90 protein-coding genes (1 of these 90 running past the window's edge) are annotated in these 98,059 nt (G+C 64.0%); 54 read left to right on the top strand and 36 right to left on the bottom strand.

Annotation, left to right across the window (positions count from 1 at the left end; genetic code table 11):
• Nucleotides 1–482: 482 nt before the first annotated feature.
• The 8 genes from H3H51_RS16865 to H3H51_RS16830 form a co-directional block, all read right to left on the bottom strand.
• A complete protein-coding gene (locus H3H51_RS16865; protein WP_183090223.1) occupies nt 483–1,439 on the bottom strand; it encodes a site-specific integrase in 957 nt (318 codons plus the stop codon).
• 1,114 nt (nt 1,440–2,553) lie between these two features.
• Entirely contained in the window at nt 2,554–3,045 is a 492-nt protein-coding gene (locus H3H51_RS16860; RefSeq protein WP_183090222.1) for a hypothetical protein, read from the bottom strand.
• A gap of 2 nt (nt 3,046–3,047) precedes the next feature.
• Nucleotides 3,048–6,191: a metallophosphoesterase gene (locus H3H51_RS16855; protein ID WP_183090221.1), complete on the bottom strand. Its 3,144-nt coding sequence runs from the start codon at nt 6,189–6,191 to the stop codon at nt 3,048–3,050.
• Nucleotides 6,192–6,447: 256 nt separating this feature from the next.
• A complete protein-coding gene (locus H3H51_RS16850; RefSeq protein WP_183090220.1) occupies nt 6,448–6,756 on the bottom strand; it encodes a hypothetical protein in 309 nt (102 codons plus the stop codon).
• A gap of 610 nt (nt 6,757–7,366) precedes the next feature.
• Nucleotides 7,367–7,723, bottom strand: a complete 357-nt coding sequence (locus H3H51_RS16845; protein ID WP_183090219.1) for a hypothetical protein — start codon at nt 7,721–7,723, stop codon at nt 7,367–7,369.
• A 69-nt stretch (nt 7,724–7,792) separates the two neighbouring features.
• On the bottom strand, nt 7,793–8,140 hold the full coding sequence (locus tag H3H51_RS16840; RefSeq protein WP_183090218.1) for a DUF6957 family protein: 348 nt from the start codon (nt 8,138–8,140) through the stop codon (nt 7,793–7,795).
• A gap of 47 nt (nt 8,141–8,187) precedes the next feature.
• Nucleotides 8,188–8,592, bottom strand: coding sequence for a hypothetical protein (locus H3H51_RS16835; RefSeq protein WP_183090217.1), 405 nt, complete (start codon nt 8,590–8,592; stop codon nt 8,188–8,190).
• The gene (locus H3H51_RS16830) at nt 8,589–9,071 is read right to left on the bottom strand and encodes a hypothetical protein (RefSeq protein ID WP_183090216.1); all 483 of its coding nucleotides are present in this window, start codon (nt 9,069–9,071) and stop codon (nt 8,589–8,591) included. The genes H3H51_RS16835 and H3H51_RS16830 overlap by 4 nt, the downstream gene beginning before the upstream one ends.
• A 142-nt stretch (nt 9,072–9,213) precedes the next feature.
• Between H3H51_RS16830 and H3H51_RS16825 the strand changes: the two genes are divergently transcribed.
• The 6 genes from H3H51_RS16825 to H3H51_RS21380 all read left to right on the top strand — a co-directional run bounded on the left by H3H51_RS16825 (nt 9,214) and on the right by H3H51_RS21380 (nt 13,475).
• Entirely contained in the window at nt 9,214–9,681 is a 468-nt protein-coding gene (locus tag H3H51_RS16825) for a helix-turn-helix domain-containing protein (protein WP_183090215.1), read from the top strand.
• A 545-nt stretch (nt 9,682–10,226) separates the two neighbouring features.
• Nucleotides 10,227–10,478 (top strand): helix-turn-helix transcriptional regulator, encoded by a 252-nt coding sequence (locus H3H51_RS16820; protein WP_183090214.1) that lies wholly within the window; start codon nt 10,227–10,229, stop codon nt 10,476–10,478.
• Nucleotides 10,478–11,674: a type II toxin-antitoxin system HipA family toxin gene (locus H3H51_RS16815; RefSeq protein ID WP_183090213.1), complete on the top strand. Its 1,197-nt coding sequence runs from the start codon at nt 10,478–10,480 to the stop codon at nt 11,672–11,674. The genes H3H51_RS16820 and H3H51_RS16815 overlap by 1 nt, the downstream gene beginning before the upstream one ends.
• A gap of 461 nt (nt 11,675–12,135) precedes the next feature.
• Entirely contained in the window at nt 12,136–12,609 is a 474-nt protein-coding gene (locus tag H3H51_RS16810) for a hypothetical protein (RefSeq protein ID WP_183090212.1), read from the top strand.
• Between the two features lie 112 nt (nt 12,610–12,721).
• Nucleotides 12,722–13,231 (top strand): ProQ/FinO family protein, encoded by a 510-nt coding sequence (locus H3H51_RS16805; RefSeq protein WP_183090211.1) that lies wholly within the window; start codon nt 12,722–12,724, stop codon nt 13,229–13,231.
• Nucleotides 13,232–13,394: 163 nt separating this feature from the next.
• Nucleotides 13,395–13,475 (top strand): hypothetical protein, encoded by an 81-nt coding sequence (locus H3H51_RS21380; protein ID WP_183090239.1) that lies wholly within the window; start codon nt 13,395–13,397, stop codon nt 13,473–13,475.
• Here H3H51_RS21380 and H3H51_RS16795 read toward each other — a convergent pair.
• The gene (locus H3H51_RS16795) at nt 13,465–14,055 is read right to left on the bottom strand and encodes a TetR/AcrR family transcriptional regulator (RefSeq protein ID WP_183090210.1); all 591 of its coding nucleotides are present in this window, start codon (nt 14,053–14,055) and stop codon (nt 13,465–13,467) included. The genes H3H51_RS21380 and H3H51_RS16795 overlap by 11 nt on opposite strands.
• Nucleotides 14,056–14,155: 100 nt before the next feature.
• On the opposite strand from H3H51_RS16795, the gene H3H51_RS16790 reads away from it, so the two are divergent.
• Together H3H51_RS16790 and H3H51_RS16785 are read left to right on the top strand one after the other, a co-directional pair.
• On the top strand, nt 14,156–15,892 hold the full coding sequence (locus H3H51_RS16790) for an N-acyl-D-amino-acid deacylase family protein (RefSeq protein ID WP_183090209.1): 1,737 nt from the start codon (nt 14,156–14,158) through the stop codon (nt 15,890–15,892).
• On the top strand, nt 15,889–16,788 hold the full coding sequence (locus H3H51_RS16785; protein ID WP_183090208.1) for an alpha/beta fold hydrolase: 900 nt from the start codon (nt 15,889–15,891) through the stop codon (nt 16,786–16,788). The genes H3H51_RS16790 and H3H51_RS16785 overlap by 4 nt, the downstream gene beginning before the upstream one ends.
• Nucleotides 16,789–17,030: 242 nt before the next feature.
• Here the strand turns inward: H3H51_RS16785 and H3H51_RS16780 are convergent, their stop codons facing one another.
• The 8 genes from H3H51_RS16780 to H3H51_RS16745 all read right to left on the bottom strand — a co-directional run bounded on the left by H3H51_RS16780 (nt 17,031) and on the right by H3H51_RS16745 (nt 27,136).
• On the bottom strand, nt 17,031–18,776 hold the full coding sequence (locus H3H51_RS16780; protein ID WP_183090207.1) for an amidohydrolase: 1,746 nt from the start codon (nt 18,774–18,776) through the stop codon (nt 17,031–17,033).
• A gap of 68 nt (nt 18,777–18,844) precedes the next feature.
• Nucleotides 18,845–20,479: a methyl-accepting chemotaxis protein gene (locus H3H51_RS16775; protein ID WP_183090206.1), complete on the bottom strand. Its 1,635-nt coding sequence runs from the start codon at nt 20,477–20,479 to the stop codon at nt 18,845–18,847.
• Nucleotides 20,480–20,619: 140 nt separating this feature from the next.
• On the bottom strand, nt 20,620–21,204 hold the full coding sequence (locus tag H3H51_RS16770; RefSeq protein ID WP_183090205.1) for a DUF3237 domain-containing protein: 585 nt from the start codon (nt 21,202–21,204) through the stop codon (nt 20,620–20,622).
• Nucleotides 21,205–21,273: 69 nt separating this feature from the next.
• The gene (locus tag H3H51_RS16765; protein WP_183090204.1) at nt 21,274–23,145 is read right to left on the bottom strand and encodes a CocE/NonD family hydrolase; all 1,872 of its coding nucleotides are present in this window, start codon (nt 23,143–23,145) and stop codon (nt 21,274–21,276) included.
• Between the two features lie 78 nt (nt 23,146–23,223).
• Nucleotides 23,224–24,066: a TorF family putative porin gene (locus H3H51_RS16760; RefSeq protein WP_183090203.1), complete on the bottom strand. Its 843-nt coding sequence runs from the start codon at nt 24,064–24,066 to the stop codon at nt 23,224–23,226.
• A 254-nt stretch (nt 24,067–24,320) separates the two neighbouring features.
• Nucleotides 24,321–24,782, bottom strand: coding sequence for a DUF3237 domain-containing protein (locus H3H51_RS16755; protein WP_183090202.1), 462 nt, complete (start codon nt 24,780–24,782; stop codon nt 24,321–24,323).
• Nucleotides 24,775–25,878, bottom strand: coding sequence for an extracellular solute-binding protein (locus tag H3H51_RS16750; protein ID WP_183090201.1), 1,104 nt, complete (start codon nt 25,876–25,878; stop codon nt 24,775–24,777). The genes H3H51_RS16755 and H3H51_RS16750 overlap by 8 nt, the downstream gene beginning before the upstream one ends.
• Nucleotides 25,879–25,903: 25 nt before the next feature.
• Nucleotides 25,904–27,136, bottom strand: coding sequence for a serine hydrolase domain-containing protein (locus H3H51_RS16745; protein ID WP_183090200.1), 1,233 nt, complete (start codon nt 27,134–27,136; stop codon nt 25,904–25,906).
• A gap of 129 nt (nt 27,137–27,265) precedes the next feature.
• Between H3H51_RS16745 and H3H51_RS16740 the strand changes: the two genes are divergently transcribed.
• Nucleotides 27,266–27,868 carry a TetR/AcrR family transcriptional regulator gene (locus H3H51_RS16740; RefSeq protein ID WP_183090199.1) on the top strand — a complete coding sequence of 201 codons (603 nt, stop codon included), beginning with the start codon at nt 27,266–27,268 and terminating at the stop codon, nt 27,866–27,868.
• A 237-nt stretch (nt 27,869–28,105) separates the two neighbouring features.
• On the opposite strand, the gene H3H51_RS16735 is transcribed toward H3H51_RS16740, so the two are convergent.
• Entirely contained in the window at nt 28,106–28,573 is a 468-nt protein-coding gene (locus H3H51_RS16735; protein WP_183090198.1) for a MarR family winged helix-turn-helix transcriptional regulator, read from the bottom strand.
• Nucleotides 28,574–28,795: 222 nt separating this feature from the next.
• Here H3H51_RS16735 and H3H51_RS16730 point away from each other — a divergent pair, with 222 nt between their 5' ends.
• From H3H51_RS16730 to mhpT, 5 genes are all read left to right on the top strand, one after another.
• Nucleotides 28,796–29,626, top strand: coding sequence for a p-hydroxycinnamoyl CoA hydratase/lyase (locus H3H51_RS16730; protein ID WP_183090197.1), 831 nt, complete (start codon nt 28,796–28,798; stop codon nt 29,624–29,626).
• 55 nt (nt 29,627–29,681) lie between these two features.
• Entirely contained in the window at nt 29,682–31,130 is a 1,449-nt protein-coding gene (locus tag H3H51_RS16725; RefSeq protein ID WP_183090196.1) for an aldehyde dehydrogenase, read from the top strand.
• Between the two features lie 137 nt (nt 31,131–31,267).
• A complete protein-coding gene (locus H3H51_RS16720; RefSeq protein ID WP_328803676.1) occupies nt 31,268–33,148 on the top strand; it encodes a feruloyl-CoA synthase in 1,881 nt (626 codons plus the stop codon).
• A complete protein-coding gene (locus tag H3H51_RS16715) occupies nt 33,145–34,377 on the top strand; it encodes a thiolase family protein (RefSeq protein WP_183090195.1) in 1,233 nt (410 codons plus the stop codon). The genes H3H51_RS16720 and H3H51_RS16715 overlap by 4 nt, the downstream gene beginning before the upstream one ends.
• Before the next feature lie 85 nt (nt 34,378–34,462).
• Nucleotides 34,463–35,671, top strand: a complete 1,209-nt coding sequence (gene mhpT, locus H3H51_RS16710; RefSeq protein WP_183090194.1) for a 3-(3-hydroxy-phenyl)propionate transporter MhpT — start codon at nt 34,463–34,465, stop codon at nt 35,669–35,671.
• A gap of 92 nt (nt 35,672–35,763) precedes the next feature.
• Here mhpT and H3H51_RS16705 read toward each other — a convergent pair whose 3' ends face one another.
• Nucleotides 35,764–35,979: a DUF1127 domain-containing protein gene (locus H3H51_RS16705; protein ID WP_183090193.1), complete on the bottom strand. Its 216-nt coding sequence runs from the start codon at nt 35,977–35,979 to the stop codon at nt 35,764–35,766.
• Nucleotides 35,980–36,918: 939 nt separating this feature from the next.
• On the opposite strand from H3H51_RS16705, the gene H3H51_RS16700 reads away from it, so the two are divergent.
• The 20 genes from H3H51_RS16700 to H3H51_RS16605 all read left to right on the top strand — a co-directional run bounded on the left by H3H51_RS16700 (nt 36,919) and on the right by H3H51_RS16605 (nt 63,122).
• Complete coding sequence (locus H3H51_RS16700) at nt 36,919–39,207, top strand: phage tail sheath family protein (protein ID WP_183090192.1); 2,289 nt, start codon at nt 36,919–36,921, stop codon at nt 39,205–39,207.
• Between the two features lie 93 nt (nt 39,208–39,300).
• The gene (locus tag H3H51_RS16695) at nt 39,301–39,825 is read left to right on the top strand and encodes a phage tail protein (RefSeq protein WP_183090191.1); all 525 of its coding nucleotides are present in this window, start codon (nt 39,301–39,303) and stop codon (nt 39,823–39,825) included.
• 66 nt (nt 39,826–39,891) lie between these two features.
• A complete protein-coding gene (locus H3H51_RS16690; protein ID WP_183090190.1) occupies nt 39,892–40,620 on the top strand; it encodes a T4 family baseplate hub assembly chaperone in 729 nt (242 codons plus the stop codon).
• Nucleotides 40,617–41,447, top strand: a complete 831-nt coding sequence (locus H3H51_RS16685; RefSeq protein ID WP_183090189.1) for a hypothetical protein — start codon at nt 40,617–40,619, stop codon at nt 41,445–41,447. The genes H3H51_RS16690 and H3H51_RS16685 overlap by 4 nt, the downstream gene beginning before the upstream one ends.
• Nucleotides 41,444–42,754: a DUF4255 domain-containing protein gene (locus H3H51_RS16680; protein WP_183090188.1), complete on the top strand. Its 1,311-nt coding sequence runs from the start codon at nt 41,444–41,446 to the stop codon at nt 42,752–42,754. The genes H3H51_RS16685 and H3H51_RS16680 overlap by 4 nt, the downstream gene beginning before the upstream one ends.
• Complete coding sequence (locus tag H3H51_RS16675; RefSeq protein ID WP_183090187.1) at nt 42,751–44,664, top strand: ATP-binding protein; 1,914 nt, start codon at nt 42,751–42,753, stop codon at nt 44,662–44,664. The genes H3H51_RS16680 and H3H51_RS16675 overlap by 4 nt, the downstream gene beginning before the upstream one ends.
• Nucleotides 44,661–44,951, top strand: coding sequence for a hypothetical protein (locus H3H51_RS16670; RefSeq protein ID WP_183090186.1), 291 nt, complete (start codon nt 44,661–44,663; stop codon nt 44,949–44,951). The genes H3H51_RS16675 and H3H51_RS16670 overlap by 4 nt, the downstream gene beginning before the upstream one ends.
• Before the next feature lie 4 nt (nt 44,952–44,955).
• A complete protein-coding gene (locus tag H3H51_RS16665) occupies nt 44,956–48,357 on the top strand; it encodes an eCIS core domain-containing protein (RefSeq protein WP_183090185.1) in 3,402 nt (1,133 codons plus the stop codon).
• A 10-nt stretch (nt 48,358–48,367) separates the two neighbouring features.
• On the top strand, nt 48,368–49,024 hold the full coding sequence (locus tag H3H51_RS16660) for a hypothetical protein (protein WP_183090184.1): 657 nt from the start codon (nt 48,368–48,370) through the stop codon (nt 49,022–49,024).
• Between the two features lie 16 nt (nt 49,025–49,040).
• Nucleotides 49,041–49,358, top strand: a complete 318-nt coding sequence (locus H3H51_RS16655; RefSeq protein WP_183090183.1) for a LysM domain-containing protein — start codon at nt 49,041–49,043, stop codon at nt 49,356–49,358.
• Nucleotides 49,351–50,475 (top strand): hypothetical protein, encoded by a 1,125-nt coding sequence (locus tag H3H51_RS16650; protein ID WP_183090182.1) that lies wholly within the window; start codon nt 49,351–49,353, stop codon nt 50,473–50,475. Before H3H51_RS16655 ends, H3H51_RS16650 begins: the two co-directional genes overlap by 8 nt.
• The gene (locus tag H3H51_RS16645) at nt 50,472–50,987 is read left to right on the top strand and encodes a phage baseplate assembly protein V (protein WP_183090181.1); all 516 of its coding nucleotides are present in this window, start codon (nt 50,472–50,474) and stop codon (nt 50,985–50,987) included. The genes H3H51_RS16650 and H3H51_RS16645 overlap by 4 nt, the downstream gene beginning before the upstream one ends.
• Nucleotides 50,988–50,999: 12 nt before the next feature.
• Nucleotides 51,000–51,323: a hypothetical protein gene (locus tag H3H51_RS16640; RefSeq protein WP_183090180.1), complete on the top strand. Its 324-nt coding sequence runs from the start codon at nt 51,000–51,002 to the stop codon at nt 51,321–51,323.
• A 1-nt stretch (nt 51,324) separates the two neighbouring features.
• Nucleotides 51,325–51,684, top strand: a complete 360-nt coding sequence (locus H3H51_RS16635; protein ID WP_183090179.1) for a GPW/gp25 family protein — start codon at nt 51,325–51,327, stop codon at nt 51,682–51,684.
• Nucleotides 51,681–54,113, top strand: a complete 2,433-nt coding sequence (locus tag H3H51_RS16630; RefSeq protein WP_220791042.1) for a baseplate J/gp47 family protein — start codon at nt 51,681–51,683, stop codon at nt 54,111–54,113. Before H3H51_RS16635 ends, H3H51_RS16630 begins: the two co-directional genes overlap by 4 nt.
• Nucleotides 54,114–54,129: 16 nt before the next feature.
• Nucleotides 54,130–56,817: a putative baseplate assembly protein gene (locus H3H51_RS16625; RefSeq protein WP_183090178.1), complete on the top strand. Its 2,688-nt coding sequence runs from the start codon at nt 54,130–54,132 to the stop codon at nt 56,815–56,817.
• Nucleotides 56,814–58,949 carry a hypothetical protein gene (locus tag H3H51_RS16620; protein WP_183090177.1) on the top strand — a complete coding sequence of 712 codons (2,136 nt, stop codon included), beginning with the start codon at nt 56,814–56,816 and terminating at the stop codon, nt 58,947–58,949. Before H3H51_RS16625 ends, H3H51_RS16620 begins: the two co-directional genes overlap by 4 nt.
• Nucleotides 58,950–58,991: 42 nt before the next feature.
• Nucleotides 58,992–61,856 carry a DUF6519 domain-containing protein gene (locus tag H3H51_RS16615; protein WP_183090176.1) on the top strand — a complete coding sequence of 955 codons (2,865 nt, stop codon included), beginning with the start codon at nt 58,992–58,994 and terminating at the stop codon, nt 61,854–61,856.
• Between the two features lie 75 nt (nt 61,857–61,931).
• Complete coding sequence (locus H3H51_RS16610; protein ID WP_183090175.1) at nt 61,932–62,303, top strand: antitoxin Xre/MbcA/ParS toxin-binding domain-containing protein; 372 nt, start codon at nt 61,932–61,934, stop codon at nt 62,301–62,303.
• A 66-nt stretch (nt 62,304–62,369) separates the two neighbouring features.
• On the top strand, nt 62,370–63,122 hold the full coding sequence (locus tag H3H51_RS16605) for an RES family NAD+ phosphorylase (RefSeq protein WP_183090174.1): 753 nt from the start codon (nt 62,370–62,372) through the stop codon (nt 63,120–63,122).
• A gap of 125 nt (nt 63,123–63,247) precedes the next feature.
• On the opposite strand, the gene H3H51_RS16600 is transcribed toward H3H51_RS16605, so the two are convergent.
• Entirely contained in the window at nt 63,248–64,474 is a 1,227-nt protein-coding gene (locus tag H3H51_RS16600) for an MFS transporter (RefSeq protein WP_183090173.1), read from the bottom strand.
• A gap of 282 nt (nt 64,475–64,756) precedes the next feature.
• On the opposite strand from H3H51_RS16600, the gene H3H51_RS16595 reads away from it, so the two are divergent.
• The 3 genes from H3H51_RS16595 (at nt 64,757) to rmuC (ending at nt 67,622) form a co-directional block, all read left to right on the top strand.
• Nucleotides 64,757–65,158, top strand: a complete 402-nt coding sequence (locus H3H51_RS16595) for a hypothetical protein (RefSeq protein WP_328803675.1) — start codon at nt 64,757–64,759, stop codon at nt 65,156–65,158.
• Nucleotides 65,159–65,650: 492 nt separating this feature from the next.
• The gene (locus tag H3H51_RS16590) at nt 65,651–66,073 is read left to right on the top strand and encodes a tetratricopeptide repeat protein (protein WP_183090172.1); all 423 of its coding nucleotides are present in this window, start codon (nt 65,651–65,653) and stop codon (nt 66,071–66,073) included.
• Nucleotides 66,074–66,140: 67 nt separating this feature from the next.
• Entirely contained in the window at nt 66,141–67,622 is a 1,482-nt protein-coding gene (gene rmuC / locus H3H51_RS16585; protein ID WP_407926514.1) for a DNA recombination protein RmuC, read from the top strand.
• Between the two features lie 136 nt (nt 67,623–67,758).
• Here rmuC and H3H51_RS16580 read toward each other — a convergent pair whose 3' ends face one another.
• The 5 genes from H3H51_RS16580 to H3H51_RS16560 all read right to left on the bottom strand — a co-directional run bounded on the left by H3H51_RS16580 (nt 67,759) and on the right by H3H51_RS16560 (nt 72,135).
• Nucleotides 67,759–68,808, bottom strand: coding sequence for an alkene reductase (locus H3H51_RS16580; RefSeq protein ID WP_183090171.1), 1,050 nt, complete (start codon nt 68,806–68,808; stop codon nt 67,759–67,761).
• 32 nt (nt 68,809–68,840) lie between these two features.
• Nucleotides 68,841–70,010, bottom strand: a complete 1,170-nt coding sequence (locus H3H51_RS16575; RefSeq protein ID WP_183090170.1) for an MFS transporter — start codon at nt 70,008–70,010, stop codon at nt 68,841–68,843.
• Between the two features lie 57 nt (nt 70,011–70,067).
• Nucleotides 70,068–70,373, bottom strand: a complete 306-nt coding sequence (locus H3H51_RS16570; RefSeq protein ID WP_183090169.1) for an ArsR/SmtB family transcription factor — start codon at nt 70,371–70,373, stop codon at nt 70,068–70,070.
• A gap of 425 nt (nt 70,374–70,798) precedes the next feature.
• Nucleotides 70,799–70,969 carry a rubredoxin gene (locus H3H51_RS16565; protein WP_183090168.1) on the bottom strand — a complete coding sequence of 57 codons (171 nt, stop codon included), beginning with the start codon at nt 70,967–70,969 and terminating at the stop codon, nt 70,799–70,801.
• Nucleotides 70,966–72,135: an alkane 1-monooxygenase gene (locus H3H51_RS16560; RefSeq protein WP_183090167.1), complete on the bottom strand. Its 1,170-nt coding sequence runs from the start codon at nt 72,133–72,135 to the stop codon at nt 70,966–70,968. The genes H3H51_RS16565 and H3H51_RS16560 overlap by 4 nt, the downstream gene beginning before the upstream one ends.
• A 124-nt stretch (nt 72,136–72,259) precedes the next feature.
• On the opposite strand from H3H51_RS16560, the gene H3H51_RS16555 reads away from it, so the two are divergent.
• Entirely contained in the window at nt 72,260–73,300 is a 1,041-nt protein-coding gene (locus H3H51_RS16555) for an AraC family transcriptional regulator (RefSeq protein WP_183090166.1), read from the top strand.
• Nucleotides 73,297–73,878, top strand: a complete 582-nt coding sequence (locus H3H51_RS16550; RefSeq protein WP_183090165.1) for an acyl carrier protein phosphodiesterase — start codon at nt 73,297–73,299, stop codon at nt 73,876–73,878. Before H3H51_RS16555 ends, H3H51_RS16550 begins: the two co-directional genes overlap by 4 nt.
• Before the next feature lie 252 nt (nt 73,879–74,130).
• Here H3H51_RS16550 and H3H51_RS16545 read toward each other — a convergent pair whose 3' ends face one another.
• Both H3H51_RS16545 and olsB read right to left on the bottom strand, forming a co-directional pair.
• Entirely contained in the window at nt 74,131–74,904 is a 774-nt protein-coding gene (locus tag H3H51_RS16545) for a lysophospholipid acyltransferase family protein (RefSeq protein WP_183090164.1), read from the bottom strand.
• Nucleotides 74,905–75,167: 263 nt separating this feature from the next.
• Nucleotides 75,168–75,923: an L-ornithine N(alpha)-acyltransferase gene (gene olsB, locus H3H51_RS16540; protein WP_183090163.1), complete on the bottom strand. Its 756-nt coding sequence runs from the start codon at nt 75,921–75,923 to the stop codon at nt 75,168–75,170.
• A gap of 184 nt (nt 75,924–76,107) precedes the next feature.
• Between olsB and H3H51_RS16535 the strand changes: the two genes are divergently transcribed.
• On the top strand, nt 76,108–76,989 hold the full coding sequence (locus H3H51_RS16535) for an acyl-CoA dehydrogenase family protein (protein WP_183090162.1): 882 nt from the start codon (nt 76,108–76,110) through the stop codon (nt 76,987–76,989).
• A gap of 127 nt (nt 76,990–77,116) precedes the next feature.
• Here the strand turns inward: H3H51_RS16535 and H3H51_RS16530 are convergent, their stop codons facing one another.
• Together H3H51_RS16530 and H3H51_RS16525 are read right to left on the bottom strand one after the other, a co-directional pair.
• Nucleotides 77,117–77,869, bottom strand: coding sequence for an anti-sigma factor family protein (locus H3H51_RS16530; RefSeq protein WP_183090161.1), 753 nt, complete (start codon nt 77,867–77,869; stop codon nt 77,117–77,119).
• On the bottom strand, nt 77,866–78,372 hold the full coding sequence (locus tag H3H51_RS16525; RefSeq protein ID WP_183090160.1) for a sigma-70 family RNA polymerase sigma factor: 507 nt from the start codon (nt 78,370–78,372) through the stop codon (nt 77,866–77,868). The genes H3H51_RS16530 and H3H51_RS16525 overlap by 4 nt, the downstream gene beginning before the upstream one ends.
• Before the next feature lie 157 nt (nt 78,373–78,529).
• On the opposite strand from H3H51_RS16525, the gene H3H51_RS16520 reads away from it, so the two are divergent.
• The 10 genes from H3H51_RS16520 to H3H51_RS16475 all read left to right on the top strand — a co-directional run bounded on the left by H3H51_RS16520 (nt 78,530) and on the right by H3H51_RS16475 (nt 86,540).
• Nucleotides 78,530–79,588 (top strand): catalase family peroxidase, encoded by a 1,059-nt coding sequence (locus tag H3H51_RS16520; protein ID WP_183090159.1) that lies wholly within the window; start codon nt 78,530–78,532, stop codon nt 79,586–79,588.
• Nucleotides 79,585–80,118: a cytochrome b gene (locus tag H3H51_RS16515; protein ID WP_183090158.1), complete on the top strand. Its 534-nt coding sequence runs from the start codon at nt 79,585–79,587 to the stop codon at nt 80,116–80,118. The genes H3H51_RS16520 and H3H51_RS16515 overlap by 4 nt, the downstream gene beginning before the upstream one ends.
• A gap of 98 nt (nt 80,119–80,216) precedes the next feature.
• Nucleotides 80,217–81,002, top strand: coding sequence for an oxygen-binding di-iron domain-containing protein (locus H3H51_RS16510; protein WP_183090157.1), 786 nt, complete (start codon nt 80,217–80,219; stop codon nt 81,000–81,002).
• A 94-nt stretch (nt 81,003–81,096) separates the two neighbouring features.
• A complete protein-coding gene (locus tag H3H51_RS16505) occupies nt 81,097–82,212 on the top strand; it encodes a serine hydrolase domain-containing protein (protein ID WP_183090156.1) in 1,116 nt (371 codons plus the stop codon).
• Nucleotides 82,209–82,541, top strand: coding sequence for an amidase (locus H3H51_RS16500; RefSeq protein ID WP_183090155.1), 333 nt, complete (start codon nt 82,209–82,211; stop codon nt 82,539–82,541). Before H3H51_RS16505 ends, H3H51_RS16500 begins: the two co-directional genes overlap by 4 nt.
• 174 nt (nt 82,542–82,715) lie before the next feature.
• Complete coding sequence (locus H3H51_RS16495) at nt 82,716–83,135, top strand: DUF3302 domain-containing protein (RefSeq protein ID WP_183090154.1); 420 nt, start codon at nt 82,716–82,718, stop codon at nt 83,133–83,135.
• A 3-nt stretch (nt 83,136–83,138) separates the two neighbouring features.
• Nucleotides 83,139–84,098, top strand: coding sequence for an HlyD family secretion protein (locus H3H51_RS16490; protein ID WP_183090153.1), 960 nt, complete (start codon nt 83,139–83,141; stop codon nt 84,096–84,098).
• Nucleotides 84,099–84,275: 177 nt separating this feature from the next.
• Complete coding sequence (locus H3H51_RS16485) at nt 84,276–84,851, top strand: YceI family protein (RefSeq protein ID WP_183090152.1); 576 nt, start codon at nt 84,276–84,278, stop codon at nt 84,849–84,851.
• Nucleotides 84,848–86,011, top strand: coding sequence for a phospholipase D-like domain-containing protein (locus tag H3H51_RS16480; RefSeq protein WP_183090151.1), 1,164 nt, complete (start codon nt 84,848–84,850; stop codon nt 86,009–86,011). The genes H3H51_RS16485 and H3H51_RS16480 overlap by 4 nt, the downstream gene beginning before the upstream one ends.
• Nucleotides 86,012–86,276: 265 nt before the next feature.
• Nucleotides 86,277–86,540, top strand: coding sequence for a DUF2790 domain-containing protein (locus H3H51_RS16475; RefSeq protein ID WP_183090150.1), 264 nt, complete (start codon nt 86,277–86,279; stop codon nt 86,538–86,540).
• A 93-nt stretch (nt 86,541–86,633) separates the two neighbouring features.
• On the opposite strand, the gene metR is transcribed toward H3H51_RS16475, so the two are convergent.
• Nucleotides 86,634–87,551, bottom strand: a complete 918-nt coding sequence (metR, locus tag H3H51_RS16470; RefSeq protein ID WP_183090234.1) for a transcriptional regulator MetR — start codon at nt 87,549–87,551, stop codon at nt 86,634–86,636.
• A 227-nt stretch (nt 87,552–87,778) separates the two neighbouring features.
• Between metR and metE the strand changes: the two genes are divergently transcribed.
• Nucleotides 87,779–90,097, top strand: coding sequence for a 5-methyltetrahydropteroyltriglutamate--homocysteine S-methyltransferase (metE, locus tag H3H51_RS16465; protein WP_183090149.1), 2,319 nt, complete (start codon nt 87,779–87,781; stop codon nt 90,095–90,097).
• A gap of 250 nt (nt 90,098–90,347) precedes the next feature.
• Entirely contained in the window at nt 90,348–90,632 is a 285-nt protein-coding gene (locus H3H51_RS16460) for a hypothetical protein (protein ID WP_183090148.1), read from the top strand.
• Nucleotides 90,633–90,638: 6 nt separating this feature from the next.
• Here the strand turns inward: H3H51_RS16460 and H3H51_RS16455 are convergent, their stop codons facing one another.
• Both H3H51_RS16455 and H3H51_RS16450 read right to left on the bottom strand, forming a co-directional pair.
• The gene (locus tag H3H51_RS16455) at nt 90,639–91,349 is read right to left on the bottom strand and encodes a 4'-phosphopantetheinyl transferase family protein (RefSeq protein ID WP_235981394.1); all 711 of its coding nucleotides are present in this window, start codon (nt 91,347–91,349) and stop codon (nt 90,639–90,641) included.
• 440 nt (nt 91,350–91,789) lie between these two features.
• On the bottom strand, nt 91,790–92,575 hold the full coding sequence (locus tag H3H51_RS16450) for a dienelactone hydrolase family protein (protein ID WP_183090146.1): 786 nt from the start codon (nt 92,573–92,575) through the stop codon (nt 91,790–91,792).
• Between the two features lie 159 nt (nt 92,576–92,734).
• On the opposite strand from H3H51_RS16450, the gene H3H51_RS16445 reads away from it, so the two are divergent.
• Both H3H51_RS16445 and H3H51_RS16440 read left to right on the top strand, forming a co-directional pair.
• On the top strand, nt 92,735–93,919 hold the full coding sequence (locus H3H51_RS16445) for an MFS transporter (protein ID WP_183090145.1): 1,185 nt from the start codon (nt 92,735–92,737) through the stop codon (nt 93,917–93,919).
• Between the two features lie 27 nt (nt 93,920–93,946).
• On the top strand, nt 93,947–94,153 hold the full coding sequence (locus H3H51_RS16440; protein ID WP_183090144.1) for a DUF6434 domain-containing protein: 207 nt from the start codon (nt 93,947–93,949) through the stop codon (nt 94,151–94,153).
• Here H3H51_RS16440 and H3H51_RS16435 read toward each other — a convergent pair.
• The 4 genes from H3H51_RS16435 to H3H51_RS16420 all read right to left on the bottom strand — a co-directional run.
• Nucleotides 94,150–95,046 carry a serine hydrolase domain-containing protein gene (locus H3H51_RS16435; protein WP_183090143.1) on the bottom strand — a complete coding sequence of 299 codons (897 nt, stop codon included), beginning with the start codon at nt 95,044–95,046 and terminating at the stop codon, nt 94,150–94,152. The two genes, H3H51_RS16440 and H3H51_RS16435, sit on opposite strands and share 4 nt — an antisense overlap.
• Before the next feature lie 30 nt (nt 95,047–95,076).
• Entirely contained in the window at nt 95,077–95,736 is a 660-nt protein-coding gene (locus H3H51_RS16430; RefSeq protein WP_183090142.1) for a DUF502 domain-containing protein, read from the bottom strand.
• Nucleotides 95,737–95,828: 92 nt separating this feature from the next.
• The gene (locus H3H51_RS16425) at nt 95,829–96,830 is read right to left on the bottom strand and encodes an AraC family transcriptional regulator (protein WP_183090141.1); all 1,002 of its coding nucleotides are present in this window, start codon (nt 96,828–96,830) and stop codon (nt 95,829–95,831) included.
• 133 nt (nt 96,831–96,963) lie between these two features.
• Nucleotides 96,964–98,059, bottom strand: the 3' portion of a protein-coding gene (locus tag H3H51_RS16420; protein ID WP_183090140.1) for an OprD family porin. It continues 224 nt past the right edge of the window; only the last 1,096 of its 1,320 coding nucleotides appear in the window; its start codon lies beyond the right edge, outside the window; its stop codon occupies nt 96,964–96,966.

Genomic DNA, 98,059 nt, shown 5'->3' with positions numbered 1-98,059 from the left:
TCGTGGCGGCTAAAAACGCAGAAATGAGCGGGTGACCTGATCGTCTTTGATCGATTCGCCGCTTTCAAAATCGGCGGGGGCTGAAGTCAGCCAGAAATACATGGCTACTTCAGACCATCCCTAGACTCTTTTCTTCGCTAGAGTTTCGCCCGGCAAAAGCAGGGCATTCGGTTTCTTGCTTCGTAGATATGGGGCTCGAAGGCGCTATACTTCCTAACTATGCCCACCGGCCGGAGCGCATCGGGCAAGGATGCCGGTCGGACTGGGCAGCTTCTTCAATTGCCCCGAATCAGACATTTAATGGTGTTCGTTTCGGTCGGCAGGCCTCTCCAGAATAGAAAAGACTGCACTTTCTTAGCGCTTGGATGATGCCGGCAGCAGCTGACGGTTTTTCTCGACCTGTTTTATCAGGTGTGAAAGCGTGTTTGGGGCTGGTTCGGACAAGGTTTATCCTTCGCCGATGACCTATCTCCACGATAACGTCACGGCGTACGTTGGGTCTTTTCGTCACGTCGACGTTTCATCTCGTTATACCAATGCCCCCTGGTTGCGGCAGGAAACTCGATGATCCCTAGGCTGCGTCCTTGACCGAATCTTGGGGGCTTCTGTGGCTGGCGAATGTTCGTCAGGTCAGCACTATCAGCAGGACGAATGTGAGCCTTCCTGCCTGTCCCCAGCCGGCTATCTCCGTAAACGCTCAGGGAGCTGGTGCACTGATGCCCCATGACGTACGCCTGGGATTCTGGGCTTTCTCCGGAAGCCTTGAGGATGGAGCCCATCTGATGCCGGAAACTCTTTAGTGTCGGAACCTGTTTGCGCCTCGACCATAGAGCTCGTGACTCTCGGCGAAATCGATCTCGAATAGCCGTGTTGGTGCGTTGGCACTTCGACATCCTATGTGCGGCCCATTCAATCAATTTCAGAATGTTGGGTTTGTCGATCACCAGGGTTCGGTCAGCGCCGCGGTGGAGCTCTGCGGATTTTTTGCCACCGATGATTTGCACAAGGTTCCCTGAGACAGAGATCGTGCGCATCTCACAAGGACGTACGCCTATGCAGTTCGCCAAGACAAGCGAGGCGGCTTCATCGAGATTGCCCCCGGCATGAAGGTGCTTGTACAGCGCTTTGAAGTCCTCGAAGGGGACTTTACGAATCTGTTTCAGCTTGGGTTTTCTGGTCATCTTGCTATCAGGCGCTGTGACCGGATTGATCACCTTTCTGATTGCAGCCGCTGTGTTGCTGTTGCCACGCGCGAGCTGATCGTTCATCAGCGAATTTTTGAGCGTGCTGAACGAGTTGGTGCGGTACTCGCTAGCGCAGGCAAGCAAAGCCGCGCAAATCTGCGCCGAAGATGGATCGTCCTCGCCGCAGCGAGTCCGATAAAAATGTTGTGCTCTGGTCTGATACCGCTTCAATGTTGTCGGTTGCATCGCTGTCATCTCTCTTCTTGTTGTTTTGATGACAAAGCTAAGCCGCTTCGCGAATGGCGTTGTGTCAGTTCGGCCTACACTGAAATTCACTACGCATTCGCTTCGTTTTTTCTCGTTCCGTCCGAACTGCCCCAACGCCCTCTTACTCGCGCCGCGAGTAAGAGGTGCGCGCTCTCACTCACGCGACACGCTTCATCTTCATTCAGCGTGCGCGTGGAGCGAAAGCGCGCGCAAGCCTTTTGTCATCAAAATCAAAACGTAGCCAGCGCCATGGCGCTGAAAGAACGAGCCCAGCAGCACCAAGCTGCGCATCGCCGATGCAGCAGAAATCGGAGCGCTCAAAAATGCTGGCCAGTAGAATGATGTTTGGTTATGGTTTTTTCTTTTAAGTAATTGAATTTATTGATTTATATGTTGAAGTATAACCAATAAAGACAGTGCCAGTTTGGGCACTCTTTGCGCCGGAGGTGGCGGTGATTGTGCCACTTCCGGCTGCTTTCGATGCCTGATCAGGCACTGCTAATGCCGCATGCGGCACAGTAAGTGTGTCGCAAATCGCAGCTGCGACATGCGGGGTGTATCGCAGCTGGCTGCATGCGACATGGTCAGCGTATCCCAGCGCGTGTTGGTGACAGACTAGGTGTGTCGCACCGGTGCCCGGCGACACTCCCAGAGTGTCGCAAATGGAGTCTGCGACATGCGGGGGGTATCGCGGCTAGCGCATGCGACACAAGATACGTATCGCAGCGCGAGCTTGCGACACGCCTAGCCGATCTCGCCTTACTCCGCTGTTGTTCTATTTGAAAACACGAGGTCGGCTCTACGGCCTTGAGGGCCTGTGCTGCCTCAACGTTTGGTAAAGCAAACTGGTGGTGTATGCGAATCGGTGGCGGAGATGCGATTAGTTGTCGGCGATGCGGGAGGTGTCGGGGATGCGAATCGCTGGCGGTTTTACATGCGACTCGGTGTCGGTTAGGCGTGCGAATTAGTGTCGGTGTCGATGCGAATATCCACCCCCCCAAGACGGATTGAAGCCACGCATTGGCGAGCATCGACATCCAGAGCCTCCGTTCCTACGTGAAGAGAATTTCGAACAGAGGATGTCGAGCCCCATAGACTACCTTCAAGCAGAGCAGCGCCTCCAGCTCCAATCCCCGCTTGCCACACGGCTGGTGCGCGAGGAGTGGCCGATATACAGGCCTGACATATTTCCTGCATCAACGATCTTAAGCTGCAAGTTCCCAAAGTACGCAAGCCGATCACTTTTGTCGTACCACTCCCCTGTGACGTACGAGTTTTTGATCGTGGCAAACATGCAATAGGTTTTACCCTTGGCATCAAACTCCGCGTACAGGTACTTACCAAACTGCTTCACCTCGGTGTAACTGTGCCGATCCGCAACATCTTTGAAGCTGGGACTATCTGGGGCCTCCCAGATCTGCTCCCACTTACCCGAGATTGCAGGGGGGCGCTCCCGAAAAAGGCCCCTTACCGGGATCCAATGAAGATACTTCACGAAGTAATGAGAGAGGCTGAAGTCTAGCAGCGTCTTAATGATAAAAACTGCACACGGAGCAGCAAGTCCGGTTGCAATAACATTCAGATCGAAATTCATAATTACGACTCCAGCCCCAGTAGCTCTCCAGATATCTTGGTCGATATTTCAGAAAGATCATTAACCAGCTTCCTGGCAAGCTTGTTCTTCATCAACGACTTTGCATGCCCCATCAGCTCCTCTCTCACCTCTTGGGTAAGGGTGAAGTCCATATGAGACAGCTCAATAATCTTCATGATAACCGACGAATACTCATAGCTCTTGCCAGGTGCGAGAGATTTGATTTCGCTAAGCGTATCAACCCCATCCACCTCGCAAAGAGCATACGTAATGATTATTTTTTCCAGGTTATCTGTTGTTTCTGCGCGCTTCTCTCTGAGGCGACTTATTTGCCTAGAGTTCACCAAATCAGCCGCCATCATAGAGACAGCAAAATTAGGGAACGCTGCAATGAGGAAGTTAAGGAACGCGTCAAATCTCTCGGTCGCTTTCTTTCTGTGCTCTTGGGGAAGCGCTTCGTATTTTGAGTGCTTCATAAGCTTTTCAATCACGATTGGGCGCAATTTCTCTTGGAACTTTCGGGTATTCAAAGCAATCGTCTTTTGATAGAAATCGAGCGCATTAGAGAAGTGCTCATCGGCTATCGAGCGATCTGTCACGTGCTCTGCCGCTCGGAATACTCGGGCGTAAAGTGACAGAGAAGATTGAAACAGCGTTGCGCCATGCAGGTCGTCCCAGGTAGCACGGGACTCACCGTTCTGAGGGCATTCTCTTAGAGGCTTAGCACTGTCCATCCGCTCATCAATTTCATGCTCCTTGGGCGGTTCATGATCAAGGGCTTTATCGATGGACTCCTCTTTCATTTCGTCAAGAATATCGGACTGCGCGGCCTCTTGAAGCTCCTGTGCTGCCGGTTTCAAGTCCGAGATTTTCTCTGACGCGACACATATTTCCCATGCCTTAGCGGTGAGTTCCTGGCAGAACGCAAGAAGATCCGTGTCCTCTTTCGAAATGGCAGACATGTACTCAATGACTTTGTTGAAACGCAGGAAATTTATTGCAGCATGCAACTCTGGATACGACGGTTTCTTATTAGTGAGATATCTAGCGTAAACATAATCAAAGAAACAGGCCTGACTGAAGCGATACCTGCCATCTGTGATTTCAATTACACCGCTAGCAAGTATGGGGTTCAGGTAGGCGTTGATCTGGAAGTCTTGAGCAATATCGCTATTGAACTTGACGATGAGCGCATCCACCTCAGACGCCTTGAGTGCGAATGTATTTCGACAGGCCATCTCATGAGCAATGCTGCCCAGAAGGCGCAGCAAATCCTTGTACTGAGGCGCGCGCTCCCTTGTAATGCAGTGTTTGTGCATTATGACTTCAATGAAGTTCTCAACTAGATCTGCCTCATGCAAATAGGTCGAGAAGTGACCTTGCTTCCGCTCATAAATTGAAAGCAGCATAGAATACACAAACAGATTATTTGGCATCCCTGCATTATCAACAGCCTTGAGAATCTCTCTTGCCACAGAATTTTGCTGGATCGAGCTAGAAAGCCATTTCCCAATCAAACCTTTAAGGTGGCTACGTTTCATTCCACCAATGTTCACCTCAACAAATTTTCTGCACACCTCTGTGCGCAGCTTTGTTGCGATCTCATGGGCTGTAGCGTGCTTGCAAGAAATAATGAACCTGGGAGACTTATGCTCCTTCAGAAAAGATATTAGCTCATCAATGCAGTTTTGAGACAGCCCCTCCACCCCATCGAATATTAAAAGCGCATTCTCGGTAGTGACTCTATTTCCTAGTGCGTCAAGGTAGAGCTTCGAGTTAGGGAGAGAGTCATATATCTCCGTCAACACCGCCTTTATGCGATTTCTAGACGGAAGCCTCTTTCCTTTGCAGTCAAAATAGAACGCAATCTCATCCAGCTGCGTCTGTGCTTGGCTCTTGAGTTTATCCATGAGCAAGCTTTTCAATATGGTGCTTTTACCGGAGTTCTCGCCACCGACAAGGAGGAAGTTATCTCGTGACCTCGTCAACTCCTCAAAGCCGATGTACTTCTCCTCTCCCTCCTCTTCGATCTCGTAACCTTCGATCCTGATGGCAGGGCAGACAAATATATCAGATAGCCGTTTACGCTCAGCCTCTGCCACACCTGTGTTGCACATCAGATCATAGTCAAATCGATCAAGGGCTTTATGACAGTCCTCGGCAAACGCCTCTCTGTTGAATCCACCCGCCGGGGCTGCTTCGTAATCCATCTGCCCTTTAGGGCAGCGATCTACCCACGGCGCGAACTCTTTTTTCTCTTCATCGTATCGACGGAACAGAATTCGACCCGACTTTAGATTATCGGTATGGGTTGCGCTGACGATAGAGTAACCACTCTTTTCTTTTCCTGAGAGGTCAAATCTACCGGCCTGCATTTTCATAACAAAATCTTCAGAGAACGAAGACTCTCGCAGAATATTAAACTCATGCATGTGACCGTAGAAAACAGTCGAAACCTTGAAGTTGGTAATTTTAGCCGACAGCAGCTTGCGCTCCTCTGGATGCAACCATTCCAGAGGGTGATGCATGATTATGATTTTTTCCTTGAATCCAGTGATGCTCTTCAGCGCCGCATCTATCTGACGTTCACCAATGAAGAGATTTTCTCGATCATCCTCTCCAATTGCAGACCAGCCTGTGTTGAGGCAGGCAATACCAACATTTCCATGCTTATAGGTCTGGTAAAACTCTTTGATTTCTACAACATTCACAGATCCACTGTAGAACTGACCAATGAAACCCAGCCAACTCGCATAGGGATGCTTTTCTCCTGAAAGCAATTCATCCTGAAGCTCCCCTATCTCGCCAGAGTCATGATCTTTACGCAGACTTTTGATGGCTTTCTTGGTCGAAAAACTGAAACCAGCCCAATCCGTATCATGGTTCCCAGGAACCAAGAGAACATCTTTATTCTCTAGATTGAGAGCATCACGAATTGGCTCGATGAGTTCCTTTTTGCAGAGCTCGAACTCTTCTTGTTTTCCTGAGTAGGTCAAATCGCCAGAAAAGATCAAAGAGTCAGCGTTCTCAAGAGACGGCATATCCGCCAAGAACGCATCTTTCAATTTTTCAAGAAACAGTCGGGACTGCCCTTTAAGAGGATTTACGCTAGCGTGGATATCCGAGACATGTATTATTTTTTTCATAATCCATCATGATTAGGTGGTGGCCAGATGCCTGCATTATCCATTTTGCATTAGGCCAGTCCAGAGGGGCATTTGCGAAAACCTCCATCTTTAGCAGGGAGCAAATCTCTCGAAGCTGATCTAGTCTTCGGGCACTGGCCAGGATGGCCTCACACTGAAAGGACACTACATGCGCTACCTTCCCTAACTGCGCACCGCAGCCACGTCTGCCGCCTGCGCCGCTCTGGCCATGCTTTGGCTGAGCAAGCCCGCCTCGCTAGAAACCACGACCATCCCTCCACTGATCGTCGACAAGCAGCAAGGCGACATTCGTGTGTGGGGTGGGTGGAAAACCACCGACGGCTACCAAGTGCCCGGTACAAATACTGTCGATATCCGCTGTCAGCGGGAACAGAGCAGATGCAGCGAGGCTGTTGCCACCGTCCTCCATCACTCCGAGGGTGAAGACCTGGAAGTGCAGATGTTTGACAACTAGGTGGCGCGCTGGGATGAGAAAGGCATTGAGGCGGTTGCTGCGGGGGCCATGGGTGAGTGGCTTGGACAGGCGCTTATCGATCAGCAGCAAGACACGACGGCTGCGTTGAAATGACTCCCTCCCGAGGGATGCGAAGGTGATACAGGGTATGCAGTACTGGTTGGCAGCCCACTGTAAACATGGCGCTACTCGCCCCTAACGCCTTTAACGCTCTTGAGCTGGTGAAAGCCATGCAGGTGCTCGCAGGTCAAGTAGCCGGCCAACTGCGAGGTGCTGACGAAGTACTTACAGCACTCTCCGTCGACGACTAGGATCACTCTCCTAGTATTGATGTAGTCGCCATCCACTCGCATGGAGTACTCGTCAATCTCTAGCTTTTCGCCTGGTTGAATGTCCGCTTTTTCATAGACGGGCTTGAGCGTCCACTTTTGGCCGGTTTCTGCCTGTGGCTGCCGGAGCACTGGTTGCCAGCTATGTCGCAACCGCCCATGCGACACGGTAGTCGTGTCGCAGATTTTGGGCCCCAATCTTGAGTAGCAAAGCCCCTTGTATCGGCTCGCTACACATCGGGCCGGCCCAGAAAAGGTGAGTCAGGAACTGGTCGTTGATATCCCCGGAAAGACCAGCAATGATCCCAGGCGTGGAGGTGAAGAAGGCGTTATGGCCTTCATGGCACGGCTTGGCCTCTTTCTGAATTGTGTCAGTGGAGCCGATCAGGCGTCGGATAGAAGCCCTGAGGCAGAAATGCCTGATAGTCCACCAGGGATTTGTATCCGCCTGGCTGGAACGAGGCGATGACGTAGAAACTTCCTGTGCATGTGTGCAACACCCAGAACTCTCCCTCCAGTTCGACACGCAGGATGTCTGAGGTGCGAATCAGACGCCCATCGGCAAATCGCCCCCCTAGTGGATCAGCCCTGACATGCCGGTGCGTTACTCCCAGGCAGCAGCATGCTGCGATATGGGCATCAGTGAGATAGGCCGTGACCGGCTTGCTGAAAGGGTATGCCTGCGCCTTGAGCAGCTTCTGCATATTCTCGGGAGAAACTGGGCGCATTGCTGCTCCTCACAGACCAATGATCAACTCCGGGTTGAAGCCCGTGTGCTCTCCGGGATACTCCATGGCTTATATCAAGCATGAAATGGTATCGGCGCTGGCAGGCTTGCGAGTACCGGGACCCAGTAGCAGGTACACAGAATTGAGCGTTCTGAAATGAAATCCCTCGCTGAACTGATGCAGTAGCGAAGTTCTCACGAAGTCACCCACATCCCATCGTCGCTCGCTGTCAAAGACAACTTGGTGCGCATAGATTAAAGCCGGCTGGCGTTGTGTTTTCTCCAGAGCCTGCCGTTGCGCGTCGGTTGTCTCTATATCGAGCCACAGCCAGTCGCGCACCAGGCAAAAATTTCCAAAGGGGAATTTCTTTCGGGCATAGCTGAGTGCCTCTTCGTCGGGCATGGGGCTGCCGGGCATGGGCACTCCCGCTACGTACAACAGCTCTGTGATTTCTCTCAGTGATCTCATGAGCCCCAGCCGTAGGTATAAGGGAAGTTTGGCTCCAGTCGCGCGAGTTGTAGCGCGCTTGTCAGGGCTTCTGCATCGGCGAATCCTGCACGACCTGAACCTTTGCCGATTGTCGTGACCAGATGCTCCATGATCAGTTCCAGTCTCTTGGTCGCCGACCTGTGGCTAAGCATGTCCAGGTTGGCGATGACGTTGCACAGTACATCTATCGCCTGCGGCAATTGATCAACCGAGACGGTGCCGAAGCTGCCCCCGAAGACTGTCGTGAACTCCCGCTCCATCCTTGCGACCCGCGTAATTTGCCCGTTGGGGGCCCCGTGCATGCTCTGCCAGAGGGTTATTGCGTTCAGGATTTCTTGGGGCGTGGGAGTTAAAAACTCTTTTGGACGTTTGGCCGTCACGATGGCTGCCCGAGAGTGTAGAGCGACTTGGGGCGATTTTTTTGACGTGAGGCGAGCTGGTGGCTGAGTGCATGGATCATCTGATCCTGCGTCTTGAATAGCTGTAGTTTTTTTCGGAGATCGGCATTTTTTTCGAGCATCTGTGCGGTGTCTTGATCGGCCCTGCTCCATGCAGCGCGATACTTGTTCAGGCACTCAATGGCTGCGGGCCTGCTATTCGGACATAGTTGATCAAGGATGTGATCAATAAAATCTGGAGCTAGACGGAGCGGCAAGTAGTAGAGCGAGCCTCCAGCTACCGGTGCCTCCTCAATAAGGAGTTCGCCTCCAAATTCTGCGACGGCAAGCTCTGCCAGAGACGTTTGTGCGCCGAACGACTGAAGCAGTGATTTCAGTTCCACACGGAGTTGCAGCGATTCCATGTTCATTTTGAGCTGAAGCTTGCCGCCTGCAGGTGTGGTTTGTGTTGTGGTGATCATGGGCTTCTCCAGTAATTTGAAAATATGATTCGTGTTTATTGACAGTGGTGTGCGGGTGGTGATAGCGAAACAAGGTAATGCTATGCCATCACGATGTGTCGCGTCAAAGGTGGCTTGATACTTCCTTTTCTGAGCGCGATAGATGAGCTACGAAAAGGTGCTGGGCGAGGTAGTCAGAGACGTGAGGCTTCGGGCTGGCCTCACGCATGAAGCTTGTGCTGAAGTCGTCAACGCTACCCACTTACGCCAGATCGAGAAGGGGCTGGCCGCAGTCAGAATTGACACGCTGGTAGCCCTATGTGGAGTGCTGGGTGTTTCACCAAGCCAATTGCTTTTGGTTGCTGAGGCGCGTTCGGCTGGTCAGGAGGTTGGGGAGCACCTTGGCGCGAACAACAAGCAAATTCGGATGCTTCTGGAGGCGGGGCGTTTCGAGCCTGTCACCTCTAAAGATGCAGCGAGAGGAATTCGTGGCCAGAAGGCTGATGCGACACGCGATGAGACTCGTCGATTGCAGGCCGAAGGCCTATCAAAAGCTGATATCGCACGTCAGTTAGGCGTGACGGTGAGGACAGTCGAGCGTTATTGGGTCAAGCCCGTCACTCAGAAGTGACTAGACGGCATCTACATTTGGTTTCACGTCTTATGCGACATAGTCCGTGTGTTGCAGCGGGACCGTGTGACAGCTCAAGTGAGTCGCAGATGTGGTGCGGCAATACTCACTGCGGGTCGCGCTTCCTGCTATACGCAGGCCCTTTCTCCGGCCCGAACGCCTAATCCCGTCTCCGTTTGGGAGGTAGTACAAGCCCATTGGAGTGCTGTCTGGGTGTCAATCTGCGAGCTAAAGCGCTCGTGGCGTTCCGTAGCAGCAAAAATGAAACGGTACGCAAAACGGTACGCAAATTTTTTGTTTAGCCCATAAACGACAAAAGGCCAGCGCGATGGCTGACCTAAGTCGTTGTTTCATATGGTGGGCCCACACGGACTCGAACCGTGGACCAAAGGATTATGAGTCCGTAAAGCTGGCAGGCTTCCAGGTCTGCCTGGTCGGCACAGCATCGTTTAGCTGGTGGCTGTTGAGGCTGAGGTAGCCAGCTTTGATTTTTTATTGAGTTCGGTATACGTTACATTCTTTGTTTTATGTCACGTATATATAACATGGATTATTCCCATATCACGATGCGCCTGGGTGAGCAGATCCGTCAGCGTCGCCTGAATCGCGGGCTGACTCAGGTCAGGCTGGCTGCTTTGGCTGGTATCACACGGCAGAAAATCATTGCTATCGAGAGAGGCGACCTGTCGGTGGGCATGATGGCCTATGCGCGAGTGCTGGGAGCCCTCGATTGTGAGCTCACAGTTGTGCCCGCTGCCATGCCCACATTGGACGAGATCCAGGGAGTATTCGACTGATGACGGCTGTGCTGCAGGTGAGGACGCCAGAGGGCGATAGCGGGAAGGTTCTCAGCTCTGCCGGGGACTATCTGTTTCGCTATCACGAAGATGCCAAGGCGCAGGCGGCGATCAGTCTGTTGATGCCTGTACGCCTGGAGGAATACCGCCATCGGGAGCTGCATCCGATTTTTCAGATGAACCTGCCGGAAGGTTATGTCCTGGAGCAGTTGCGCAACCGTCTGGCCAAGGTGGCGAACGTCGACCCCATGTTGCTGCTGGCACTGTCTGGTAGCAGTTCTCCCATTGGGCGGGTCGCAGTGAGTTCACCAGAGGTTGATGCGCTCTTGGGAAGGCAGCTGTTCCCAGGAGAAAGGTTGGAAGAAATCCTGGCTTGGGATGGTGTCGAGGACATTTTCGTCGGTCTGGTAGATCGCTACATTTTGCGTGCCGGGATATCGGGCGTGCAGCCCAAGGTGCTGGTACCAGAGCATCAGGATGCTGCTCCGCAGCGCTTCACTTCGAAGACCTCTGACTTGATCATCAAGAGCGGCCGGGATGAGTTTCCGGGGCTGGCGATCAATGAGTACCTCTGCATGTCTGTGGCCAGGGAGGCAGGGATAGCGGTGCCGGAGTTCTACCTGTCCGACAACACCAAGCTATTCGTTATGCGCCGCTTCGACCGGGATGAGCAACTCAACTCCATCGGCTTCGAGGATATGGCTGCGCTGATGGGGCTGGCTGCGGAGCAGAAATACAGCAAGAGCTACTCGGCCATTGCCAAGGCCATCCGACTGTTCTGCCCACCCGAGCAAGTGCAAGGTTCATTGGCACAGCTGTTTGCCATGGTGAGCTTGAGTTGCATCGTTGGGAATGGTGATGCTCACCTGAAAAACTTCGGGCTGCTGTATTCGGATCCTACCCAACGTGATGCGCGGCTGGCGCCGGCCTACGATATCGTCAACACCACAGCCTACATCCCTGAGGATGTATTGGCGCTGGATCTGGTCGGTAACAAATCATTGTTTGCTTCGCGCCAGGGACTGCTGGATTTCGCTCGCGTGTGTGATGTTGACCGCCCCGGGGATGTCATTCGCCAGCAGCTTCAGGCGTTGGAGCAGGTACTCTCTCACTCTGTTGAGCTCAGTGAGCAGGCGCCGCAGGTGGTTGCTGCAATCAGGTCGTGTGCTGCGCCGTTTGTGAAAACCTTCGGATGAATCCACCTAGTTTGCAGGGCGCAGAGTGGTGCAGGTTGAAGCAGCCTTCAGGCTCAAGCTGATAGCCTGCCACTATTGATGTGGGGCGTGTGACCGCCAGCGAGATTGCTAGGTAGGGTGCGCGCGGGGCTCGCTAGGGTTCCGGTGATTTCAAATTTTGCCCCCATTTTATTGGGGGCAAATTTGGGGGCAAAATCGAGACCGCTGCAAACCGTCCCTCTCCGGGGAGCCCAGAAACACTAGGGGGTGGCAAGGCCCCAAGCGGGCTATGCGTGCCGCTACCAGCGTTCGAATCCCTATCTTCCCGCCATATTTAAAAAGCCCTGTAACCTCAATGAGTTACGGGGTTTTTTGTTTCTGGGGTGTACGTACCCGTTGTACGTAGCTAGGCGCTTCCTTCTGGGAATGCCTCCCGCATTCAATTAACGTATAGGCTCACGTCTCTACAGGGCAGTAGCAGCATGGACTACGCAACAATCAACGGTGTTGTGCAGGCAGTCAATCTGACTAAGCAACTCGCCAAAGCAGCGTTTGATGGGAAGGTCGATGCGGATGCCAAAGCCAAAATCGGTGAAGTCGTTGAGAAGCTGGGAGACGTGCAAGATCGAATGTTCAATTTGCGGAACGACTTGCACGAACTGCAAACGGAAAGGGACGAGCTCAAGACAAAGCTAGATGCAGCCGATGCGTGGGAGCGGCGGGCTTCTAACTACAACCTCACGCAAACGTTAGGCGGCGCCGTTGTGTACTCTTCGAAGGGCGACCCGATTCACTACGCCTGCCCAAGCTGTTTTAACAAAAGGGAAATCCACCCACTTCAAGACAACCGTACGGTCAGTGGCAAGTTTCGCTGTACGGGATGCGCGGCGGAATTCCCTGTAAAACCTAAGCATAAGGTTACAGCTGTGCCTACAACCCATCATTGGAACGACTGAACCACACAGTGATGCCGTTTCCTGACGGCTACCCTGCTGCATTAGGCTGTTCCGAAAGGCTGCTTGGGGTAACCTTGCGCCACGAATCAACCTTGAGGCTGTGAACTGAACAATGGGTTTTGAGCAACTAGCTGAGCTACGTGGCCGCCTGCGGGCTGAACAAGAGCAGGTAAAGACGGATAGCACGAAGCAGCGCAAACAGAAGTCCTCCGAGGCAACGAAGCCTCGTGAGCAAGATCCTGCGGTTGAAGCGATCTGGCGATTGCAGAAGCATTTCCCATTGGCCTTCCCGGTCAATCCGGCCCCCAAGGTTCCGCTCAAGGAGGGCATTCTTAAAGACGCAGAACAGCACCTTGAACTGCTTGGAGTATCCAGCGAACAGCTCAAGCTGGGGCTCGCTTCCTGGTGCCGTGGAAGTCGCTACTGGGCATGTATGACGGAGAACGCGCCGCGCTTGGACTTGTACGGTCAGGCAGTTGGCGTGGTAACGACGACTCAAGCGCTGCATGCGAAGCAGCAGGCTAAACGCCACCGTGGACAAGTACGACGCAGTCAGTCGAAGCCGCGAGAGCGTATCCAGAACCCCGCCACCGATAGCGCTGCGGACCAGGTTGTGGACTAAGAGCATGCGCGCTTGGCATCGGGCAATGCACGTAATTGGCCGGTGCCCCTCAAACTGCGCTCAAGACGCTCAGTCGATCTTATTTAGCTACGGCAACTGCCATTTGCCAGAGAGCACCTCCTCCGTAGGCTGGTACATGCGTAGCAACACGTAGAACCGGTACCTGACCCTGCGCTGCGGCATTCTCGGTGAGCAGGCCTGGCTGGCCTGGGCCGACGAGGTGGCGCTGGAGCTCAAGGCGTAAGCGGCAGGCCGAACAGGCGGGCTAGTTGGATAAACTCCTGGCGGCTTTGCGCAATGATCGTCTCGGTCTTTGCCACATCATCACCGGTCAGCAGTATTTGCAGGCGCCGGGCAAAACCCAGGGCCACGCACTGGTTGGCCCACTGCTCGGCCAGTTGCGCATCCAGGCTGCCGGCCGCGCGCAGCAGCAGGCGGCTAAGCAGGTCGCGCTCCTGCTGAAATACCTGGGTTTCCAGCAAGGTGCCGAGCTCGGCATCGTGCAGCGCCTCGGCACAGGCCAGGCGCATGCTGCGGTTGTCCTGGGGGTCGCGCCAGAGATTGAACAGGGCGTCGAGCACGGCATTCAGTAGCGCCGCTGGCGACAGTTCATCGGGCAGCTGGTTGATGATCTGCGACATCCGTCCAGGCCCGCTGCGTTCGAGCAGCGCCAACATGATCTCGCGCTTGCTGGCGAAGTGGTTGTACAGCGACGGCGCGCGGATCTCTACGCGCGTGGCCAGCTCGCGCATGCTGGTGCGGCTGTAGCCCTGCTCGGCAAAACATTGCAGTGCGGCATCGAGAATGCGTTCACGGGTACTCATGGGGTCACCTTGCAAAACTAACGATCGTTAGCCTAAGCTCCGAGGTAGCTAACGGTCGTTAGTCTATTGTCAGCACCGACATCTTCCAAGGGTGATTGCCATGAATGTTGAATTGCTGATCCGCAATGGCCTGCTGTTCGACGGCTCCGGTGCGCCTGCGCGTCAGGCCGACGTGCTGATTGATCACGGCCGGGTGGTCAAGATCGAGGCCAATAGCAGTGCCCGTGGCCAGCGCGAAATTGATGCCGCCGGGCAATGGGTCTTGCCGGGGATCATCGACATTCACACCCATTACGATGCCGAGGTCGAAGCCGCACCAGGTTTGCTGGAGTCCTTGCAGCACGGCGTCACCAGCCTGGTGTTTGGCAATTGCTCACTGTCGCTGGCGATTGGCGATGCTGATGACATGATCGACCTGTTCGCCCGGGTGGAGAATCTGCCGCGCGAAACCCTGGCGCGCTGGCTGGATGGCAAGGTCACCTGGCGCACGCCGGGCGAATACTACGAGCATCTTGAGCAACTCAATCTGGGGCCGAATATCGCCAGCTTTATCGGCCACTCCAACTTGCGCATGGCGGTGCTCGGCAAGGATCGCAGCCTGACGCCGAGCACACTCAACTGGGGCGAAAAAAACTCCCTGCGCAGCCTGCTGCACGAGGCGCTGGACGCCGGTTTTCTCGGCCTGAGTATCGACATGCTGCAGTGGCACCGCTGGAAGGGCGCCAAGTACAACGGCGCGTCCTCGCCATCGCACTACGCCAGTTTTGCCGAGTTCCGCATGCTCGCGGATGTGTTGCGCCAACGTGGGCGCATCCTCCAGGCCACCCCGGATGCCGGGCGCAAATACATGGTGCCGTTGCTGGCTTCGCTCAGCCATGGCATCGGCCGCCCGTCGTTACGCATGAGCATGCTGACCAGCCTGGATTTCACCAATAACCGCCGCCTCGGGCCGCTGACCCGGAGTCTGGCTGCGTTGATCAACCAGGGGCTGCGCGGCAATTTGCGTTTCCAGTCGCTGTCGGTGCCGTTCGAATTGTGGAGCGACGGCTGCAACACGCCGGTGTTTGAAGAGATGCAGGCCAGCGCCTGCCTGATGAATGCCGACAGCGCCGCCCAGCGCCAGTTGCTGTACCGCGACAGCGACTGGCGCAAGCAGCTGCGCCGCGAATGGCTGAGCACCTTTGGCGCCAGCTTCCACAAGGATCTGGCGCTGATGCGGGTGGTTGCCTGCCCGGATCAGTCGCTGGTTGGCGCCACTTTTGCCGAGATCGCCCAGCGCCGTGGGCAAACCGGCGTGGACAGCTTTATCGACCTGATCAGCGAGTTCGATGAAAGCATTCGCTGGCATGCGGTGATCGCCAATGACCGTCCGGCCGAGCTGCGGCGCTTCTTGCAGAACCCGCATATTCAGCTGGGTTTTTCCGATGCCGGCGCGCACAACCGCAACATGGCGTTCCAGAACTCGCACCTGTGGTTCCTCCGCGACTGCCTGCTGAATGCCGATGCCATGCCGATGGAAAAAGCCGTCTGGCGGGTGACTGGCGAGCTGGCCGACTGGTTCGGCCTGGAGGCAGGGCATCTGCGCGAAGGGCACATGGCCGATGTGCTGGTGCTCGACCCAGAGGCGTTGAAGACCGATCTCAGTGGCCCACAAGAAACCACCGATGCGAACTTTGACGGCGCCATGCGCATGGTCACCCGTTCCGGCAAAACCGTGCGGCAGGTGATAGTGGGCGGTCAGGTGGTGCTCGATCAGGGCCAGGTGCATGCCGAGTTCGAGCAGCGCCGCTTTGGTCGCTTGCTGCGTTGCCAGCACCAGCGCGGGGTGTCGGCATGATCGATACCTTGCAGCAATGGCAGGCCCAAGGCCGCTTTTTGGATTGGCAAGACCAGCAATTGTTTTTCCTCGACAGCCGGGAGACCGAGCCGCAGACCCACGACAAGCCGGTGCTGTTGCTGGTGCACGGCTACCCGACCTCGAGCTGGGATTTCAGCCCGCTGTGGGCCGAGCTGTGTGCACGTTTCCGGGTGGTTGGTGTTGACCTGCTGGGGCTGGGCTTCAGTAGTAAACCGCGGCCCCATCACTACTGCATGAGCGAACAGGCCGATCTGGTCGAGTTCGTTCTCCAGCAGTCCGGCATCGAGCGCTGCCATGTGCTGGCCCACGACTATGGCGACACCGTGGTGCAGGAGTTGCTGGCGCGTGATCTGCCGCGCCCGCAATCGCGCTACGCCTCGGTGATTCTGCTGAATGGCGGGCTGTTCCCGGAAACCCACCATGCCCGGCTACTGCAAAAGCTAATGGCCGGCCCGCTCGGCCCGCTGCTGGCGCGCCTGACCACGCGCCGGCGTTTGCTGGCCACCTTCAGCTCGGTGTTTGGCGCCGCCACCCAGCCGGACGAGGCAACCCTGGAAGCCGTGTGGCAACTGACCAATTATCGCGATGGTCTGCACGTGCTGCCGCCGTTGCTCGGTTATATCGCCGAGCGCCGCACGCATCGCGAACGCTGGGTCGGCGCCCTGCAAGCTGTAAGCATGCCGTTGGCGCTGATCAACGGCAGCGCCGACCCGGTGTCCGGCGCACATATGGTCGAACGCTTCCGCCAGGTAGTCGGCCCCCAGCACTTTATCCGCGAGCTAGCCGGCATCGGCCATTACCCGCATCTGGAAGACCCGCAGGCGGTGCTGATAGCTTGTGTCGAATTCTGGCGGGGCATCGGGCTGGAGCAGTGAGTGCTTTGTAGCTTCGTAGAATGGGTTAGCCGCGCAGCGGCGTAAGCCAGCGCGGGTAAACAGCATGATCGATGGGTAAGCCCGCGAAACTCCTGGAGTTTCGGGGCTTTTTCGTTTCTGCGCAGGCCAAAAGCCGACCACCGGCCCGAAGAGCAAAACATCCTGGGAATGACCGCCTGCCAAGTGAGCGCCTGCTCATGAGCCCTTCAAAGCGGCCCCGCCAGAGGTAGGGGCAATGTCACTCACGGTGCGGCTTGGTAGACCTTCCGGCCTGCGAAGTAGGTGGACAGCACCTGCGTTTCGCTCAGTTGCTTTTCCTGGACGCTAAACACATCGCGATCAAGCACGATGAAGTCGGCCTGTTTGCCGGGGGCCAGTGAGCCGATCTGCTCTTCGAGCCGGAGGGTTTTGGCGGCATTGAGGGTGTAGGCATAGAACATCACGTCGCGCGGGATGGTTTCGCTGGCGTTGAGTACGCCCTTGGGGCCCTGGCGGGTGGTTGCCTGGGCGATGGCCAGCCATGGGTTGGCGGGGGAGACGGGCCAGTCGCTGGCGCCGGCGATGGTCGCGCCGGCTTTCAGCAGGGAGCGGGCGGGGTACTGGTAGTGATAGGCGAAGGCGCTGACGTAGGGTTGCACCATGTCGATGGCGTATTCGTCGCCGATGGCCCACAGCAACTGCATGGATGCGATCACGTTGAGGCTCTTGAAGCGGGCGAATTCTTTCGGGTTGACCAGTTGCAGGTGGGTGATCGAGTGGGCAATGCCGCTGTCGCCGGCCGCTCGAGCTTGCTCAATCGCATTGAGCGACTCGCGCACGGCCCGGTCACCGACGGCGTGGATGTGTACCAACCAGCCGCGCTTGTCTGCTGCAGTGACCAGTTCACCGAAGTGTTTGGGGTCGAATAGCAGCTCACCCTGCTTGAGCGTGTTGCTGTAGGGGCTGATGACCGCGGCGCTCTGTGCCGGGAACTCCAGTACGCCGTCAGCAAAGATCTTGATACCCGGCAGGGTCAGGTTGGGGGTGCCGGCAAAGCGTCGGCGCACTTTCTCCAGAACTTCCAGATCTGCCGGTTGGCTCTTCGGATTGGCGACCAGCAGGGCAGCGACATGTGCGCTGAGCTGGCCCTTCTCGGCCAGTGCCTTGTAGCCCGGGAGCACGCCGATGGTGTTCTCGGTGGGCTTGATGTCGAACACCGCCTGCCCAGGTGAGGCGTTGGCTGCGGGGTCCATCCAGCCGGTGATGCCGACGCTGTTGTTGTAGTGCACGGCTGCTTCGGCGCCGTGCAGCAGGGTGGCGTCGTCTATCGGCGGTAGCACGGCCGAAACCCTGTCCCAGCCGGCGTCGACCAGAAAGCCGCTGGGCTGCCCGTTGTCGAGCACGCCAATGGTGCCGCGCTGGGCTTCATCGAGGCTGGCAACCAGCGCCTTGTCGATGCCGGCCGTGCGCAACATCTTGGCGTTGACCCAGGCGGTGTGGTGGTCGCTGCCCATGAAGATCACGGCTGTTTCGGCCCACTCGCCGTGGTTGAAAATCCGCCCCAGCTCTTGCGCATGGGCCCAGTAGTTCGAGTTCATGCCCTGTACCTGGAGGATGTCCTGGCCCAGCCTGGCGCTGCCGTCGGCGCGCCACTGACGCAGGCGTTGTTCCAGTTCCGGCAGGCCGACGACTTGGTCCTGCATGTTCGCCGCGGACAGCGACAGGCCGCCGAAGATGGCGTGCGAGTGGGTATCAATGAGCCCGGGCATGACGCGCTTGCCGGCCAGGTCCAGCACCTGCGCGCCGCTATCGGCCAGTGCGCGTATCTGCTCATTGCTGCCAGTGGCCAGGATGGTCGTGCCCTGGATGGCCATGGCCTGGACGTGCGGCTGGGATTGTTCGGCGGTGAAGATCTTGCCGTTGAGGAGAATGAGGTCCGCAGCGGCGTGGGCGTGCGCGGCGGCTTGCGCAAGAAACAGGGCGGAGAGTGTGCTGGCGAGTCTTTTCATGGCTTTTCGAATGCTCAGGACGGTATGCGCCGAGGCGATATGCCGCGGCTGGGCGAAGGGTTGGCTGGCTAGAACTTGAAGCGGTTGAGCGTGAGCTGGAGTTCGGCCGAGTTGGCCTGCAGCGTGTCGCTCAGGGTTCTGGCGTGCTCGGCGAACTGCGCGGCTTCGTTGGCCTGCTGAGAGGCGGTGGCCAGGTTGAGGTTGATGTCTTCCACCACCTGCGATTGTTGCCGTGTCGCTTCGGCCACTGTGCGGCCCTGGATGCTGATGGCGCGCAGTGACTCGACGATGGCCCTCAAGCATTCCCCGGCCAGGTTGGCCTGGGTGACGGTGCGGCCTGAAAGCTTGTGGGTTTCGCCGATCATCGACACGGCTGTAGCGCTACTGATGCGCAGCTCGCCGATCATGGCCTGGATATCGGCGGTGGCATCCTGGGTGCGCTGTGCCAGCAGGCGCACCTCGTCGGCGACCACGGCGAAGCCGCGCCCTTGCTCGCCGGCGCGGGCCGCCTCGATGGCCGCGTTGAGTGCCAGCAGATTGGTCTGTTCGGCAATGGAGCGCACGATGGCGAGCACCGAGCTGATGCGCTCGTTCTGTTCCGCCAGCGAGTGGATGGTGTCGACGCCCTGGTTGATGAGCGTGGACAGTGAGCCGATCTCGGCGAGGGTGAGCTCGACGTTCTTCAGCCCGTCCAGCGCCTGGGTCTCGGCGGTGGAGACTTCCCTGGCAGAGGCCTCGGCATTCCCCGCGACGTCCTGAATGCTGTAGGTCACCTCGTTGAGCGCGGTGGCGATCAGCGTGACCTGCTGGGCCTGCAGGTCGCTCTGTTCTCTGGCCGAGGTGGAGTTTGCGTGGATGGTCCGGGCCGCCTTGTCGGTGGCGGTGGAGGCAACCAGCATTTCACTGATGATGCCGCGCAAGGTGGTGGTGAAACTGTTGAAGTCCCTGGCCAGGCCGGACAGCTCGTCGCGGCCGTCAGTGGCCAGCTGCTGGGTCAGGTTGCCGTTGCCGCGGGCGATTTCGGCCATGGCCTGCACCGTCCTGCGCAGGGGGCGGGTGATGCTGCGCGAGATCAGTGCCGTCACCAGGATCAGCAGCGCCGTGATCGTCAGGACGATGCTGCCCAGCTTGAGCAGCTCGCCGCGAAATATCGCCTGGATGTCATCCAGGTATGCACCGGTGCCGAGGATCCAGCCCCAGGGCTTGAACAGTGACACGTAGGAAATCTTGTCGGCGGGCTCCGCTGTGCCGGGCTTCGGCCAGCTGTAGTGGACGATGCCCTGTTCCTGGTCCCGGGCGATCTTGAGGATCTCGCCATTGATCGCCACACCCTTGGCATCGCGCAGGGCGCTGACATCGCGGCCCTCTATTTCGGGGTTCATGGGGTGGAGCAGCATGTGCTGGTCGAGGCTCTGGATGAAGAAGTATTCGTTGCCGCCGTAGCGCAGCGTGCGGATCATTTCGCGCGCCTGTTGCTGCGCGTCTTCACGGCTCAAGACACCCTGCTGCTCCAGGAGCTGGAAGCGCTTGAGGATGCCCGTGGTGTTCTCCACGGCCGTCTGGATCTGATAGACCTTGGAGCCATACAGACCGGCCTGGATCTGCAGCAGCACCAGGCTCATCAGCAGGGCAATGGTGGTCAGGGCAATCAGCAGAATCAACCATAGGCGCCGCTCTATGGCGATGTTTCTCAGGCTTGGCATGGTGCGGTTCTCTGTACGGCTCGGCTCAGGGGCGGGTTGCCAGGTGGGGCGGCGTCTCGGAGGCAGTGCTCAGAGGCGCTGGGAATGGGGGTGAAACTCGGGCGCGAGCCAAGGAGCGAAACGCTCGCGCCCTGGCAGCATTACTCGCCGCCGATCTGGTAAACGCTGATCAGCACTTCATGCTCGCTGATGCCGTCGATGGTGCCGTTGAAGACGTAGTCGTTGAGCCAGGCATGGGCGCCAGGCTGGGTCTTGAACTTGGGCGTGGTGCGGCAGTAGAAGTCGCTTTCCTTCATCTCCCGCAGCTCCAGGCCCTTGGCTTTCTTGGCCAGACCCGACTCGTTGAGGCGCCAGATGCCGGCGTTGTCGATGATGATGATCTGGCCGTCGTCGGTCTTCAGGCGGTACAGCGCGTTGATCATGGTTACGCCGTCTTCACGGGTCACCGACATGTCCGCGCCGCCCGGCACCACGGTGCCCTTCATGCCTTTGCCGACGAAGGTGCCACCGATGATCGGGTAGTTGATGCGCATGCCGTCCGGGCCCTTGCCCATCTCTTCACGCGGGCCGAGCTTGACGTCGATCTGCATGACCAGCTCGTTGCTCAGGCGGTTGGGGATTTTTTCCTTCAGCTCGGCGGCCTGGACCTGTGGCAGCCAGAGTGCGGCCATTGCCAGGCCTGCGAGCAGGCGCAGGGTGTTGCGGCGGGTGTTCAGTGCTTTCATGGGTGTGGTCTCAATTATTGACTAAGGAGCCACCCGCGCTGGGCGCGGATGGCTGTGGTCGTTAGCGCATCAGAGCGGGCGGCTGAACGCCGACAGCGGGTTGAAACGGCATGGCTGCTTCAGCACGGTGCCGCATGCCGGCATGGCCTCCGGTATGGACACGCCCGTCAGCTCGCCGAGTACCAGGCGTGAGGGGTGCTGGGCGTCATGGAACACGCTGTTGCGGCTCTGCAGCGAGTAGTAGGCGAAGCCGTAGCCGCCGGTGTTCGACGGTGCGTCGATCCAGATGCGCAGCTTCGAGCCCTTGCGGAACGGGTGGGAGAACGGCGGGATTTCCACGCGGCCCAGGGCTGGCACATTGGGCAGCATCGGCTGGATGCCGTCCGGGTCGTTGAGCTGCTGCGGGCGCACCTCGGTGGAGGTCTGCTCGTTCAGCTTGCGGTTGGACATGCGCAGCCAGCCGCGCTGGACGAAGACTTCCTGGTCGTCCGGACGCACCTCGGTGATGGTCACCTGGATGTCGGTATCTGGCGCCAGGAAGGTCGACAGCCAGATGTCCGCGCTGGCGCTGCCGTAGCTCAGCAAGTCGCGCTCGAACGCTGCGCTGGTGTAGGCCACGCTGCCATCACGCCACAGCGGGTGTTGCCAGCCCCAGGCATGGTCCTTCATGTAGGTGTTCACGTCCGGACCGGGGATCGGGTAGAGGTAGGCATCCGGCTTGCCGGTGCCCTGGCCACCCTCGATCAGTTCGCCGTCTTCGCTGAGGGCGAAATGCACCGGTTTCACCGCCAGCGGGTAGTTGTCGCGCTCGATGGTCCAGCTCGGGTGGGCCGTCTCGTCGGGCTGATGACGACCTTCGCGGTTGTCGGCCACGGTTTCCTGCCAGATTTCCAGGCGCTTGGCGCTCTCGAAGCCGTTCTGCTCACCCTTCACGAAGTGATCGAGGAAGGGATACAGCTTCTCTTTGCGGAAATGCTCGGACTCATACAGGTTGTGGCCGCCGCTGGTCTGCACCATCCACAGCTGTTGCGGGTTCAGACGCTCCTGGTAGAAGCCTTCGCGCGCCAGCACGGCTTCGTCTTGCCAGGCCTGCATGGACAGCACCGGCACCTGAACCAGGTGGGCGCGGTCACGCGGGGCGCGCTGCTTCATCCACTCGTCGTGCTGCGGGTGGCGGATCAGGTTGTACATCAGCGAGGAGCCGACCACCTTGGCCTTGTTTTCCGCGACCTGGGCCAGGCAGCGCTCGTCCTTCTCGCTTTCGGCGCTGATCTTGACCGCGTCCCAGCGCATGTCGACGAACCAGTGCCAGGCGGTGGTGAAACCCTGGTTGGGCACGCCGCCCAGCGACCAACTGTCGGTGTAGGCGTCGCCCAGGATCATGCCGGGGGCGATGGCCTTGAGGCCCTTGGGGCGCTCGGAGGCGGTCATCAGCTGCGACATGCCGGCCCAGGACCAGCCGAACATGCCGACGTTGCCGTTGGACCAGCCCTGCTGGGCGGCGAACTCGATCGCGCTGCGGCCGTCGGTGCCGTATTCCGGGCCGAGGAAGTCGAAGGTGCCCTGGGAGCAACCGGTGCCGCGGGCTTGCACGCCCATCACGGCGTAGCCGCGTTCCACCAGGTCCTTGTCCATCGCCACGGAGAAGGTCTCGTTGTCGGCCAGGTAGGCCGAGCCGCCGATGCTGCCGGAGTCGTAGCCGCTGTAGCGGACCAGTACCGGGAACTTGCCTTCGCCCTTGGGCAGCAGCACCGAGTAGCGCAGTTCGGTGCCATCGGCGGCGGTGAGGTAGCCGGTGATGCGCTTGCCCCAGAAGGCCTGGAAGCTGCGGTCAGCCGGTGGCGGGCCTTCCATGGGCGGCTGGGTATTACAGCCGGCGGTCAGCAGGGATAGGCCCAGGGCGCCGAGACACAGGGCTTGCTTGATAGGGGTGATCTGCATAAGTGACTCTCAAGTTTGGATAAGGTCGTCGCTGAACAGTGCGGGCGGCGAGGCGCGCCGCGCGCCCTGCATTGGCTTTCAGAAGTTCTTCATGGCCGAGAACACCACGGTGGCCTGGCAGTCGCCGCCCGGGCCGAAGTTGTTCTGGCACTCGGCCTTGGACAGGTCGGTGTCGATGTAGGCCGCCTTCCACTCGATATCGAAGACGCGCTTGGTCAGGGCTACGCCCCAGTCGCTGTAGCCGCTGCGGGTCTGGCCGCTGGCCGAGCGCCAGGCGTTTTCGTCCGGCGTCCAGGTGTGGCCGTAGCGCACGTTCAGCTTGGTCGCGTAGGGCAGGTAGAAGTCGTATTCGGCCCAGCCGATGGTGCGGTGCGGATCGCGCTCGGGAATCAGGCCCGGCAGCTGTACCCACGGCGGAATCTGTCCGGCGGCCTGGGCCGCGTGGGCTGCGGCGATCTCTTTGTTGGCATCCTCGATCGGCTTGGGTGTCTGCAGGTCCCAGGCGTACTTCACTCCGAGGGTGGCTTGGCGGTAGCTGAGGGTGCCGATGAGTTCGTCGAAGTTGATCCAGCTGTCGCCCGGGTACTCGTAGCGAATGTAGGTCAGTGAGAAACGGGTGTTCTCGCTGAGCGGCCGGCCGATGCCGACGTAGTAGCCCATCTCGCGGTTGGCCTGGGTGTCCATGTCGACAGACACGCCATAGGCACCTACGTACAGGCCGCTCATCTTGTGCACCAGGGTCGCATTGCCCTGGTAGACGGGGGCTCCGCCCATGTTCAGCGAGAGGCCGCCAACGCGCCAGTCGCTGGCGAGGCCGAGGTTGATGTCCAGCATGGTTTCGGGGGTCAGGTCGATGGCCTGAGCCGAGAGGGAGAGGCCGTAGAGGGTGCTGGCCAGCCCCCACGCTGCGATTTTGTTCATGCGGTTCTGCTCCAATTGTTCTGATTGATATGGCAGAGAAAGACACTGTGCTGCTTTCTTGTTGTTCTGTGGCCACGGCTGCAGGTGCAGCGCTGCCTGTTCCCCAGCTTTTTCGGGCGAAAAGAACCCGCCGGCACGAAATCTTCGAGCCGAATATTTTGTTGTGGCTGGGGAGTTTTTTCTGGGTGTGCGGGTGAGGTTGAGTGTCGGGCTGGGGTTGATCTCCTGTCTTGGGTAGGGTGGTTTGTGCTGGCTTAGTCGACCCGGAAAATTTCGATCCAGACCGCGTCTGCAGTCGGGTAGGACACGGTGCCGATAAACAGGTGCAACATCAGCCAGGCGTAGCGCGGATCCTCCGTGTGGAAGCGGGGTGCGCAGCGGCAGCGGTATTCGCTGTCGGCGATCGGCCAGCTGGTTTCAGCCAGGCGTGCCCCCTTCGCGGTCATGCTCAGCAGGCCGCTGTTGTGCACCTCGATGATGGCGCCGTCGTCGCAGCGCAGGCTGTAGCGAGCATCCAGCACGGCACTGCCGTCATCGCGTTCCAGGCAATAGTCGGCACCGCCGGCGGGCACCATTCCGACCAGCCCGGGGCCGGCGAAGCGGCCGCCGAGTATCGGGTAGTCGATGCGCCGGCCCTGCGGCGTATCGCCCTGCGGGATGCCAGGGCCGATGCGCACGCTCAGCGACATCACCAGAGTAAGTGTCGGCTCAGACATCGGAACGGATCCTGTTCCACAGACGGGTGAGCAGGCGCTGCACGACCCGGTGTGGCGGCTCGACCTGGAACAGCAGGTGGCGATCGGCCGCGGGCACGAAGAGGTTCTTCTCGGCCAGCAGCTGCGGGTCGATCAGCGCCTGGCTGGCCGGGTTGGGGTTGGGGTAGCCGATCTGGTTGGTGACGCGGGCGATCACCTCGGGCTGCAGCAGGTAGTCGATAAAGGCGTGGGCCTGCGCCAGGTTCTTCGCGCCCTTGGGAATGACCATGTCGTCCGACCACATCAGCGTGCCCTGGCGCGGCAGGGCCATGCGGATGTCGTTGCCGTTGTTGGCCGCCAGGGCCATGTTGCGCGCCGCCAGCATGCCGCCGGACCAGCCGAGGGCCACGCAGATGTCGCCATTGGCCAGGTCCTGCGGGTACTTCGCCGAGTTGAAGTAGCGCACATGGGGGCGGATCGACTTGATCAGCGCCTCGGCCTTGGCGTAGTCGTCCGGATTCTGGGTGTTGGGATCGAGCCCGAGGTAGTGCAGGGCAATCGGCACCACTTCGTTCGGGCTGTCGAGGATGGCCACGCCGCACTGGCTGAGCTTGGCGATGTTTTCCGGCTTGAAGATCAGGTCGTAGTCGCGCATGTCGACATCCTTGCCGAGCACGGCGTCGACCTTGGCCTTGTTGTAGCCCAGTAGAGTGCTGCCCCAGAGGTAGGGCACCGAGTAGCGGCTACCCGAGTCGAGGCTTTCACGCTGCGCCATGAAGGCCGGGTCGAGCTGGTTCCAGTGCGGCAGTTGCTGGCGCTCCAGGGGTAGCAGGGCGCCGGCGGCGATCAGGTTGGGAATCTGGCTGCTGCTGGGGAAGGCCAGGTCATAGCCGGCGGTGCCGGTCAGCAGCCGGGCTTCCAGGGTCTGTGGGCTGTCGAAGACGTCGTAGAGCACCGTGATGCCGGTCTGTTTCTGGAAGTCCTGCAGCATGTCTTTGGGCAGGTACTCGATCCAGTTGTAGATGCGCAGTTCTCCTGCGCTGGGCTCGGCGTGAGCGACCAGGCTGGCGCAGCCCAATAGCAAGGCCGTGGTGCAGTTCCTCAGTGAACGCTTCATGGGACGTCTCCTGGCTGGGTAGGGACTAGAGAGCATGAGCCATCGCACGGATCAGGCGAATCGTGTCGATATCCAGGATGCTCTCCGCAACGGGCATGCAGGACTGTTTGACGATCACCACCTGGTGGCGGAAGTCCACGTACAGGTACTGACCGTGGATGCCCACGGCCAGCAAGGCCTGGTCCGGGTAGACGTACCACTGGCTCTTGTAGGTCGCGCCGGGGCTCCACTGCGCAAAGCTCTCGTTGGCGGCGTAGATCGCCGGGTCGCCGCCGGCGAGTACGGCGGCAATCGCGTCCGGGCTCACCAGCTGTTGACCCTGGCAATTGCCGTTGTTGAGCAGCAGGCTGCCGTAGCGGGCCATGTCGCGCAGGGTGGCGTTGAAGCCGCAGCCGGTGACGTTGCGCCCCCAGGGGTCGGCGACGAAAAAGGCGTCGCGCTCACAGCCCAGGCCTTGCCAGATATCGCCCAGCATCTCGGCGCAACTGCGGCCGCTGGCGCGCTCCATGACCCAGCCGAGCGCTTCGGTGGTCGCCGTCACGTAATGGAAGAAGCCGCCATGCTCGCCGCGTTTGCGCGTTGCGGGCAGGTACTCGTAGAGCGACTGGCAGGCAGTGATGCCGGGCGGTGGCGCGATGAGGCCACAGGCATAGCCGAACTGCGAGCTGCCGGAGTTGGGGTCGTCATAGACCTCGTCGTACTCAATGCCTACGGCCATATCCATCAGTTGGCGTACGCTGGCGTCGCCGAAGGCGCTGCCACGGAGTTCTTCCACATAGTGGGAGGCCGGCGCCTGGTCGTTCAGTTGACCGCTTTGTACCAGCTCCTCGGCCTTCATCCCGATCAGTGACTTGGTCACGGAAAACATGATGTGGCGTTTATGGTGCTGGTGGCCGTTGGCGTAGAGCTCCTGCACGACCTCGCCGTTTTTCATCACCAGCCAGCCATCGGTGTGGGTGGCGGTGAGGTGTTCACCCAGGCTTACGTCGTGACCTGCTGCGCTTTCAAAGCTGAAGTCAGCCACTGCAGTCGCTGCGACCGGCAGCGGGGCGGGTTGCCCTGCACCGCGCTCAACCGTGATGTTGGGACGGATCCTGCCGAGGTTGTGAAAGGCCCAGCGGTTGTGTGGCGGCGTCATGAAGTTGTGCCAGGTCACGCGCTGCTCGGGCGACGGTGGAAAGCCCTGCATCAGGGGTTGGGCTGGTTCGGCGCCTGCACGGTAGGCGCCGCGTAGCGCCTGGGCAAAATCGGAACTCATGGGCGGCTCTCTTTGGTAGCGGTGTAATATCTTTATAATCATAAAATATTATAGTCAAATAAAATATTTGAACGAAATTGAAAATTACCTAGAATCAGCGGCTTAGACAGGCCTTCTGGAGGGATGGACGTGAGTGGATTGCGGCAGAGGCAGAAGGAACAGCGCCGCGAGGCCATAGTCGGGGCGGCCTTGGAGCTGTTCAAAGCGCAGGGGTTTTCGGCGACGACGGTGGAGCAGATTGCCGTGCAGGCCGGCGTTTCTACGCCAACGGTGTTCAACTATTTCGGCAGCAAGCAGGACATCCTGCTGGCGATGATGGAGCGCACCGATCGGAATGCGGTGAGCGCGGCACGCTTGCAAATGCCGTTGTTCGACAATGCGGTCGATGCCATGTGTCATCTCGAAGCGCTGATTCTTCAGCAGGAGCTGGAGGCGTTGCCGCCCTCGATCTGGCGCGAGCTGCTACCACTCGGCATGTTGTCATCGCGCCCGGAGGCGGCCGTGGAGCTCAACGCTCGCTTGGTTAAGGACATCGCGGATTTTCTGCGTGAGCTGCAGGGTAGGGGGTTGCTCAGCGCCACCTGCGATGTCGACTTTGTCGCCAATTTCCTCAACGACTACAGCTCCGTGCTGTACATGCGCCTGGTGCAGGACGAGGTCCCTGATCTGGAAGCGCACCAGAGGCGCATCCGCCAGTTGACCCAGACGCTGTTCGACGGCCTGGCGCCCTGAGAGCCTGTTCACGATCTCCTGGCCGTCGGCCATACCGCGTTAAAAACAGGCTCGGCAAGCCGCTTGCGGCTAACGCGCTTTAGCGCGGCCCGAAGGGCGAGTGAAACGAGTACTGCTCATTTACAGCTCGTAAACTCCGCTTCCTCGCCGTTTTGACCAGCCGAAGGCTGTTACTGGCGTAGCGCCTTGTCTGGCTCTAGTCCAAAAGATCGTGAACAGGCTCTGAGCTTCTGTGGATTAGCCGCGATACAGCTTGTGCAGTAGCGCAAGGAGCTGTTCGCGCTCCACGGCGCTGAGCGCGGCGGTGCTATCGACATCGCTTTGCGCGGCAATCTCCTTGAGCTGTTTGAGCAGCTGTTCGCCGGCCTTGCTCAGGAACAGGCCGTAGGAGCGCTTGTCCGGGTTACTGCGAACGCGCATGGCCAGCCCACGACTCTCCAGTTTGTTGATCATCAGCACCGCTTGCGGCGGCTCGATTGCCAGCGCCTTGGCCAGGTCGGCCTGCATCAGCCCGGGCGACTGCTCGATGATGCTCAGCGCAGTGAACTGGGCGGGGCGGATGTCATGTTGCTCGAGCTGGCTGGTCAGGTGCTGGGTGATCTTCATCTGCGCGCGGCGCATCACGTAACCCACCAGGCTGTTGAGCGCGGTGTCGAGCGGCTCCTCGAGGGCTGGCGGTGGCGTGGTCTTGGGCTGGCGTGGCATGGGCGATCCCGTTCTCGGTCGTTTGATTAACTATTGTAATGATTGATTCGCTGCGTGCCCAGCCTGCAGCAGTGTGGGCGTGCTTTATCTCCTGAAAATAGGACGTACGCCGGGCGTAATTTTTTATCAGAACGGCAAATCATCTAAAATTAGTTAATTGACATAACTAAATTGCCGGAATAGCTTTGCACCACCCCTCAGACAAACAAAAAGGTGTGTGACATGAGTAGCTACGAAGGCCGCTGGCAGACGGTGAAGGTCGAACTGGAAGCAGGCATCGCCTGGGTGACCCTCAATCGTCCGGAAAAACGCAATGCCATGAGCCCGACGCTCAACCGTGAAATGGTTGGTGTGCTGGAGACCCTGGAGCAGGACGCCGAGGCGCGCGTGTTGGTGCTGACCGGTGCCGGTGAATCCTGGACCGCCGGGATGGACCTCAAGGAGTACTTCCGCGAAATCGACGCCGGCCCGGAAATCCTTCAGGAGAAGATCCGCCGCGAAGCCTCGCAATGGCAGTGGAAGCTGCTGCGCATGTACACCAAGCCGACCATCGCCATGGTCAATGGCTGGTGCTTCGGCGGCGGCTTCAGCCCGCTGGTGGCCTGCGACCTGGCGATCTGCGCCGACGAGGCGACCTTCGGCCTGTCCGAAATCAACTGGGGCATCCCGCCGGGCAACCTGGTGAGCAAGGCCATGGCCGACACCGTCGGTCACCGTCAGTCGCTGTACTACATCATGACCGGCAAGACCTTTGGCGGGCAGAAAGCTGCCGAAATGGGCTTGGTTAATGAGAGCGTGCCGCTGGCGCAGCTGCGTGAAACCACCATCGAGCTGGCCAACAACCTGCTGGAGAAAAACCCGGTGGTGCTGCGTGCCGCGAAGATCGGCTTCAAGCGTTGCCGCGAGCTGACCTGGGAGCAGAACGAGGACTACCTGTACGCCAAGCTCGACCAGTCGCGCCTGCTCGACACCGAAGGCGGGCGTGAGCAGGGGATGAAGCAGTTCCTCGACGAGAAGAGCATCAAGCCGGGCCTGCAAGCTTATAAACGCTGAACCGTAGGGCGGGGCCTGCGGGCCTCGTTCGCAACCTTTTTATGCGAGGTTTTCCATGTTCGACGTGCCCCTGCTGATCGCCGGCCAGGCCTGTCCGGCCGCCGATGGCCGTACTTTCGAGCGGCGTAGTCCGTTCACCAATGAGCTGGTGTCGCGGGTTGCTGCCGCCACGCTGGACGATGCCGATGCTGCCGTCGCGGCCGCCCAGGCGGCATTCCCCGCGTGGGCAGCCCTGGCGCCCGGCGAACGACGCTTGCGCTTGTTGAAAGCCGCCGAGCTGATGGAGGCGCGTTCCGCCGAATTTATGGCAGCGGCCAGCGAAACCGGCGCGGCCGCCAACTGGTACGGCTTCAACGTACAGCTGGCGGCCGGCATGTTGCGCGAAGCGGCGGCGATGACCACGCAGATTCTCGGCGAGGTGATCCCCTCGAACGTGCCCGGCAGTTTCGCCATGGGCCTGCGCCAGCCGTGCGGCGTGGTGCTGGGCATCGCGCCGTGGAACGCGCCGGTGATCCTCGGCGTGCGCGCCCTGGCCATGCCGCTGGCCTGTGGCAACACCGTGGTGCTCAAGTCTTCCGAGCTCAGCCCCTTTACCCACCGCCTGATCGGCCAGGTGCTGCACGACGCCGGCCTGGGCGATGGCGTGGTCAACGTGATCAGCAATGCGCCGGAAGATGCGCCGGCCATCGTCGCCCGGCTGATCGCCAATCCGGCGGTGCGCCGGGTCAACTTCACCGGCTCCACCCATGTCGGGCGCATCGTCGCCGAGCTGGCCGCGCGCCACCTCAAGCCGGCGTTGCTGGAACTGGGCGGCAAGGCGCCGCTGCTGGTGCTGGACGACGCCGATCTGGACGCGGCGGTGGATGCCGCGGTATTCGGCGCCTACTTCAACCAGGGGCAGATCTGCATGTCCACCGAACGGCTGATTGTCGATGCCAAGGTGGCCGATGCCTTCGTGCTCAAGCTGGCTTTTCGGGTCGCCAAACTGCGCGCCGGCAACCCGCAGCAGGGTGATGCGGTGCTCGGTTCGCTGATCGATGCGGCTGCCGGGCAGCGCATCCAGGCACTGGTGGATGATGCCGTGGCCAAGGGCGCGTGCCTGGTGGCTGGTGGCGGGCTCGACGGCAGCGTGATGCAGCCAGTGCTGCTGGATGACGTGACCGAGCAGATGCGCCTGTACCGCGAGGAGTCCTTCGGCCCGGTCGCCGTGGTGCTGCGCGGCGAAGGCGACGAGGAACTGCTGCGCCTGGCCAACGATTCGGAGTTCGGCCTGTCGGCAGCGATCTTCAGTCGCGATGTGTCACGCGCGCTGGCCCTGGCTCAGCGGGTGGAATCCGGTATCTGCCACATCAATGGGCCGACCGTGCACGACGAGGCGCAGATGCCGTTTGGCGGGGTCAAGTCCAGCGGTTACGGCAGCTTTGGCAGCCGCGCCTCGATCGAGCATTTCACCCAGTTGCGCTGGGTCACGGTGCAGAACGGCCCACGTCATTACCCGATTTGAATCGTCCGCTTGGCTGCCGGTCGGCCTAGCGCCGCCCGGCAGCGTCCGGCTCGACATAACAAGAACAAGTCGTGCGCCCAGCGCAGCGACCCGATTGCGGGCCCGTGCGCTGGACGCTGAAAGAGAGGAAAGGCGAAGTGAATGTTGAATCTGTAGCGCAGTGCGGGGCGAGCACGGTGCGCTATCGCCCGGTGGCCATCGGCAATCCGGCCGTCGAAATCATCCCGGGCCGCGACGGTGCGATCTACCTGCGCCCGCGCGAAGACCTGGAGCCGCTGCCCGAGCGCCTGCTTGATCGGTTGCTGCACTGGGCGACGGTGCAGCCGGAAGTGACCTTCGTTGCCGAGCGCACTGCCGATGGCGCCTGGCGTCGCATCAGCTACGCCGAGATGCTGGAGAACGTGCGGGCCATTGCCCAGGCGCTGCTGGCGTATGGCCTGTCTGCCGAGCGACCGCTGGTGATCCTTTCGGGCAATGACCTGGAGCACCTGCAACTGGCGTTCGCCGCCATGTACGCGGGCATTCCCTACTGCCCGGTGTCACCCGCCTATGCGCTGCTGTCGCAGGACCTGGCCAAGCTGCGGCACATCTTTGAGCTGCTGCAGCCCGGCCTGGTGTTCGCCGCCGATGCCAAGCCGTTCCAGCGCGCCATCGAAACCCTCACGCCGGTGGAGATGCCACTGGTATTCACCCGTGGCGAATTGCCCGGGCGGCGCAGCGTCGCCTTCTCACAGTTGCTGCGTCACCCCGGAGGCGCCGAGGCCGAGGCGGCCTTTGCCGCGACCGGGCCGCAGAGCATCGCCAAGTTCCTCTTCACCTCCGGTTCGACCAAGCTGCCCAAGGCCGTGCCGACCACCCAGCGCATGCTCTGCGCCAACCAGCAGATGCTCCTGCAGACCTTTCCCGAGTTCGCTGCCGAGCCACCGGTGCTGGTCGACTGGCTGCCGTGGAACCACACCTTTGGCGGCAGCCACAACGTCGGCATCGTCCTCTACAACGGTGGCAGCCTGTATGTGGATGGCGGCAAGCCCACGGCCCAGGGCATGGCCGAGACACTGCGTAACCTCAAGGAGGTTTCGCCCACGGCCTACCTCACCGTGCCCAAGGGCTGGGAGGAGCTGGTCGGCGCGCTGGAGAGCGACGCCGAGCTGCGCGAGCGCTTCTTCGCCCGTATCAAGCTGTTCTTCTTTGCTGCGGCAGGGCTGTCGCAGAGTGTCTGGGATCGTCTCGACCGGATTGCTGAACAGCACTGCGGCGAGCGCATCCGCATGATGGCCGGCCTGGGCATGACCGAGGCGTCGCCGTCCTGCACCTTCACCACCGGGCCGCTGTCGATGGCCGGCTACGTCGGCCTGCCGGCGCCGGGTTGCGAGGTCAAGCTGGTGCCGGCCGAGGGCAAGCTCGAAGCACGCTTTCGCGGGCCGCACATCATGGCCGGCTACTGGCGCTCGCCGCAGCAGACTCTGGAGGCTTTCGACGAGGAGGGCTTCTACCGCTCCGGCGATGCGCTGAAGTTCGCCGATGCCCAGAAGCCCCAGCTGGGGCTGATGTTCGACGGGCGGATTGCCGAGGATTTCAAACTGTCGTCCGGGGTCTTCGTCAGCGTTGGCCCGCTGCGCAACCGTGCAGTGCTGGAGGGCGCGCCCTATGTGCAGGATGTGGTGGTGGCCGGGCCGGATCGTGAATGCCTGGGCTTGCTGGTGTTCCCGCGTCTGGCCGAGTGCCGCGCACTGGCCGGGCTGGCAGCAGGTGCCAGCGATGCCCAGGTGCTGGCCAGCGACGCGGTGCGTGGCTGGTTCGCCGAGTGGCTGCAGCGCTTGAATCGGCAGGCCACCGGCAACGCCAATCGTGTGGAGTGGGTCGTGCTGGCGCAGGAGCCCCCTTCGCTCGACCTGGGCGAGATCACCGACAAGGGCACGCTCAACCAGCGTGCCGTGTTGCAGGGGCGCGCAGCCCTGGTGGACGCGCTGTATCGCGGCCAGGTGGCGCAGATCATTCGCTACGGCGCTGCGTCATGAAGGGGCTGTATTGGGCCTTCAGCGACACGGCGATCCTGGAGGGTGTGCGCACGCCCTGGAGTGATTGCGGCGGCGCGCTGGCGCAGGTGTCGCCCATCGATCTGGGGATCAAGGTCGGTCGTGCTGTGCTCGAGCGCGCGGCCATCGACGCTGCTGCGGTGGAGTGCGTGCTGGCCGGCTCGATGGCCCAGGCCAGCTTCGACGCATACATGCTGCCGCGCCATATCGGCCTCTACAGCGGTGTGCCGCAGGCGGTGCCGGCCCTGGCGGTGCAGCGTATCTGCGGCACCGGTTTCGAGCTGCTGCGCCAGGCCGGGATGGAGCTTGCCGGCGGCGCCGAGCTGGCCCTGTGCGTGGCCGCCGAGTCGATGTCGCGCAACCCGATTGCCGCGTACACCCACCGCAACGGGTTTCGCCTGGGCGCGCCGGTCGAGTTCAAGGACTTTCTCTGGGAAGCCCTGCATGACCCGGCCCCCGGCATCGACATGATCGCCACGGCCGAGAACCTGGCCCGTCGCTACGGCATTCAGCGCACCGAGGTCGATGCCTTCGCCCTGGCCAGCTTCGAGCGCGCCCGGGTGGCGCGCGAGCAGGAGTGGTACGCGCAGGAGCTGGTCGCGGTGAGCAACGAGCGCTTCACGCTGCCCGGTTATCACGACCGCGCGATCGAACTGCCGCGCGGTATCGAATGGGTCGAGCAGGACAGCCACCCGCGCGCGACCAGCCTCGACGCCCTGGCGCGCTTGCGTCCGGTGCATGCCGGTGGTGTGCAAACGGCCGGCAACAGCTGTGCGGTAGTCGATGGCGCCGCGGCGGTGCTGGTCGGGCGCGAGTCGGCGGCTAGCCAGCCGGTACTCGCACGGCTGCTGGCCGTGACGGCGGTGGGGGTGGCGCCCGAGGTGATGGGCATCGGCCCGGTCGAGGCGATCCGCCTGCTGCTGGAGCGCAGCGGCCTGCAGATGGCGGACATCGACCTGTTCGAGATCAACGAAGCCCAGGGCGCCCAGGTGCTGGCCGTGCAGCAAGCGCTGGAGCTCGATGGCGAGCGGCTCAATCGCTGTGGTGGCTCGATTGCCCTGGGCCACCCGCTGGCGGCCACGGGCTTGCGCCTGTGCATGAGCCTGGCGCGGCAGTTGCGCCAGGGGAATCTGCGTTACGGGGTGGCGTCGGCCTGTATCGGCGGCGGTCAGGGCATGGCGGTGTTGCTGGAAAACCCTGCTTACCGCTGACGAGGCTGCTCTCGGTTCTGTCTTTTGCCGTCGCGGCGCCATGCGCGGCCTGCGTGACCACTACAACAATAAAATCGAGGTTTACATGTCCAGTTCATCCGCCGTTCAACGCAGTTCCCTGCGCACGATCGGGCTCTGTTTCATCGTGGCCCTGCTCGAAGGTCTCGACCTGCAGGCCACAGGCGTCGCCGCCCCTCATCTGGTGCGCGAATTCATGCTGACGCCAGCCTCCCTGGGCTGGGTCTTCACTGCCGGTCTGATCGGGCTGTTGCCCGGCGCAGTACTCGGCGGCTGGCTGGCCGACCGCTTCGGGCGCAAGCGCGTGCTGATCGTGGCGGTCATCCTGTTCGGCCTGTTCTCGCTGATGACCGCGCATAGCTCCAGTTACGAGCAGTTGCTGATTGCGCGCCTGATTACCGGCCTGGGCATGGGCGCCGCGTTGCCCATTCTGATCGCCCTGTCGTCAGAGGTGGCCAGTGCCGAGCTGCGCAACATGGCGGTCAGCCTGACCTATTGCGGTGTGCCCCTGGGCGGTGCCTGCGCGGCGCTGATTGGCATGTTCGCCATCGGCGGCGAGTGGCGGACGGTGTTCTACGTCGGCGGCGTGACACCACTGCTGATTGCCGTGCTGCTGATGATCGGGTTGCCGGAATCGAGGCGGGCGGAGCGCCGGCAACTGACGCTGGCCGAGAGCGCCAGTGAATTGCTTGGCCGGCGCCGTGGCCTTACCACGCTGCTGCTGTGGTGCAGCTGCTTCTGCACGCTGACGATCCTGTACATGTTGCTCAACTGGCTGCCTACGCTGCTGACCGAGCGTGGCCTGAGTCGCCTGGATGCGGCGGCTATCCAGGTGCTGTTCAACCTCGGTGGCGTGGGTGGTTCGCTGCTGGCGGGGCGACTCATGGACAAGGGGCGATCGCTGCTGGCGGTGTTGCTGGCCTATCCGGGCATGCTCGCCGCGCTGGCCGCCCTGGGGCATGTCGAGCTGTTGCAGGCGCTGTATCTGGCCGGGGTGCTGGCCGGTGCCTGCGCGGTGGGCGGGCAACTGATTCTCTATGCCCTGGCGCCGCGCATTTACCCCAGTGACGTGCGCGCCACTGGCGTGGGCGTGGCGGTGGCGGTTGGTCGACTGGGTTCGATGAGCGGGCCGTTACTGGCAGGGCAGTTGCTGGCGGCAGGGGCGGGGGTTAGCGGGTTGCTCCTGGCTACCTCGCCGCTGGTGCTGCTGGCGGCATGCAGCGCTGCAAGCGTGCTGCAACGTGACAGTGAGAGGGCGTCAGCCGCTGCTGTCTGAATCAGCGCCGGGTAATAGAGGGCGGTCCGCAAGCGCCAATCGCTATGAGCGAGCGGACTCCCTGAGCAGTAGCAACAGACTACGCCTGCTACTCAGCGCCAGAACGGCTTGCTCACTTCTTCCATGCGCTCGGCCGTGCTGATACCGATGTCGCCCAGTTGGCGGTCGTCCAGTTGGGCGAGTTGGCGACGGGTGCGGGCGCGCTGGTTCCACAGCAGCAGGCTGGCAATGACGCGCAGCGGCCATGCAGCCGGGATACGGCGGCTGGTGAATTCGGCGGGTTTGCTGGTGGTGAGCGTGCGTTCCATGGCGGCGCGTCCTTCCCGCTGGGCGGGGCAGGTTTATGGCAGTTCATGGTGGGCCTTGGCGTGTGGATGTGGCAGTCACAGCAGGGTTGAATTGTGCTGTAGCAGTTGCCGCACTTTTGCAACTGTACGTGTGCCGTTGCATTCAGCTGTGCTGCTACCAGCGCTCTTGGCTGCACGCATACCCGTGTGGGTGGCGCAGAGCTTTTCTGGGCGAGGCTCTATTTATTTGGGATATAGACGGGCAAGTCTGTTTCGCACTTTGCAGGTGGCGGCAGTGCTCGTTAGTGTTGATATGAAAGGCTAATTGGTACGTTGGTGTGTGAACTTATTTGTATGTCTGCTCGGCTGTTTGGTTGGTCGCCATAATTTAAATATTGTTGCGGTCATGTTGGGTGGGTAATTGCTTGTCTAGTTGTGGGTTTGATTTTATTCGTGTGCAATATTTTCGGATTTATATAAGGGTTTCTTGTTGCTGTTTAAAACAATTAATCCTGCCGCTAAAAGGTGATTTTCTTGTCCGCATGTGCAGGTTTATGCGTCTATTTCGGGGTTGATGCTGGCAGATTGCCTGCTTTTATCGACGATCGATTTCGATTGCACTCCTTTATAGCAAAATGGAATTTCATAATTTATAACGATGCTTAATGAAGTGCTGGCTATATGATGGCTAGTTATTCCCGGGTTCTGCTTTTTATTAAGTGGTTCAAAAAATAACGGCTCCAATATTGGCGCTTTATTAAATTCGATCTATAGATTTATGTGTCCTTCGGGCCCGGTAGTGCAACTTTCCATAGTGCTGCCGTGGCCAACAACAGTTTCCGGGCTGTGCGCTTTCCGGATGTAGTCGCGTTGCGTGTGTGGCAGGCAGCAGTCCTTGCTGGCCTCTGAAGGTATTCGCCATCCGCCGACCGCGGTCTCATCCTGCAAGGAGGCTCAGCCATGCCTGCTCAACTCAGCTATCCCGGCGTTTACATCGAAGAACTGCCCAGTGGTGTACGCACCATTACCGGGGTGGGGACGTCGGTTGCCGCCTTCGTCGGGGCTGCACCCCGTGGGCCGATCGACAAAGCCGTGCGCCTGTTCAGCTTCGCCGATTACGAGCGGCGTTTCGGTGGTCTGGCGGTGGATTCGGAGATGGGCTATGCGGTGCGCCAGTTCTTCCAGAACGGTGGCACCGAGGCCTACGCCGTGCGCGTGGTCAGTAGCGCCAGCACGGCCGAGACCACGCTGGTCAGTGCGGGTGCGGTGAGTGTGCTCAAAGTGCAGGCCTTGGATGCCGGTAGCGCGGGCAATGGCATCGAGGTCCGTGTCGATCACCGCAGCGGCATTCCTGGCAGCACCTTCAACCTCGCCGTTATCCGCGCCTCCGACAATGCGGCCGAGTTGTACGAAAACCTGTCGATGAATTCAGCGGACAGCCGCTACGCGCTGGACCTGGTCAACGGTGTGTCGCAACTGGTCAAGCTGACCCGCCTGAGCAACCAGGCCGCGCTGGATGCACTGCCCAAGGGCCTGGCATCCAGCGACACCCTGGGTGACCTGGCAACCGTGCTGGATGCCAACCACAACGAGCTGCGCATCAGCGTCAATGGCCTGCCGTCGGTCAAGGTGGTGATCGCCCTCCCGGCGGATATCGGCGCCGGCACCGTCAACCAGAAAATCGAATCCCTGTGTGCCGCCATCCAGAGCAAGGTCCGTGCCCAGGCCAACAGCCAGGCGGCCTACGCCAGCTTTATCTGCGAGCGGCCATCCTCGACCCAGACCATTCGCATGCTCTCCGGGACCACGGGCGAGTTCTCCAGCGTGCGGGTGCTGCCGGGGCAGAAGAACAACGCCAGCAGCGTACTCAAGCTGGGCAGCGCCGCCGGCGGGTTGGAAGTAGACGCGGTGGCGGCGATTCGGCCCAAACCGGTGCCCGATCCCGCGACGCTGACCAGCACGGTGTTTGCGTCGGCGGATCTGGACACCTTGCCCGACGCCACCCACACCAGCCTGCGCATCAGCCTCGATGGCTATGGCCCGGATGTCATCAACCTCGGTGACACCCCGGCCGCCGGCGCCAACCTGGCGGCCAAGCTGGCCAGCATCGCCGAGCGTTTGCAGGCGGCGGTGCGCGCGTTGAAACCGGCCAATCCGGCCTACAAGCAGTTCAGCGTCAGTGTGCTCGGCGGCACGCAATTGCAGCTGGCCACCGGCACCCAGGGTGGCGCGTCCAGCCTGGCGCTGACCGCCGCGCCGCTCAACAGCATCGCGGCCGATCTGCGTCTGTTGGCCGGAGCGGTCACCGGTCAACCGGTCAACCTGACCTTGCTCGGCGGCGATGAAACACCCTATGGCGCGGCCAATCTGTACCCAGCGTTCATCGCTGACCGGTCGACCCGTAAAGGGCTGTATGCCCTGGAGTCGGTGGACCTGTTCAATATCCTCTGCCTGCCGGGCATCACCGATACCGGCGTGCTGATGGATGCGGCGGCTTACTGCGAGGAGCGTCGCGCGTTCTTCGTGATTGACTCGCCTCCGGCGGCGGTAACGCCCGAGCAGATGGTCGCCGTCGTCTCCGGCACCGACCTGCCCAAATCCGACCATGCGGCGGTCTACTACCCCTGGCTGTTCATCGCCGACCCGTTGAAGAACGGCAAGCTGCGCCTGACGCCGCCCAGCGGCACCATTGCCGGGTTGTACGCGCGCACCGATGGTGACCGCGGCGTGTGGAAAGCACCGGCCGGCACCGAGGCCAGCCTGGTGGGTGTGCAGGCGCTGAGCCATGTGCTGACCGATGGCGAGAACGGCAGCCTCAACCCGCTTGGGGTCAACTGCCTGCGTACCTTCCCGGTCTACGGCGCGGTGTCCTGGGGGGCGCGCACCTTGCGCGGCGCCGACCAGATGACCTCCGAGTACAAGTATGTGCCGGTGCGCCGGCTGGCCCTGTTCCTCGAGGAGAGCCTGTACCGCGGCACCCAGTGGGTGGTCTTCGAGCCCAACGACGAGCCGCTGTGGGCGCAGATTCGCCTCAACCTGGGCGCCTTCATGAACAGCCTGTTCCGTCAGGGCGCGTTCCAGGGCAAGACGCCGCGCGAGGCCTACCTGGTCAAGTGCGACCGTGAAACCACCACCCAGGACGACATCAACCGCGGCGTGGTGAACATCCTGGTGGCCTTCGCTCCGCTCAAGCCTGCGGAGTTCGTGGTGATCAAGATCCAGCAGCTGGCTGGGCAAATCCAGGTCTGACCCAGGACTGCCCGCGCCCGATTTCGGGTGCGGGATCGACGACGCTCGCGCGCAGCACATGCCCGCCGCACTGCAACAGAAGGGAGAGCACACATGGCTCAGTTCACCGTCAATGCCCAGCGCTTCGATCCATACAAGAACTTCAAATTCCGCGTGAAATGGGATGGCAAATACGTCGCCGGCATCAGCAAGGTTTCGGCGCTGAAACGCACCACCGAAGTGGTCAAGCACCGCGAGGGCGGCGACCCCAGCAGCAGCCGCAAGTCGCCGGGGCGCAGCGAGTTCGAGGCCATCACCCTGGAGCGCGGAGTGACCCACGACAGCGAGTTCGAGAAGTGGGCCAACAAGGTGTGGAACTTCGCCTCCGGCCTGGGCGCGGAAGTCTCGCTCAAGGACTTTCGCAAGGACCTGATCATCGAGCTGTACAACGAAGCCGGGCAACTGGCGCTGGCCTACAAGGTGTTCCGCTGCTGGGTCAGCGAGTTCCAGTCGCTGCCGGACCTGGACGCCAACGCCAACGCCGTGGCCATCGCCCGCATCAAGCTGGAGAACGAAGGCTGGGAGCGCGACTACGAAGTAGTCGAGCCGAGCGAGCCGAGCTTCACCGAGCCCAGCTAGCGCTACTGGCTGCGTAGCACGGTGCCGCTGAGGCACTGACCCTTGCCCGCATGGAGAGCAGAGATCGTGGCCACACTTGATGCCGCCACCTGGCTGGATACCTGGGAGAACAGCCGTGGATTACCCCTGGCGCTGCAGCCGTGCGCGTTGCTGGCGCCCTTGCTGGCACAAGGGCAAATGGCGGCGGAACGTTTGCCGCTCGGCCAGCGCGATGCGGGGTTGCTGGACCTGCACAGTGCCTTGTTCGGCCCGCAATTGCAGGCCACGGCCCGTTGCCAGTGCTGTGGCGAACAGCTCGAACTGACTCTTGATTGCCGCGAGCTGCGCCAGCCACCGGCACAGATAGCCGCCGAGCTGCGGCTGGACTGGGGGGGCTACCAGCTGTGCTATCGCCTGCCGGACAGCCGCGACATGGTGCTGCTCGCCAGCGCCGAATCCGAAGCACTGGCGCGTGACTTGCTGTTGCAGCGTTGTATCGCACAGGCCTCGCGTAATGGTGAGGCGTTGGCTGTGCAGGATTTGCCGCAGGCGCTGCTCGAACAACTTGCCGTAACCATGGCGGCGGCCGATCCGCAGGCCGTGACCGAACTGGCGCTGCGCTGCCCGGCCTGTGATGCGCAGTGGCAGGAGTTATTCGATATCGGCGCTTTCTTGATGGAACGTCTGGGCCACTGGGCCGAGCGGCAGCTGGATCAGGTGCACGTGCTGGCCCAAGCCTATGGCTGGAGCGAGGCGCAGATACTCGCCCTCAGCCCGGCACGCCGTGCCTGCTACCTGAACCGGGTGCTGGCATGAGTGATTTCTTCAGCCAGCTGAGTCGTCGCGCCTTGCAGCCAGCGGCGATTCGTCCACGTTTGCCGTCGCGCTTTGAGGGTGATAGTGCGGTGCCGATCAGCACCCCGAGCGAGCGCGAAGAGTCGTTCTCGGCCAGCCCGGAGCGGCCTCAGTCTCCTGTGCTATCGGTGCTGCCGGCGACTGTTGTCTCTGCGCCAGCCGAACTCAGGGCGCCAGCGCCGTTGATGGCTGCCGAGCCGCAGGCGGCGGTGTTTCTGCCTTCGCCTGGCGAGCCTCAGCCCTGGTCTGTGTCGATTGATCTGCCTGAGCGCCTGGCACCGAGCGACGCCGTGCCAGTAGCGCCGCAGTGGCCAGTTCCTGAACGGCTCGAGCTGCCATCTCGACCTGAGGTTGCGTTTGCCCCGGTCGCACTGGCTGCGCAGACGGTGGCGCCTTTGCACGAGCCGCCGGTGATTGAGCCGCTGAGCCTGCCGATTCAGTCACCCGCGCCGGCCATGTCCGATGAGCGACTGCCGGTGCATGAGTTGCGGCGCGAGGTGATCGAGCAGCGCGTCGAGCGCCTGCTGCCTGCGGTGCCTTTTCCTGTGAGCGGCCCGAGCCCGCTTGCGCCTGCTTCCGCGATGCCCATGCGCGAGCCACAGGCGCTAACAGCGGCTCCCACTGAGGCCGGGCCACGAGTGGAAATCAACATCGGCCGCATCGAGATCCTGTCCAGCGAGGCGCCGCGCAGCCCGCGACGCGAGGAGCAGCCGGCCAGGCCAGCCGCGCTCTCCCTCGATGCTTACCTGAGTGAACGCAGCAAACCGGCGCGGGGCGGGCGGCCATGAGCAGCGCCCTGGGCCTGGCAGCCGTCGCCGCGACGTTGCAGCAACTGCTGGAAAGCGGTTTTGCCGAGCTGAAGCTGGCCGATGTGCTGGCCAGTACGGGCGCGCTGGTCAGTTGCCTGGCTCCGGATCGCATCGATCGCAGTGCCGACCAGAGCCGCCTCAACCTGTACCTGTACAACCAGCAGCGCAATCCCGGCTGGGCCAATCTCGGCCTGCCTTCGCGCGACAGCCGTGGTGAACGGGTGGGTAATCCGGCGCTGGCGCTGGATCTGTATTTCCTGGTCAGCGCCTACGGTGCCGAGGATTTCCACAGCGAAATCCTCCTGGGCGCGGCCATGCAGATCCTCCACGAAACACCGGGCCTCGGCCGCGAGGCGATCAAGGCATTGCTCAAGCCAGGGCCGAGCAAGCCGAGCCTGCCCAAGGAGCTGGAGTTGGCCGGGCTGGCCGATCAACTCGAACAGCTGCGCATAACCCCGCTCAACCACAGCATGGATGAGATCGCCCGCATCTGGTCGACCATTCAGGTGCCGGCGCGGCCTAGCGCGGCCTACCAGGTCAGCGTGGTGTTGCTGGAGGTGCAGAAGAGCCAGCGTACGCCGCTGCCGGTGCTGGCCCGCAACCTCTATGCGGTGCCATTGCGCAGCCCGCGCCTGGATCGAGTGGAGACCATCGACGGCGCCCCGATCCTGCCAGACAGCAGCCTGCGCCTGACGGGTGCCAACCTGCGCGCCCAGTCCGTGCAACTGCGTCTCAACGGGCTGGATATCAGCGCCGGGATCAGCCAGTTGGGCAACGACAGCCTGCAGTTCGACCTGTTGGCGCCGGCGCTGCCGGAGGGGTTGCAGGCTGGGGTTTGCACCTTGCAAGTGGTGCATCCGCAGCTCATGGGCAATCCGCCGCAACCACACAGCGGCCAGGAGTCCAACCTGCTGGCACTGGTGCTCAATCCGCAGGCCGGGTTCAGCGTCGAACCGGGTGCGAGCAGCCAGGTGGTGGACGGCCAGACCTATCGCTCCGGGGCCATCAGTGTCACTTGCACGCCCGCCATCGGCCCCCGCCAGCGTGTGCGCCTGCTGCTCAACGAGAAGAACCCGCCGGCCGACCGTGCGCCCCGTGCCTACAGCTTCAGCGCCGTGGATGGCAATGGCGTGCTGCCACCGGCTGAGTCCACCAGCAGCGTCACCATCGAATATCGCCATGTGCTGCAAGGCAGCTACCTGGCGCGCTTGCAGGTGGACGCCGGCAGCAGCCCGCTGAACCTGGGCGCGGATGGCCGCTTCAGTGGGCCGGAGGTATCGCCATGAACATTGCCGAAAGCTTCGCGCGAAATCGCCAGGCGCTCAGCGAGGTGCTGGATATTTTTGCCGATTACCTGCAGCGGCGCATCGAGGGCCAGCCGGCCACACTGGCCGCCGGCCTGCAGGCGCCGCCGGGGTTGGCCCATGTGGCGCACAGCCTGGGCCTGACGCCGTTCGAACAGCAGACCTTGTTGTTGGCGGCTGCGCCGGATCTGGATGCGCGCTTTCAGGATCTGCTGGCCCAGGCCCAGGGCGACGAGAGCAAGCCCTGGCTGAGCTTCGGCCTGGCCCTGATGCTGCTGCCGGACGCCGACTGGAGCGCAGTGATGCCGGTGGGGCGCCTGCGCCGCTGGCACCTGCTGGAGCTGGACGGAGTGGGCGGGCCGCTGGCGGCGCGCCTGCGCCCGGACGAGGTGATCCTGCATCAGATCGCCGGCTTGGCCTACCCGGACCCGCGGCTGGAGCCCTGGTTCATCCATCTACCCGGCAACCCTGGCGACGAGTCGGTGGGCGATGCCGCCAGCCAGGCTCTGCTGGACGCCTGGCAGGCCGCCCCAAGCCTGGCCCTGGCGCCGCTGGCACGTTTGGAACAGGGCGACGGGGAAGCCTGCGGGCAGGCACTCAGCCAGCGTCTGGGTCTGCGCCTGTATCGCCTGAGTGGCGTCGATTTGCCGGCCAACCATGAGGAACGCGAACAGCTGGCACGCTTGTGGGAGCGCGAGGCGCTGCTGCAGGGCGCGCTGCTGTGGGTCGATTGCGAGCTGCCAAGCCCGGATGAGGCGCGTCAGCTAGCGGTTTTTATCGATCGTCTGCAAGCGCTGGTGCTGATCAGCGGGGCGGGCAGCTTGCCGCTGCAGCGTAGCCAGCACCGCCTGAGCTGGACGGAAGGTGATGCCAACAGCCGTCTGCAGGCCTGGCAGGCGGCGCTGGGCGAGCAGGGCGCGCTGCTCAATGGCCGCCTTGGCGGCCTGGCCGAGCAGTTCCAGCTCAGTGGCCGCAGCATCGCGCGGATTGCCGATGGCTGGCGGCTTGGCCATCAATCCGAGAGTGAATCGCCTGCTCTGGAGCCGCTCTGGGATGCCTGTCGCGATGAGGCGCGGCGGGGTCTGGACAGCCTGGCCGAGCGGGTCGAGGCGCGCGCCGGTTGGGACGATCTGGTGCTGCCGGACACGGCCATCACCACGCTGCGCACCATTGCCGCCCAGGTCCGTCAGCGCAGCCGCGTTTACCGTGACTGGGGCTTTGCCGAACGTAGTGCGCGTGGCCTGGGGATCAGCGCGTTGTTCGCCGGCGGTAGCGGTACCGGCAAGACCCTGGCCGCCGAGGTCCTGGCCAATGAGCTGCGCCTGGATCTGCTGCGTATCGACCTGTCGGCGCTGGTCAGCAAGTACATCGGCGAGACCGAGAAGAACCTGTCCCGGGTTTTTGCCGTGGCCGAGCGCAGTGGCGCGATTCTGCTGTTCGACGAAGCCGATGCGCTGTTCGGCAAGCGCAGCGAGGTCAAGGACAGCCATGACCGTTACGCCAACCTCGAGGTCAGTTACCTGCTGCAGCGCATCGAGACCTACCGGGGCCTGGCGATTCTCACCAGCAACTTCAAGCAGGCCATCGACAGTGCCTTCCAGCGCCGCCTGCGTTTTATCGTGCAGTTTCCCTTTCCCGACGTGCCGGCGCGCAGTGCCATCTGGCAGCGCGTATTCCCGCCCAGCGCACCACTGGAGCCGTTGGACATCGCCAAGCTGGCGCGCTTGTCGCTGGCTGGCGGGCATATCCGCAACCTGGCGCTGAATGCCGCGTTTCTGGCGGCCGACGAGGCCGCGCCCATTGGCATGCGCCACTTGCGCACGGCGGCCGAAGCCGAGTTCGCCAAGCTGGAGAAACCCCTGCCGGAAGCAGACCTGAGGGATTGGGCATGAGCCGCGCCGCGCGGACGCCAGCGGCGCCGGCAGCGATTACGCTGAGCATCGGTAGCCTGGCGCTGCCCGGTTATTCGCGGCGTGATGGCCAGCGCCTGGCGGGTGCCTTCGAGCATGAGTTGGGGCGCCTCCTGGCGCAGTTGTCTGCGCGTGAGTTGCAGGGCTTTCAGGCCGAGCGCCTGCAACTGCCGTGCTTGCAGGGCCTGGCCGGTGAACGCCCGGAGCGTACCGGGCAGCGCCTGGCCCGGGTGATTGCCGCGCAGCTGCAAGCCGGGGCAGGGGAGTAGTGCCTTGAGCGAACGCAGCGTCACTCCGCTGATCGAGCGCGAGCCACCTGCGCCGAAGACCGCCGTGCGCAACCTGCTGCTGCAGCGCAAGTGCGCCTGTGGCGCCACTGCGGGCGGTGGTGAGTGCAGCAGCTGTGCGGCCAAGCGCGAGCAGTCCCTGCAACGCCGGGCTAGCGGCACCCCGGCTGCAGCGATCCCGGCATCGGTGGATCAGGTACTGGCCAGCCCCGGTCGCCCGTTGGACAGCGCCACGCGCCAGTTCATGGAGAGCCGCTTCCAGGCCGACTTCGCCGGTGTGCGTATTCACGACGATGCCGCTGCCGCGCAATCGGCCCGCGACGTGCAAGCGCAGGCCTACACGGTGGGCCAGAACATCGCCTTCGATAGCGGCCAGTACCGCCCGGACAGCCCCGGCGGGCGTTTCCTGCTGGCCCACGAACTGGCCCATACCCTGCAACAACAAGGCTTGCAACGCAGCGGTTCAGCCCCGATCAGCGACTATGGAAGTGACTACCAGCGCCTGGAAATGGACGCCGACCGGGCGGCCACGGCGGTGCTCAGTGGCCAGCCGGTGCCGAGCGTGGCGCACGCCGGCGGGGTGCGCCTGTCGCGGGCCACGGGTTCGGCCAGCGCACCAGCGGCTCCAGCGGCGGCCTCGCGAAGCCTGACCGTGACCACCGCCTACATGACCACCACCCACCTGGTGACCGCCGAGGCCAGCGCCGCGGCGGGTGGGCGTACCGAAGCGAGCTTTGTCGTCGACAAGCTCTATGTGCCGTATTCCAAGGGGCGCGATGGCCTGGCGCGTTACCAGAGCACGGCGGGTGGGGCATTGCAGGCGGTACTGGCGATGACGGGTGGGCGCGTGCAGGAAAGCGCCGCCTGGCAGGAGCGCGACGACACCGCCGAAATGCGCGGCACCTGGCTCCAGGCCCGTGGCCTGACGCCCGGCGCGGCGGCCAATGCGGCCTGGCAGGCATCCGGCGGCAATGCGGCCTTCCCCGAATGCAGCACCGGCACTTGCCAGATGGATCACATCGTCGAGTTGCAATTGAGCGGCAGCAACAATGCGGAGAACCTGCAGCCGCTGGATGGCCCGCAGAACCGTGACAGCGGCGGCGCGTTGAAGTACCAGGCCTGGGGCCTGTGCAGCCAGATTGCCGCGCATGCGCCATTCAATGCCGCCAGCGCCGCGCAGATTCGCCTGCGCTTCGCCGCGGTGCAGGCCATGGGTACCAGCAGTTTCGGGGCCTACGAGGCGGCCCAGGTACAGCCGGTGGCCGGCAGTGCACCGCCGCTCAAACGGGGCAGCAGTTGCCTGACCATCGCCAAGGCCATGAGCGAGAACCGCGCTGCCGGTACGGCCACTGGTGCGGCCGGTGCGTCTGCGGCGCCGGCTACCACGGTGGCCTACAACCTCGTCGCCGGGGGTGCCAACACCAGCATCCAGGTGCCGGCCAACCTGGCCGCCGATGGCGAAGTGAACATCTTCGATGACACCACCAACCGCGCCGCCGGCACCCTGATTTCCGGCCTGCTGCTGAAGAAACTGAAGAAAGGCCGACCCGGCACCCAAGACCAGGTACACGCCACCCTGGACACCACCAGTGAGGCCGGCGAAGGCCGCAGCACCCGGCTGCCGCTGTCGCTGACCGGGGCGGGCGCCACGCCGATCCGTTTCAGTGTCGGCCCGCAGCCGTCGGGTGCCATGCGCATGGCGGCGGGCGCCTCGGGCATCCAGTTCACCTACCCCTATCTGAGCCCCGGGCGCATTACCAGCCTGACGGTGAATGCGCAGGGCCAGGTCAATTGGCGCGGCACCATCACGTCATCCATCCCGTTCCTGCCGCGCCCGCTGAATGTTTCCTACCAGGACGGCAGTTTTCGTATCACCTCGGCGCTGAGTCGTGCCCAGTTGCGCTCGCCGATGCCGGGTTTCCGCCTGACCGATGCGCGCCTGGAGCTGATCCTCGCACCCACCCTCAGCGCCGAGGGCATGCTGGCCTTCGCCATGGGCACCGGTGCCACGCCGGTGGCCACCGGTAGTGTCACGGTAGGCGCCGATGCCACCGGCCTGACGGCCCAGGGCACCCTGGCGGTGAACATCCCCGGCATCGACAGCAGCACCGCCACCCTGACCTGGCGCAATGGCACCTGGAGCGGCCAGGTGGTGATCGAAACGTCACAGATCCGCCTGCCCTATGTGCAGAGCGGGCGCCTGCAGATCGACCTGGATGCCGAGGGCATCCGCCCCAGCGGCGAGGTCAACCTGTTGCTGCCGCGCAACCTGGGCACCGCCACCCTGGGCTTTCGCCGCGAAAGTGGGCGTTTCGTCTTTGTCGGCGGCGGGCGCATCCGCGTGCCGGGCCTGCGCGAGGTGGACGTACGTGGCACCTACGACGGGCAGACGCTCACCGCTACCGCCAGCGATGTCGGCTTCACCTGGCGCGGGCTGGACGGGCGGGTCAATGTCACCTACACCGCGCGCCGAGGCGGCGAGGGCGCGATTACCGGCGATGGCACGCTGAACATCCGCCGCGGCAACGTGCAAGGCACGATCACGGTGCGGCTGAACAATTCCGGGCGTTTCTCCGGGCGCGGGCAAATCACCTATCCGTTCAGCATTCGTGGCCAGCGCATCGAGGCGACTGCCGGCATAACCGTGGACGAGGAGCAGAACGTCCGGGTCGATGGCGTGCTGCGTTTCCCCCAGCCCATCGAGCTGTTCCGCCGTTTCGGTGCGGATCGCCAGTTGTTCTATATCCAACGCAACATCCCGATTCCCGGTGCGTCCATCGGCCCGCTCGGGGTGGTGGCGGTGATCGAAGGGGGCGTCTCGGCGCGCTACGGTTTTGGCCCTGGTCAGCTGCGCAATGTGCAGATCACGGCGGCGTTCAACCCGTTGGCAGAAAACCCGGACCCCAACGTGGCCTTCCACTGCGAGCTGCATATCCCGGCCAACGCTGGTATTTCCGGCACCATCGGCGGCGGCATCGGTCTGGATGCCGGGGTCGGCTCGGTGACCGGCACCATCACCATCACCGCCTCGCTGGATCTCAATGCCACCCTCGGCGGCCCGCTGGATCTGCGCTACCAGAACAATCGCTTCGACCTGACGGCTCGGCCGGGGATCAACGCCGCACTGGACTTGGGCCTGTCCCTGGATGCCCACGCCCGTGCGCGGGCCCTGGGCTTCTCCGCCGAGAAGAGCTGGAACCTCGGCCGTCGCGGCGTGACCCTGGGCCGCTTCAGCATGGTCGCGCCGATTGCCTGGTCCAGTGATGGTGGCTTCAACCCGCCGAGCATGGAGCAGATCGAATGGGGCGAGCCGCCCCGTATCGACCCTCCGCAACTGATTCGCCAACTGTTCAGTTCCGCCAGCGCCGAGGAGCGCCCCGCCGCATGAGTAACCAGGCATGAGTGGCTTTCCCGGTAGCCCGCAATTGCTCAAGGGCGGGTTGATCCTGATCGACCCTTCTAGCGGCGCGGTGCAGCGAGTGATCGCCCTGCAATACAACCCCGACCTGCTGACCCGCACCCTGCAGCCGCAGAGCGTTGGTGGCAGTGCGGCACTCAGCGAGCCGCTGCGCCTCAAGGGCCCGCCGGTGGAGATCATCAAGCTGGATGCGGAGATCGATGCCACTGACCAGCTGGAATTTCCGGCTCAGCACCGCACGGCTGTGGAGGTCGGCATCCACCCGCAGTTGGCGGCGCTGGAGACCATCGTTTACCCGGACAGTGGCGCGTTGATCCGCAACAACATCCTGGCCATGGCCGGCACCCTGGAAATCGTTCCGGTGCAGGCGCCACTGCCGTTGTTCGTGTGGAGCAAGGAGCGGGTGCTGCCGGTGCGTATCACCGACTTCTCCATCGTCGAGGAGGCCTTCGACAGCCACCTCAACCCGTTACGTGCGCGCATCACCCTGAGCATGCGCGTGCTCAACATCAACGACCTCGGCTTTGGCGACAAGGGCGGCCATCTGTACATGGTTTACCACCAGGGGCGTGAGCGCATGGCGCGCAAGGCTTCCAGCGCGACCCTGGCCAGCATCGGCCTGAGCAGTTTGTTCTGAGTGAAGGGAGACACGCATGATCGAGCGTTTTCCAGCCAACAGCCGCTATCACGGCACCCCGACCGCCGAATTGAACGGCCCGGACGGACGCAGCCTGGTGTACCTGCGCCGGCGCTTCGTGCCCGATCCGGCGCGCTTCGTCACCTTGCAGGAGTACCAGGTGATGGAGGGCGATCGCATCGACCGCATGGCGGCCACGGTACTCGGCGATCCGGAGCAGTTCTGGCGTTTGCCGGATGCCAACGGCAGCCTCAAACCGGGTGAGCTGGAAGAGTTGGGCCGGCGTATTCGCCTGACCCTGCCCGAGGGTATGGCGGGGCTCGGCGATGCTTAAAGGCATGCACCTGTCGTTGCTGGTTGGCCCGGCATTACCGGTGCCTGTACCGAAGCCGGTGATGGACGCCCTGCAGAGCGTGCAGGTGACCTCGGCCGCCGGCTCGCGCAGCGGCTTCCAGCTGGTGTTTGCGGTCAGCAACAACTCACCGCTGCACACCCTGCTGGTGCTGGCGGGCGGTCAGGTGCCCTGGCTGCGGGTGCTGCTGCTGGTGACCATCAACAGCCTGCCGTTGGTGATGATGGATGGCATGGTCACGCGCCAGGAAATCAGCGGTTCCAACGAGCCGGGGCAGAGCACCCTAACGGTGACCGGTGAGGACCTCTCGGTGGCTATGGACCGCCAGGAGTTCAATGGCCTGCCATACCCGGCCATGCCGGCGGCGGCACGCGTGGCGCTGATCATCGCCAAGTACGCGATGTTCGGCATGGTGCCGTTGGTGATCCCGCCGATCTTCAGCGAGACGCCGATCCCGGTGGAGCGTATCCCGCTGCACGAAGGCACCGACCTGGCCTATGTGCAGCGCCTGGCCGCCGAAGTCGGCCATGTGTTCTATGTCGAGCCGGGGCCGCTGCCGGGGATGAATACCGCCTACTGGGGCCCGGAAATCAAGCTGGGCGTGCCGCAGCCGGCGTTGAACCTGGGCATGGACGCGCACAGCAATGTCGAGACGCTGTCATTCAGCGTGAATAACAGCGGCTCGCGGCTACCCATCGTGTTCATCCAGAACTCGCTGACCAAGTTCCCGATTCCCCTGCCGATTCCCAGTGTCAGCCTGGCCAACCCACCGCTGGGCATGCTGCCGCCGCTGGCCAACTCGGTTGCCCTGCTCGGCGACACCGCGCGCCTTTCACCGCTGGCTGCGTTGTCCCGCGGGCTGGCGGCTGCGGCCGGCTCCAACGATACGGTGGGCGCCACCGGCACCCTCGATGTGTTGCGTTACGGCAGCATCCTCAAGGCGCGCCAGCTGGTTGGTGTGCGGGGCGCCGGGATGGCATTCGACGGCATGTACTACGTCAAGAGCGTGACCAGCACGATCAAGCCTGGTGAGTTCAAGCAGAGCTTCAACCTCAGCCGCAACGGCCTGATTTCCACACTCCCGAGGGTACCCGCATGAGTGAGCGCGATCGTTTCTTCGGCAAGTATCGCGGCGTGGTGCTGAACAACATCGACCCCATGCAATCGGCGCGTATCCAGGTGCAGGTGCCGGATGTACTGGGGCCGACGCTGTCGAGCTGGGCGATGCCCTGCGTGCCCTTTGCCGGTCAGCAGAGCGGGGTGTTCGTATTGCCGAAGATCGGCGCCGGGGTGTGGGTGGAATTCGAGCGTGGCGATGCCGATTACCCGGTGTGGGTCGGCGGCTTCTGGGGCAGCGCGGCCGAGGTGCCGGCGCTGGCCCTGGCCGGGTTACCGGTGTCGCCGAGCATCGTTCTGCAGACCGGCAACCAGACCAGCCTGATGCTCTCCGACCTGCCTGGGCCCACCGGCGGCATTCTGCTGAAGACCGCCACCGGGGCGATGATTTCGATCAACGAAGTGGGCATCACCATCAGCAACGGCCAGGGCGCGACGATCATGCTGACCGGGCCTTCGGTGAACATCAACCAGGGCGCCTTGACGGTAATTTAGGGAGAAACGCGCATGCCCGGATTCCTGCTCCACCTCGGCGCCACCGTGCTCTGCAGCCACGGCGGCCAGGCCACACCCACCGCACCGTTCCCGCGGGTGACGCTGTCCGGCCAGCCGGTGACCACCCTGGCCGCGCCCTATGTGATCGCCGGCTGCCCCTTTCCGCCGCCGAATGCCGGCAATGGGCCGTGCGTCACCGGGCAGTGGTTGGTCGGCGCCACCCGGGTGTTCGCCGGTGGCCAGCCGGTGTTGCTGCAGAGCAGCACCTCGGTGTGTGCGCCGACCGGTACGCCGATGACGGTGGCGGTCACCCAGGTACGGGTATCAGGAGTCTGACATGTCCCTCGACTTCCCCTTCCGCATCGATTCGCGTGGGCGCAGCGCCGAGGTCAGCGGCGACGCGCATATCCGCGACATGATCGAGCAGGTGCTGTTCACCGTACCCGGCGAGCGGGTCAATCGCCCGGACTTCGGCTGCGGCCTGCTGCAACTGGTGTTCGCGCCGAACAGCGATGCCCTGGCTGCCGCCCTGCAAATGACCGTGCAAGGCTCATTGCAGCAATGGCTCGGCGAGCTGATCGAGGTCGAGGAGGTACAGGTGGAAAACCTTGATGCGCGCCTGCTGGTCACCGTGCAGTACATCGTCCGCCGCGACCGTGAGCGGCAGCTGGCCAGCTTCGCCCGGGGGCTGGCATGAACATGCAGCGCCAGTTCCGCTCCGACAAGCCGCACCGGGTCAACCTGCTGCGCCAGCTCGACCCGCCCACGCTCAACGGCATCGACTACCTGGAAGTCACCTCCGCCGACCAGCGCAGCCTGCGCGTGGTGTTCGTCCACCCGCTCAGTGGTATCAGCAAGGCCAACTGCCGGATCAACGGCGGGGTGCGTATCACCGGCATCCAGATCGACAGCTTCAGCATCAGCGGCCGCCACCTCAACCTCAAGGTCGCCCAGCCTGGCGATTTCTCCTGGTACCAGTTCGAACTGGTCGACCCGGCCGCGCCGGAAAATGCCCCGGAGGGTTTCGATCCCTGCCTGTCGAGCATCCGCTTCAGCTTCAAGGCGCAGTGTCCTTCGGAGTTCGACTGCGCGGAACAGCACCTGTGCCCGCCGGAGGCGCTCAACGAGCCGCAGCTGGATTACCTGAGCAAGGACTACGCGAGTTTTCGCCGCCTGATGCTCGACCGCATGGGGCAACTGATGCCGGGTTTTCGCGAGCGCAACCCGGCGGATTTCTCGGTGGCGCTGGTGGAAATGCTCGCCCATGTCGGCGACCAGCTCAGCTATTACCAGGATGCGGTGGCCACCGAGGCCTACCTGGGCACGGCGCGCCGCCGGGTGTCGCTGCGCCGCCATGCGCGCCTGCTCGACTACCCGATCCATGACGGCAGCAACAGCCGCGTCTATGTCCATCTCAACATCAAGGCGGGCGCCGACGGCCGTGTGTTGCCGGCGCGTACAGCGTTGCTGACCCGTGGTCGGGAGGCGGGGCCGGTGCTCAAGCCGGAGGTCCTCGACGGTCTGCCGGATGGCGAGACCCAGGTGTTCGAGAGTCTGCACGACCTGCGCCTGGAGTCCGCGCACAACCGCATCCACATTCACAACTGGGGCGACCCCGGATTCTGCCTGGGCAAGGGTGAAGTGCAGGCGGCGCTGGTCAGCGCGCCGGCGCTCAAGCTGGTGCCGGGGGCGGTGCTGATCTTCGAGGAGGTGCTCAGCCCCACCACCGGGCGCAGTGCCGATGCCGATCGCCGGCACCGCCATGCGGTGCGTCTGGTGGCGGTGCAAGTGGGGCTCGACCCACTGACCAACACGCCGCTGCAGCTGGTGCGCTGGCATGTCGAGGATGCACTGCCGTTCGCCCTGTGCGTCAGCGCCGAGTTCGAGTTGGGCGGCGACACCGAGGTGCGCGAGATCGCCGTGGCGCGGGGCAATGTGCTGCTGGCCGACCATGGTCAGAGCCTGCACCTGCAGCCGCTGCTGCCGGAGCTGGCGAGTGCCGGCAAGTACCGCCCGCGCTTGCGCGAGCCGGGTATTGCCTACGCCGAGTCGTATGCCCATGCCAGCGTGCTGGCCGATGGCTGGTCCGCTGCCCGCGCGCTGCAGCAAGACCCGCGCCGCGCGCTGCCGGCCAACCTGCAACTGATCGAGGACGACCTGAGCCAGTGGGGCAACCAGCCGGCGCCCGACGCTACGCCCTGGCTGGCGCAGCGCGATCTGCTCGGCAGCGACCGTTTCGCCCGCGAGTTCGTGGTCGAGACCGAGGCCGATGGCATGGTCTACCTGCGCTTCGGCGACAACCGCTCGGGTCGCCAGCCAGAGCCGGGCAGTCGGTTGCTGGTGAACTACCGCCTGGGCGGCGGCAGCGCCGGCAATGTCGGCGCACAGAGCATCACGCGCCTGGTCTGCGAGGACGTCAACATCGCGCCCTTCGTCGAGTCCCTCGGCAACCCGCTGGCGGCTGTCGGCGGTGCCGAGGCGGAGAGCAGCGATGCGATCAAGCTCTATGCGCCCGAAGCCTTCCGCAACCAGGAGCGGGCGGTGACCGAAGAAGACTACGCCCGCGTCGCCGAACTGCATCCGCAGGTGCAACGCGCGGCGGCGCGCCTGCGCTGGACTGGCAGCTGGTACAGCATGTACATCAGCCTCGACCGCAAGGGCGGCCAGGCCCTGGACGAGGCGTTCCGCCGCGAGTTGCTCCTGCACCTGGAGCGCTACCGCCTGGCCGGCTATGACCTGGATATCAGTGAGCCGGCCTATGCGCCGCTGGATATCGAGCTGGCGATCTGCGTGCTGCCCGGTTACTTCGCCGCCTCGGTCAAGCAGGCGCTGCTCGAACGCCTCGGTACCGCGCAGGACGAACTGGGCCAGCGCGGCTTCTTCCACCCGGATCATTTCAGCTTCGGCCAGCCGCTGGCGTTGTCGCGCCTGATCGAGGCGGTGCAGGCGGTGACCGGGGTGGCGTCGCTGGATGTGGTGCGCTTCCAGCGCTGGGGCAAGGTGGCCAACCAGGAGCTGCAGGACGGCCAGGTCAAGGTCGGTGCCTTGGAAGTGCTGCGCCTCGATAACGACCCCAATTTTCCGGAAAACGGCCGCCTGCTGCTAAGCATGCGCGGTGGCCTGTGATGAGCGAGGGATGCCCATGACCACCAGCGATTGCGGCTGCTGCAGCGGGGTCAAGGCCCTGACCCCGGTGGATGGCAGCAACCCGCCGGGGCAGGCGACGCTGCATTACCGTGTCGGCAGCCACGCGCGCTTTCGGCAAACCCAGCTCGCCGGCCTGAGCAGCAAGCCGGCGCTGCTGGACCTGACCACCCGCGACGCCGATGACCCGGCCCTGGCCCTGCTCGACGCCTGGGCAGGGGTGCTCGATGTGCTCAGCTTCTACCAGGAGCGCATCCTCAACGAAGGCTTCCTGCGCACCGCCACCGAGCGCCGTTCGGTGCTGGAGCTGGGCCGTGCCATTGGCTACGAGCTGCGGCCCGGCGTGGCGGCATCTACCTACCTGGCCTTCACCCTGGAGACGGCGCCCGGCGCGCCTCTCGCTGCAGTGATCGCTGCCGGCAGCAAGAGCCAGAGCATTCCGGCCCAGGATGAGACACCACAGGTGTTCGAGACCCTCGAGCCGCTGCAGGCGCGCGCCGCCTGGAATGCCCTGGAGGTGCTCAACCAGGACGAGGTGCGTCCGTATTGGGGCGGGCGCACCCTGTACCTGCGCGGGCAGAACACCCAGTTGCAGCCTGGCGATGCGCTGCTGGTGATCGGCGAGGAGCGGCGCAAGGATCCGGACAACGAGAACTGGGATTTCCGCCGTGTACGGCGGCTGTTGGTGGTGCCGCCGAACGAGCCATCGGCCGACCCGCTGGCCGGTTACACGGTAGTCACCCTGGATAGACCCTTCGGCTCGCTGGTGCATTCGGTGCAGCCGAGCCAGCTCGACCCGCGCTGCTATGCGCTGCGCAGCAAGGCCGCGCTGTTCGGCCAGGCCGCGCCGAACTGGAAGGCCATGCCGCGCAGCCTGCGCGCGGCGTTCGCCGGGCTGACGGAAACGGCCGACGTGCCGTTTGCCACCTACGCGGACTGGCCGGGGTTCAACATCGCCAGCGTTTCCGGCAGCGGAGACGCCAAGGGCCGGCATATCCACCTCGATGGCAGCTACCCGAAGATGGTGCCGGGCAGCTGGGTGGTGCTGTCGGTTCCCGATTACGAGGAGGTCTACCAGGTACTGGAGAATGCCGACGATGGTCGCGTGGGCTTCACCCTGGGCGGTAAATCGACGCGCCTGACCATCAGCGGCGAGAACCTTACGGAGAAATTCAACGGTCACCTGCGTGACACCGCGGTGTTCGGCGAGTCGCTGGAGTTGCCCTGGGCAAGCCGGCCCAGTTCCGGCTTCATCGAAGGCAACCTGCTGCACCTGGCCAGTCTACAAACGGAGCTCGAAGCGGGGCGCTGGTTGGCGCTCAGCGGTCTGAGCATTCCGGCCATCGCGGCGCATGCCAAGGTGCGGCGGCGCCTGCGCAATGCCGATCACCTGGCTGCGGTGCAGATCGAGCGGGACGGCAAGCGGGCGCGTATCACCTTCGCCGACGGTGAGCGCTTCGACGTCAGCCTGCTGCCGGTCAGCGAAGTGGTGCGCATCCACCGCAATGACAGCATCGACGGGCGTACCCGCCTGGAGCTGGAAAGCCCGCTGCTCAACAGCTACCTGCCGGTGTCCCTGCGGATCAACGCCAACGTGGCGCCGGCCAGCCACGGCGACAGCCGGCAGATGCAGATCCAGCCCGAAATCCTCGGCAGCGGCGACGGCAGCAGCGCCTTCCAGCGTTTCCTGCTGAAACAGAAACCGCTCACCTACGTTTCCGCGCCTACGCCGACCGGCACCGCCAGCACCCTGGAAGTGCGCGTCGACGGGGTGCGCTGGCACGAGGAACCGCGCATCAGTGCACTGCATGCCGACGCCAGTGCCTACCTGTTGCGCCGCGCCGATGACGGCACGGTGACGGTGCAGTTCGGCGATGGCCTGCACGGCCGGCGCCTGCCCAGCGGGCAGATGAATGTGGAGGCGCGCTATCGCATCGGTATCGGTGCCGAGGGCAATTTGCCGGCCGGGCAGATCTCGCTGCTGCTCAGCCGGCCGCTGGGTCTGAAAGAGGTGGTGAATCCTATTGCGGCCAGTGGCGGCGCCGATCCGGAAAGCCGCGACCAGGCCCGGCGCAATGCACCGCTGACCGTGCTGGCGCTGGAGCGGATCGTCTCCCTGCGTGATTTCGAGGACTTTGCCGCGGCCTTCGCCGGCATCGGCAAGGCCCAGGCCGTATGGCTGTGGAACGGCGAAGGGCGCCTGGTGCACTTGACGGTGATCGGTCTGGATGGTGCCGCCATCACCCTGGATTCGGCGCTGTACCGCAACCTGGCCACGGCCATCGACCAGGTGCGCCCGGCCCATCAACCGTTGCGCCTGGAAGCCGGGGTGCGCCTGGGCTTCGGCCTGCGGGCCAAGCTGCGGGTACATCCGGACTTCGTCAGCGAAAAAGTGCTGGCCGCGGTGCGTGCCGCGCTGGCCGAGGCCTTCGGTTTCGAGGCGCGCAGCTACGGGCAGTCGCTCAGCGGCAGCGAGGTGGTGGCGGTGATGCAGCGGGTGCCCGGCGTGGAGCGGATCGACCTGGATCGGTTGCGCCTGCACAACGGCTTGTCCACCAGCAGCGTGGCGGGCCCCGACGGGCGCCTGCGGGCCCGGGGCGCGCGCTGGGAAAATGGCCAGCTCAAGCCGGCGCAGTTGCTGTTGATCGACCTGGATGACGTGCTGATTGAGGAGCTGAGCGCATGAGCATCGACGCCGAATACCTGCTGGCGCGGCTGCCGGCCTTCTACCGCGAACGCGATGCCGAACTGGGTGGGCCGCTGCAGGCCCTGCTCGAGGTGATCGCCGAGCAGGGCGCGCTGCTCGAAGCGGATATCGAAAGGCTCTACGACAACTGGTTTATCGAGACCTGCGACGACTGGCTGGTGCCCTACATTGGCGACCTGCTTGGCGTGCGCGGGCTGTATGCGGTGAGCGGCACGCAGAGCTTCGGCCAGCGCGCGTTGGTGGCCAATACCCTGCGCTTGCGCCGGCGCAAGGGCACGGTGCCGGTGCTGGAGCAACTGGCCTTCGACAGCAGTGGCTGGCGCGCGCGGGCGGTGGAGTTCTTCGAGCTGCTGGGCACCACCCAGCATGTCAATCACCGCCGCCTGCATAGCCTGCGCACCCCGGACCTGCGCCAGGCCGCGCGGCTGGAGCGCATCGACGGGCCGTTCGACTACAGCGCGCACACGGTGGAAGTGCGCCGACCCTCGGCGGGGCGCTACAACATTGCCAACCTCGGCCTGTACCTGTGGCGTCTGCAGGCTTACCCGGTGCAGCGTGGGCAGGCGTGCGCCATCGCTGGCATGAGCGGCTGCTACAGCTTCGACCCACTGGGCCGACGCTTCGTCGACGACCCGTTGTTGCGCGACGGCATGCTGTTCAACCGGCCGCGCAGTGAAACCGAAGTCACCCGCCTGGCGCAGCCGATCAACGTGCCGGAGCCCTTGTCGCGGCGCCTGCTGCATGACGAGCTGACGGCGCTGCGGCAGACCCTGACCGATGGCGGCACGCCGCAGTTGCAGTACTTCGCCGCCGAGCGTGGCGGGGCGGTGCTGCGCATCTGGCTGGATGGCGTGGAAGTACCGCCGGAGCATCTGCTGGTGTGCAACCTCTCGGCGATTCCCGGGGTGAGCCCGGAGGCCTGGCGTCGGCCACCCGCATCGATGGATGTACGGCCCAGTGCGGGCGGCCCGCTGCGTACCTTCCCGGCGGCGGCCAATCGCTTCCTGGTGGGGTTCGATCCAGTGCTCGGGCGTATCAGCCTGCCCGCCGGCAAGAGCGCGAGCACGGTCGAGGTGGCCTGGGCCTATGGCTTCCCCGGTGATGTCGGCGGCGGTCCGTATGATCGTCGCCCGGTCAGCAGCAGCGACGATGAGCGCCAGGGCCTGCTTGATCCGGCCGACTACCAGGACCTGATCGAGGTGCCGGGTACCTTCACCACCCTGAACCTGGCCCTGCAGAGCCTGCAGGCTGGCGGCAGCTACCTGATCCGCCTGCTGGGCGACAGCACGGAAACCCTCACCAGTGCGATCAACCTGCCGGACACCGAGCTGGCCATCGAGGCGCTCAACCAGCGGCGCCCGGTGCTCAAGGGGGATCTGCTGGTACAGGGCAATGGCGATACCCGGCTGACCCTCTCCGGTCTTTTGCTCGACGGCAAGCTGCGCCTGCTGGGTGATCTACGCGAAGTGGCGCTGCGTCATTGCAGCCTGACCCCGGCGCGGGGCGGTATTCATCACGAAACCAAGAGCAAGGGCCGCATGCTCGCCATCAGCCTGACCCATTGCCTGTGCGGGCCGCTGCGCAGCGAAGGCGCGCTGGCGTCGGTGGCGGCGCGCTACAGCGTGTTCGACAACGCCGACGACGAGGCGCTGCACCTGCCCGATACCGAGCTGAGCCTGGACCGTTGCACGGTGTTCGGCAGCAGCCGCGCCGGCGGCCTGGAAGCGGCCAACAGCCTGTTCAGCGGAGCGTTGCTGATTACCCGTCGGCAACTGGGCTGTGTGCGCTTCTGCTATGTGCCGGACGGTTCGAAGACGCCGCGCCGCTACCGTTGCCAGCCGGATCTGGTCAGCCACGGGCTCTCGGCGAGCAAGGCCAAGCCGGAGAAAGTCCGGGTGACGCCGACCTTTACCGCCACCACGTTCGGCCACCCGGCCTACGCCCAGTTGCGCTTGTCCTGTGCCGTGGAGATCCGCACGGGGGCCGAGGACGGCGCCGAGATGGGCGTGTGGAACCTGCTGCAGCAACCCCAGCGCGAGGCCAACCTGCGCCAGGCCCTGGATGAGTACCTGCGCTTCGGCCTGGAGGCCGGGGTGATTTTCGTCAACTGACGCGCACGCCAACGACAAGACCCAGGAATCAGGACGACCATCATGAAAGCCGATCTTTCCCGTTCCACCGACCAACCGGGCAAACAGTATCGTGGCGTGCGCATGCAACAGGGCCGCGTACAGCTGGATGCCGACTGGAACGAGCAACAGGACATTCTCAACCGCCGCATCGAGACCGAGGCGCGCGACAGCATCGGTGCCAGTGGCGTGCCCATCGACAACCCGGGCTTCGGCCTGACGGGCAACGGGCAGAACATCGAGATTTCCGCCGGCCACCTGTACCTAGACGGCCTGCTTTGCGCCAACCCGCAGCCCTGCAAGGTGGCGGGCAAGCGCGAGGGCTTGGTGGCTGAGCTGGGCCAGCCTCATCTGCAGGGGCGTCTTTCGCCGATCATCGCGGCGGATGCCAGCCTTTTGCCGCTGCCCCCGGCGAACGCCACGGCCGAGCTGACGGCCATCCGCGTGTACAGCGCCGCGAACAATCCGGTGCAGCCGGAGAACGGCCTCTACCTCGGCTACCTGGAGGCTTGGCTGCGGCATGTCACGGCGCTGGAAGACGAGCTGATCCGCGAAGTCGCCCTGGGCGGGCCGGACAGTGCCAGCCGCGACCAACTGGCCTGGCAGGTCAAGCTGCTGCGGCTCGGTGCGGTCGGTGCGAGCATTTCCTGCCTGTCTAACCCGCCGGCCTGGGAAGAACTGTCGCGCCCCTCCAGTATCCGTATGGCCGCCCGTGCCGAACCCGGCGCCACGCCCAAGGACCCTTGCCTGCTGACGCCCGAGGCGGGTTATCAGCGCCTGGAAAACCAACTCTATCGCGTGGAGGTACACCACGACGGGGTGCCGAGTGGGGCGCGCCAGTGCAAGTGGTCACGCGATAACGGCAGCATCGTCACCAAGGTAACCGGCTGGCTGAATGACCCGGCACCGAACGAGATCGAGGTGGCGAGCATCGGTCGCGATCCTTACCTGGCGATTAGTGCAGGTTGCTGGCTGGAGCTGTTCAACGACGACCACGAGGAAACCGGGCGCGCCGGGCACCTGGTGGAAGTGCTGAAGACCGAGGGCAATCGGGTCACGCTCAATCTGCCGACTCCATCGGATATGCCAGGCGGGTTGTTCCAGCGCAACCCGCGCGCCCGTCGCTGGGATGGCGTGATTGCCCTCGCCGCGCTGACCGGAAGCCCGGGGGATAACGCCGGTTGGGTCAAGCTGGAAGACGGCGTGGAGGTCCGTTTCTTCGACCCTCGGCTGGGTGGCAAGGACGGAAAGCTGCGCGTCGGCGACTACTGGACCCTACCGGCGCGCACGGCTACCGCCGGTATCGAATGGCCACAGGAGGCCGGCAAGCCCGCCTTCGTCGCACCGCAAGGCGTGCTACGCGCGTTCACCCGCCTGGCTCTGCTGACCTGCCAGTCTGGTGTCTGGGCGCGCATCAGTGACTGTCGCCAGTTGTTCCCGGCACTCACCGAGCTGACCAACCTGCATTACGTCGGCGGCGACGGCCAGCAGGCCATGCCCAACCCGCTCAATCCGCAGCCGATCAAGTTGGCCTCGCCGCTGGAAGTTGCCGTGTATAACGGTCAGTTTCCCGTGGCCGGCGCCACGGTGCGTTTCCGCGCGCCTGATGGGCTGTTGGCGAATGGCACCCAGCAGGACGATGCGACCACCAATGGCGAGGGTATTGCCCGCATGGACTGGTTCCTGTCGCCGGCAGCGGCGAAGCTCAACCAGACCTGCACTGCCGAGTTGCTCCAGGCGGGTGCATCGGCACCGGGCAAGTTCAACGAACTGCACTTTTCCGCCAGCCTCGCAGTAGCCGCGGCGGTGGCCTACAACCCGGCCGGCTGCCCGGACATGCTGGCCGAAGGCGTCAATACCGTGCAGTTGGCCCTCGACTCGCTGTGCAAGCGCAACCATGTCGGCGGGTGCTGCGTGACGGTAGGCCGGGAAGGCGAGTTCCCGACCCTGGACCGTGCCCTGCGCGAGTTGCTCAAGCGCGGTGAGAACGACATCTGCCTGTGCCTGCTGCCCGGCGATCATCGCCTTACCGATGATCTGGTGGTGGACGGTAAGAGCGAGGTCAACCTGCTGGTGCATGGCTCGGGCCCGGCTACGCGCTTGCAGCTGGAAGGGCAGGCCTTCGAGCTGGCCCGTTTTCGCGGCCTGGTCCTGCATGACTTCGATATCTTCGGTGACCCGCTCGCGCCCATGGCCCTGCGCCTGCTCGGTTGCCAGCGGGTCAGCGTTCGCCACTTGGGTATCGGCGGCGTGACCGAGGCGGGCAGCAGCCTGCTGCAGATCGGCGCCTGCAGCCTGGTTGAGCTCAGCCACCTGCAGGTGGTGGCCACACAGCCCAAAGTGCCAGGGGCGAGCGGGGCGCCGAGTTCGTTGCTGGGCCGGTCCGGTTATGCCCTGATGCTGGCGGATGCTCGCGGTGAGGTTTCGTTGAGCGACAGCAGCGTCAGTGGGCGGATTTCCCTGTATGGCGAATCCATCGATCTGGATGAATTGCCCCGCGATTTCATCAAGCGCCTGGGCAGCCTGGCGCTGGAGGAGGAGCGCGGGCGGCTGTACCTGGCCAACAACCGCCTGGGTGAAGTGCGCCTGGGCGATGAGCTGCTGCAGAAGCTCAAGGACCTGGCCTCCAGCACCGACAACGGGGAGATTCCCGGCTGCTTCGCCAGCGTGATCGTCAACGACAATATCCTCGGCCCCTTGCCCAACCAGTGGCTGGGCGTTCGCGTGGCGCTGAGCCAGAACAGCTTCAACCGGTCGCTGGACAATGCCGGCTTCGTCATCGCCGAGCAGGGCAAGTACCTGGGTAACTTCTGTCGTTCCGAGTGTGTGCTGGTCACTGCTGGCCATCAGATCGAGAAGTTCGGCAACGGCACACTGACGCTGGTGTGAGGGAAAATGGCTTTCTTGTGTTCGTTTTGATGTTTTCTTGCTATTTTTGTATCAAACGAACATCTGGAGGCTGTCATGAGCGCACTCAGCAAGCCCGGTGTCGATGCCGACGCCGTTCTGCTCAAGGCCCTGCTCAACACCCGCGAGCAACTGGGCCTGACCCAGGCCGAGCTGGCCGGGATAGTCGGGGTCAACCGTTCCGCCATCAGCCGCTGGGGTGACAGCGGCGGCCTGCGCCCACAGAGCAAGACTGGCGAGCTGGCGCTGCTGCTGATCCGTGCCTACCGCGCGCTGTTCGCCCTGTTCGGCGGCAACCTCGACGACATGCGCCACTTCCTGCGCACCGATAACCACCACCTGGCCGGCGTGCCCCTGCAGCAGATGGCGCAGGTGCAAGGGCTGGTGCGGGTGGTGGAGTATCTGGACGCCATTCGCGGCAAGGTCTGAGATCCTAAACAGGTTCTGATGATCTTTTATGGCTCCCTCTAAGCACTGAATTAAGAGAGCACCGATATGGATATCTGGCAGGCCTGCGCGGGCGCAGAGCAGATCACGCCGTTGCGCGGGCGCCTGGTGCGGCTGGTGGAAAGCCAGGAACAGGTGGCTACGTTGCAACTGGTCGACACCCTCGACGAGCAGGCGCTGCTCGAACAGTTGCTGGAGTCGAGCAAGCCGCCCTTGCCGCGCAGTGATGAGCCGCTGCATTACCTGCTGCACACGCCGTTCCGCTACCCGCCGCTGCGCTGGGGCTCGCGCTTTGGCCGGCGCTTTGAGCCGAGCCTGTTCTACGCGGCCTGCCGCCTGGAAACCGCGATGGCGGAGACGGCCTACTACCGTTTCGTGCTGTGGAGCGGCATGGCCATCGCGCCCCCGAGCGGGCGCATCCTCTCCGAGCATTCGTCGTTCGAAGCGCGTTACCAGGTCGAGCGGGGTATTCGTCTGCAACTGGCGCCCTTTGCCGAGCACCGCGAGCTGCTCACCCACCGCAGCGATTACCGCACCACCCACCAGCTCGGCAGTGCCATGCGCGAGGCGGGCGTGGAAGCGTTCGAATACCCCTCGGCCCGTTGCCCGCAGCAGGGCATCAATGTCGCCCTCTACGCGCCCCAGGCACTCAGCGAGCGACGCCCGCGCAACCTGACGCCCTGGCTGTGCGAAACCACGGCGGGCTATGTTGCCTTCAAGCGCGCACAGACTGCCGATACGCCCCGGCGTTTTGCCCTGGAACTGTTCCTGGTGGATGGGCAGTTACCGCAGCCGGCCTGAGTTTTGGGGCGATTCAAGTGCCTGGACTCTAATCGCCCAGTTTTCCGTTTAAGCCGATGCACGTGGCAACTTGCAGCCTCGCTACAGTAGGTCGCTATCACCCTTCTGCCGCCGCGCAGTAGGGGCTAGGCCTGCTTGAACAGCGACACGACGGCCAACTGCAGCAATGCCAGGCTGATCAGAAAGACGATCACCAGGTTCCAGTTGCCCAGCGCAGCGTGGATCAGCGATGCCGCCGTCATGGCTACGGCGGCGCCGATATTTCCGGCTACGGTCAGCAGGGCGTTGGCCTGGGCAGCCTGGCGGGTGCCCGCCAGCTCCTCGCACAGGGCCAGCAGCAGGGCGTAGCCGGGCAGCAGGAAAAACCCCAACAGCAGCGCATACAGCAGCACCGGCAGATCGCTGTGGGCGTGAAACAGCTGCCAGATAGTGCCGATGGCGCCCACGCCGCAGCCGATCAGTACCCACTTCTTGTTCTTCAGCCAGTGCGCCAGCGGCACGATCACGAACGAGCCGACCACCCCGCCGACAATCAGCAAAACCCCGGCCCAGCCCAGCGTGCCGGCATCCAGGCCATTGCCCATGAGGATCGGTTCGAGGCATAGGGTCAGCGCATTGAACAGGCCGAAACCGAGCAGCGCCGCGAGCAGGACGAAGCCCAGCCCCGGGGTACGCAACAGGCCCCACAGCCCGTTGCCTGAGCGGCTGTGGACGCGGGTGCGCTGCGGCGGCTGCCCGACGATCAGGCAGAACAGCAGGCACGGCAGCAGCGACACCAGGGCGAAACCGAACAGGGTGGCCTGCAGGCCATAACTGGCGAACAGCGGCGGGGTCAGGCCCAGGCCCAAGGCCAGCCCTGCGAACATGCCGGCGGTGCTCAGGCCGATAGCCTTGTCGCGTTCTTCTTCGACAAACCATTCGGCGGCCATCTTCGCGGCGCCATTGAGGATCAGTGGCTGGGCGATGGCGATCAGCAGTTGCCCGAGCATCAGGCCGGTGAAGCTGTCGAGGTTCCAGCGCAGCGGCACGGCGAGCGCCATGAGCAATACGCCGAGGCCGCTGCCGTGGCGAAAACCAAAACGGTCGATGGCCATGCCCGCCGGGACGGAGAGCAGGACGCAGAACAGCGGGAAAATCAGGATGCTGGCGCTGGCAGCCATTTCCGACAGGCCATAGAGCGCCTGGATGTGCGACAGCAGCGGCATCAGGTTGGTGACCAGTGCCTGGTTGATGCACAGCACCAGGGCATAGCTGAGCGCCACCGGCCAGCGTCGGCGGGCCCGTGAGGCGGGCAGGGGCGCGGCGCTCGCGGATGTGCTGTCGAGGTGCAACGGGTGTGCATGTCTGTTCATTGCCGGTCTCCGCCTTGCTTGTCGAACAGGTTGCTGGGGCTTGCCAATGCGCTGGGTCGAGCATTTCACGTGCCAGCACGGGCCGGGTTGAGTGGCCTGGCGCGGCTGAGCATATCCGGGTGTCATCCTCGGCTGCACGCTAAATGCGCAGGAGCCGCGCGCGGATGTTGCTGCCCGGCAGCGCCATGAGTCGCTGTGCAGTTGACGTCGACGGCGCAGGCGCGGAAGGTTGCGCCATTCTTGCCGCCCGCCCCGAGCGGCACCCTGATAACGGAGCTTCCCGTGCCCCCGATCGACGCCCAGCAACGCCAAGCCATTCTGGAAGACCTCAACGCCCTGGACTGCACGGTCTACCGCCCCGACGACAACGACCCGGACGCTGAAGAAGAGGACCTGGGTGACGCCAAGATTGTCTTCGGTGCGGCCTTCGAGGCACCTGCGCAATGGGATGCCCATGAGCGCGAAGACTACTTCGGCGACAGCGATCCCGAGTTGTACGTCACCGCGCGCATCGAGTGCGAAGCCAAGCCGGCATCGTCCGCTTACTTTATCGCCCAGCCCGGCGACTACCTGGCGACCATGGAGGGCCTCGGCGAGGTGGTGATGTATTACGTCTACGACCTGATCGAGGATGCCAGCGAGCGCAGCTTCGTGCTGATCCGCGACGAAGAAGAGCTGGGCTGAAGGTTCTGTGGTGCGGGCGTTGGTTGCCCGCTGAACTGCGTTTTCCCCCTCAGTTTTTCCGACGAACCGGCGCTGTGGGCGCCTTCTGTTTTAGTGCGCCGGGCTACAGGTGCCGGCCCAGAGGGCTGAGCGCCCCAGCGCCCTTAAACAGGGCGTTCGTCGGGGCAGGGCCGCGGACTTGTGCACAATTGCGAAGCACCTTGTCAAGCTCCTGTCATAAAACCGCGTAACTGCTTGATTCTCTGTGATCATTTTGCAAGTCAATGAAAAATAAAGATTTTTTTCATTGGTGAAAAAAGCATCAGTTTGACTCGGAGCCCCGTCCCACAGGCGATGAGAAGAGTTTCCACCAAGTTGTCCACGGAGTTATCCACAGGTTCTGTGGATTGTCCCGAGCGCTTGCTCTAGAGCGCTTTTGCGCGTGCTTGGCAAGTCTTTACCAGAGAAAAAAAGAGAGTAGAGTGGCGCGCCCCGCAGTCAGCCAGTCCATTCATGAAGTCGCGCGTTCTGCCTCTCGCCCTGTCCCATCCGCCGAAAGAACCCACTCGTCTGCCGCTGCGCTTTGTGCTCTGGCTGCTCGACCGTCCGCGCCTGGGGCACAGTGCCAGCATCAAACGCATCGCCGGGCGCATGCTCAAGCAACCGGCGCGTCAGGGCGTGGTGCTGGCGCAGAGTCGCCTGGGGCAGCTGCTATGCCGCGATTGCGGTAATGCCCGTGATCGGCGCATCGGTTTCGAGTTGCTGCGCCAGGCCGGCCGTGCCGGTGATCTGCACGCGCAACTGGAGCTGGGGCGGTTGTATTGCCAGCCGCGCCAGCGCGAGCCGCTGCAGGCCCGCCACTGGCTGGAGCAGGCCGCTGCCCAGGGTTCGCAAGAGGCGGGGCAACTGCTCGGGCGGATGCACAAAAGCGTCTGATTCGGTGGCGTGGCGCTAGGTATACTGCCCGGCACCGCGAACCACACAGCGAGCCCGTGCCGTGCCTTTGCCCTTTGCCTTTGACCTTTCCAACCTGCTCCTCGGCCTGCTGCTGGGCGCTGCGCCGCTAGCTGTGCTGGCCTGGCAACTGCAGCGCAAGCTGGCCCTGCAAAGCGCCGAGCGCCTGCTGCTGGAAGAGCGTCTGAATACCGCGCGCCTGGCCCAGGATGGCCTGACCGCCCAGCTCGATGGCAGCCTCGATGAAGTGCGCAGCCTGCAGCAGGAAGGCGCCCGCCAGCAGGCTGAACTGGCCGCCTTGCGCCGCGAGAGCGAGCTGCTCGGCCAGGAGCGCGTCACGGCGCGTGAGGCGGCACAGGACTGGAGCCGCGAGCGTGAACTGAAAGAAGGCGAACTGCGTCGCCTGGAAAGCGAGCGCGCCGGCCTCAGCGCCGAACTACGCGAGCAGCAGGACGGCCACCAGCAGCGCCTGAGCGACCTGCAAAACTCCCGCGACGAACTGCGTGCGCAGTTTGCCGAGCTGGCCGGCAAGATCTTCGACGAGCGCGAGCAGCGCTTCGCCGAAACCAGTCAGCAGCGCCTCGGCCAGTTGCTCGACCCTCTAAAGGAACGCATCCAGTCGTTCGAGAAGCGTGTCGAGGAGAGCTACCAGAACGAAGCCCGCGAGCGCTTCTCCCTGGCCAAGGAGCTGGAGCGCCTGCAGCAGCTCAACCTGCGCCTGGGTGATGAAGCGACCAACCTGACCCGTGCCCTCAAAGGCCAGAAGACCCAGGGCAACTGGGGTGAGCTGGTGCTGGAGCGAGTGCTGGAGCATGCCGGCCTGGAGAAGGGCCGCGAGTACGAGACCCAGGTCAGCCTCAAGGGTGCCGACGGCGAGCGCTTCCAGCCGGACGTGCTGATCCAACTGCCGGGCGACAAACAAGTGATCATCGATGCCAAAGTCAGCCTGACCGCCTACCAGCAATACGTCACTGCCGACGACGAAGTCATCCAGCAGCAGGCGCTGAAGCAGCACCTGCTGTCCCTGCGCACCCACCTCAAGGGCCTGGCGGGTAAGGACTACAAGCGCCTGGACGGGTTGCACAGCCTGGATTTCGTGCTGCTCTTCGTGCCGATCGAAGCGGCATTTGCGGCCGCCCTGCAGGCCGACCAGAACCTGTTCCAGGACGCCTTCGAGCAGCATGTGGTGATCGTCAGCCCCACCACGCTGTTGGCCACCCTGCGGGTGATCGATAGCCTCTGGCGCCAGGAGCGGCAGAGCCAGAACGCCCGCGAGATCGCCGAGCGTGCCGGCCAGCTGTATGACAAGTTCGTCGCCTTCATCGGTGACCTGGACGAAGTCGGCAGCCGCTTGCAGCAGTTGGACAAGGCCTATGCGGCGGCGCGCAACAAGCTGTGCGAAGGCCGTGGCAACCTGGTCAACCGGGTGGAAAACCTCAAGCTGCTTGGCGCGCGCGCCAGCAAGAGCCTGCCGGCCGATCTGCTGGAACGCGCCGCCGGCGTACCGATGCTGGACGACGCCGGCGAGTAAGTAACCGAGCACAAAAAAGCCCCGCAATTGCGGGGCTTTTTTGTGGGCCAGGTGCGCTCTTGTAGGAGCCAGCTTGCTGGCGATGCTTCGCGCTGAAGCGGATCGCCAGCACGCTGGCTCCTAAAAATTACGCGGCTTACAGACGTGGGTAGTCGAGGTAACCGACCGGGCCCCGGCCGTAGAACAGCTCCGGACGCGGCTCGTTGAGCGGTGCGTCGGTGGCCAGGCGCTGGACCAGGTCCGGGTTGGCAATGAAGGGAATACCGAACGCCACGGCATCGGCCTTGCCTTCGCTCAGCCAGGTATTGGCCTGTTCCTTGGTGAAGCGTTCGTTGGCGATGAACACGCCGCCGAATTGCTCTTTCAGGTACGGGGTCAGGCTGTCGTCGGCGATCTTCTCGCGGGCGCAGATGAAGGCGATGCCGCGTTTGCCTAGTTCACGGGCAACATAGCCGAAGGTCTGGTGACGGTCGGAGTCGCCCATGTCATGGGAGTCCGCACGGGGCGCCAGGTGTACGCCAACGCGGCCGGCTTCCCACACGCTGAGTACCGCATCGGTCACTTCCAGCAGCAGGCGTGCACGGTTTTCCAGGCTGCCGCCGTATTGGTCGCTGCGCTGGTTGGTGCTGTCCTGCAGGAACTGGTCGAGCAGGTAGCCGTTGGCTGCATGGATTTCCACGCCATCGAAGCCGGCGGCCTTGGCGTTTTCCGCGCCACTGCGATAGGCCTCGACGATGTCGGCGATTTCTTCGGTTTCCAGGGCGCGCGGGGTGACGTAATCCTTCAGCGGACGAACCAGGCTGACATGGCCCTTGGCGGCTATGGCGCTCGGCGCGACCGGCAGTTCGCCATCCAGGTAGGACGGGTCGGAAATGCGCCCGACGTGCCACAGCTGCAGGACGATGCGCCCGCCGTTGGCATGCACGGCGCGGGTTACGTTGAGCCAGCCGCGTACCTGGTCATCGGACCAGATGCCGGGGGTGTCCGGGTAGCCGACGCCCATCGGCGTAACCGAGGTGGCCTCGCTGATGATCAGCCCGGCGCTGGCGCGCTGCACGTAGTACTCGGCCATCAGCGCGTTGGGTACGCGGCCTTCGTCGGCGCGGCAGCGGGTCAGCGGGGCCATGATGATGCGGTTCGGCAGTTCGAGGTCGCCGATCTTGATGGGGTCGAAGAGTGTGGTCATGGTGAGTCTCCTTGGATCAGTCGAGTACGGGGTCAGTCGAGTACAACGTCGGCGGCGCTGGTGGCGTTGCCGAGGGAAAAGGTCAGCAGGGTGGCGAGCAGGGCTAAGCCGGCGAGTACCGCAGCGGCCAGCGGCACACTGGTCAGGCCCAGGCCCTGGCTGATGACCACGCCGCCAATCCACGCGCCCAGGGCATTGCCCAGGTTGAACGCGCCGATGTTGAGGGTGGACACCAGGTTCGGTGCGGCCTGGCCGAAGGTCATCACGTTGATCTGCAGGGCTGGAACAGCAGCGAAGGCGGCGGTGGCCCAGAGGAACAGGGTGATTTCTGCGGGGATCAGCGTATGGCTGGTCCAGCTGAACAGGGTGGAGAGCAGCGCCAGGGCGATGAATACACCGCACAGGGTGGTCGCCAGGCGCCAGTCGGCCAGCTTGCCGCCGAGCAGGTTGCCGAGGGTCAGGCCCAGGCCGATCAGCAGCAGGCTCCAGGTGATGCCGCGCGGCGACACGCCGGTCACGTCGCCGAGCAGCGGGGCGATGTAGGTGAACAGGGCGAATACGGCGGCGGAGAACAGCACCGTGGTGCTCAGCGCCAGCCAGAACCCGGCACCACGCAGGGCGGCCAGTTCATTGCGCAGGTTGGCCGGTTGTTCGTCACGTTTGGTCGGCAGCACACGCCACAGACCGATCAGCGCCAGCACGCCAATGGCAGTGACTGCCCAGAAGGTCGAGCGCCAGCCGGCTGCCTGGCCCAGTGCGGTGCCCAACGGTACGCCAAGCACGTTGGCCAGGGTCAGGCCGGTGAACATCAGGGCTACGGCCGAGGCCTTGCGGTTCTCCGGAACCAGGCTGGCGGCGACCACCGAACCGATGCCGAAGAAGGCGCCGTGGCACAGCGCGGTGACCACCCGGGCGATCATCAGCAATTCGTAGTCGGTGGCGGTGGCGCAGAGCAGGTTGCCGAGGATGAAGATGCTCATCAGTGCGAGCAGGGCGGCCTTGCGTGGCCAATTGGAGGTGACCAGGGCCATGAACGGCGCGCCGATGGCCACGCCCAGGGCATAACCGGTAACCAGCCAGCCGGCGCCGGGAATACTCACGCCGAGGTCGGCGGCAACATCCGGCAGCAGGCCCATGATGACGAACTCCGTGGTGCCGATGGCAAACGCGGATAAAGCGAGGACGAGAAGCGAAAGAGGCATGGGCCTGCTCCTGGGGATTCTTGAAAAAAGTGCCTGCGATAACGCGCAGGGTGGGTCTTAGAGTTGGGCGTTGAAGTCTTTGAGGAAGGCCTGGATGACCTCTTCGTTACGCTTGAAGAAGCTCCATTGGCCGACCTTCTTGCTGCTGATCAGGCCAGCGCGTTGCAAGGTGGCGAGGTGCACGGAAACGGTCGACTGCGACAGGCCGCAGCGCTCGAACTGGCCCGCGCACACGCCGATCTCCAGCGGATGGTCCTGGTCGGGGAAATGCTGCTCCGGCTCTTTCAGCCATTGCAGGATTTCACGGCGAACCGGGTGGGCCAGGGCCTTGATGATTTCGTCGATGTCGAGGGGCGTCGCCATGGTGTTGATCACTGGTATATCGAGGTGGGACGAACTTTATATCGAGAAGGGACGATATGCGGATCGTTTGTGCCGATACTGATTATCGACAGGGCTGATGACGGTTTTTGGTAGGGGCGAGTGGTGCGGGCGGGTTGGTTGTTGGCAGGGTTGATAAGTCGCAGGTCAGGGCTGGAGATATTCTTGCGGGCAACCGGAGGGCTGGATGGTGGCTCGACCCCTCACCCCAACCCTCTCCCCAGAGGGGAGAGGGGGCAGTCCGGTGTGCCTTTGATGAATAGGGTGGGGCTGCGACAGAGCCGGCGGCTGACACAAGACCATTCCCTCTCCCCTTTGGGGAGAGGGCTAGGGTGAGGGGGCTTTGCTGAGGCTGGCAGTAAGCTGAGCGGTAGTCCTTGCGGGGCCCTTTCCCAGAAAAGAGGAGGTCAGGCGCCCGGCACTTCCTCGAAATCCGCCTTCACCCGTACCGCACAATCCGGACAGGCAAAGTCATCAGGCAGCGCCTCCCAGGCGGTTCCCGCTGCATAGCCCTGATGCGGTTCGCCGCGCTCCTCGTCATAGCGATAGCCGCATTCCGGGCATTGGAACTGGCTCATGCCGGCGCATCCTGCAGGTGGTACTGGCGCATCAGGCGCTCGCGATGGCCGGGCTGGAAGTTGATCCGCGCCGTCTCGCCATTCACTGCCTGCAGCAGGCGCGGGTTCATCACGCGGAACCACAGCGGCGGGCAGTACGCCAGCAGGTACATGCCGAAGTAACCGCTGGGCAGGCGCGGCAGGTTTTCGAAGTTGCGCAGCGACTGGTAGCGCCGGGTCGGGTGGGCGTGGTGGTCGGAGTGCCGTTGCAGGTGGAACAGCGCCCAGTTGGAGAACAGGTGATTGCTGTTCCACGAATGGTGCGGCTGGCAAATCTCGTAGCGGCCGTTGTCCAGTTTGCGGCGCAGCAGGCCGTAGTGCTCCAGGTAGTTGGCCGAGGTCAGCTGGAAGGCGCCCCAGAAGGCCGTGAGCAGCAGGTAGGGCAGCAGGGCGATGCCGAACACCGCGACCAGCCCGCCGTACAGCGCCAGGCTGATCAGCGCCGGTTGCAGCACTTCGTTGCCCAGGCTCCAGGGCGATTGGTTGCAGCGTGCCAGGCGCTCCTTTTCCAACTGCCAGGCGCGGCGAAAGCCGCCAGGCAATTCGCGCAGCACGAAGCGGTAGATGTGCTCGCCCATGCGCGAGGAAGCCGGGTCCACCGGGGTCGCCACGTCGCGATGATGGCCGCGGTTGTGCTCGATGTAGAAATGCCCGTAGCAGCACAGGGCCAGGGCGATTTTGCCCAGCCAGCGTTCCAGTGCACTTTTCTTGTGGCCCATTTCGTGGCCGAGGTTGATGGCGAACCCCAGGCCGCCGCCGGTGGAAATGATCATCGCCAGCACGCCATGCCAGGCCAGCGGCTGGGTGGCGACGAACGCCGCGTTGGCGATGAAACCCAGCCACAGCAGCGGTACCAGCAGGTAGGTGATCCAGCGGTAGTAGGGGTCGGCTTCCAGTCCGGGCACGGCCTCTTCCGGCGGGTTGCTCGGGTCTTCGCCGATCAGCGCATCGAGCAGCGGAATGCCGAAGTAGAAGAACGCTGGCGACAGCCACAGCCAGGCATTCAGGGGCGCGACCAGCAGGTACAGCGCCGGGCCGATCAGGCCCAGTGCCGGCACGAACAGGGACATCAGCCACAGCGGGCGTTTGCGATCACGGTAGGGCAGTGCGGGGTTGAGCGTGGTCATCTTGTTCTCTCCGAGGTTCTTCGACCTGGGTCCAGCATGGGCCGGGTTGGGCAAGGACAGAACCGTTGAGTCGGGCAATAAATCGTCATATGGTGACAACTTCAGCCCGTTGCCGGAGCGCCCCATGCAATCCAGTGTTTCGCCGCTGCAGCCTTGCCTGCACCCCATCTACGCCCGCCTGTTGTGTGCGGCGCTGTGCCAGCATGGCTTCAGCGAAGCGCAGGTAATGGAGGGCACCGGCCTTGATTGGGCGCACCTGCACAGCGACAACCGCCGCCTGAGTTTCGCCCAGGTGCAGCGCCTGGTAAGGCGTGCGGTGCAGCTCACCGAGTGCCCCTGGCTGGGCCTGGAAACCGGCTGCGCCACCCAGGTCTACGCCCACGGCCCGGTGGGCTATGCGGCGGTGGCCTGTGCCGACCTGCGCGGTGTGCTGCAGGTGGTCGAGCGCTTCAGCGTGCTGCGCCTGAGCAGCCTGCGCCTGACCGGCCACCAGGTGGGTGAGCGCTATTGCCTGAGTGCCGATGAGGATTTCGATCTGGGTGATGTGCGCGAATACATCCTCTCGACCCTGGCCGGGACATTTCTGCGGTTGCTGGAAATGGTCTGCGGCCCGCTGCCGTCGGGGGCCGTGCAGTTCGACTTCCCCTTCGCTGAGCCGGCCTGGAGCGCGCGCTACCGCGAACTGCTCGGCGGCGCGGTGACCTTCTCGGCCGACTGCTACCGCGTCAGCCTGCCGCTGGCCTGGCTCGAACGGCCGAGCCTGAGCGCCGATGCCAGTGCCGCACGCCTGGCCCTGCGTGACTGCGAGCACCTGCTGCTCGGCGCCGAACAGGGCGGCGACTGGACCAGCCGTGTGCAGCTGCGCCTGCTGGCCTGCGAGGAGCGCTACCCGACGCTGGAGCAACTGGCCGAGGAGTTCCACCTGTCCGAGCGCACGCTGATCCGCCGCCTGCGCGACGAGGGCACCACCTACCAGCAACTGCTCGACGAGGTGCGCCAGGAGCTCGCCTGCTGGTTGCTGCTGAACACGCCGCTGAGTGTCGAGCGGGTTGCCGAGCGCCTGGGCTACCAGGACAGCAGCAATTTCAGTCGCACCTTTCGCCGCTGGCTGGGCATGACGCCCAATGCCTGGCGCTCCGGCAGCGCCGAGGTATTGCGGCCATGAACTACCTGGCTCACCTGCACCTCGGTGGCAACGCTCCGGCGCAACTGCTGGGCAGCCTGTATGGCGACTTCGTCAAAGGGCGACTGGAGGGGCGTTTCTCGCCACAGATCGAGGCGGCCATTCGCCTGCACCGACGCATCGACGTATTCACCGATCGCCACCCGCTGACCGAGCAGGCGCGTGCGCGTTTCCCCGTCGAGCGGCGGCGCACCTCGGGCATTCTGCTCGACCTGTTTTTTGACCACTGCCTGGCGCGCCACTGGCACGACTACGCGGACGAGCCGTTGGCGCAGTTCACTGCGCGGGTCTACGCGGTGCTGGATGCCGAGACGCAGCTACCCGAGCGCCTGGCCTACATCGCCCCGCGCATGGCGGCCCAGGACTGGCTCGGCAGCTATCGAGAGTTTTCCGTGCTGCAACCGGTGCTGCAGGGCATGAGCCGACGCCTGTCACGGCCGCACTTGCTGGATGGTGCGATGGCCGAGCTGGAGCGTTTGTACGAGCCGCTCAGTGAGGATTTCCGGGCGTTCTACCCCGAGTTGCAGCGCTTTGTCGGTGACGCCGAGTCGCTGTTGTAGGAGCCAGCTTGCTGGCGATCGGACGGTCAGCAGCGCACACAAGCACCGTAGGGTGGATGACGCTCTGTTCATCCAACATAGCCCCGCTCGGTGGATCGGTGAAGCGCGATCCACCCTACGTTGCGGCCCCGAGTTGCAGCGCTTTGTCGGCGCGGCTGGTGTTTATTGGCCCCACGCTTGGCGTGGAAACCATCTGAAACCGAGGTAGGGCGGGTGAAACCTGCGTAGCAGCCGACGCGGGTTCCACCCGCCCTACGCTGCGGCTCGCTCGGGTTCTTCCATTGCACCAAATAACGCCACCTGCACCGCGCGCTGCGCCTGGCGGGCCAGGGCGTTGCGCTCCAGGCCGAGGCTGGCGATGGGGGCGAGTAGCTGGATCTGCACCGTGGCCCGTTCGGCGGCAAACAGGCGCAGCAGGTGCGAGAGCAGGTCGTCGTCGCCGATAAAGGGCGCAATCGGGTCGGCGGCACCCTCACGCAGGTAACGGATCGCCACCGGCTGCACCGGCACATAGGCCTCGATGGCGCTGGTCAGCAGGCGGCCGTGAAAGGTGCGCACCTGCTGGCCGTCGGTGGTGGTGCCTTCGGGGAAGATCAGCAGGTGGCGGTTGGCGGTCAGGTGGCGGTGCAGCTGGCGCGCCAGCAGGTTGCTGTCGCCCGAGCCCCGGCGGATAAACAGCGTACCGGCCTGTACTGCCAGCCAGCCAGCCAGCGGCCAGTCGCGCACCTCGGCCTTGGACAGGAACGACAGCGGCAGCAACTGGCCGAGCAGGGGGATATCGGTCCACGACACATGGTTGCTGACCCACAGCATCGGCTCGCGTGGCAGCTCGCCCAGCACCTCGACATCGAAGGGCAGGGCGCGGCTGAGATGGCGCAGGTACCAGCGGCTCAGGCGCTGGCGCAGGCCCATCAGGTCACGGCGGCGCAGGCGCTGAAGCAGGCTGGTGGCGCCGGCCAGGGCGAGGCCGAGCAGCAGCACGGCGCCCAGACGGGTGAGGCGCAGGTAGAGACGGAGTCGGTTCATTGAGGCTCTCGGGCGCTGGGAGGTGGAGTGGGGTTGCGAGGTTTTGCAGGGGTTGTCAGCTGTTGCGTTCCCTCACCCCAGCCCTCTCCCGGAGGGAGAGGGGGCTCGATCGACGCTGGCTTGTACACCGAGCCTGCCCACATCTCGGTCTGCCTCCCTCTCCCTTTGGGAGAGGGTTGGGGTGAGGGGTTGAGCCCCGGCGCTGCGGCTGTCACTGCGTGCAACGCCGCCTGGCTGACGTTCAAGATATCCGCGACAGGTGCTCAGACCGCAGCCTTGAAGTGGCGCGCATAACGCGGGCACAGCTCGTCGCGCTTGAGCAGGATGAATACGTCGGCGACCTGGAAGTCTTGGTCCCAGCACGGCTCGCCGCACACCTTGGCGCCCAGGCGCATGTAGGCCTTGAGCAGTGGTGGCATCTCGGCGATGACATTGCCTGGCACGTCCAGCGTCGGCAGCGGGTGCTTGGGCTCGGCGCGCAGGTGCTCGGTGCACAGGTAGCGTTCGCGCAGGCGCTGCATGATCGCCTGGGCCTGGATGCCGCCGTCCTGCATGGGGATGCTGGCGCAGCCCATCAGGTAGCGGTAGCCGCCTTCGTTGAGCACTTCGGCCAGCTCGCTCCACAGCACGGCGATGGTGCCGCCGTTGCGGTAGGCCGGGTCGACGCAGGTACGGCCGATTTCCAGCACCGGGCCTTCGAGATGGGCCAGGCCGTGCAGGCTGAACTCTTCCTCGCTGTAGAACCGCCCGAGGGTGGCGGCGGCGCGATGATCGAGCAGGCGGGTGGTGGCGACCAGGCGGCCGCTGTTCAGGTCGCGCACGCCGATGTGCTGGCAGTGCAGGTCGTAGTCATCCATATCCAGGCCCAGTTCGGCGCCCTTGAGCTTGGCGTCGAACTCGCGGCTGAATACGGCAAAGCGCAGCGCCTGGGCTTCCTGCAGGGCGCTGGCACCGATCAGGCGTTCGGCTTGCAGGCGGCGTTCGGTGGTGGTGTCGCGGGTACGGGCGATCTGGGTCATCGATTAGCCTCCATAAGCCAGCCTGCGATGGGTTGCGGCCGGTCGACTTTGTTGGGCAAGCTCAGACTAGAAACACCCGGTGTCACCTCCGTGAATGTTCGGTGATGCTTGTATGACACCCTCCAGGGTCTGCTGTGTATCGACACCGCGGGCGCTGGCTCGAACATCCAACGAGGAATTCCCCATGCCGTGGCAAACCCTGCTGCACACCCGTGACCGTCTCCCCGCCAGCGATCTGGAGAGCTGGTACAGCGCGCTGCTGGAGCGGGTCGGTGAAGCCACGCCGCTGTCCCTGGCGGTGCTCGGCGGGCGGCTGGCGGCGACGCCGGGCCTGGCATTTCTTGCCGGCTACCAGGGCGCCTTGCGCGCCTTGTGGCCGGCCGCGCCGCGTTCGCTGGGGGCGCTGTGCGTGACCGAGAATCGCAGCACGCGCCCGGCCGACATGGCCACGCGCCTGACGGGCCTGCACCTGTCCGGGCGCAAGGATTTCGTTACCGCCGCCGAAGCCGCCGACTGGCTGCTGGTGGTCGCCCGCGAAGAAGAGGACGGTGCGTCGCCGCAGTTGGCCATGGGCGTGGTGCGCAATGGCGACCCCGGCGTGCGCATCGAACAGCTGCCCGCTTTGCCATTGATGCCGGACATCAGCCACGGTCGCCTGCACCTGGACCACGCTCACTGCGAGCGTTTGCCGGGCGATGGCTGGGATGCCTACGCCAAACCCTTCCGCAGCATCGAAGACCTCCACGTGCTGGCGGCGCTGTGCGCCTGGCTGTATGGCGTGGGCCAGGACTGTGAGTGGCCGCAGGACGTGCAGCTGCGCCTGCTCGGCCTGCTGGCGGCCTGTGCGGAAGTTGCCCGCCTGTGCCCGAGCGCGGCGAGCAGCCACCTGTTGCTGGCCGGGCTGTTCGCCCAGTTCAAGGCCTTGCGTGTCGATCTCGATGCAGCCTTCGCCAGCGGCCCGGCCGAGTGGTTTGCCCTGTGGCGGCGTGACGGCGGGGTGCTGGAAATCGCCCGCACGGCCCGCGAGAAGCGCTTGGAGAAGGCGCTGGCGACGTTACAGGGGTAGGGTGGCTCGCGCGTTGCGGGGCTAGGTGGCTGCCTTGGGTAGGAGCGAGCTCTGCTCGCGAAGCGCTGTTCGCGAGCAGAGCTCGCTCCTACAAAAAATGGCTCCAGCAGGCCGCTCAGATCCATGCCTACAGGCGCAGGGCCTGCTGCAAGGGCGCGCTGCGGGGGTCGTTGCTTCGGCTGACCAGCGCGTAGTTGTAGCCGGCGCGCGACCAGTAGCGGGCCTGCAGTTCGCCATCCTGGCGCTCGCCTGCCGGCATGTCGGCATACAGCGCGCCTGGCGCGCGCAGGTACAGGCTGATGCGCTGGCCCTGATCATCCTCGAACAGCAGCAGGGCGGCCGGGCCCTGCTCGGTGGTCAGCAGGCGTCCGCCGACCGGGTGCAGGCCATAGGCGCTGAGATCTGGCAGCCGCGAGGCATGGCTGAAACGCTGATCCAGCCAGCTCTGCAGGGCCGCCGGTTGGCTGGCTTTTACATCCACCGCGCTGGCCTGGTCGAGGGCGAACAGGCGGTGCGCCTCCAGGGCATCCTGCATCGGCGGGTTGGCCGCCAGCAGCGTCTGGTTGCGCGCCTGCCAGCCGCCCGTCCCACCGATCCCCAGTGCCACCACCAGGGCCGCGGCTGTCGCCAGCCGGCGTTGCTGGCGGGCGCGTTGGCGGCGGCGAATGGCGGCGGGGTCGAGCTGCGGATTGCTGCCCGTCAGTTGCAGGTTGGCCAGCGCGGCGCGCAGGTTCTGTGCATCGCGGCGCCAGCCGGCCACTTGCGCGGCCACCTCCGGGTTGGCTGCCAGGTAGCTGTCCACGGCCTGCCGTTGTGCCGCGTTGAGGCGACCGTCGAGGTAGGCGTGCAGGTCGTCTTCGCTGGGCTGGAAGGGATTCATTTGAGTCTCCGCAGAGGGGGCTGTGGGCTTTCGCCTTCGCTCAGGGCGCGCAGGGCCTTGCGCGCCCGCGACAGGCGCGACATCACCGTGCCGATGGGGATGTCCAGGCTGTTGGCGGCTTCCTGGTAGCTCAGGCCTTCGACGCTGACCAGCAACAGCAGGGCGCGCTGTTCGGTCGGTAGCCGGGCGAAGGACGCCAGGGTCGAGTGGGCGATGGCGATGTCATCCAGCGAGGAGCTGTGCGGCTCTTCTTCGCGGCCGAACAGGCTGAGCAGTCGCGCATGGCGTTTGGCCCGGCGTTGGCCATCGAGAAACTGGCGGTAGAGGATGCTGAACAGCCAGGCGCGCAGGTCGCCTTCCGGGCGCTTGCTGCGCCAGCGCGACAGGGCGCGCTCCAGCGTGCTCTGCACCAGATCGTCGGCGCTGGCTGGCTCGCGGGTCAGCCACAGGGCGAAGCGGCGCAGGCGCGGCAGCAGTTCGCGCAGTTCGGCATCGTCGATCATCGGGCTCTCGGGGCGGGTGGTGTGCGGGCCTGCGCGCAGGCGGTTATGCGGGAGAGACGCCGGGGCGTGAAGTTTATTCCACCGGCGTGGGAATAAACCCCTGGCTGCTGCGTCCCACTGGCTCATTTACCCGGCCGCAAGGCCCTGGAGCCTGTTCATGAGTGAACCATCTATGCCCTGGCCACGCCAGCTCGGGCGCTTGTCGCTGATTGCCCTGGGCGTAGCCGTGCTGGCGAGCAGCTTTGCCTATGTGGCGGGCTGGATCGATCCGCAGCGCCTGTCGCCGCAGCGCTTCATCGACACCTTCGAGGCCAATGCCGGGGTTTATCCCGGCTATCGCCGTGCCCATGCCAAGGGCCTGTGCATCAGTGGTTATTTCGACAGCAATGGTGCGGCGGCCGGTCTGTCCCAGGCGCAGGTCTTTGCGCCGGGGCGGGTGCCGGTCAGCGGTCGCCTGTCGATTGGCGGCAGCAACCCGCACGCCGCCGACACCAGTGTGCCGGTGCGCAGCATGGCGCTGTTGTTCCAGCAGGCCGATGGCCAACAGTGGCGCACGGCGATGAATACGCCGCCGGTGCTGGCGGTGGGCACGCCCGAGGAATTCTTCCAGCAGGTGCAGGCCATGCAGCCCGACCCGGCGACCGGCAAGCCGGACCCGGCGCGACTGCAGGCCTTCTTCGCCGCGCATCCGCAGAGTGCCGAGTTCCGCCAGTGGGCGCAGGGCTACAAACCGAGCAGCAGTTTCGCCAGCAGCACGTTCAACAGCATCAATGCGTTCTACCTGGTACAGGCCGATGGCAGCCGCCAGGCGGTCCGCTGGTCGATGGTGCCGGAGCTGGCGCCGGTGGCTCTGGCGCAGCAGCCCAGCGATGCCGATGCCCTGCAGCATGAGCTGTTGGCGCGGCTGGGGACGGGGGCAGTGCGCTGGCATTTGTTGCTGACCCTGGCCGAAGCAGGAGATGCGGTGGACGACGCGACCCGGCAATGGCCGGCGAGCCGGCGCCAGATCGACGCCGGCACCTTGGTGATCGAGCAGGCGAAGGGGCAGCTTGAGGGCGAGTGTCATGGGCTTAATTTCGACCCGCTGATCCTGCCCGAAGGCATCCAGCCGTCGGCCGATCCGATCTTGCTGGCGCGTTCCGCCGCCTATGCCGAGTCCTACCGCCGGCGTACCCGCGAAGGCACGCCTGTAGCCACTGCCGGAGCCCAGCCATGAAGCCTGTTGTCACCTCATTCAGCCCCCTGGCGCGCCTGCTGCACTGGCTGATGGCGCTGCTGATCCTGGCCATGCTGTTTATCGGTGTGGGCATGGTCAGCAGCCTGTCGCCCTGGCAGCCGCAGTTGGTGGCCATTCACAAGCCGCTGGGCCTGCTTCTGCTGGGCTTGCTGGTGCTGCGCATCATCGTGCGCCTGCGCCAGCCGATTCCGGCCTTGCCGGCGGATATGCCGGGCTGGCAGCAGCGTATGGCGCAGCTGTCCCATGTGTTGCTGTACCTGCTGATGCTGGCCTTGCCGCTGCTGGGCTGGGCGATGCAGGGCGCGGCCGGGTATCCGCTGCGGCTGGGTAGTTGGCTGCTGCCTGCTATCGCCCCGCAGGATGCCGATCTCTATGCCCTGCTGCGCGGGGCTCATGGCTATCTGGCCTATGTGCTGTTCGCCTGCGTTCTGCTGCACCTGGCCGCCGGCTTGTTCCATGGCCTGATCCGGCGGGACGGCGTGCTTGCCAGCATGTTGCGCAAGTCGTGAACGCCGGCTGGGCTTTTAGTCGCGTGCCTTGATCCAGGTCAGTAAGGCTGTAACGGGCTGCGGTTATGTTCGCCTCGCGTTTTTCCAGTGAGGTTTCCATGCGCCGCGAGCCCATCGTGCTGTTTGATAACGGCAGCCACCAATGCCTGATGTTCGATGACCTGGTCAGCGGCGAGGGAGTGCAATCCAACCAGTTCCTGATCACCGACAACGAGCAGTACCTGCTGCTCGACCCCGGTGGCGACCTGACCTACACGCCGCTGTCGCTGGAGCTGTCCAAGCACATCCCGGTGCAGGCGCTGACCTACATCTTCGCCTCGCACCAGGACCCGGACATCATCGCCTCGCTGGACAAGTGGCTGCTGCACACCCGCGCGCGGGTGATCTGCTCCAAGCTGTGGGCGCGCTTCCTGCCACACCTGACGGCCAACTACCTGGCCCTGAGCCACGGTATCTGCACTTACGACCGCATCATTGCCCTGCCGGATCGCGGGCAGAGCTTCGCCCTGGGCAAGTGCCAGCTGAAGGCGGTGCCGGCGCACTTCCTCCATTCGGTGGGCAACTTCCAGTTGTACGACCCGGTGAGCAAAATCCTCTTCTCCGGCGACATGGGCGCTTCACTGGTGGACGACGCCAACCCGGTGCTCGACTTCGTCAACCACATCCCCAACATGGCCGGCTTCCACCGCCGCTACATGGCCAGCAACAAGGCCTGCCGCTTCTGGGCGCAGATGGTGCGCGAGATGGACGTGGCGATGATCGTGCCGCAGCACGGCCGGCCCTTTGTCGGCCAGGCGATGATCCATGCCTTCCTCGACTGGATCGAGCATCTTGAATGCGGCCTGGACCTGATGACCCAGCAGGACTATCGCTTGCCTGATTGAGCCATGGCAGTCCGCTTTTCGTCCGCTTTGGACATGTTGTTGGTCCTCTGTGGCGTGCTAGGGTCGGGCCTTTCCGCTGCCATGAGAGTGCCCGATGTCGCTTGCCCTATTGCGCCGCCTGAGCCTGACCGGCCTGTGCTGCCTCGCCGCCAGCCAGGCGCTGGCCGAAACCTGGCCCGCCGCCGACTGGACCACCCACACCGCCGCACCCAGCGCGGCGATCGACGCGCTGGAGGCGTACGCCTTTCCCGCCCGCGATGACGCCACGCGCAAGGGCGTCCGCACCGACGCGCTGCTGGTGATCAAGGACGGCGAGGTGGTCTACGAGCGCTATGCCGGGCCGAACAACGCACAGACACCGCACCTGACCTGGTCGATCAGCAAGAGCCTGTTCGCCAGCGTACTCGGCGTCGCCTATGGCGAAGGGCGCTTCCAGCTCGACGATCCGGTGGCCAAGCACTACCCACCGTTCGCCCCGCACCCGGCGGTGAAGATGGGCCACCTGCTCAACTGGGCCTCGGGCCTCGACTGGCAGGAAGACTACGAATACGCGCCGCTGAAGTCCTCGGTGGTGGCCATGCTCTACACCCGTGGTCGCACGGACATGGCGGCCTTTGCGGCCGGCCATCAGCTCGACGCATTGCCCGGCACGCGCTTTCGCTATTCCAGCGGCGACAGCAACGTGCTGTCGGCCAGCCTCAAGCAGATCCTCGGTGAGCCGACCTACCGCGACTATCCCTGGACTGCGCTGTTCGAGCCGCTGGGAATCAAGTCCGCCGTATGGGAGCGTGATGCCAGCGGCACCTTCGTCGCCTCGTCCTATGCCTACCTGAACGCTCGCGACCTGGCCCGCGTCGGCCTGATGATGCAGCACGACGGGCGCTGGGGTGAGCGCCAGGTGGTGCCGGCCGCCTGGGTCGCGTTCAACCGCACGCCGTTCGCCAACTTCCAGCCGAACCCCGAGGAGCCTCGTCGCGCCGTGCCGGGCGGGCAGTGGTGGCTGAATGCGTCGGTGGCGGGTGCGCCACTGCCGTGGCCGGATGCGCCGGATGATGCCTTTGCGGCCCTCGGCCACTGGGGCCAGGCGCTTTATGTGCTGCCTTCGCGCAACATGGTCGTGGTGCGCTACGCCGATGATCGCGATGGCCGCTTCAGCGACAACGAACTGCTCAAGCGCGCCTTGGCCGCCTTCGCTGGAGAACAGCCATGATCAAGCGCCGTCCGTTCCTGTCTGCCTTTCTCCTGTTGCTGCTCGGCCTGGCTTTGCTGGCCTGGAGCAATCGTGTGCACCTGGCTGCCTTCCCCGGCATCGTCGGTGCCTACTCGGCCAAGGAATACTGCTCGTGCCGCTATGTGGCCGGCGCGCCGGCGGATTACTGCGTGGGTTATGTGAAGCAGTACGTGCCGCTCAGCGATTTCCTCGACGACGAGGCGCACAAGCGCGTGACCGCCCGTGGCCTGGGCAGCAGCCAGACCGCCGCCTGGATCAGCCCGCGCGAAGGCTGTCAGTTGCAGCCGCAGGCCGATCCGCTGCCATAAGTGGCGGGGAGTACACGGCGCTCGCCAGGGCGTCGTGGCTTCACTCTCGCTGAATCTGCTCGACGCTGGCAATCATCGGGACTCGCGATATAACCTGCACAGGCTTTGCACAGTGATCCTGGTTCAGGTAGTCGGGCGCTGTGTTTCCATGGATGAAAACTAGAGAGAACCTCGATGCTTGATTACATTGCGTTGGGTCTGTTGTTTTTCGTAGGCATCGTACTGTTCTACGGAATCATCGCCCTGCACGACATCCCCTACGAGATCGCCGTACACCGCAATCACCCCCACCAGGATGCGATCCACGCCACCGGCTGGGTCAGCCTGTTCACTTTGCATGTGCTGTGGCCGTTCCTGTGGATCTGGGCCACCTTGTACCGCGAAGATCGCGGCTGGGGGTTCAGTGACGGCAAGTCGCCGAAGAACCATGTGGCGCATCTGGAACAACAGGTCGGCGAGTTGCAGCAACGTGTTGCGCAACTGGAAGCTGGACAGGACAAGACGGCGAATGTGGCACCGCCACCGGTTGCAGCCCCCGAGCCCGTACCGCCCGCCGCACCCGGCACCACGCCACCTGCCGGCGAAGGGGTATAAGCCATGGACCTGTTACTGATTCTGAGCTACACGGCCGTCTGCGTTGCCATCTTCAAGATCTTCCGCATCCCGCTGAACAAGTGGACCGTTCCTACCGCTGCCCTGGGTGGCATCGTGCTGATCGGCGCGCTGATCTTCACCATGAACTACAACCACCCGTACTCCGAGGTGGCGCGCTCCTATTTCGTCTCGGTACCGGTGATCCCGGTGGTCACCGGCCAGGTGATCGAGGTGCCGGTCAGAGGCAACCAGATGCTGGAAAAAGGCGATGTGCTGTTCCGCATCGACCCGGCGCCCTTCGAGAACAAGGTCAAGTCGCTCAAGGCGCAGATGGTCTCGGCCAAGGCTGACCAGTACCGCGCCAGTGAACTGGTCAAGCGCAATGTCGGCAACCGCCGCGACCTGGACATCACCACCGCGCGCGTGGACGACCTGCAGGCGCAACTGAATATTGCTGCATACAACCTGGAGCACACGGTGGTGCGGGCACCGAGCAAGGGCTTCGTCGCTCATGTATCGCTGCGCGCGGGGATGATGGCGACCCGCTTGCCACTGCGCCCGTCGATGGTCTTTATCCCCGACGAGGGCTACTACTTCACCGCCTGGATGCGCCAGAACAGCCAGTTGCGCCTGAGCGTGGGCGACGAGGCGGAAGTGGCCTTCGACGGCATTCCCGGCAAGGTCTTCAGCGGCAAGGTGAAGCAGGTGATCGGGGTGATCGGCGAGGGGCAGGTGCAACCTTCCGGTACGCTGATCAGCTATACCGGCTCGCCACCGGCAGGGCGGGTACCGGTGCTGATCGAAATCACCGATCCGGAGTTCGTCCAGTACAGCAAGCTGATGCCGGGCGGTGCCTACGGCCAGGCGGCGTTGTACAGCGAGCACTTCCACCATGTGGCAATCATGCGCAAGATCCTCCTGCGCATGGCGGCGTGGATGAACTACATCTTCCCGTTCCACTGATCGGTGTGAGCTGAACAAAAGGCGCCTTCGGGCGCCTTTTTTGTTTCTGGGTAGGGCGGGTGCAACCCGCGAAAACCCACAGCGCGAGTTTCACCCGCCCTACAAGGGAGCACCAGGCTTTGCATTGCCGGCTCGGGCCGCTATCGTTGCGCTGACACAGCCGGATCAAGAGCCCCCATGTTCAAGCGCTATACCTTCCTTCTCGCGGCCTGCCTGGCCCTGCCGGCGCAGGCCGGCTGGTACCTGGACAACGAGTCCTCGCGCCTGTCGTTCATTTCGACCAAGGCGGGCAACTTCTCCGAGGTGCACCGCTTCCTCACCCTGCACGGCAAGGTCGATGACCAGGGCGCAGCGCGCCTGCGCATCGAGATGGAGTCGGTCAGCACCGGCATTCCGGTGCGCGACGAGCGCCTGCGCAGCCTGCTGTTCGAGGTCAGCCAGTTTGCCGATGCGCACGTCATGGCGCAGCTCAACCTGGGGCTGATCACCGACCTGGCGCCAGGCGCGCAGCTCGAGCTGAGCCTGCCGATTCAGGTGGAGATTCGCGGCCGCAAGCATGGCTACATGGCCGAGCTGCTGGCCACGCGCCTGGATGACCAGCGCTTCCAGGTGGTGACCCTGGCGCCCCTGGTGATCGATGCCGGCGACTTCGGCCTGGAGGCCGGCGTGGAGGCCCTGCGCAAGGCCGCGCGGTTGTCCTCCATCAGCCTGTCGGTGCCGGTGGGTGCCGTGCTGATCTTCACCGTGCGATGAACCGCGGCACGATCTTCCCCTGGAAGGCCGGTAATCGCTTCGAACTGCTGGTCGATGGCCCGCAGTTCTTTCCCGCCATGCTCGCTGCCATCGACCAGGCCGAGCAGCGCGTGGCCCTGGAGTTGTACCTGGCCGAAGATGGGCGCTGCAGTGCGGCGCTGGTCACGGCGCTGTGTGCCGCGGCGCAACGCGGGGTGGAAGTGTGCTGCCTGTTCGACGACTTCGGCTGCCGTGGCCTGGGCCCCGGCACCCGCCTGCAGCTGGTCGATGCCGGTGTGCAGGTGCGCTTTTACAACCCGTTGCGCCTCGGCCACGGGGTGAGCAATTTCTTTCGCGACCACCGCAAGATCCTGGTGGTCGACGAGCACTGCGCTTTCGTCGGCGGCACCGGCGCCACCGATGCCTTCTGGGACCCGCTGGAGGAACAGAGCGACTGGCATGAAGTGATGGTGCGCATCGAGGGGCCGCTGGTGGCGCACTGGCGGATCATCTTCGATCACCAGTGGCCGCCCAGCGGCATCGGCATGATGCCCTGGTGGCCGTTGCAGCGCGGCGGGCTGGATCACCTGCCGCCGAGCCCGGCTGTGGGCCACGGCATGGGCCGCGTGGCCTACGCCAACACCAGTCAGTACCTGGATATCGTGCAGTCGCTGCTGCGCAGCATGCTGCATGCCAAGCAGCGGGTGTGGCTGGCCACGCCGTACTTCCTGCCCAGCCGCAAGGTTCGCCGCTTCCTCGCCAGGGCCGCCAGCCGCGGCGTGGACGTGCGCCTGCTGCTGACCGGGCGCAACACCGACAACGCGCCGGTGCGTTTCGCCGGCCAGCGCTACTACCCCAAGTTGTTGCGCGCCGGTGTACGCATCTTCGAGTACCAGCCGCGCTTCCTGCATTTGAAGATGGTGCTGGTGGACGACTGGGTGAGCATCGGCTCGTGCAATTTCGACCACTGGAACCTGCGCTTCAACCTCGACGCCAACCTCGAAGCCTTCGACCCGCAGCTGACCCAGGCGACGTCTGACTGCTTCACCGCCGACTTCGCCGAAAGCCGCGAAATCACCCTCGAAGACTGGCAACGCAGGCCATTGCTCAAGCGCTTCTACCAGCGCCTGTGGGGTTGGCTGGATCGGTTGGTGGTGAACCTGCTGGATCGGCGGCGCTAGCAGCCTGCGGGTGGTGTGTGGGCTGGGTGAGGCGCATTTTTCGCCTCGTCGTCCCCGCGAAGGCGGGGGCCCAGAAGGGCTCCAGCCTGCCCGGTGATTGTTGTGCGGTGCGCAATAGTTCTTCAGCTATGTACGCCTGTATCACCCCTGGGCACCTTTCTAAAATGGCCACCGCAGCGCGCCACTCGGGCGCCAGAGAGCAACTCTCGGGATCGTCCGCGTACCTGTAGGCGCTGCCAATTCCCTACGCCTTTGAGGTTAATCGATGAAAACCCTAGCTCTGCTGGCCCTGGCCGGCCTGTCTTCGTTCGCCTTCGCGGCGGCCCCCGAGGAAACCGCCAGCGCCGGGCATGTGCAGTCCGAACAGTACCGCTACGGGATGGACCTGGATGTCGCCCACGTGATCGCCGTAAGCGACGTTTCCCATGAGTGCGGCGTGGTGCCGGCGACCATGACCTACAAGGATCACCAAGGCGACGTGCATCGCCTGGAATACCTGGTGCAGGGCGGCGGTTGCAGCGAAAACTGAGTAGCCGCACCCTTGTAGGAGCCAGCTTGCTGGCGATCCGGAGCCAAAGAGCATCGCCAGCAAGCTGGCTCCTACAGAAAGCGACGCGTTTGCTCAGCGCGCCGCGCTGACCCCTTCCAGGGTGGCGAACGAGGTGTCCTTGGCCGTCAGCAGGAAATCGCGCATGAACGGCGCGTCCAGCATGTCGGCGCGGATGCCCGCATACAGCGTGGCATACAGACTCTTTTCCCCCAGGCGCTTGGCCGTGACATAGCCGCGCGAGCTGTACTCGTGCAGCGCCCAGTTCGGCAGGCCGCACACGCCGCGGCCACTGGCCACCAGCTGCATCATCATCACCGTCAGCTCCGAGGTGCGTACCTGCGCCGGCTCCACGTCGGCCGGTTCGAGGAAGCGGGTGAAAATATCCAGGCGGTCGCGCTCCACCGGGTAGGTGATAAGCGTTTCCGTGGCCAGGTCTTCCGCCACGATGTAGGGCTTGTTTGCCAGCGGATGCTGGTTGGCCACGGCCAGCTGCGCCTCGTAGGTGAACAGCGGCACGTAGGTGATGCCGGCCAGCTCCACCGGGTCGGACGTCACCACCAGGTCGAGGTCGCCACGGGCCAGCGCCGGCAGCGGGGCGAAGGAGAAGCCCGAGGCCAGGTCCAGCTCGACTTCCGGCCAGGCATCGCGGAACTGGTCGATGGTCGGCATCAGCCACTGGAAGCAACTGTGGCACTCGATGGCCATGTGCAAGCGCCCGGCGGTGCCGCCGGCCAGGCGCGCCAGGTCGCGCTCGGCGCTGCGCAGTTGCGGCAGCAGGCTGTCGGCCAGTTGCAGCAGGCGCAGGCCGGCACTGGTGAAGCGCACGGGCTTGGTCTTGCGAATGAACAGGGACAGCCCGAGCTGGCTTTCCAGCTCCTTGAACTGGTGCGACAGCGCGGACTGGGTCAGGTGCAGGCGCTCGGCCGCTTCCACCAGGCTGTCCGCCTCGCGCAGGGCATGCAGGGTCTTCAGGTGGCGGATTTCGAGCATGGCGGCCTCGGCGATGTGGATAGTGGTGTAGGAGCGAGCTGTGCTCGCGAACATTGGCAACACGGACGTTGCGTAGGGCGAGTGAAACCCGCGAAGGATCACGCGGGTTTCACCCGCCCTATGTTTAAACATGAGTGAAACTGTAGATAGTCAAGAATATGTTGAGTTTGTCTCATGTGCAGTCGGCTGTCGAGAATGGCGCCATCGACGAACAAGGAGACAGACTCATGGCATTGGCCCACAACCTCGGCTTTCCCCGCATCGGTCGCGATCGCGAACTGAAGAAAGCCCTCGAAGCCCACTGGAAGGGCGAGCTGGATGAAGCCGGCCTGCGTGCCGTTGGCCGCGAGCTGCGCGCCCGCCACTGGCAACTGCAGAAAGAGGCCGGCATCGAGTTGCTGCCGGTGGGTGATTTCGCCTGGTACGACCAGGTGCTCGGCCACTCGCTGGCCTTCGGGGTGATCCCCGAGCGCTTTCGCCCGCACGGCGGCAAACCGACCCTCGATACCCTGTTCGCCATGGCCCGTGGCTCCGTGGGCAGCCACGGCAGTGCCGGCTGCTGTGGCGGTGCTCATGCGCAACCTGCTTTCGCCCAGGAGCTCACCAAGTGGTTCGATACCAACTACCACTACCTGGTGCCGGAATTCAGCGTTGATCAGCAGTTCCAGCTGAGCTGGGAGCAGCTGTTCGAGGAAGTCGACGAAGCCCGCGCGCTTGGCCACAGCGTCAAGCCGGTGCTGATCGGCCCGCTGACCTACCTGTGGCTGGGCAAGGCCAAGGGCGATGATTTCGACCGTTTGGGCCTGCTGGATAACCTGTTGCCGGTCTACGGTGAAATCCTCCAGCGCCTGGCCACGCAAGGCGTGGAGTGGGTGCAGATCGACGAGCCGATTCTCGGCCTCGACCTGCCCCAGGCCTGGAAGAACGCTTTCGAGCGTGCCTACAACATCCTCCAGCGCGAGCCCGGCAAGAAGCTGATCGCCACCTATTTTGCCGGTCTGGAAGACAACCTCGGCCTGGCCGCGGGCCTGCCGGTGGATGGCCTGCATATCGACCTGGTGCGCGCGCCGGAGCAGTTCCCGGCGATCCTCGATCGCCTGCCGGCCTACAAGGTGCTGTCGCTGGGCGTGGTCAACGGGCGCAATGTCTGGCGCACCGATCTGCAGCAGGCCCTGGAGCTGCTGCAGCAAGCCCAGGAACGCCTCGGCAGCCGCCTGTGGGTGGCGCCGAGTTGCTCGCTGCTGCACAGCCCGGCCGACCTCGGTCGCGAGGATCAGCTGGACGCCGAACTGCACAGCTGGCTGGCCTTCGCCGTGCAGAAGTGTGCTGAGGTCGCGACGCTGGTGGCGGCCCTGAACGACCCGCAGGACGTCCAGGTCCAGGCTGCGCTGGCGCACAGCAATGCCGTGCAGGCCAGCCGGGTGCAGTCGCCGCGTATCCACAAACCGGCGGTGCAGGCACGTCTGGCGGCGGTCAGCGCGGCCGACAGTCAGCGCCAGTCGGTCTTCGCCACGCGCATCGAACTGCAGCGTGCGCACCTCAAGCTGCCGGCATTCCCGACTACCACCATCGGCTCGTTCCCGCAGACGGCTGCGATCCGCCTGGCACGCCAGTCGTTCAAGCAGGGCAAGCTGTCCCGCGCCGCGTACACCGAGGCCATGCACAGCGAAATCCGCCATGCGGTGGAGATCCAGGAACGCCTGGGCCTGGACGTGCTGGTACACGGCGAGGCCGAGCGCAACGACATGGTCGAGTACTTCGCCGAGCAGCTCGACGGTTACGCCTTCACCCGTTTTGGCTGGGTGCAGAGCTACGGTTCGCGCTGCGTCAAACCGGCGGTGATCTATGGCGATCTGAGCCGCCCGCAAGCGATGACAGTTTCCTGGATCGAGTACGCGCAAACCCTCACCGACAAGGTGATGAAGGGCATGCTGACCGGCCCGGTGACCATGTTGATGTGGTCCTTCCCGCGTGACGACATTTCCCGCGAACAGCAGGCGCGGCAGTTGGCCCTGGCGATTCGCGACGAAGTGGTCGACCTGGAGGCCGCCGGCATTCGGGTCATCCAGATCGACGAAGCGGCGTTCCGTGAAGGCCTGCCGCTGCGCAAGGCACAGTGGCAGGGTTACCTGGACTGGGCCAGCGAAGCCTTCCGCCTGTGTGCCAGTGGCGTGCGTGATGAAACGCAGATCCACACGCACATGTGCTACAGCGAATTCAACGACGTGATCGAGTCCATCGCGGCGATGGATGCCGACGTGATCACCATCGAGACGTCGCGTTCGGACATGGAGCTGCTGGATGCCTTCGAGGCCTTCGAGTACCCCAATGAGATCGGCCCGGGCGTGTACGACATCCACTCGCCGCGGGTGCCGGATACCAGTGAAATGGTGCGCCTGATGCGCAAGGCGGCGCAGCGCGTGCCGGCCGAGCGTCTATGGGTCAACCCGGATTGCGGCCTGAAGACCCGCGCCTGGCCGGAAACCGAAGCGGCGCTGGTCAACATGGTGGCGGCGGCGCGCCAGCTGCGCAGCGAACTGGCGTGATGCGGCCTTGCGTAGGGCGGGTGAAACCCGCGAAGGGGCAACGCGGGTTTCACCCGCCCTACGACTGGCAGAGCCGAACGCAGCTTGATGACGCCGCGCATTCTGCAAGGAGTGCGCGGCGTTTGCGTTGTTGTGCCTGGATGCAGCGCTAATCCAGTTCGAACCTGGCGGGCTGCTCGGCGGTCAGCATTTGTGTAGGGACTCGGTCTGGCCGCCTTCGGCCAGGTCGCCCATCTGCAGGAGATGCCCCATGGTTATGCACTACAAGATCGCCGGTCACCTTGCGTGTGGCTCGCATGGCGACAAACTTCCTTCCACGACTGAACTGGCACGGGTGAAGTGCCGCAACTGCCGCAATACCGAGGTGTTCAAGGAGGCTCGACGCAACGCGCGCAATGCGGCGCGCCGGGCCGCCCGTAAAGCCAAGAGCGAGCGTGCCGTCAATGACTGGCGTACGTCCTGGGAGGCGCGCCTCAGCAGCTTGCCGGGGCCGCAGCGGTTGCCGCGTGGCTTTGGCGAACAGGCCTTCGTCTAGCGCCGTTCACGCCGCGATGGCGACCAGGCTGAGGAGAAAACCCTCGGCCTCGGCGTACTGGCCGCTCAGTCGCGTGCCAGCGCGCCAGTCGCTATTCAGGTCGATCAGCAGGCGCAGCTCGGCGCGGCCGTCTTCGTCGCAGCCGAGCATCTCGGCGTCCTGAAAGTAGAAGCGCGTGAGTACCAGCGGATAGAGCGCCTTGAACAGGCTTTCCTTGAGCGAGAAGGTCAGCGTGACCCGCCGGGCGTAAGCCTGTGCGTCAAGCCCGGCGGCGCGCTGCAACTCGTCTGGGGTAAGGATTTCCCCGGCCAGTTTGGCGGCGCGGGTGACGCTCAGTTGCTGCTCCAGATCCAGACCGATGGCTTGCCAGTCCGCACGCCGGGCCACCAGTGCGGCGGCCTGGCCGGCGCCGTGGGTGATCGAACCTACGCAACCGGCTGGCCAGACTGGCGCGCCGTCTTCACCGCGCCCCGGCACGCTGGCCTGGCCGCTGAGCCGGTGCAGCGCCTCACGGGCACACAGGCGGCCGGCGAGGTATTCGCCCTGGCGCTTGGCCACGCCGCGTACCGGCTCGACTGCACAATTGCCAAAGTCCGTATCGCACAACAGGCTTGCATCGAAGGTGGCGCGCACCAGTTGCGCACCGGGCACGCTCAGCGGTGCCGGCCATGTGGGCGGCAGCAGGGTGCAGAAGGGGGGCAGGGGGGCAGAGGTCATGGCCGGCATTCTGCCTCGCGGGAAACGGGGGAGCCAGCGGGTAGTGCGGTTTACATTTCGTTGCACAGCGACACCTTTGCACTACAAAACGCCGCCGGTTTATTTGGCAGACTCGGGGCATGCGCATCTTCGGGTGTGCTGGTGAGGTTAGTCAGCCTGCACGCAGGCGTGGCTTTACTCTGCTGATTGAGTGCGGGAGCCCGAGGGCTCCCGTTTTTTTTGGCTATGTCCTGTGTCATCTGACTAGCCACTTTCCGTGCTGCCGAATACCTCTGGATTCCCGCCTGCGCGGGAATGACGGAGTGGGTAAGACGACGCTGTGCCACACCCCAGCCTCGTCATTCCCGCGCAGGCGGGAATCCAGATCGGTGCAGGGACAGACGGGAAGGCTTCTCCCCTGGCCCCATATCACTGGGGCACAGACTTTTTTTGCCACTTTCCTAGTCGGCAAAGACCTGTTTGAACAGCGCCTGCATATCCGCCCAGGAGCGTTCGTCGGCCTCCTTCTGGTAGCCGACATCCAGGCCATGGCCCTGATGCGCATCGGCGCCGGGGTTGCTGAAACTGTGCTTGGCGCCGGGCAGGGAGACGAAGCGGTAGTCGACGCCAGCCTTGTCGAACTCCTGCTTGAAGTCGGCGACCTGCTGCGGCTTGACCATGCTGTCGGCGGCGCCGTGCTCGACCAGCACCTTGGCTTTGACGCTGCCCGGCGTTGCGGGAGTGGCGGTGACCAGGGCGCCGTGGAAACTCACCACCGCAGCCAGCGGTACGCCCTGGCGCGCCATGTCCAGCACCACCTTGCCACCAAAGCAGTAGCCGATTGCCGCCAGGCGGCTGGCATCGGTTTGCGGCTGTGCCTTGAGCAGCTCCAGGCCGGTCTCGAAGCGCGCCTTGGCCACGGCGCTGTTGGCCAGGGCGGCGTTCATGAAGGCCATGGCGTTCTTGGGGTGCTCGGTGTGCTTGCCATCGCCGTACATGTCGATGGCCAGGGCGCTGTAGCCGAGGGCCGCGAGATCACGGGCGCGGCGTTTGGCGTAGTCGTTGAGGCCCCACCATTCGTGCACCACGATCACCCCGGGACGTTTGCCGGTGATGGCATCGTCCCAGGCGAAGTAGCCGATCAGCTGGGTGCCATCGGCGCCGGTGTAGGGCATCTCGCGGGTTTGCACGGCGGCCTGGGCCAGGCCGCTGCAGCACAGCAGCAGGCCGATGAGGAGGGTACGCATGGTGTCTTTCTCCCGGTGATGGGTTGCAACGTATCCGTCTGGACGCAACCCGCACGGGTGCCAGCCAGCGGGCTTCGCAGGGAAAGATAGCAGGCTAATCGTTAGGCCGTTGTGTGCTAGCCTGAGCGCCTTTCCGAGTCGGCCTGTGCGCGAGCGACCATGGACATTCCTGCTGTAGACACCCACCTGCAACGCGGCACGCCGGCCTACCGACGCGCCACCCTGGCGCTGTTCTGCGCCGGCTTCGCCACCTTCGCCTTGCTCTATTGCGTGCAGCCGCTGTTGCCGTTGCTGGCCGAGCATTTCCACGTCTCCGCGGCGGGCAGCAGCCTGGCGCTGTCGCTGACCACCCTGAGCCTGGCCCTGTGTCTGTTGCTGGCTGGTGCACTGGCCGAAAGCTGGGGGCGCAAGCCGGTGATGGCGGTGGCCCTGGGCCTGGCTTGTCTGCTGGGGATGGCCTGTGTGCTGGTCGATTCCTGGCACTGGCTGCTGCTACTACGGGCGTTGCTGGGGCTGGCGCTGAGCGGTTTGCCGGCCCTGGCGATGGCCTATGTCGGCGAAGAGTTTGACCCGCAGGCGCTACCGGCGGCGATGGGGCTGTATATCGGCGGCACGGCGCTAGGTGGATTGCTCGGCCGCTTGCTGGCCGGTTTGCTGTCGGACCTCGGCGGCTGGCACCTGGCCCTGGCCGGGATCGCCGCGCTGGGTGTGCTGGCCCTGCTGCTGTTCTGCTGGCTGTTGCCGCCGTCGCGGCATTTCCGTGCTCAGCCGCTGTCGCTGCGTGGCCTGCTCGGCAACTTCGCCGGGCACCTGGGCAACGCGCAATTGCGCCGGCTGTTCGGGCTGGCGTTTCTGTTGATGGGCGGCTTCGTCGCCTTGTTCAACTACATCGGTTTTCGCCTGGCCGCGCCGCCGTTCTCGCTCTCATCGACGCTGATCGGCCTGCTGTTTCTGGTCTACCTGGGCGGCATCTTCAGCGCCGGCTGGGCCGGGCGCCTGGTGTCGCGCCACGGCGCGCGGCGGGTGCTGCTCGGCGGTATCGCCACCATGCTGGTCGGCGTGGCCTTGTGCGCCAGTAGTTGGCTGGTGCTGGTGGCACTGGGGCTGGGGCTGTTCACCCTGGGCTTTTTCGCCGCGCACTCGGTGGCCAGCGGGCAGGTCGGCCAGCGTGCCAGCCACGCCAAGGCGCAGGCCTCGGCGCTGTACCTGTGCGCCTATTACCTGGGCTCGAGTTTGATCGGCTATGCCGGCGGTTATGTCTGGCAACATGCCGGCTGGGCGGCGCTGCTGGCGGCGCTGGCCGGGGTGTTCGGCCTGGCGGCCTGGATTGCGCGGCGGGTGTGAACCCTACGCCTCAACAAGGAAGCGGCGATGGCTTTTGACTGGCACAGTGACTCGATTACCCGCAGCACGGTTGTCTGTGCGGGCTACCGCAATACGCAGAACGTGCGGCGATTCATGCTCGAACAGTGCGGCGCGGGCTTCACCTTCGATCGGGCCTTCATGGCGTGGATCCGCAATGACACGCCGAAGACCATGGGCGAAGTGGTTGATGAGTGGAAGCGCCGCGCCGCCTAGCTGGCTGACGGGTTAACGCCCAGCTCCGCCACCAGTTGCTCTACCAGCAGCGCTTCGACTGCGCCTTCCTCGCCGCCGGCACTGAACACCGCGCAAGTGGCCGCATGTTTGCCGTGAGCACTGTGATAAACCGCCAGCACGCTGCCCGGCCCGACGCCGGTGTGCCCGCTCAGGGTCAGGCCCTGGGCCACGGGGCCCTGCATCAGACCAAGGGCGTAGCCGGGCGCCGTCCACGGGCGCCCGGCAATCGGGCCACCCAGGATGTGAGCGGTCTGCATGGCCTGCAGCAGGGCCGGCGGCAGGAAGTCGCCGGTGAGCAGGCGATCCAGCAGCAGCGCCGCTTCGGCCAGCGGGCCGACCAGCAGGCCGTGATAGACCCAGGCCGGGTGGTAGCTCGCCGCCGTGCCCATGCACACCTGCGCCAGGTCGGCAGGCGTGCGTGCCAGGCGCACGCGTGCCACGCCGAGCGGCGCCAGTACGCGCTGAAGCAATGCTTGCTCCAGCGCGAGGCCGGTTAGCCGCTCAATCAGTCGGGCGGCATACAGATAGCCCACGTTGGAGTAGCGCCAGCCGACGCCTGGCGCGTAGCGCAAACGGGTGGCATCAAGGCGTTGCAGCATCTCCTCGGCGGGCCAAGGCGTCTCGTTGCGGCTTACCGCAGCGTGATAGTCGGCGAGCTCGCCATAGTCGGCCAGCCCTGCCTCATGCCCGAGCAACTGGCGCAGGGTGAACGGGCCTTCGGCCATTTCATCGTCGAGCCCGACCAGGCCGTCGCGCACCAGCGACAAGGCTGCGGCGGCGAGTACCGTCTTGGTGAAACTCCACCAGGGCAGGTCGGCATCCGGCTGCTCAGGCGTGTGGGGGGAACCGTTGCTGATCAGGAAAACCTGCATGTTGTGACTGCTCTGAAAAAGGCGCGCCGGTTACTGGCCGGGTGGCAGGGGCGCGTGGGTCGCGGTGGGCGGGGTGATGCCCATCGACACGTAGATGCTGGTGAAGCGGTCCATGCCCATCTCGGCGGGTTTGACCCATTCCACCGGCACATAGAGCAAGCCGCCACCCACCGGGATCGGTGCGGTCGGCACCAGAATCGCGTGGTAGGCGCGGCCGTCGATCTCGATCGGATGCGGGTTGGGCAGCAGCGCCAGCACGGCGGTGCCGTCGCCGCCGAAGAAGCACCACACCGGGCTCATGGCTGCCAGGTCGGCGTCGTCCTTCTTGTCCAGCAGGCCGACGAAACGGTCGGCCAGGCCATACAGCCGGCCGAACAGCGGGATGCGCCGCAGGGTCAGGTCGAGCAATTTGCTCAGCGGGCCTTTCAACCCCAGCTGCACCGCCAGGCCCAGTGGATAGAGCGCCACCAGCAGCGCCAGGGTGCCGAGCAGCCAGGCCAGCAGCGGACTGCTGACGAAGGGCTGGGCGATTTCGGCGAACAGCCGGCCGAGTGTGCTGGCCGGGCCGATCATGCGGTTCAGCACGCTGGCCAGCCAACCCAGCAGCGACAGGCTCAGAACCAGCGGCAGCAGGACCAGCAGCCCGGCCAGCCAGGTGGTGAGAAGCGAGTGGAAACTGCGTTTGAACATGCTCGGGGATCCGTTGCAAGAGAGGCCAGCAGCCTACTGGAGAGCCGGTGCTGGGCGAAGCGTGTTGTGCGCGCAAGCGGGCACTGCGCGGCCTAGCCTTCCTGATGCGCCCGATAGGCGCCCGGAGTCAGCCCGGTCCATTTTTTGAACGCGCGGTGGAAGGCCGAGGGTTCGGAGAAGCCGAGCTGTTCGGCCAGGGCCTGGATCGGCAGTTCGTCGCGGCCCAGGTGGTAGATGGCCAGGTCGCGGCGCAGGTGGTCCTTGAGTTCCTGGAAGCTGCTGCCTTCCTCGCGCAGGTGGCGGCGCAGGGTTTGCGGGCTGACATGCAGTTGCTGGGCGACCTGCTCCAGGTCCGGCCAGTGCGCGCAGTCGCGGCCGAGCAGGCGGCGGATGCGGCTGGTGAGGCTGTCGCCACCGTCCGGGCGGGCCAGCAGGTCGGCGGGCGAGTGTTCGAGGAATTGCTTGAGCGTGCGCTCGTCCTGCAGCAGCGGCATGTCCAGGTAGCGGCTGTGGAACAGCAGGCTGGTGCGCTCGCCGGCGAAGCGCCGCGGGCAGGGGAAGAGCAGGTCGTACTCGCTGCTGTGGGCCGGTTCGGCATGGACGAAGGTGGCTTCTTCCAGGCGGATGCGCTGGCCGATCAGCCAGCTGCCGAGGCGATGCCAGATCACCAGCAGGCTTTCGGTGAGGAAGTGATCCGGGTCCCACAGCGATGAGCTGTCCAGGCTCAGTCGCGCCCAATCGCCCTCGCGCTGCAGGCGTACCTGCGGTGCGTCGGGGAACAGGTCGTAAAACAGCATGCCGCGCACCAGGGCTTTTTCCAGGGTGCGGCAGTGGATGATGGCGTGGCCCATCATGGCGAAGGTGCCGCGCTTGCTGCGGCAGCGGCCGAAGCCCATGTATTCGTCGTCGAGCAGCGCCCACAGGCCTTGCAGCAGTTGGGTGAATTGCTCGGGAGCGAGGCGCGCGCGTGGTTCTTCGAGCAGCGCTGGCTGGATGCCCAGTTCACGCAGCAGCGGGCGGTAATCCAGGCCCTGGCGCTCGGCGCCGCGCAGGGCGGCCCGGATGAAATGGCTGGCGATGGTGCGTTCGCGCATGGGGAGGCTCATCGGAAGACTGGCCGGATGGTAGGCCGGCAGGCTGGCGCGGGACAAGCCGGATGGAGCGGTTGTGCTGAGGGTTGACGCAGATGCCGCATGCCCCTCTCCCGGCGGAGAGGGGCATGACTGTTCAGAGGATGGGCAGGCTGTAGCTGAGGATCAGGCGGTTCTCGTCCTGGTCCGCCGCGCTGGTGTTGCCGCGCAGGCTGGCGTTACGCCAGGAGATGCCGAGGCCCTTGAGGGCGCCGTTCTGCAGGGTGTAGTCGAGGCGGAAATCGCGCTCCCATTCCTGCTGGTCGCCGCTGGCGCTGTCGATGTTGTCCCCCGAGAGGTAGGTGACGACGGCTTTCAGGCCGGGGGCGCCAACCTGGGTGAAGTCATAGCCGTACTCGGCCAGCCAGGTGCGCTCGCCGGCGCTGAGGAACTTGCCGATCTGGCGGTCGGTGATCAGGTAGGCGGTGGCGCCATCGCCCTGGTTGAGGAACGGGAAGTTGCTGTCGCCAGAGACTTCCTGGTAGCCGGCGCTGAAGGCATGGCCGCCGAGGCTGTAGGTGAACAGGGCGCTCCAGGTGTCGTTGTCGACTTCGCCCTTGGTCACGCCGTTGCCGTAGTAACCGCTGCTGACGAAGCCATCGGCACGGCCGGAGGCGCTGCTGTTCGCGCCATCGGAGTCGCTCTTGAAGTAGCGCAGGTCGGACTTCAGCGTGCCCGGGCCAATGGCCAGGCTGTGGGTCAGGCCAAGGAAGTGCTGTTGGTAGAAGTCTTCCAGGTTGCCGTAGTAGTACTGCGCGAGCAGGTCCTTGCCGATCTTGTAGTCGCTACCGGCGTAATAGAACTTGTTGCTGAACTGGCCTTTCTTGGCGTCGTTGGCGCCGCCGATAGACAGCCCTTCGCTGCTGCTCGAACTGCGGCCCTTGGCGTGCTCCAGTTGGCCGCCGATCAGGGTCAGGTTGTCGATTTCGGCGGAGGTGACTTGCCCGCCTTCGAAGGTCTGCGGCAGCAGGCGACCGTCGTTGATGGTCACCACCGGCAGTTTTGGCTGCAGGGTGCCGATGCGCCCTTCGGTCTTCGACAGGCGCACCTTGCCGGTCACCCCGGCGCTGCTGAAGTCATCCACCGCGCGGCCATCGCTGTCGGTGGGGAATACGGTGCCGCTGTATTTGTCGCTGGTCGGGTTGTAGTGGCGACCCTTGCCGGAGTCGAGCTTGACCCCGAGCAGGCCCAGC

Origin of the sequence: Aquipseudomonas ullengensis (assembly GCF_014174475.1) — a bacterium.
GTDB classification, from domain to species: domain Bacteria; phylum Pseudomonadota; class Gammaproteobacteria; order Pseudomonadales; family Pseudomonadaceae; genus Aquipseudomonas; species Aquipseudomonas ullengensis.
The sequence above is the reverse complement of the archived record's forward strand: the minus strand, read 5'-3'. Positions and strand labels throughout refer to the sequence as shown.

Bases quoted from the DNA above. Each gene is read 5' to 3' on its own strand.
- H3H51_RS16845 (WP_183090219.1), bottom strand. From the start codon at position 7,723: ATGCGCCCAGTTTCTCCCGAGAATATGCAGAAGCTGCTCAAGGCGCAG.
- H3H51_RS16480 (WP_183090151.1), top strand. From the start codon at position 84,848: ATGAACCGCGGCACGATCTTCCCCTGGAAGGCCGGTAATCGCTTCGAA.
- H3H51_RS16635 (WP_183090179.1), top strand. From the start codon at position 51,325: ATGTCCCTCGACTTCCCCTTCCGCATCGATTCGCGTGGGCGCAGCGCC.
- H3H51_RS16840 (WP_183090218.1), bottom strand. From the start codon at position 8,140: ATGCCCGGCAGCCCCATGCCCGACGAAGAGGCACTCAGCTATGCCCGA.
- H3H51_RS16610 (WP_183090175.1), top strand. From the start codon at position 61,932: ATGAGCGCACTCAGCAAGCCCGGTGTCGATGCCGACGCCGTTCTGCTC.
- H3H51_RS16570 (WP_183090169.1), bottom strand. From the start codon at position 70,373: ATGGCGACGCCCCTCGACATCGACGAAATCATCAAGGCCCTGGCCCAC.
- H3H51_RS16605 (WP_183090174.1), top strand. From the start codon at position 62,370: ATGGATATCTGGCAGGCCTGCGCGGGCGCAGAGCAGATCACGCCGTTG.
- H3H51_RS16500 (WP_183090155.1), top strand. From the start codon at position 82,209: ATGATCAAGCGCCGTCCGTTCCTGTCTGCCTTTCTCCTGTTGCTGCTC.
- H3H51_RS16495 (WP_183090154.1), top strand. From the start codon at position 82,716: ATGCTTGATTACATTGCGTTGGGTCTGTTGTTTTTCGTAGGCATCGTA.
- H3H51_RS16760 (WP_183090203.1), bottom strand. From the start codon at position 24,066: ATGAACAAAATCGCAGCGTGGGGGCTGGCCAGCACCCTCTACGGCCTC.
- H3H51_RS16460 (WP_183090148.1), top strand. From the start codon at position 90,348: ATGGTTATGCACTACAAGATCGCCGGTCACCTTGCGTGTGGCTCGCAT.
- H3H51_RS16555 (WP_183090166.1), top strand. From the start codon at position 72,260: ATGCAATCCAGTGTTTCGCCGCTGCAGCCTTGCCTGCACCCCATCTAC.
- olsB (WP_183090163.1), bottom strand. From the start codon at position 75,923: ATGACCCAGATCGCCCGTACCCGCGACACCACCACCGAACGCCGCCTG.
- H3H51_RS16590 (WP_183090172.1), top strand. From the start codon at position 65,651: ATGAAGTCGCGCGTTCTGCCTCTCGCCCTGTCCCATCCGCCGAAAGAA.
- H3H51_RS16830 (WP_183090216.1), bottom strand. From the start codon at position 9,071: ATGATCACCACAACACAAACCACACCTGCAGGCGGCAAGCTTCAGCTC.
- H3H51_RS16455 (WP_235981394.1), bottom strand. From the start codon at position 91,349: ATGACCTCTGCCCCCCTGCCCCCCTTCTGCACCCTGCTGCCGCCCACA.
- H3H51_RS16535 (WP_183090162.1), top strand. From the start codon at position 76,108: ATGCCGTGGCAAACCCTGCTGCACACCCGTGACCGTCTCCCCGCCAGC.
- H3H51_RS16575 (WP_183090170.1), bottom strand. From the start codon at position 70,010: ATGCCTCTTTCGCTTCTCGTCCTCGCTTTATCCGCGTTTGCCATCGGC.
- H3H51_RS16765 (WP_183090204.1), bottom strand. From the start codon at position 23,145: ATGCAGATCACCCCTATCAAGCAAGCCCTGTGTCTCGGCGCCCTGGGC.
- H3H51_RS16680 (WP_183090188.1), top strand. From the start codon at position 41,444: ATGAGCAGCGCCCTGGGCCTGGCAGCCGTCGCCGCGACGTTGCAGCAA.
- H3H51_RS16630 (WP_220791042.1), top strand. From the start codon at position 51,681: ATGAACATGCAGCGCCAGTTCCGCTCCGACAAGCCGCACCGGGTCAAC.
- mhpT (WP_183090194.1), top strand. From the start codon at position 34,463: ATGTCCAGTTCATCCGCCGTTCAACGCAGTTCCCTGCGCACGATCGGG.
- H3H51_RS16560 (WP_183090167.1), bottom strand. From the start codon at position 72,135: ATGACCACGCTCAACCCCGCACTGCCCTACCGTGATCGCAAACGCCCG.
- H3H51_RS16530 (WP_183090161.1), bottom strand. From the start codon at position 77,869: ATGAATCCCTTCCAGCCCAGCGAAGACGACCTGCACGCCTACCTCGAC.
- H3H51_RS16660 (WP_183090184.1), top strand. From the start codon at position 48,368: ATGAGTGGCTTTCCCGGTAGCCCGCAATTGCTCAAGGGCGGGTTGATC.
- metE (WP_183090149.1), top strand. From the start codon at position 87,779: ATGGCATTGGCCCACAACCTCGGCTTTCCCCGCATCGGTCGCGATCGC.
- H3H51_RS16565 (WP_183090168.1), bottom strand. From the start codon at position 70,969: ATGAGCCAGTTCCAATGCCCGGAATGCGGCTATCGCTATGACGAGGAG.
- H3H51_RS16770 (WP_183090205.1), bottom strand. From the start codon at position 21,204: ATGAAAGCACTGAACACCCGCCGCAACACCCTGCGCCTGCTCGCAGGC.
- H3H51_RS16780 (WP_183090207.1), bottom strand. From the start codon at position 18,776: ATGAAAAGACTCGCCAGCACACTCTCCGCCCTGTTTCTTGCGCAAGCC.
- H3H51_RS16745 (WP_183090200.1), bottom strand. From the start codon at position 27,136: ATGAGTTCCGATTTTGCCCAGGCGCTACGCGGCGCCTACCGTGCAGGC.
- H3H51_RS16855 (WP_183090221.1), bottom strand. From the start codon at position 6,191: ATGAAAAAAATAATACATGTCTCGGATATCCACGCTAGCGTAAATCCT.
- H3H51_RS16810 (WP_183090212.1), top strand. From the start codon at position 12,136: ATGGACTACGCAACAATCAACGGTGTTGTGCAGGCAGTCAATCTGACT.
- H3H51_RS16725 (WP_183090196.1), top strand. From the start codon at position 29,682: ATGTTCGACGTGCCCCTGCTGATCGCCGGCCAGGCCTGTCCGGCCGCC.
- H3H51_RS16515 (WP_183090158.1), top strand. From the start codon at position 79,585: ATGAAGCCTGTTGTCACCTCATTCAGCCCCCTGGCGCGCCTGCTGCAC.
- H3H51_RS16735 (WP_183090198.1), bottom strand. From the start codon at position 28,573: ATGCCACGCCAGCCCAAGACCACGCCACCGCCAGCCCTCGAGGAGCCG.
- H3H51_RS16655 (WP_183090183.1), top strand. From the start codon at position 49,041: ATGATCGAGCGTTTTCCAGCCAACAGCCGCTATCACGGCACCCCGACC.
- H3H51_RS16525 (WP_183090160.1), bottom strand. From the start codon at position 78,372: ATGATCGACGATGCCGAACTGCGCGAACTGCTGCCGCGCCTGCGCCGC.
- H3H51_RS16795 (WP_183090210.1), bottom strand. From the start codon at position 14,055: ATGAGTACCCGTGAACGCATTCTCGATGCCGCACTGCAATGTTTTGCC.
- H3H51_RS16580 (WP_183090171.1), bottom strand. From the start codon at position 68,808: ATGACCACACTCTTCGACCCCATCAAGATCGGCGACCTCGAACTGCCG.
- H3H51_RS16520 (WP_183090159.1), top strand. From the start codon at position 78,530: ATGAGTGAACCATCTATGCCCTGGCCACGCCAGCTCGGGCGCTTGTCG.
- H3H51_RS16490 (WP_183090153.1), top strand. From the start codon at position 83,139: ATGGACCTGTTACTGATTCTGAGCTACACGGCCGTCTGCGTTGCCATC.
- H3H51_RS16640 (WP_183090180.1), top strand. From the start codon at position 51,000: ATGCCCGGATTCCTGCTCCACCTCGGCGCCACCGTGCTCTGCAGCCAC.
- H3H51_RS16600 (WP_183090173.1), bottom strand. From the start codon at position 64,474: ATGAACAGACATGCACACCCGTTGCACCTCGACAGCACATCCGCGAGC.
- H3H51_RS16755 (WP_183090202.1), bottom strand. From the start codon at position 24,782: ATGTCTGAGCCGACACTTACTCTGGTGATGTCGCTGAGCGTGCGCATC.
- H3H51_RS16700 (WP_183090192.1), top strand. From the start codon at position 36,919: ATGCCTGCTCAACTCAGCTATCCCGGCGTTTACATCGAAGAACTGCCC.
- H3H51_RS16440 (WP_183090144.1), top strand. From the start codon at position 93,947: ATGGCTTTTGACTGGCACAGTGACTCGATTACCCGCAGCACGGTTGTC.
- H3H51_RS16475 (WP_183090150.1), top strand. From the start codon at position 86,277: ATGAAAACCCTAGCTCTGCTGGCCCTGGCCGGCCTGTCTTCGTTCGCC.
- H3H51_RS16430 (WP_183090142.1), bottom strand. From the start codon at position 95,736: ATGTTCAAACGCAGTTTCCACTCGCTTCTCACCACCTGGCTGGCCGGG.
- H3H51_RS16505 (WP_183090156.1), top strand. From the start codon at position 81,097: ATGTCGCTTGCCCTATTGCGCCGCCTGAGCCTGACCGGCCTGTGCTGC.
- H3H51_RS16730 (WP_183090197.1), top strand. From the start codon at position 28,796: ATGAGTAGCTACGAAGGCCGCTGGCAGACGGTGAAGGTCGAACTGGAA.
- H3H51_RS16820 (WP_183090214.1), top strand. From the start codon at position 10,227: ATGGATTATTCCCATATCACGATGCGCCTGGGTGAGCAGATCCGTCAG.
- H3H51_RS16435 (WP_183090143.1), bottom strand. From the start codon at position 95,046: ATGCAGGTTTTCCTGATCAGCAACGGTTCCCCCCACACGCCTGAGCAG.
- H3H51_RS16675 (WP_183090187.1), top strand. From the start codon at position 42,751: ATGAACATTGCCGAAAGCTTCGCGCGAAATCGCCAGGCGCTCAGCGAG.
- H3H51_RS16790 (WP_183090209.1), top strand. From the start codon at position 14,156: ATGAATGTTGAATTGCTGATCCGCAATGGCCTGCTGTTCGACGGCTCC.
- H3H51_RS16775 (WP_183090206.1), bottom strand. From the start codon at position 20,479: ATGCCAAGCCTGAGAAACATCGCCATAGAGCGGCGCCTATGGTTGATT.
- H3H51_RS16625 (WP_183090178.1), top strand. From the start codon at position 54,130: ATGACCACCAGCGATTGCGGCTGCTGCAGCGGGGTCAAGGCCCTGACC.
- H3H51_RS16805 (WP_183090211.1), top strand. From the start codon at position 12,722: ATGGGTTTTGAGCAACTAGCTGAGCTACGTGGCCGCCTGCGGGCTGAA.
- H3H51_RS16615 (WP_183090176.1), top strand. From the start codon at position 58,992: ATGAAAGCCGATCTTTCCCGTTCCACCGACCAACCGGGCAAACAGTAT.
- H3H51_RS16705 (WP_183090193.1), bottom strand. From the start codon at position 35,979: ATGGAACGCACGCTCACCACCAGCAAACCCGCCGAATTCACCAGCCGC.
- H3H51_RS16620 (WP_183090177.1), top strand. From the start codon at position 56,814: ATGAGCATCGACGCCGAATACCTGCTGGCGCGGCTGCCGGCCTTCTAC.
- H3H51_RS16510 (WP_183090157.1), top strand. From the start codon at position 80,217: ATGCGCCGCGAGCCCATCGTGCTGTTTGATAACGGCAGCCACCAATGC.
- H3H51_RS16815 (WP_183090213.1), top strand. From the start codon at position 10,478: ATGACGGCTGTGCTGCAGGTGAGGACGCCAGAGGGCGATAGCGGGAAG.
- H3H51_RS16545 (WP_183090164.1), bottom strand. From the start codon at position 74,904: ATGAACCGACTCCGTCTCTACCTGCGCCTCACCCGTCTGGGCGCCGTG.
- H3H51_RS16685 (WP_183090189.1), top strand. From the start codon at position 40,617: ATGAGTGATTTCTTCAGCCAGCTGAGTCGTCGCGCCTTGCAGCCAGCG.
- H3H51_RS16450 (WP_183090146.1), bottom strand. From the start codon at position 92,575: ATGCGTACCCTCCTCATCGGCCTGCTGCTGTGCTGCAGCGGCCTGGCC.
- H3H51_RS16825 (WP_183090215.1), top strand. From the start codon at position 9,214: ATGAGCTACGAAAAGGTGCTGGGCGAGGTAGTCAGAGACGTGAGGCTT.
- H3H51_RS16645 (WP_183090181.1), top strand. From the start codon at position 50,472: ATGAGTGAGCGCGATCGTTTCTTCGGCAAGTATCGCGGCGTGGTGCTG.
- H3H51_RS16485 (WP_183090152.1), top strand. From the start codon at position 84,276: ATGTTCAAGCGCTATACCTTCCTTCTCGCGGCCTGCCTGGCCCTGCCG.
- H3H51_RS16865 (WP_183090223.1), bottom strand. From the start codon at position 1,439: ATGACAGCGATGCAACCGACAACATTGAAGCGGTATCAGACCAGAGCA.
- H3H51_RS16445 (WP_183090145.1), top strand. From the start codon at position 92,735: ATGGACATTCCTGCTGTAGACACCCACCTGCAACGCGGCACGCCGGCC.
- H3H51_RS16670 (WP_183090186.1), top strand. From the start codon at position 44,661: ATGAGCCGCGCCGCGCGGACGCCAGCGGCGCCGGCAGCGATTACGCTG.
- H3H51_RS16785 (WP_183090208.1), top strand. From the start codon at position 15,889: ATGATCGATACCTTGCAGCAATGGCAGGCCCAAGGCCGCTTTTTGGAT.
- H3H51_RS16715 (WP_183090195.1), top strand. From the start codon at position 33,145: ATGAAGGGGCTGTATTGGGCCTTCAGCGACACGGCGATCCTGGAGGGT.
- metR (WP_183090234.1), bottom strand. From the start codon at position 87,551: ATGCTCGAAATCCGCCACCTGAAGACCCTGCATGCCCTGCGCGAGGCG.
- H3H51_RS16550 (WP_183090165.1), top strand. From the start codon at position 73,297: ATGAACTACCTGGCTCACCTGCACCTCGGTGGCAACGCTCCGGCGCAA.
- H3H51_RS16425 (WP_183090141.1), bottom strand. From the start codon at position 96,830: ATGCGCGAACGCACCATCGCCAGCCATTTCATCCGGGCCGCCCTGCGC.
- H3H51_RS16650 (WP_183090182.1), top strand. From the start codon at position 49,351: ATGCTTAAAGGCATGCACCTGTCGTTGCTGGTTGGCCCGGCATTACCG.
- H3H51_RS16695 (WP_183090191.1), top strand. From the start codon at position 39,301: ATGGCTCAGTTCACCGTCAATGCCCAGCGCTTCGATCCATACAAGAAC.
- H3H51_RS16750 (WP_183090201.1), bottom strand. From the start codon at position 25,878: ATGAAGCGTTCACTGAGGAACTGCACCACGGCCTTGCTATTGGGCTGC.
- H3H51_RS16860 (WP_183090222.1), bottom strand. From the start codon at position 3,045: ATGAATTTCGATCTGAATGTTATTGCAACCGGACTTGCTGCTCCGTGT.